This is a genomic window from Pseudomonas sp. 58 R 3 (assembly GCF_900006605.1).
Lineage (GTDB): Bacteria > Pseudomonadota > Gammaproteobacteria > Pseudomonadales > Pseudomonadaceae > Aquipseudomonas > Aquipseudomonas salomonii.
On the sequence record NZ_CVTT01000065.1, the window covers coordinates 57540 to 171102 of the forward strand.

The 113563-nt window shown below is 61.0% G+C and carries 110 protein-coding genes and 1 pseudogene (2 of these 111 only partly in view); 64 read left to right on the top strand and 47 right to left on the bottom strand.

The genetic code is table 11. The features are described from left to right. From kdsB to BFP92_RS21380, 6 genes are all read right to left on the bottom strand, one after another. Nucleotides 1–343: the 5' portion of a 3-deoxy-manno-octulosonate cytidylyltransferase gene (kdsB, locus tag BFP92_RS21355; RefSeq protein WP_058419882.1), read on the bottom strand. It extends 422 nt beyond the left edge of the window; 343 of the gene's 765 nt are visible here — the first part of the coding sequence; its start codon is at nucleotides 341–343; its stop codon lies beyond the left edge, outside the window. Further along, nucleotides 340–525, bottom strand: coding sequence for a Trm112 family protein (locus tag BFP92_RS21360; RefSeq protein WP_003174668.1), 186 nt, complete (start codon nucleotides 523–525; stop codon nucleotides 340–342). Before BFP92_RS21360 ends, kdsB begins: the two co-directional genes overlap by 4 nt. 23 nt (nucleotides 526–548) lie before the next feature. Next, on the bottom strand, nucleotides 549–1559 hold the full coding sequence (lpxK, locus tag BFP92_RS21365) for a tetraacyldisaccharide 4'-kinase (RefSeq protein WP_065930989.1): 1011 nt from the start codon (nucleotides 1557–1559) through the stop codon (nucleotides 549–551). After that, nucleotides 1559–1987, bottom strand: a complete 429-nt coding sequence (locus BFP92_RS21370; RefSeq protein WP_065930990.1) for an ExbD/TolR family protein — start codon at nucleotides 1985–1987, stop codon at nucleotides 1559–1561. The genes lpxK and BFP92_RS21370 overlap by 1 nt, the downstream gene beginning before the upstream one ends. Further along, entirely contained in the window at nucleotides 1984–2619 is a 636-nt protein-coding gene (locus tag BFP92_RS21375) for a MotA/TolQ/ExbB proton channel family protein (protein WP_016969293.1), read from the bottom strand. The genes BFP92_RS21370 and BFP92_RS21375 overlap by 4 nt, the downstream gene beginning before the upstream one ends. 109 nt (nucleotides 2620–2728) lie before the next feature. Further along, the gene (locus BFP92_RS21380; RefSeq protein ID WP_065930991.1) at nucleotides 2729–4954 is read right to left on the bottom strand and encodes a DNA internalization-related competence protein ComEC/Rec2; all 2226 of its coding nucleotides are present in this window, start codon (nucleotides 4952–4954) and stop codon (nucleotides 2729–2731) included. A gap of 134 nt (nucleotides 4955–5088) precedes the next feature. Between BFP92_RS21380 and BFP92_RS21385 the strand changes: the two genes are divergently transcribed. After that, complete coding sequence (locus tag BFP92_RS21385; RefSeq protein WP_056861726.1) at nucleotides 5089–5604, top strand: DUF2062 domain-containing protein; 516 nt, start codon at nucleotides 5089–5091, stop codon at nucleotides 5602–5604. 3 nt (nucleotides 5605–5607) lie between these two features. Here BFP92_RS21385 and BFP92_RS21390 read toward each other — a convergent pair whose 3' ends face one another. Further along, the gene (locus tag BFP92_RS21390) at nucleotides 5608–6966 is read right to left on the bottom strand and encodes a sensor histidine kinase (protein ID WP_065930992.1); all 1359 of its coding nucleotides are present in this window, start codon (nucleotides 6964–6966) and stop codon (nucleotides 5608–5610) included. Next, nucleotides 6953–7678, bottom strand: coding sequence for a response regulator transcription factor (locus tag BFP92_RS21395; protein WP_065930993.1), 726 nt, complete (start codon nucleotides 7676–7678; stop codon nucleotides 6953–6955). Before BFP92_RS21395 ends, BFP92_RS21390 begins: the two co-directional genes overlap by 14 nt. A 230-nt stretch (nucleotides 7679–7908) precedes the next feature. Here BFP92_RS21395 and BFP92_RS21400 point away from each other — a divergent pair, with 230 nt between their 5' ends. The 4 genes from BFP92_RS21400 to BFP92_RS21415 all read left to right on the top strand — a co-directional run bounded on the left by BFP92_RS21400 (nucleotide 7909) and on the right by BFP92_RS21415 (nucleotide 12720). Next, on the top strand, nucleotides 7909–10662 hold the full coding sequence (locus BFP92_RS21400) for a response regulator (protein ID WP_065930994.1): 2754 nt from the start codon (nucleotides 7909–7911) through the stop codon (nucleotides 10660–10662). Between the two features lie 158 nt (nucleotides 10663–10820). Then, a complete protein-coding gene (locus BFP92_RS21405) occupies nucleotides 10821–11810 on the top strand; it encodes a 2-hydroxyacid dehydrogenase (RefSeq protein WP_065930995.1) in 990 nt (329 codons plus the stop codon). A 71-nt stretch (nucleotides 11811–11881) separates the two neighbouring features. Next, nucleotides 11882–12322 (top strand): hypothetical protein, encoded by a 441-nt coding sequence (locus BFP92_RS21410; RefSeq protein WP_065930996.1) that lies wholly within the window; start codon nucleotides 11882–11884, stop codon nucleotides 12320–12322. Then, a complete protein-coding gene (locus BFP92_RS21415; protein WP_058419873.1) occupies nucleotides 12319–12720 on the top strand; it encodes an META domain-containing protein in 402 nt (133 codons plus the stop codon). The genes BFP92_RS21410 and BFP92_RS21415 overlap by 4 nt, the downstream gene beginning before the upstream one ends. A 141-nt stretch (nucleotides 12721–12861) precedes the next feature. Here the strand turns inward: BFP92_RS21415 and BFP92_RS21420 are convergent, their stop codons facing one another. Further along, nucleotides 12862–13323 (bottom strand): TlpA family protein disulfide reductase, encoded by a 462-nt coding sequence (locus BFP92_RS21420; RefSeq protein WP_065930997.1) that lies wholly within the window; start codon nucleotides 13321–13323, stop codon nucleotides 12862–12864. Nucleotides 13324–13440: 117 nt separating this feature from the next. On the opposite strand from BFP92_RS21420, the gene arsC reads away from it, so the two are divergent. The 3 genes from arsC to BFP92_RS21435 are packed head-to-tail and all read left to right on the top strand — an operon-like array spanning nucleotide 13441 to nucleotide 14796. Further along, nucleotides 13441–13794 carry an arsenate reductase (glutaredoxin) gene (arsC, locus tag BFP92_RS21425; RefSeq protein ID WP_065930998.1) on the top strand — a complete coding sequence of 118 codons (354 nt, stop codon included), beginning with the start codon at nucleotides 13441–13443 and terminating at the stop codon, nucleotides 13792–13794. Beyond that, nucleotides 13791–14405 (top strand): NAD(P)H:quinone oxidoreductase, encoded by a 615-nt coding sequence (gene wrbA, locus BFP92_RS21430; RefSeq protein WP_017136576.1) that lies wholly within the window; start codon nucleotides 13791–13793, stop codon nucleotides 14403–14405. Before arsC ends, wrbA begins: the two co-directional genes overlap by 4 nt. Then, nucleotides 14389–14796 carry a DUF2069 domain-containing protein gene (locus BFP92_RS21435; protein WP_056861716.1) on the top strand — a complete coding sequence of 136 codons (408 nt, stop codon included), beginning with the start codon at nucleotides 14389–14391 and terminating at the stop codon, nucleotides 14794–14796. The genes wrbA and BFP92_RS21435 overlap by 17 nt, the downstream gene beginning before the upstream one ends. Before the next feature lie 124 nt (nucleotides 14797–14920). On the opposite strand, the gene BFP92_RS21440 is transcribed toward BFP92_RS21435, so the two are convergent. Both BFP92_RS21440 and ttcA read right to left on the bottom strand, forming a co-directional pair. Next, nucleotides 14921–15592 (bottom strand): DNA-3-methyladenine glycosylase I, encoded by a 672-nt coding sequence (locus BFP92_RS21440; protein WP_065930999.1) that lies wholly within the window; start codon nucleotides 15590–15592, stop codon nucleotides 14921–14923. 67 nt (nucleotides 15593–15659) lie between these two features. Further along, the gene (gene ttcA, locus BFP92_RS21445) at nucleotides 15660–16484 is read right to left on the bottom strand and encodes a tRNA 2-thiocytidine(32) synthetase TtcA (protein WP_065931000.1); all 825 of its coding nucleotides are present in this window, start codon (nucleotides 16482–16484) and stop codon (nucleotides 15660–15662) included. A 366-nt stretch (nucleotides 16485–16850) separates the two neighbouring features. Here ttcA and BFP92_RS21450 point away from each other — a divergent pair, with 366 nt between their 5' ends. Beyond that, nucleotides 16851–17453, top strand: coding sequence for a Yip1 family protein (locus BFP92_RS21450; RefSeq protein ID WP_056861713.1), 603 nt, complete (start codon nucleotides 16851–16853; stop codon nucleotides 17451–17453). A 127-nt stretch (nucleotides 17454–17580) separates the two neighbouring features. Next, nucleotides 17581–18075: a SprT family zinc-dependent metalloprotease gene (locus tag BFP92_RS21455; RefSeq protein ID WP_056861886.1), complete on the top strand. Its 495-nt coding sequence runs from the start codon at nucleotides 17581–17583 to the stop codon at nucleotides 18073–18075. Between the two features lie 43 nt (nucleotides 18076–18118). On the opposite strand, the gene BFP92_RS21460 is transcribed toward BFP92_RS21455, so the two are convergent. Next, entirely contained in the window at nucleotides 18119–19294 is a 1176-nt protein-coding gene (locus BFP92_RS21460) for a CaiB/BaiF CoA transferase family protein (protein ID WP_065931001.1), read from the bottom strand. 159 nt (nucleotides 19295–19453) lie between these two features. Here BFP92_RS21460 and tusD point away from each other — a divergent pair, with 159 nt between their 5' ends. From tusD to BFP92_RS21490, 6 genes are all read left to right on the top strand, one after another. Next, entirely contained in the window at nucleotides 19454–19846 is a 393-nt protein-coding gene (tusD, locus tag BFP92_RS21465) for a sulfurtransferase complex subunit TusD (RefSeq protein ID WP_058419924.1), read from the top strand. A gap of 1 nt (nucleotide 19847) precedes the next feature. Then, a complete protein-coding gene (gene tusC, locus BFP92_RS21470) occupies nucleotides 19848–20198 on the top strand; it encodes a sulfurtransferase complex subunit TusC (protein WP_065931002.1) in 351 nt (116 codons plus the stop codon). Then, the gene (tusB, locus tag BFP92_RS21475) at nucleotides 20198–20476 is read left to right on the top strand and encodes a sulfurtransferase complex subunit TusB (protein ID WP_065931003.1); all 279 of its coding nucleotides are present in this window, start codon (nucleotides 20198–20200) and stop codon (nucleotides 20474–20476) included. The genes tusC and tusB overlap by 1 nt, the downstream gene beginning before the upstream one ends. Then, nucleotides 20473–20808, top strand: a complete 336-nt coding sequence (locus BFP92_RS21480) for a TusE/DsrC/DsvC family sulfur relay protein (protein ID WP_065931004.1) — start codon at nucleotides 20473–20475, stop codon at nucleotides 20806–20808. The genes tusB and BFP92_RS21480 overlap by 4 nt, the downstream gene beginning before the upstream one ends. Beyond that, on the top strand, nucleotides 20805–21806 hold the full coding sequence (locus BFP92_RS21485) for a glycosyl transferase family protein (protein WP_065931005.1): 1002 nt from the start codon (nucleotides 20805–20807) through the stop codon (nucleotides 21804–21806). The genes BFP92_RS21480 and BFP92_RS21485 overlap by 4 nt, the downstream gene beginning before the upstream one ends. Nucleotides 21807–21894: 88 nt before the next feature. After that, nucleotides 21895–22890: a glutathione S-transferase family protein gene (locus BFP92_RS21490; RefSeq protein WP_065931006.1), complete on the top strand. Its 996-nt coding sequence runs from the start codon at nucleotides 21895–21897 to the stop codon at nucleotides 22888–22890. 47 nt (nucleotides 22891–22937) lie between these two features. Here the strand turns inward: BFP92_RS21490 and cysG are convergent, their stop codons facing one another. The 6 genes from cysG to BFP92_RS21520 are packed head-to-tail and all read right to left on the bottom strand — an operon-like array spanning nucleotide 22938 to nucleotide 30433. After that, complete coding sequence (cysG, locus tag BFP92_RS21495; RefSeq protein ID WP_065931007.1) at nucleotides 22938–24332, bottom strand: siroheme synthase CysG; 1395 nt, start codon at nucleotides 24330–24332, stop codon at nucleotides 22938–22940. Further along, complete coding sequence (gene serS / locus BFP92_RS21500; protein ID WP_065931008.1) at nucleotides 24333–25613, bottom strand: serine--tRNA ligase; 1281 nt, start codon at nucleotides 25611–25613, stop codon at nucleotides 24333–24335. Nucleotides 25614–25629: 16 nt separating this feature from the next. Continuing rightward, nucleotides 25630–26004 carry a fluoride efflux transporter CrcB gene (gene crcB / locus BFP92_RS21505; RefSeq protein WP_017137499.1) on the bottom strand — a complete coding sequence of 125 codons (375 nt, stop codon included), beginning with the start codon at nucleotides 26002–26004 and terminating at the stop codon, nucleotides 25630–25632. Continuing rightward, nucleotides 26004–27326 (bottom strand): replication-associated recombination protein A, encoded by a 1323-nt coding sequence (locus BFP92_RS21510; protein WP_065931009.1) that lies wholly within the window; start codon nucleotides 27324–27326, stop codon nucleotides 26004–26006. The genes crcB and BFP92_RS21510 overlap by 1 nt, the downstream gene beginning before the upstream one ends. Before the next feature lie 23 nt (nucleotides 27327–27349). Next, entirely contained in the window at nucleotides 27350–27973 is a 624-nt protein-coding gene (gene lolA / locus BFP92_RS21515; RefSeq protein ID WP_065931010.1) for an outer membrane lipoprotein periplasmic chaperone LolA, read from the bottom strand. A 54-nt stretch (nucleotides 27974–28027) separates the two neighbouring features. Next, the gene (locus tag BFP92_RS21520) at nucleotides 28028–30433 is read right to left on the bottom strand and encodes a DNA translocase FtsK (protein ID WP_065931011.1); all 2406 of its coding nucleotides are present in this window, start codon (nucleotides 30431–30433) and stop codon (nucleotides 28028–28030) included. A 494-nt stretch (nucleotides 30434–30927) separates the two neighbouring features. On the opposite strand from BFP92_RS21520, the gene aat reads away from it, so the two are divergent. The 3 genes from aat (at nucleotide 30928) to infA (ending at nucleotide 32691) form a co-directional block, all read left to right on the top strand. Then, nucleotides 30928–31608, top strand: a complete 681-nt coding sequence (gene aat, locus BFP92_RS21525; protein WP_065931012.1) for a leucyl/phenylalanyl-tRNA--protein transferase — start codon at nucleotides 30928–30930, stop codon at nucleotides 31606–31608. A gap of 56 nt (nucleotides 31609–31664) precedes the next feature. Further along, a complete protein-coding gene (locus BFP92_RS21530) occupies nucleotides 31665–32372 on the top strand; it encodes an arginyltransferase (protein WP_065931013.1) in 708 nt (235 codons plus the stop codon). A 100-nt stretch (nucleotides 32373–32472) separates the two neighbouring features. Continuing rightward, on the top strand, nucleotides 32473–32691 hold the full coding sequence (gene infA, locus BFP92_RS21535; RefSeq protein ID WP_002553999.1) for a translation initiation factor IF-1: 219 nt from the start codon (nucleotides 32473–32475) through the stop codon (nucleotides 32689–32691). Between the two features lie 251 nt (nucleotides 32692–32942). On the opposite strand, the gene clpA is transcribed toward infA, so the two are convergent. Beyond that, a complete protein-coding gene (gene clpA / locus BFP92_RS21540; RefSeq protein ID WP_056861703.1) occupies nucleotides 32943–35213 on the bottom strand; it encodes an ATP-dependent Clp protease ATP-binding subunit ClpA in 2271 nt (756 codons plus the stop codon). A 29-nt stretch (nucleotides 35214–35242) separates the two neighbouring features. After that, nucleotides 35243–35611, bottom strand: a complete 369-nt coding sequence (gene clpS / locus BFP92_RS21545; protein ID WP_005789091.1) for an ATP-dependent Clp protease adapter ClpS — start codon at nucleotides 35609–35611, stop codon at nucleotides 35243–35245. Between the two features lie 224 nt (nucleotides 35612–35835). On the opposite strand from clpS, the gene cspD reads away from it, so the two are divergent. After that, nucleotides 35836–36117, top strand: coding sequence for a cold shock domain-containing protein CspD (cspD, locus tag BFP92_RS21550; protein WP_218177969.1), 282 nt, complete (start codon nucleotides 35836–35838; stop codon nucleotides 36115–36117). A gap of 76 nt (nucleotides 36118–36193) precedes the next feature. Here cspD and icd read toward each other — a convergent pair whose 3' ends face one another. Beyond that, on the bottom strand, nucleotides 36194–37450 hold the full coding sequence (gene icd, locus BFP92_RS21555) for an NADP-dependent isocitrate dehydrogenase (protein ID WP_065931181.1): 1257 nt from the start codon (nucleotides 37448–37450) through the stop codon (nucleotides 36194–36196). 493 nt (nucleotides 37451–37943) lie between these two features. On the opposite strand from icd, the gene BFP92_RS21560 reads away from it, so the two are divergent. The 24 genes from BFP92_RS21560 (at nucleotide 37944) to BFP92_RS21675 (ending at nucleotide 64930) form a co-directional block, all read left to right on the top strand. Continuing rightward, nucleotides 37944–40169, top strand: coding sequence for an NADP-dependent isocitrate dehydrogenase (locus BFP92_RS21560; RefSeq protein WP_065931015.1), 2226 nt, complete (start codon nucleotides 37944–37946; stop codon nucleotides 40167–40169). Nucleotides 40170–40318: 149 nt separating this feature from the next. Further along, nucleotides 40319–40765 carry an NUDIX hydrolase gene (locus tag BFP92_RS21565; protein WP_056861700.1) on the top strand — a complete coding sequence of 149 codons (447 nt, stop codon included), beginning with the start codon at nucleotides 40319–40321 and terminating at the stop codon, nucleotides 40763–40765. Between the two features lie 59 nt (nucleotides 40766–40824). After that, nucleotides 40825–41949 (top strand): tRNA 2-thiouridine(34) synthase MnmA, encoded by a 1125-nt coding sequence (mnmA, locus tag BFP92_RS21570; RefSeq protein WP_065931016.1) that lies wholly within the window; start codon nucleotides 40825–40827, stop codon nucleotides 41947–41949. Next, nucleotides 41946–42569 carry a high frequency lysogenization protein HflD gene (hflD, locus tag BFP92_RS21575; protein ID WP_017137510.1) on the top strand — a complete coding sequence of 208 codons (624 nt, stop codon included), beginning with the start codon at nucleotides 41946–41948 and terminating at the stop codon, nucleotides 42567–42569. Before mnmA ends, hflD begins: the two co-directional genes overlap by 4 nt. A gap of 125 nt (nucleotides 42570–42694) precedes the next feature. Next, the gene (gene purB, locus BFP92_RS21580) at nucleotides 42695–44065 is read left to right on the top strand and encodes an adenylosuccinate lyase (RefSeq protein WP_017737156.1); all 1371 of its coding nucleotides are present in this window, start codon (nucleotides 42695–42697) and stop codon (nucleotides 44063–44065) included. 84 nt (nucleotides 44066–44149) lie between these two features. Beyond that, nucleotides 44150–45316, top strand: coding sequence for a ribosomal protein uL16 3-hydroxylase (locus BFP92_RS21585; protein ID WP_065931017.1), 1167 nt, complete (start codon nucleotides 44150–44152; stop codon nucleotides 45314–45316). Further along, the gene (locus BFP92_RS21590; protein WP_065931018.1) at nucleotides 45309–45731 is read left to right on the top strand and encodes a GNAT family N-acetyltransferase; all 423 of its coding nucleotides are present in this window, start codon (nucleotides 45309–45311) and stop codon (nucleotides 45729–45731) included. Before BFP92_RS21585 ends, BFP92_RS21590 begins: the two co-directional genes overlap by 8 nt. 230 nt (nucleotides 45732–45961) lie before the next feature. Then, on the top strand, nucleotides 45962–46699 hold the full coding sequence (locus BFP92_RS21595; RefSeq protein ID WP_065931019.1) for a secretin N-terminal domain-containing protein: 738 nt from the start codon (nucleotides 45962–45964) through the stop codon (nucleotides 46697–46699). 495 nt (nucleotides 46700–47194) lie between these two features. Next, nucleotides 47195–48520, top strand: a complete 1326-nt coding sequence (gene aceA, locus BFP92_RS21600; protein WP_003219577.1) for an isocitrate lyase — start codon at nucleotides 47195–47197, stop codon at nucleotides 48518–48520. A 553-nt stretch (nucleotides 48521–49073) separates the two neighbouring features. Continuing rightward, complete coding sequence (locus BFP92_RS21605; protein WP_003219575.1) at nucleotides 49074–49487, top strand: NADH-quinone oxidoreductase subunit A; 414 nt, start codon at nucleotides 49074–49076, stop codon at nucleotides 49485–49487. A 10-nt stretch (nucleotides 49488–49497) separates the two neighbouring features. Then, nucleotides 49498–50172: a NuoB/complex I 20 kDa subunit family protein gene (locus tag BFP92_RS21610; RefSeq protein ID WP_012724951.1), complete on the top strand. Its 675-nt coding sequence runs from the start codon at nucleotides 49498–49500 to the stop codon at nucleotides 50170–50172. Nucleotides 50173–50244: 72 nt separating this feature from the next. Next, the gene (nuoC, locus tag BFP92_RS21615; RefSeq protein ID WP_017137515.1) at nucleotides 50245–52029 is read left to right on the top strand and encodes an NADH-quinone oxidoreductase subunit C/D; all 1785 of its coding nucleotides are present in this window, start codon (nucleotides 50245–50247) and stop codon (nucleotides 52027–52029) included. 2 nt (nucleotides 52030–52031) lie between these two features. Continuing rightward, a complete protein-coding gene (nuoE, locus tag BFP92_RS21620; RefSeq protein ID WP_056861694.1) occupies nucleotides 52032–52529 on the top strand; it encodes an NADH-quinone oxidoreductase subunit NuoE in 498 nt (165 codons plus the stop codon). Further along, nucleotides 52526–53881 (top strand): NADH-quinone oxidoreductase subunit NuoF, encoded by a 1356-nt coding sequence (gene nuoF, locus BFP92_RS21625; RefSeq protein WP_065931020.1) that lies wholly within the window; start codon nucleotides 52526–52528, stop codon nucleotides 53879–53881. Before nuoE ends, nuoF begins: the two co-directional genes overlap by 4 nt. Nucleotides 53882–54016: 135 nt before the next feature. Then, a complete protein-coding gene (gene nuoG / locus BFP92_RS21630; RefSeq protein WP_065931021.1) occupies nucleotides 54017–56731 on the top strand; it encodes an NADH-quinone oxidoreductase subunit NuoG in 2715 nt (904 codons plus the stop codon). Then, a complete protein-coding gene (gene nuoH / locus BFP92_RS21635; RefSeq protein WP_017137518.1) occupies nucleotides 56728–57735 on the top strand; it encodes an NADH-quinone oxidoreductase subunit NuoH in 1008 nt (335 codons plus the stop codon). The genes nuoG and nuoH overlap by 4 nt, the downstream gene beginning before the upstream one ends. Nucleotides 57736–57746: 11 nt before the next feature. After that, nucleotides 57747–58295 carry an NADH-quinone oxidoreductase subunit NuoI gene (gene nuoI / locus BFP92_RS21640; RefSeq protein ID WP_003174725.1) on the top strand — a complete coding sequence of 183 codons (549 nt, stop codon included), beginning with the start codon at nucleotides 57747–57749 and terminating at the stop codon, nucleotides 58293–58295. Between the two features lie 9 nt (nucleotides 58296–58304). Next, a complete protein-coding gene (nuoJ, locus tag BFP92_RS21645) occupies nucleotides 58305–58808 on the top strand; it encodes an NADH-quinone oxidoreductase subunit J (protein WP_017137519.1) in 504 nt (167 codons plus the stop codon). A gap of 2 nt (nucleotides 58809–58810) precedes the next feature. Then, nucleotides 58811–59119 (top strand): NADH-quinone oxidoreductase subunit NuoK, encoded by a 309-nt coding sequence (gene nuoK, locus BFP92_RS21650; RefSeq protein WP_017137520.1) that lies wholly within the window; start codon nucleotides 58811–58813, stop codon nucleotides 59117–59119. Next, a complete protein-coding gene (nuoL, locus tag BFP92_RS21655) occupies nucleotides 59116–60969 on the top strand; it encodes an NADH-quinone oxidoreductase subunit L (protein WP_065931022.1) in 1854 nt (617 codons plus the stop codon). Before nuoK ends, nuoL begins: the two co-directional genes overlap by 4 nt. Before the next feature lie 64 nt (nucleotides 60970–61033). Continuing rightward, complete coding sequence (nuoM, locus tag BFP92_RS21660; RefSeq protein WP_017137522.1) at nucleotides 61034–62566, top strand: NADH-quinone oxidoreductase subunit M; 1533 nt, start codon at nucleotides 61034–61036, stop codon at nucleotides 62564–62566. Between the two features lie 7 nt (nucleotides 62567–62573). Then, entirely contained in the window at nucleotides 62574–64037 is a 1464-nt protein-coding gene (gene nuoN, locus BFP92_RS21665; RefSeq protein WP_017137523.1) for an NADH-quinone oxidoreductase subunit NuoN, read from the top strand. Between the two features lie 238 nt (nucleotides 64038–64275). Further along, nucleotides 64276–64626, top strand: coding sequence for a type II toxin-antitoxin system RelE/ParE family toxin (locus tag BFP92_RS21670; RefSeq protein WP_065931183.1), 351 nt, complete (start codon nucleotides 64276–64278; stop codon nucleotides 64624–64626). Further along, nucleotides 64616–64930, top strand: coding sequence for a helix-turn-helix domain-containing protein (locus BFP92_RS21675; RefSeq protein WP_065931182.1), 315 nt, complete (start codon nucleotides 64616–64618; stop codon nucleotides 64928–64930). The genes BFP92_RS21670 and BFP92_RS21675 overlap by 11 nt, the downstream gene beginning before the upstream one ends. Before the next feature lie 281 nt (nucleotides 64931–65211). On the opposite strand, the gene BFP92_RS21680 is transcribed toward BFP92_RS21675, so the two are convergent. Further along, nucleotides 65212–65964 carry an outer membrane beta-barrel protein gene (locus tag BFP92_RS21680; protein ID WP_056861692.1) on the bottom strand — a complete coding sequence of 251 codons (753 nt, stop codon included), beginning with the start codon at nucleotides 65962–65964 and terminating at the stop codon, nucleotides 65212–65214. Between the two features lie 124 nt (nucleotides 65965–66088). After that, complete coding sequence (locus BFP92_RS21685; RefSeq protein ID WP_065931023.1) at nucleotides 66089–66922, bottom strand: arylamine N-acetyltransferase family protein; 834 nt, start codon at nucleotides 66920–66922, stop codon at nucleotides 66089–66091. A gap of 120 nt (nucleotides 66923–67042) precedes the next feature. Here BFP92_RS21685 and BFP92_RS21690 point away from each other — a divergent pair, with 120 nt between their 5' ends. Beyond that, complete coding sequence (locus tag BFP92_RS21690) at nucleotides 67043–67279, top strand: DUF6555 family protein (RefSeq protein WP_017137532.1); 237 nt, start codon at nucleotides 67043–67045, stop codon at nucleotides 67277–67279. Between the two features lie 489 nt (nucleotides 67280–67768). Here the strand turns inward: BFP92_RS21690 and BFP92_RS21695 are convergent, their stop codons facing one another. Further along, complete coding sequence (locus tag BFP92_RS21695; RefSeq protein ID WP_065931024.1) at nucleotides 67769–67969, bottom strand: DUF6021 family protein; 201 nt, start codon at nucleotides 67967–67969, stop codon at nucleotides 67769–67771. A 15-nt stretch (nucleotides 67970–67984) separates the two neighbouring features. Continuing rightward, the gene (locus tag BFP92_RS31790; protein WP_163005435.1) at nucleotides 67985–68161 is read right to left on the bottom strand and encodes a hypothetical protein; all 177 of its coding nucleotides are present in this window, start codon (nucleotides 68159–68161) and stop codon (nucleotides 67985–67987) included. A 117-nt stretch (nucleotides 68162–68278) separates the two neighbouring features. Here BFP92_RS31790 and BFP92_RS21705 point away from each other — a divergent pair, with 117 nt between their 5' ends. After that, complete coding sequence (locus tag BFP92_RS21705; protein ID WP_065931026.1) at nucleotides 68279–68800, top strand: DUF3087 domain-containing protein; 522 nt, start codon at nucleotides 68279–68281, stop codon at nucleotides 68798–68800. On the opposite strand, the gene BFP92_RS21710 is transcribed toward BFP92_RS21705, so the two are convergent. The 5 genes and pseudogenes from BFP92_RS21710 to BFP92_RS21725 all read right to left on the bottom strand — a co-directional run bounded on the left by BFP92_RS21710 (nucleotide 68801) and on the right by BFP92_RS21725 (nucleotide 73391). Beyond that, nucleotides 68801–69928 carry an MFS transporter gene (locus BFP92_RS21710; protein ID WP_056858533.1) on the bottom strand — a complete coding sequence of 376 codons (1128 nt, stop codon included), beginning with the start codon at nucleotides 69926–69928 and terminating at the stop codon, nucleotides 68801–68803. A 66-nt stretch (nucleotides 69929–69994) separates the two neighbouring features. Further along, complete coding sequence (locus BFP92_RS21715; protein ID WP_065931027.1) at nucleotides 69995–71359, bottom strand: MFS transporter; 1365 nt, start codon at nucleotides 71357–71359, stop codon at nucleotides 69995–69997. Between the two features lie 55 nt (nucleotides 71360–71414). Beyond that, nucleotides 71415–71556 (bottom strand): annotated as a pseudogene (locus BFP92_RS32350) (DUF2063 domain-containing protein); the annotation flags it as partial. A gap of 205 nt (nucleotides 71557–71761) precedes the next feature. After that, nucleotides 71762–72637 (bottom strand): Dyp-type peroxidase, encoded by an 876-nt coding sequence (locus tag BFP92_RS21720; protein WP_065931028.1) that lies wholly within the window; start codon nucleotides 72635–72637, stop codon nucleotides 71762–71764. Between the two features lie 43 nt (nucleotides 72638–72680). Then, complete coding sequence (locus BFP92_RS21725; RefSeq protein ID WP_065931029.1) at nucleotides 72681–73391, bottom strand: ArsR/SmtB family transcription factor; 711 nt, start codon at nucleotides 73389–73391, stop codon at nucleotides 72681–72683. A gap of 128 nt (nucleotides 73392–73519) precedes the next feature. Here BFP92_RS21725 and BFP92_RS21730 point away from each other — a divergent pair, with 128 nt between their 5' ends. The 3 genes from BFP92_RS21730 to BFP92_RS21740 all read left to right on the top strand — a co-directional run bounded on the left by BFP92_RS21730 (nucleotide 73520) and on the right by BFP92_RS21740 (nucleotide 77495). Further along, entirely contained in the window at nucleotides 73520–74590 is a 1071-nt protein-coding gene (locus BFP92_RS21730; protein ID WP_065931030.1) for an MFS transporter, read from the top strand. Between the two features lie 78 nt (nucleotides 74591–74668). Continuing rightward, nucleotides 74669–76285 carry an NADP-dependent glyceraldehyde-3-phosphate dehydrogenase gene (locus BFP92_RS21735; protein ID WP_056858524.1) on the top strand — a complete coding sequence of 539 codons (1617 nt, stop codon included), beginning with the start codon at nucleotides 74669–74671 and terminating at the stop codon, nucleotides 76283–76285. A gap of 151 nt (nucleotides 76286–76436) precedes the next feature. Beyond that, entirely contained in the window at nucleotides 76437–77495 is a 1059-nt protein-coding gene (locus tag BFP92_RS21740; protein WP_065931031.1) for an FUSC family protein, read from the top strand. 259 nt (nucleotides 77496–77754) lie between these two features. Here BFP92_RS21740 and BFP92_RS21745 read toward each other — a convergent pair whose 3' ends face one another. Further along, nucleotides 77755–78507: a TetR/AcrR family transcriptional regulator gene (locus BFP92_RS21745; protein ID WP_065931032.1), complete on the bottom strand. Its 753-nt coding sequence runs from the start codon at nucleotides 78505–78507 to the stop codon at nucleotides 77755–77757. A gap of 359 nt (nucleotides 78508–78866) precedes the next feature. On the opposite strand from BFP92_RS21745, the gene BFP92_RS21750 reads away from it, so the two are divergent. The 4 genes from BFP92_RS21750 to BFP92_RS21765 are packed head-to-tail and all read left to right on the top strand — an operon-like array spanning nucleotide 78867 to nucleotide 83481. After that, nucleotides 78867–79574: an ABC transporter ATP-binding protein gene (locus BFP92_RS21750; protein ID WP_065931033.1), complete on the top strand. Its 708-nt coding sequence runs from the start codon at nucleotides 78867–78869 to the stop codon at nucleotides 79572–79574. Next, nucleotides 79571–80770, top strand: coding sequence for an ABC transporter permease (locus BFP92_RS21755; RefSeq protein ID WP_065931034.1), 1200 nt, complete (start codon nucleotides 79571–79573; stop codon nucleotides 80768–80770). The genes BFP92_RS21750 and BFP92_RS21755 overlap by 4 nt, the downstream gene beginning before the upstream one ends. Beyond that, nucleotides 80763–82244, top strand: a complete 1482-nt coding sequence (locus BFP92_RS21760) for a TolC family protein (RefSeq protein WP_065931035.1) — start codon at nucleotides 80763–80765, stop codon at nucleotides 82242–82244. The genes BFP92_RS21755 and BFP92_RS21760 overlap by 8 nt, the downstream gene beginning before the upstream one ends. Then, nucleotides 82234–83481, top strand: coding sequence for an efflux RND transporter periplasmic adaptor subunit (locus BFP92_RS21765; RefSeq protein ID WP_065931036.1), 1248 nt, complete (start codon nucleotides 82234–82236; stop codon nucleotides 83479–83481). The genes BFP92_RS21760 and BFP92_RS21765 overlap by 11 nt, the downstream gene beginning before the upstream one ends. Nucleotides 83482–83584: 103 nt before the next feature. Here BFP92_RS21765 and BFP92_RS21770 read toward each other — a convergent pair whose 3' ends face one another. The 11 genes from BFP92_RS21770 to BFP92_RS21820 form a co-directional block, all read right to left on the bottom strand. Continuing rightward, nucleotides 83585–84979 carry an FAD/NAD(P)-binding protein gene (locus BFP92_RS21770; protein ID WP_065931037.1) on the bottom strand — a complete coding sequence of 465 codons (1395 nt, stop codon included), beginning with the start codon at nucleotides 84977–84979 and terminating at the stop codon, nucleotides 83585–83587. An 11-nt stretch (nucleotides 84980–84990) separates the two neighbouring features. Further along, nucleotides 84991–85758: an ABC transporter ATP-binding protein gene (locus BFP92_RS21775; protein ID WP_065931038.1), complete on the bottom strand. Its 768-nt coding sequence runs from the start codon at nucleotides 85756–85758 to the stop codon at nucleotides 84991–84993. A gap of 3 nt (nucleotides 85759–85761) precedes the next feature. Beyond that, nucleotides 85762–87102 carry an ABC transporter substrate-binding protein gene (locus tag BFP92_RS21780; RefSeq protein ID WP_065931039.1) on the bottom strand — a complete coding sequence of 447 codons (1341 nt, stop codon included), beginning with the start codon at nucleotides 87100–87102 and terminating at the stop codon, nucleotides 85762–85764. Nucleotides 87103–87124: 22 nt separating this feature from the next. Then, a complete protein-coding gene (locus BFP92_RS21785; protein ID WP_065931040.1) occupies nucleotides 87125–88174 on the bottom strand; it encodes a branched-chain amino acid ABC transporter permease in 1050 nt (349 codons plus the stop codon). Nucleotides 88175–88178: 4 nt separating this feature from the next. Beyond that, a complete protein-coding gene (locus tag BFP92_RS21790) occupies nucleotides 88179–89060 on the bottom strand; it encodes a branched-chain amino acid ABC transporter permease (protein WP_065931041.1) in 882 nt (293 codons plus the stop codon). Further along, the gene (locus BFP92_RS21795; RefSeq protein ID WP_065931042.1) at nucleotides 89060–89830 is read right to left on the bottom strand and encodes an ABC transporter ATP-binding protein; all 771 of its coding nucleotides are present in this window, start codon (nucleotides 89828–89830) and stop codon (nucleotides 89060–89062) included. The genes BFP92_RS21790 and BFP92_RS21795 overlap by 1 nt, the downstream gene beginning before the upstream one ends. Continuing rightward, a complete protein-coding gene (locus BFP92_RS21800; protein WP_065931043.1) occupies nucleotides 89827–90738 on the bottom strand; it encodes an AMP-binding protein in 912 nt (303 codons plus the stop codon). The genes BFP92_RS21795 and BFP92_RS21800 overlap by 4 nt, the downstream gene beginning before the upstream one ends. A 183-nt stretch (nucleotides 90739–90921) precedes the next feature. Continuing rightward, entirely contained in the window at nucleotides 90922–92301 is a 1380-nt protein-coding gene (locus BFP92_RS21805; protein ID WP_065931044.1) for an LLM class flavin-dependent oxidoreductase, read from the bottom strand. After that, a complete protein-coding gene (locus tag BFP92_RS21810; RefSeq protein ID WP_065931045.1) occupies nucleotides 92301–92627 on the bottom strand; it encodes an acyl-CoA dehydrogenase in 327 nt (108 codons plus the stop codon). The genes BFP92_RS21805 and BFP92_RS21810 overlap by 1 nt, the downstream gene beginning before the upstream one ends. A 12-nt stretch (nucleotides 92628–92639) precedes the next feature. Continuing rightward, nucleotides 92640–93836 (bottom strand): SfnB family sulfur acquisition oxidoreductase, encoded by a 1197-nt coding sequence (locus BFP92_RS21815; RefSeq protein WP_065931046.1) that lies wholly within the window; start codon nucleotides 93834–93836, stop codon nucleotides 92640–92642. A gap of 154 nt (nucleotides 93837–93990) precedes the next feature. Then, nucleotides 93991–94554 carry a helix-turn-helix domain-containing protein gene (locus tag BFP92_RS21820; protein WP_065931047.1) on the bottom strand — a complete coding sequence of 188 codons (564 nt, stop codon included), beginning with the start codon at nucleotides 94552–94554 and terminating at the stop codon, nucleotides 93991–93993. Nucleotides 94555–94646: 92 nt separating this feature from the next. Between BFP92_RS21820 and BFP92_RS21825 the strand changes: the two genes are divergently transcribed. The 7 genes from BFP92_RS21825 (at nucleotide 94647) to BFP92_RS21855 (ending at nucleotide 101900) form a co-directional block, all read left to right on the top strand. Beyond that, nucleotides 94647–95573 (top strand): DMT family transporter, encoded by a 927-nt coding sequence (locus BFP92_RS21825; protein ID WP_065931048.1) that lies wholly within the window; start codon nucleotides 94647–94649, stop codon nucleotides 95571–95573. Between the two features lie 263 nt (nucleotides 95574–95836). Next, the gene (locus BFP92_RS21830) at nucleotides 95837–98758 is read left to right on the top strand and encodes a monovalent cation/H+ antiporter subunit A (RefSeq protein WP_065931049.1); all 2922 of its coding nucleotides are present in this window, start codon (nucleotides 95837–95839) and stop codon (nucleotides 98756–98758) included. Continuing rightward, nucleotides 98758–99102 (top strand): Na+/H+ antiporter subunit C, encoded by a 345-nt coding sequence (locus BFP92_RS21835; protein ID WP_003192163.1) that lies wholly within the window; start codon nucleotides 98758–98760, stop codon nucleotides 99100–99102. The genes BFP92_RS21830 and BFP92_RS21835 overlap by 1 nt, the downstream gene beginning before the upstream one ends. Next, complete coding sequence (locus BFP92_RS21840) at nucleotides 99099–100781, top strand: monovalent cation/H+ antiporter subunit D (RefSeq protein ID WP_065931050.1); 1683 nt, start codon at nucleotides 99099–99101, stop codon at nucleotides 100779–100781. The genes BFP92_RS21835 and BFP92_RS21840 overlap by 4 nt, the downstream gene beginning before the upstream one ends. Further along, nucleotides 100778–101266: a Na+/H+ antiporter subunit E gene (locus BFP92_RS21845; protein WP_065931051.1), complete on the top strand. Its 489-nt coding sequence runs from the start codon at nucleotides 100778–100780 to the stop codon at nucleotides 101264–101266. The genes BFP92_RS21840 and BFP92_RS21845 overlap by 4 nt, the downstream gene beginning before the upstream one ends. Beyond that, complete coding sequence (locus BFP92_RS21850) at nucleotides 101263–101541, top strand: K+/H+ antiporter subunit F (protein WP_038846025.1); 279 nt, start codon at nucleotides 101263–101265, stop codon at nucleotides 101539–101541. The genes BFP92_RS21845 and BFP92_RS21850 overlap by 4 nt, the downstream gene beginning before the upstream one ends. Beyond that, entirely contained in the window at nucleotides 101538–101900 is a 363-nt protein-coding gene (locus BFP92_RS21855) for a Na+/H+ antiporter subunit G (protein ID WP_065931052.1), read from the top strand. The genes BFP92_RS21850 and BFP92_RS21855 overlap by 4 nt, the downstream gene beginning before the upstream one ends. 21 nt (nucleotides 101901–101921) lie before the next feature. On the opposite strand, the gene BFP92_RS21860 is transcribed toward BFP92_RS21855, so the two are convergent. Beyond that, nucleotides 101922–105497, bottom strand: a complete 3576-nt coding sequence (locus tag BFP92_RS21860; RefSeq protein ID WP_139114099.1) for a hypothetical protein — start codon at nucleotides 105495–105497, stop codon at nucleotides 101922–101924. A gap of 487 nt (nucleotides 105498–105984) precedes the next feature. On the opposite strand from BFP92_RS21860, the gene BFP92_RS32130 reads away from it, so the two are divergent. Beyond that, entirely contained in the window at nucleotides 105985–106134 is a 150-nt protein-coding gene (locus tag BFP92_RS32130; protein WP_239694302.1) for a hypothetical protein, read from the top strand. On the opposite strand, the gene lepB is transcribed toward BFP92_RS32130, so the two are convergent. Next, on the bottom strand, nucleotides 106135–106803 hold the full coding sequence (gene lepB, locus BFP92_RS21870; RefSeq protein ID WP_065931054.1) for a signal peptidase I: 669 nt from the start codon (nucleotides 106801–106803) through the stop codon (nucleotides 106135–106137). A 295-nt stretch (nucleotides 106804–107098) separates the two neighbouring features. On the opposite strand from lepB, the gene BFP92_RS21875 reads away from it, so the two are divergent. Then, entirely contained in the window at nucleotides 107099–107419 is a 321-nt protein-coding gene (locus BFP92_RS21875; RefSeq protein WP_065931055.1) for a DUF6124 family protein, read from the top strand. A 212-nt stretch (nucleotides 107420–107631) separates the two neighbouring features. Here BFP92_RS21875 and cysS read toward each other — a convergent pair whose 3' ends face one another. Next, entirely contained in the window at nucleotides 107632–109020 is a 1389-nt protein-coding gene (gene cysS, locus BFP92_RS21880; protein WP_065931056.1) for a cysteine--tRNA ligase, read from the bottom strand. A gap of 21 nt (nucleotides 109021–109041) precedes the next feature. Further along, complete coding sequence (locus tag BFP92_RS21885) at nucleotides 109042–110742, bottom strand: glutamine--tRNA ligase/YqeY domain fusion protein (protein ID WP_065931057.1); 1701 nt, start codon at nucleotides 110740–110742, stop codon at nucleotides 109042–109044. 249 nt (nucleotides 110743–110991) lie between these two features. Between BFP92_RS21885 and BFP92_RS21890 the strand changes: the two genes are divergently transcribed. Both BFP92_RS21890 and lpxH read left to right on the top strand, forming a co-directional pair. Then, nucleotides 110992–111495: a peptidylprolyl isomerase gene (locus BFP92_RS21890; RefSeq protein ID WP_057721741.1), complete on the top strand. Its 504-nt coding sequence runs from the start codon at nucleotides 110992–110994 to the stop codon at nucleotides 111493–111495. Next, nucleotides 111492–112241: a UDP-2,3-diacylglucosamine diphosphatase gene (lpxH, locus tag BFP92_RS21895; RefSeq protein ID WP_065931058.1), complete on the top strand. Its 750-nt coding sequence runs from the start codon at nucleotides 111492–111494 to the stop codon at nucleotides 112239–112241. Before BFP92_RS21890 ends, lpxH begins: the two co-directional genes overlap by 4 nt. Before the next feature lie 154 nt (nucleotides 112242–112395). Here lpxH and BFP92_RS21900 read toward each other — a convergent pair whose 3' ends face one another. Further along, nucleotides 112396–113563, bottom strand: the 3' portion of a protein-coding gene (locus BFP92_RS21900) for a DHA2 family efflux MFS transporter permease subunit (RefSeq protein WP_065931059.1). It continues 368 nt past the right edge of the window; the window shows 1168 of its 1536 coding nt (coding positions 369–1536); the start codon falls outside the window, past its right edge; its stop codon occupies nucleotides 112396–112398.

The following is a 113563-nucleotide window of genomic DNA, read 5'->3' on the forward strand; positions in this document are numbered from 1 at the left end:
CGACCTGATCGATCACGCAGGGCGGGATCAGGGGTTCGTCACCTTGCACATTGACCACAATCGCGTCGGGCGCCAGCCCCAGTTGCGTGGCGACTTCGGCCAGGCGGTCGGTGCCGGAATTGTGGTCTTCACGGGTCAGCACCGCTTCGGCGCCGAAACCTTTGCAGGCCTCGATGATGCGCGGGTCATCGGTGGCAACCACCACGCGCTCGGCGCTGCTTTTGCAAGCCTGCTCCCACACCAGCTGGATCATCGGCTTGTTGCCGATCAGTTGCAGCGGCTTGCCCGGCAGGCGCGTGGAGGCGTAGCGCGAAGGAATGACAACGGTAAAGGCGGTGGTCATTTATCCAGGCGCTCATCGGTGGTCAGGGTACGGGCCTCGCTTTCCAGCATTACCGGGATGCCATCACGGATCGGGTAAGCCAGGCCGGCACCCTTGCTGATCAACTCGGTTTTGTCGGCGCTGAGCTTGAGCGGGCCTTTGCAGATTGGGCAAGCGAGGATGTCGAGCAGTTTGGTGTCCATGAGTATTTCCTGGAAAAAGCGGTTTAAGGCAAAAGTCGGGCGGGCAGCAGGCGCATCAATTGCGTGTCGAACCAGGCCACAAACGCCGGTGACGGCAGCGCATCCACTGCAAGGTACCACCAGTCGGGCTGGGCAAAGGCGCGGCACTTCACCGCGTCCTTTTCGGTCATCACCAACGGCAATGACGGTGTGAAATTCAACACCTCTGCGCTGTAGGGCGCATGGTCGGCAAACGCATGGGGAATCGGCTGCCAGTGTAGCGTTTCGAGGGTATTGAAGAAACGTTGCGGGTTACCGATACCCGCGACGGCATGGACCCGCTGGCCGGCGGCAAAATGCTCGACCGATTGGTGCTCCCCGGTTTTCAGGTTGATCAGCGCCGTGGGTTGCAGGCGAAAGGCAAACCCGTCCTCGCGATCGGCCCCGGCGCCGTTGTACAACAGCGCATCGACACTGTGCAGGCGCTCCACCGGTTCGCGCAAAGGCCCGGCAGGCAAGCAGCGGCGGTTGCCCAGGCCACGGGCGGCATCGATCAGCACCAGTTCCAGGTCGCGGGCCAGGCGGTAATGCTGCAGGCCATCGTCGGAAAGGATCAGGTCAAGGGGTTCACTGGCCAGCAAGGCTTTGACGGCGCGGCTGCGGTCTGGATCGATCATCAGGGGTACGCCGCAGCGCTGAACGATCAGCAACGGCTCATCGCCCGCCACTTCGGCGCTATGGCTGGCCTCGACCCGCCACGGCAACTGCGGCGGCTTGGCTCCATAGCCGCGGCTGACCACGCCGACCCGCAGGCCGCTGCGCCGGCAGTGTTCGATCAGCCACAGGATCAACGGCGTCTTGCCCGTGCCCCCAACGGTGATATTGCCCACCACCACCACAGGCACCGGCGATTGATAAATCTCACCCTCGCCCGCCAGGAAGCGCGCGCGTTTGCGCTGCACAACACGACGGTACAAGGATTCCAGCGGCCGCAGCAGCGCGAGTGCCGGATGGCCCTCGTACCACGCCTTGAGCAAACGATCGGACATGGCCATCAGGGCGGGCTCGCCGCCTCGACGGTGGTCATGCGCAGATGGCTGAAGCCCAGCTTGCCGGCGGCGTCCATGGCGGTGATCACGGCTTGATGCTGGGTTTTGCCGTCAGCGCTGATGGACAGCGGTATGTTGGTATCGCCGCCGGACTCTTTCTCCAGGGCGGCCATCAGGCTGGCAAGGTCATTTTTTTCGAGCAATTGGTTATTCACCGAAAACACCCCGTCGGCGCTGATCGCAATGTCCAGCTGCTTGGTTTGCTGGTCTTCGGCCGGTGAGCCACTGACTGCTTCGGGTAAATCGACCCGCAGCTGGGTTTCGCGGGTGAAGGTGGTCGTCACGACAAAAAACAGTAGCAGGATAAAGACCACGTCGATCAGCGACGCCAGGTTGATATCAACATTCTCCCGTTGCTTGCGGCGAAATTTCACGCTCGGCCCTCAACGAAATCGACATCACGATCGCCCTGCACCACTTCCACCAGCTTGATGGCTTCCTGTTCCATGCCGACCACCAGTTCATCGATGCGACGCTGCAGGAAGCGGTGGAAAAACACCGACGGAATACCGACCATCAGGCCCGCTGCCGTGGTGATCAAGGCCTTGGAAATACCACCGGCCAGGACGGCGGCGTTGGTGGTCATGCCCGAGCCCATGAACGAGCTGAAAATGTCGATCATGCCCAGCACCGTACCCAGCAGGCCAAGCAAAGGCGCCATGGCTGCGATGGTGCCGAGCGCATTGATATAGCGCTCCATTTCATGGATGACGCGGGCAGCGGCCTCTTCGATGCATTCTTTCATGATCTCGCGACCATGTTTGGAATTGGCGAGGCCCGCTGCAAGGATTTCACCCAGCGGCGAGTTGGCGCGCAACTCCTTGAGTTTTTCTTTATCCAGCTGCTTGTTCTTGATCCAGCCCCACACCTGCCCCAGCAGATGCTCGGGGGTTATGCGACTGGCGCGCAGGGTCCACAAACGTTCGGCAACGATGCCGAGTGCGGCGATGGAGCTCAAGATAATCGGCAACATCATCCAGCCGCCGGATTTGACCAATTCCCACACAGTGAATGTCCCCTCGAAAAAGTGCGCCACTTTACCATATAGGTTCACCCGCGTGGTTCGCAGGCGCCAGGCCCGCCTGTCGCAGGCCCGGCGGTTTGGTAAGCCTGTATTAGGGTAACGCTTCGCGCCAGAAGCGCCGTTGACTGCGCGCAACGACCGGTGCGCTGAAACCGCCCAGTTGCACACGCACCGCACCTTGCTCGGCGCTGTCGTAGACGCGGCTGCCCAGCGCCTGGTAACGCGCCGTCACTTGACGGTGAGGATGCCCGAAGGCGTTGCCACGACCACGGGAAATCAGCACCGACTTGGGCGCAAGCTCCTGTAAAAACGCCCAGGACGAGGAACTGCGGCTGCCATGGTGCGGCGCTTGCAGCCAATCGGTCGGCACCGCCAAGGGCGAAGCGAGAAAGGCGTTTTCGGCCGCCTCATCAATATCGCCCGTCAGTAGCAGCCGCTCGCCACGGGCCTGTACCTGCAAGACGCAGGATTTCGGATTGCTGCTGGTGGCGCCAGGCCATTGCCACAACTCGAATGACACGCCATCCCACTCCCAGCGCTCGCCACTGTTACAGGGTTGGGCCGCGAGAGAGGCCGTCAGCCCTTCGGTCTCTCCGCCGATAACCCGCCCGACGGGCAGCACACGGGCAACCGCTGCGGCACCGCCGGCATGGTCAGCGTGGGCGTGGCTGATGACCATCGCATCCAACGCCGCCACCCCAAGCTTTTGCAGGGATGGCAGCACCACGCGCGCGCCCAGGTCAACCGCCCCCGAGCGCGGGCCTGCGTCGTAGAGCATGGCGTGATGGCGCGTGCGCAGGATCACCGCCAGCCCCTGGCCGATATCCAATTGCACCACCTCCACCTGCCCGTGCGGAACCAAGGTCTTAGATGGAAAAACCGCCAACATCAGCATCGGCCAGCCGAGCAGCCGCAATGGCACGCCTTTGGGCAAGAGTAATAGCACCGCGCCCGCGACGCTGATCAACCAATAACCCAAAGGCACGTCGGCGGGCACCCACGCTGCGCGCAGCCCGGCCAGCAGCGCCAAGCCTGTGAACAGGCCATCCAATGCGCCACCCGCCAACCACAACACGCCCTCCCCTACCCACGGCACCGCCAACAGTGCGGTGCCCAGCAGTGCCAACGGCAGCACCACCAGGCTGATCCACGGCACGGCAAACAGATTGGCCACCGGCGCGCTGAGGCTGATGGGCAACCCCAGCACCAGCAACACCGGAAACAAACCTATGGCGATCAGCCATTGGGGACGGGTCCACGCCTGCCAGACGCTCCACGCGCCCAAACGCCCGCTGAACGCCAGCACCAGCACGGCCACGGCGGCAAACGACAACCAGAACCCCGGTTGCAAACTGGCCAGCGGTTCCAGCACCAGCACGGCATTGAACGCCAGTAACAACGGCCACCACACACCCAGGTGGCGAAACCGCAATCGCCACAGCAGCACCAACCCGACCATCACGCAGGCCCGTTGCACCGGCACACCGAAACCCGCCAGCAGGCCATACCCCAGCGCGGCAGTAAATGCCAGGCCGCAGGCCCATGGCAGCCAGGGCAAGGCGCGGGGCCAGCAGCCGTAGCGCGCCAGCCCGGCCACCAGCGCGTAGATCAAACCGGCCAGCAAGCCAATGTGCTGGCCGGAAATCACCAGCAGGTGCACCGTGCCGGTGTCCTGCAACACCCGCCAATCCTCGGTTGCCAACCCCGAGCCGTCGCCGAGCACCAAGGCCGCCAGCCCCGCCTCGCGGCCCTGAGCATCCACCGCCAGCAGGCGTTGGCGGACGCTGTCACGCCAGGCATGGCGAGCCGGCGCCAGGCGCTGGCCGTCTTTCACCGAACCGGTGGCGCCGATGCGCTGGGCCAGCAGCCAGGCCTCGTAGTCAAACCCCTGGAAATTGAGCAGGCCTGCCGGCCGCTTGAGCGTGACCGCCAGCCGCCAGCGCTCGCCACTGTTAACCGGCGGGCCGCCGTGCCAGGACAGCCGGATACGCTTGGGCAGCCGGGCCTTGCGTGACCGGCTGTCGGTCAATTCGAAGCGCACGCCGGTGCCGGTGGTTTGCGGTAACCCGATGACGCGCCCTTCAATCCAGCGAGTCTGACCGTCCAAATCCGGCCTTAGCCGGTCGTCCAACGCCCATTGCGCACTCATGCACGCCCAGCTCACGCCCAACAGCAAAAATGCCAGCGGATAAGTACGAAACGGCAGCAGCATCAAGGCTATTACCAGCATGGCCAGCAGCCAGGCGGTAGTTGGCAGTGCGGGTAAAAATCGCAGCGACAATAAGCCCATTCCGAACGCGAACATCCCTGTTCTCATGAATCATCCTTTTCCAGTGATCCACTAGTCTTAGTCGGATACTTCCCGCGGCCTCTGATGTTTTGTCACAAAGTCTGAATTTTCTGTTTATAGAATGCGGGCATACTTGCCCCTCGAACTGACCTGGACCCCTTATGCCCCGGCGCCTATTCAAACGGTACATGCCCGACCCCACGAGTATCCGGGAACATAAGTCCTTACGATTTCTCGGCACGTTGCTGCATGACCCCAACCTCTGGCACCTGAACCGCCATTCCGTCGCGCGCGCCATGGCAGTGGGCCTGTTCGCCGCGTTTATTCCGATTCCATTGCAGATGTTATTGGCGGCAGTGCTGGCGATCGCCGTGCGCGGCAATATGCCGATTGCTGTGAGCCTGGTATGGCTGACCAACCCAATCACCATGCCGGTGGTGTTCTTCTGCACCTACCTGACCGGCGCGTGGCTGATGAACACGCCGCCGCGCAGCCTGCCCGATAACCTGACCTGGGAGTGGATCAGCAGCCAGCTGGGCACGCTGTGGCAGCCGTTCCTGTTGGGTTCGGTGGTGTGCGGGTTGGTATTGGCCGCGCTGGCCTATTGCCTGACGATGGGCTACTGGCGCTGGTGGGTCGCGCATCAGTGGAAGAAGCGCAAACAACGACGTGGCTGACGGTTAGCGCGCCGGCAGCCGCAGGTGCACGCACAAACCCTGCGCGGTGTTTTGCGCCCACAACGTCCCGCCCTGGCGCTGTACGGCATTGCGGGCGATGCTCAAGCCCAGACCAAAACCGCCATCACCCGGCCGAGAGCCTTCGAGGCGGGTGAACGGCGCAAAGATACGTTCCAAGTCCTGCTCATCAATACCGCCGCCCTGGTCTTGCAGCCAGATATGCCACTCATCGCCCTCGCGGCAGCCATCCAGTGTCACCCGCCCCTGGGCGGGCGAATGCCGGATGGCATTGCGCAGGATATTTTCCAGGGCCTGGGCCAGCGCATTCAGGTTGCCGCGCACCCAGCAGTCGGCGGGTAACAGGCACGGCAAACGCGCTGCTGGCCAATCACTTTCATAACAGGCGTTTTCCCGCAGCATGTCCCACAAGGCCAGAAGCTGGATGGCTTCCTCGGGTAACGGCGTTCGCTCGCTGTCCAGCCAGGCCAGTTGCAGGCTGTCTTCCACCAGGCGCTGCATGGCGTCGATCTCGCGGCCCAGGCGCTCGCGCAACTGCGCTAGATCCTGCTCACTGTCACAGGCCACGCGCAAGCGGCTCAACGGCGTGCGCAATTCATGGGACATGTCCCGCAATAACTGCTGCTGCAACTCCACCGTGCCCTGCAAACGCTCGGACATGTGGTCGAAGGCGCGGCCCAGCTCCCCCAATTCATCCTGGCGGCTGGTGGCCTCGCGGGACATGCGCGTATTCAATTGATCGGCGCGCCAGGCGTTGGCCTGCTCGCGCAACTGGTTCAAAGGCATGATCAGCAGCCGATAAAGCCCCACGCACAGCAGCAAGGTAAACAGGCCGGGGATCACGCCGTTGGTCACCACGCGCCACAACACCTGATAGCGCCCCGGCATAAAGCGCTGGGGCAACTCGATCACCAGCGAGCCGGCGCCAGGGTCGACCGGGAATGGGATTTTCACCCAGGGCAGGCCTTTGACGTGCCGGCTGACCGGCCACTCCAGCCCGCGCAGAAAGGTCAGGCGCTGGCTTTCCTTGTCGCTCAGCGGCATGTTGCTCAGCGACTGCAAGTCGTTGCCGATCACCCCGATCCAGGTGGATTCGCGCGTGCCCATGAGTTGCAACCAGGCGTCCACGCCAGCACTGCCCTGGGTACTCCAGGCCAATTCCGCGCCTGCGGCATAGCCGCGCAGAATCTCGCGGGACTCCTCGGCCACATAGGCGCTCTGCTCTTCCATGTAGCGGCCCCAGGACCAACTGAGCCAGATCATCAGCAAACAGAAGGCGATCAGCAGGCAGGCGAGCTTCCAGAATAACGAGTGCCGGCCGGGCAGCCGCTCAAAGCCCTTCATCATGACCGCTCAGCACATAACCCTTGCCCCACACCGTGCGCACTTCGCGCTCGCCGTAGCCGATGGCCTTGAGTTTGCGGCGGATCTGGCTGATATGCATGTCCAGGCTGCGGTCGTGGGGCGCATAACCGCGCTGCAACACATGCTGGTAAAGGAAGGCTTTGCTGAGCACTTCATCGGCGCTACGGTGCAAGGTCTCGAGCAGGCGGTACTCGCTGCGCGTCAGCCCGGCCGAGTGTTCTTGAAAGAACACGTCGTACAGTTCATCGTCAAAACGCAGGCTGCGTGCATCGTCGCGTGCCGGTAAACGCAGCGGCAACGGCCGCCGGTCCAGGGCCACGCGGCGCAGGATGGCTTCGATGCGCACGCGCAGTTCGACCATGCTGAACGGCTTGGGCAGGTAATCGTCCGCGCCCAGGCGAAAACCGCTGATGCGATCGGCTTCGGCGCCCAGCGCAGACATGAGGATGACCGGCGTCGCATGGTGCTGGCGCAAATGGGTAAGAATCGACAAACCGTCCATGCCCGGCAGCAGGATGTCCATCAACACCACGTCGAACGCCTGGTCACGTGCCATCTGCAGGCCCTGTTGGCCGTTCTGGCACCAGGTGACCTGGAAGCCGCAGCGGCCCAGGTGCTCATGCACATAGGCGCCCAATACCGGGTCGTCTTCAATGGTCAGGATACTGGGTAGGCCAACTGCGGGATTCATTAGCGTCTGCAAGTCATTCTCAATGACTGATTATTCAAGATTAAACGGTGACAGGCAATCGCCACCCGGCTGCCGATGGCGCAAAAATTGCGCTAGGAAATTAACGTCGGAGATTGACCCGATCATTAATTTGCGAGGTTCCACACCGCGCAAATGGCTACACTGCGCAGGTGGCGTGGGCCGGATGCCCGCGCAGCTCATCGAAAACAGTGTGGTAGCAGGAGAGTGGCGTGCTTAGAAGAATGGGGATAAAAGGCCGCGTACTGTTGCTGACCTTATTACCGACCAGCCTGATGGCCCTGTTGTTGGGGGGCTATTTCACCTGGATGCAGCTGTCGGAGTTGCAGACCCAATTGCTGCAACGCGGCGAAATGATCGCCGAGCAGTTGGCGCCGCTGGTGGCCCCGGCGTTGAGCAGCAAGAACACCGACCTGCTCGAACGCATCGCCACCCAGTCGCTGGAGCAGCCGGATGTGCGCGCGGTGTCGTTCCTCGCACCGGACCGCTCGTCCCTGGCCCACGCCGGCCCGACCATGCTTAACCTCGCGCCGGTCGGCAACAGTTCGCACCTGCTGCAGCGCAGCGGCAATGACGCCACGCGCTACCTGCTGCCGGTGTTTGGCCGCCATCGCAACCTCGCTGGCGAATTGATCCCTGACGAGTCCGACCGCCTGCTGGGTTGGGTCGAAGTGGAGCTGTCGCACAATGGCATGTTGCTGCGCGGTTATCGCAGCCTGTTTGCCAGCCTGCTGCTGATCGCCATCGGCCTGATCTGCACGGCTGCCCTGGCATTGCGCATCAGCCGCACGATCAACTCGCCCATCGGCCAGATCAAGCAAGCCGTGGCCCAACTCAAGGACGGCAACCTCGAAACCCGCCTGCCACCCTTGGGCAGCCAGGAACTGGACCAATTGGCCTCGGGCATCAACCGCATGGCCGAAACCCTGCAAAATGCCCAGGAAGAGCTGCAACACAGCATCGATCAGGCCACCGAAGACGTGCGCCAGAACCTGGAAACCATCGAGATCCAGAACATCGAGCTGGACCTGGCGCGCAAGGAGGCCCTGGAGGCCAGCCGGATCAAGTCGGAGTTCCTGGCCAACATGAGCCATGAAATCCGCACGCCGCTCAACGGCATCCTGGGTTTCACTCACCTGCTGCAAAAAAGCGAGCTGTCGCCGCGCCAGCTGGATTACCTGGGCACCATCGAAAAATCCGCCGACAACCTGCTGGGCATCATCAACGAGATCCTCGACTTCTCGAAAATCGAAGCCGGCAAGCTGGTCCTCGACAGTGTGCCCTTCAACCTGCGCGACCTGCTGCAAGACACCCTGACCATCCTCGCCCCCGCCGCCCATGCCAAACAGCTCGAGCTGGTGAGCCTGGTGTACCGCGACACGCCGCTGGCGCTGGTGGGCGACCCGTTGCGGCTCAAGCAGATCCTCACCAACCTGATCAGCAATGCGATCAAGTTCACCCGCGAAGGCACTATCGTTGCCCGCGCGATGGTCGAGGACGAACAGGAAGACAGCGTGCAACTGCGCATCAGTGTGCAAGACACCGGCATAGGCCTGTCGAACCAGGACGTGCGTGCGCTGTTCCAGGCGTTCAGCCAGGCCGACAACTCGCTGTCGCGCCAACCCGGCGGCACCGGCCTGGGCCTGGTGATTTCCAAACGGCTGATCGAGCAGATGGGCGGCGAGATCGGCGTCGACAGCACACCGGGCGAAGGCTCGGAGTTCTGGATCAGCCTGAGCCTGCCCAAGACCCGCGACGACGCCGAAGACCTGCCCTGCGCGCCGCTGCTCGGGCGTCGTGTGGCCGTGCTGGAAAACCACGAGCTGGCGCGCCAGGCCTTGCAACACCAACTGGAAGATTGCGGCCTGCAAGTGACACCGTTCAATACCCTGGAAAGCCTCACCAACGGCATCACCAGCGCGCACCAGACCGAACAGGCCATTGACCTGGCGGTGCTCGGGGTCACCGCCAATGATATTCCGCCCGAACGCCTCAACCAGCATCTATGGGACCTGGAACACCTGGGCTGCAAGGTGCTGGTGCTGTGCCCGACCACCGAACAGATGCTGTTCAACCAATCGGTGCCCAACCCCAACAGCCAGTTGCAGGCCAAACCTGCGTGCACGCGCAAACTGCGCCGCGCACTGGCCGATTTGATCAGCCCGCGCCCATTGCGCAGCGAACCCGGCGAACCGCTGTCCAGCCGGGCACCGCGCGTACTCTGCGTGGACGACAACCCGGCCAACCTGTTGCTGGTGCAAACGTTGCTCGAAGACATGGGCGCCAAGGTGCATGCGGTCGAAAGCGGTTACGCGGCCATCGACGCGGTAAAGCAGGAAACCTTCGATCTGGTGCTGATGGACGTACAAATGCCCGGCATGGACGGGCGCCAAAGCACCGAGGCGATCCGCCAGTGGGAAAGCGAGCGGCACGGCACGCCGCTGCCGGTGGTCGCGCTCACCGCTCACGCCATGGCCAACGAAAAACGCGCACTGCTGCAAAGCGGTATGGACGACTACCTGACCAAACCCATCAGCGAGCGGCAGTTGGCCCAAGTGGTGCTGAAGTGGACCGGCCTGGCCCTGCGCAATCAAGGACCGGAGCGCGCGACTGACGGTTTGGCACCCGGCGTGCAACTGCTGGTACTCGATCATGAGGAAGGCCTGCGCCTGGCGGCCAACAAAGCCGACCTGGCCGCCGACATGCTTGCGATGCTGCTGGCTTCGCTGGAAGCCGATCGCCTGGCGATCACCGCCGCCCGTGAAGCCAAAGACAACAATGCCCTGATCGAACGCGTGCACCGCCTGCATGGCGCCACCCGCTACTGCGGCGTGCCGCAATTGCGCGCCGCCTGCCAGCGCGCGGAAACCTTGCTCAAGCAAGACGACGCCAAGGCCGTTGCCGCGCTGGATGAACTGGACATGGCGATTGCGCGGCTGGCCAGTGAAGCGCGGGTCAGCGCCTGAATCCCATTTATTGGAGTGCGGGCTTTTGTGGGAGCGGGCTTGCTCGCGAAAGCGGTGTATCAGCCGCCAGATGAGCTGACTGAACCACCGCTTTCGCGAGCAAGCCCGCTCCCACAGGGGTAACGTGTCCAGATCTAAGATTGCAGGGAGCATTTTTAATGCGCGTCATTCTTTTCAGCAGCCAGACCTACGACCGCGACAGTTTTCTCGGCGAGCCGCTGCCGGCAGGTGTCGAGCTGCAATTCCAGCCGGCCCGCCTGAACCTCGACACCGTGGCCCTGGCCGAACACCACGAAGTGGTCTGCGCGTTTATCAACGACGACCTGAGCGCGCCCGTGCTAGAGCAGTTAGCCGCCGGCGGCACGCGCTTGATTGCCTTGCGCTCGGCCGGTTACAACCATGTCGACCTGGCCGCCGCCCAGCGCCTGGGCCTGAGTATCGTGCGCGTACCGGCCTACTCGCCCCACGCGGTGGCAGAGCATGCCGTCGCGCTGATCCTGGCCCTCAACCGTCGCCTGCACCGCGCCTACAACCGTACCCGCGATGGCGATTTCAGCCTGCACGGGCTCACCGGTTTCGATCTGGTCGGCAAAACTGTCGGTGTGGTCGGCACCGGGCAGATCGGCGCCACCTTTGCCAGGATCATGGCCGGGTTCGGCTGCCAGTTGCTCGCCTGCGACCCCTTCCCCAATCCGCAGGTCCAGGCCCTGGGTGCCCGCTATGTAGACCTGCCAGAGCTATTGGCCCAGGCACAGATCATCAGCCTGCACTGCCCGCTGACCGCCGACAGCAAACACCTGATCAACGCCCGTTCCCTGGCACAGATGCAGCCTGGCGCCATGCTGATCAACACCGGACGCGGTGGCCTGGTGGATACGCCTGCGCTGATCGAAGCCCTCAAGAACGGCCAACTCGGCTACCTGGGCCTGGATGTGTATGAGGAAGAAGCTCAGCTGTTTTTCGAGGATCGCTCCGACCTGCCGCTGCAAGACGACGTACTCGCACGCCTGCTGACCTTCCCTAACGTGATCATCACCGCCCACCAGGCGTTCCTGACCCGTGAAGCGCTGGCGGCAATCGCAGCCACCACGCTGGCCAACATTGCCGCGTGGGCCGATGGCCAGCCGCAGAACCTGGTGCAAGGTTGATCAGCGGTCACATACCAGGCCCATGATAGGCCGGCACCCGTGATAGGATGCCGCGCCTATTTGGAGGATCCATGGCCGAACACGATTTCCGCTTCAGCTTGCTGAGCCCGCAACACACCCTGATCGAATGCCGCGCCCTGGTGCCGGGCCGTTATCAGGTCACCGGCAACGGTGGTTCGATCAAGCATGGCGACGTCTTGATCGTCACCCTGCGCGGCAGTAAAACCCTGTCGATGCGCCTGACCGTCGAAGGTGACGCGCGCTATTCCATCCGCCCGGCGGGCCAGTGGGTCGCGATGGCCCTGGGGCCGAAATTCGGCGAGCTGGAAATCCACACCTGGAAGGTCAACTGCGACAGCTGCGACAGCGTGCTGGAGTTTGAATTCGCCGTGGAAACCAAGCTGACCAAAGAGCCACTACCACCGGCCGCCAATGCGCGCATCAAGGAGCTGGGCTGGGCCAGCGAAGGCGACAAGCACCGTTGCCCGAAATGCCAGCAGGCTGCGCAATGAAAGGCCTGCTGCTCGCCGCCCTCGGTGTGGCCCTGACGGGCTGCGCCGCTGACGCGGTCAAGCTCAAGCAAGACCACAGCTACGTGGTGGAGTGGATTGGTGAGCGGCCATTGATGGATTACGCGCACCTGACCGTCACTCTCGGCGCCGATGGCCGCGCCTACGGCAATGGCGGCTGCAACCACTGGTTTGCGCCGTACACCGTCGAAGGCCGGACACTCAGTTTCGGCAAGATCGGCAGCACCCGCAAACTCTGCGCCGAAGCCTTGATGGAGCAGGAACAGCGCTTCTTCCAGGCCCTGCAAGGCGTGCAGCGCTGGGATATCTCACCGATCGAGCAGACCCGGTTCTGGCCGGCTGAAGGCAAGCCGATTCGCCTGTGGCTGGAAGAAGGCTGATACCAGGAGCCTAAAGATGGGTGAGCTCTAAATGTGGGAGGGGGCTTGCTCCCGAAGGCGGTGGGTCAGCCAATATATATGCTGACTGACACACTGCTTTCGGGAGCAAGCCCCCTCCCACATTGGATTGGGGGCAACTCTCTAACCACGCAAGGCTTTGAGTTTGGCCAACACACCTTCCGCCGTCTGCTCACCCATCAACTGTTCACGCACCTTGCCCTTGTCATCAATGATGTAGGTCACCGGCAGCGCCTCGCTGCGCGGAATATCGAAAATCTCTTCCGGGTTCTGCGCCAGCACCGTGAACTTGATCCCCAGCTTCTCGCTGGCGGCCTTGAGTTCTTCACCCTGTACATTGTCGAAATTGACCCCGAACACGCCCACATTCTGGCCTTTCAGCTGTTCGGCCAAGGCATTCAGTTCCGGAATTTCCGTGCGGCACGGGCCACACCATTCGGCCCAGTAGTTGACCACCACCCATTGTTTGTCCAGGCGTTCGGCCGCCACTTTCCTGCCATATTGGTCAACGCCGTAATCGTTACCGCAGCCGCTGAGCAGCAGGGTTGTGATGATCGCCAATGCACCGATCAGTCGCCTAGTCATGGGGTAATCCTTCGCAAAAAAATGAACGTTGGCTGCGACCTATCGCCTCTTACGGTTTAAGGACGGGTCGCCGCGCAGGTAGAATACCCGCCACCTTACGCAAGATGCGACCCGCACATGACCGATCTGACGCTTTATCACAACCCGCGCTGCTCGAAATCGCGCGGTGCGCTCGAGCTGCTGGAAGCCCGCGGCCTGACCCCGACCGTGGTGCGCTACCTCGAAACCCCGCTGGACGCCGCGCAACTCAAGGCCTTGCTCGGCAAGCTGAACATCAGCGCGCGCCAATTGCTGCGCACCGGCGAAGATGAATACAAAACCCTCAACCTGGCCGACGCCAGCCTCAGCGAAGCGCAGTTGATTGCCGCGATTGCCGAGCACCCGAAGCTGATGGAACGCCCGATCCTGGCAACCGCCGACAAAGCCATCATCGGCCGCCCACCGGAAAACGTGCTGGAGTTGCTGCCGTGACCGCGCCCTATGTGCTGGTGCTGTATTACAGCCGCAATGGCTCGGTCAGCGAAATGGCTCGGCAGATTGCCCGCGGCATCGAGCAAGGCGGCCTCGAAGCCCGCCTGCGCACCGTACCGGCGATTTCCACCGAGTGTGAAGCCGTGGCGCCGAGCATTCCGGACGAGGGCGCGTTGTATGCCAGCCTGGATGATCTGAAGAATTGCTCCGGCCTGGCCCTGGGCAGCCCGACGCGCTTTGGCAACATGGCCGCGCCGCTCAAGTACTTCCTCGATGGCACCAGCAACCTGTGGCTCACCGGCGCACTCGTGGGCAAACCGGCTGGCGTGTTCACCTCCACCGCCAGCCTGCACGGCGGCCAGGAAACCACGCTGATGTCGATGCTGCTGCCGCTGCTGCACCACGGCATGCTGATCACCGGCCTGCCCTACAGCGAACAGGCCTTGCTCGACACCCAGGGCGGCGGCACGCCGTATGGCGCCAGCCATCATTCCGGGCCGGACGGCAAACGCATGCTCGATCAGCACGAAATCACCCTGTGCCGCGCCCTCGGCCTGCGCCTGGCCACCACCGCCACGCTGCTGGAGAACGGCCGTGGCCAGAAAGCCTAAGGTCCTGCCGCCCCAGGCGTGGCTGGAACCACGGGTCAAGGCGGCACGCGTGCTGAGCTTGTTGGCTTTTCTAGGGCTGGTGGGTTTGCTGTGCGTGTATTACCTGTTCATCGCCGACCTGCACGGTGCGCGCCCGTGGGTGATCCTGCTGATCGAGCTGGTGCCCCTGCTGGTGCTGGCGCCGGGGATGCTGCTGGGCAGCGCGCGCGGGCATTCGTGGATGTGCTTTGTGGTGAACCTGTATTTCATCAAGGGCGCACTGGCGGCGTATGACCCGAACCGCCAGTGGTTCGGGGTGCTGGAGATGCTGGCGAGTCTGGCAGTGTTTTGTACCGCGCTGTTGTATGTGCGGTGGCGGCATCAGTTGAATCGGCGGTTGGCGCAAGTCTGATAGGAATTTGGCGCCGGACAGTCAGTCTTCGCGAGCAAGCCCGCTCCCACATTTATCCGCGTACATCCTTTGGAATGCGGCCGAATGTGGGAGCGGGCTTGCTCGCGAAGGCATCAACGCGGTCTCAATGATTCACCGTGTAAGCCAGCATCATCGACAGCTGGCACATCGGCCGCCCACTCTCGGCATGCCATTGGTTAAACGCGCCCTGCACCGTCGCCAAGTCCCGCAGGCTGGTCGGCGCCTTGTCGACGATCTTCTGTGCATTCAAGGCCGCCACCACGTCATCGCTCGGCACAAACGTATCCTTGCCCACCATGCGCAAAAAGCGCGGCGCCGACAGCCCGCCCAACTGGTGCCCGTGCTTGCTCAGGTACTTCCACAAGCTGACGATATCGGTCACCGGCCAGTCGGCGACAAACGCGCCGAAGCTGCCCTTTTCCTGCTCGATGTCCAGGATCATCTGCGCATTGCGCGGCACACTTTTGAGCTTGCCCAGGTGGCGAATGATGCGCGTGTCCTGCATCAGGCGCTCCAGGTGCTCGGCGCCCATCAGCACGACTTTTTCCGGGTCGAAGCCGAAGAACACCTGCTCGAACGCCGGCCATTTGGCATCCACCACGCTGTGCTTCAAGCCGGCGCGAAATACGCGCAGCGCCAGGGTCGACAGGTAGCGGTCATCACTGATCTTGCGCAATTGCGCCGGGGTCTTGGGTACAGGCAGGTGGGCTTCCAGCTCGGCCGCTGAACCAAAGCGGTTCAGACAATATTCGTGCAGCCACTTGTAATCGCGCATGCCCTCTCCTGGCAGTTGAATGGAAAACGGCGCCCGTAAGCGCCGTCTTTCAGAGCGTTGAAACGTCTTAGAGGTTCACCACATTGACGAAGCGCGACGCGGCGCTTTCGTCGATTTTCAGGCTGGTGAAATCGAACAGGTTGCGGTCGGCCAGCTGCGATGGCTGCACATTCTGCAAGCTGCGGAAGATGCTCTCGGTGCGGCCCGGGGTCTTGCGCTCCCAGTCCACCAACATCTCCTTGACCACCTGGCGCTGCAGGTTTTCCTGGGAGCCGCACAGGTTGCACGGGATGATCGGGAATTGCTTGAAGTCGGAGTAAGCCTGGATGTCCTTCTCGTTGCAATACGCCAGCGGGCGGATCACCACGTTGCGGCCGTCATCGGCACGCAGCTTGGGCGGCATGGCCTTGAGCGAGCCGTTGAAGAACATATTGAGGAAGAAGGTCTCAACGATGTCGTCACGGTGGTGCCCCAGGGCCATCTTGGTCGCGCCGATCTCATCGGCAAAGGTGTAAAGCGTGCCACGACGCAGGCGTGAGCACAGCGAGCAGGTGGTCTTGCCCTCCGGGATCAGCTCCTTGACCACCGAGTAGGTGTCTTTCTCAACGATGTGGTACTCCACGCCCAGCGCTTTGAGATAGGCCGGCAGCACGTGCTCCGGGAAGCCCGGTTGTTTCTGGTCCATGTTGACGGCGACGATCTCGAACCGGATCGGCGCGACCTTTTGCAGGTGCAGCAGCACGTCGAGCAGGGTGTAGCTGTCTTTGCCGCCGGAGAGGCAGACCATGACTTTGTCGCCGTCCTGGATCATGTTGAAATCGGCGACCGCTTCCCCGGCCAGGCGACGCAGGCGTTTTTGCAGTTTGTTCTGGTTGACCGTAAGAGTGCCCATGGCGCTTGGATCCGCTAGAGGTGTGTGACGAAAAGCCGGGCATTTTACCGCTAAGGCTGGCCGAGATCCAATGTGGGAGCGGGCTTGCTCGCGAAGGCGCTGTACCTGTGATGAATGTATCAACTGACACGACGCTTTCGCGAGCAAGCCCGCTCCCACATTTCCAATCGCGCCTTGCCTGACAGACCTCACCGCGATTAGCGCCCATGTTTACAGCGCAATTTGCTCTAAAGCCCTACAGTTTTTCCGGTCATCACTTCCTATACTGCGACGTAAGGTCGCACAACTATCCAGGACCTTATGTGGCCATTTGGCCCGTGGGCGCTCCGATGGGGGGCGATGGTAATAACGACAGGAGTGACTGGCATGATCCATCACGTCGTGGGGCTGTTTACCCATCCCGACCAGGAATGGCGGGAAATTCGTGGCGATAAGGAAGAAAGTATCGGCCACATGTACCTCACTCACACTTTGATTCTCGCGGCGATCCCTGCCGTCTCGGCTTTTATCGGCACCACCCGGGTCGGCTGGGTCATCGGCAATCGCGCCCCGGTCATGTTGACCCAGGAAAGTGCGCTGTGGATGACCCTCATGTCCTACGCGGCGATGCTCGGCGGCGTGGCGGTGATGGGCGCTTTCATCCATTGGATGGCCCGCACCTACGACGCCAGCCCCAGCATGGCGCGCTGCGTCGCGTTCGCCACCTACACCGCGACCCCGCTGTTTATCGGCGGGCTCGCGGCGCTCTATCCGCATATGTGGCTGGGGATGGTCGTGGGCACGGCGGCTATCTGTTACACGGTGTACTTGCTGTATGTGGGCCTGCCGACGTTTATGAACATCGACCCGGACGAGGGCTTCCTGTTTTCCAGCTCGGTACTGGCCGTGGGCCTGGTGGTACTGGTGGCAATCATGGCGTTTACCGTGATCGTCTGGGGGCTGGGCGTAGGCCCGATTTACACCAACTAAGCGGATCAACCGCAGGCAAAGCCACCGCAAGGTGGCTTTGTGCGTTATGCATGACCATTCGGCGCCTGACAGATTCGGAAACACCTGCTTTTGCGGCATACTGGACGTCTCTGGAGATATGGTCAGCATGCCCGAGCAACTCAATACCCGCGTCGAAGATTGTTTCCTACAAGCCGAATCCTTTTTTAAACGAAGCTTCAAACGCCCCCAGGTCAGCCTCAAGCTGCGGGGCCAGAAGGCCGGTGTCGCGCATTTGCACGAGAACCTGCTGCGTTTCAACCCACAGTTGTACCGCGAAAACAGCCAACACTTCCTCAAGCAGACCGTGGCCCATGAAGTCGCGCACCTGATCGCCCACCAATTGTTTGGCGAGCGCATCCAACCCCATGGCGAGGAATGGCAACTGATCATGCGCGGGGTGTACGAACTGCCGCCGGATCGTTGCCACACCTATGAGATCAAGCGCCGCCAGGTGACCCGGTATATCTACCGTTGCCCGTGTGCCGACAGCGATTTCCCGTTTTCGGCCCAGAGGCATGGGCTGGTGAATCAGGGGCGGCGGTATTTGTGCAGGCGGTGTCGGCACACTTTGGTGTACACAGGGGAAACTCGGGTGGAGTGAGGGCTTGTCGGGTCGCCGCATCGCTGCGATGACGCCAGATCAGTCACCCAACAACCTTGGCCCGCCGCAACTCGTCTATCCGCTGGGCACTCAACCCCAACTCAGCCAGCACTTCATCACTGTGCGCCCCCACCGCCGCACCAATATGCCGAGGCGCCGGCAACCCCTCGGAAAACTTCAACGGGCAGGCCAGTTGCGTCTGGGTCGAGCCATCACCCCGTGGCACCTGGCTGACCAGCTCCCGCGCCTTCAACTGTGGATGATCCAGCGCTTCACTCAGCCTCAGCACCGGCTCGACACACGCATCCACTCCGGCGAACAACTCACACAGCTCCTCGAAGCTGCGCTTCTCAAACTCGACCTGCAACGCCAGCTTCAGGGCTTTTTGCTGGTCGGGTTTGAGGCTTTGCATGGCCAGTTCCGGCCTTCCCAGCGCGTCGCACAATTGCCGCATAAACGCCGGTTCCAGGCTGCCCACCGACATCCAGCGCCCATCACGCGTGCGGTAATAATCATAGAAACTGCCGCCGTTGAGTACATGGTTCTCCCAATCAGGCTCGACCCCGCAGGCCAGGTAGCCCGCACCGGCCATGGCATTCAGGCTGAACGAGCAGTCGGTCATGCTCACATCCAGGTATTGGCCGACGCCACTGTACTGGCGGGCAATCACGGCGGCGAGCAACCCCACTACCGCGTGCAGCGACCCACCGCCGACATCCGCCAATTGCACACCCAGCGGCACCGGCCCGCTGTCCCGGCGACCGGTGTAACTGGCCACGCCGGCCAACGCGAGGTAGTTGATATCGTGCCCGGCGCGGTCTTTATAAGGCCCGGTCTGACCGTAACCGGTGATCGACACATAAATCAGCCTGGGGTTGAGCGCTTTCAGCGCCTCATAACCCAGGCCGAGGCGCTCCATCACCCCGGGCCGGAATTGCTCGAGGACAATATCGTAGTCCTTGACCAGCTCACGCACGATCTGCAGCGCTTCTGCCTGCTTGAGGTCCAGTGCCAGGCTGCGCTTGTTGCGATTGAGATACGCATGGCTCGCCGAGGTCCCCTGATCATGGGGCGGCAGCACACGCAGCAGGTCCATGCGCGTGGGCGATTCGATACGCAGCACCTCGGCGCCCATGTCCGCCAGCAACAAGGATGCGAACGGGCCAGGCAGCAAGGTGGAAAAATCCAGCACTTTGAGGGACGCCAAGGGACCTGACATGGGGACTCCTTTTTCTTCTTCGAATGGCCACAGCGTAGGCCGGGTCCGGCCCGACCGGCAATCGTCAGAACAATCACCGAGAGTGACCGTTTTGATCACGGCGGGCTTTTTCGCGGCGGCGGCTTTATCATTGGCCCAGGTTTGCTTGCAGAGTGTTCCATGAAGTTTGCGATTGCAGTATTTTCCGCCGCCCATGCGCCCTCCTCGCGCCGCGCCTTGCTGTTCGCCCAGGCAGCGCTGGCCGGTGGGCATGAGATTGTGCGGCTGTTTTTTTATCAGGACGGCGTGTACAGCGCTGCCAATAACATCGTTGCGCCCCAGGATGAGCAAGACATTGCCCGCCAGTGGCGTGAGTTTGTCAGCCAGCATCAACTCGACGGCGTGGTGTGCATCGCCGCCGCCTTGCGCCGTGGCGTACTCAATACTGAGGAAGCCACGCGTTACCAACGCAGCGCGGTGAACCTTGACGCGCCGTGGGCGTTGTCGGGCCTGGGGCAATTGCATGACGCGATCCAGGCTGCCGACCGCCTGATCTGTTTTGGAGGGCCGTGAGATGGCCAAGTCTTTATTGGTGATCAGCCGCCAGGCCCCGTGGTCCGGGCCGAGTGCGCGGGAAGCGCTGGATATCGTATTGGCCGGTGGCGCCTTTGATCTGCCGATGGGTCTGCTGTTTATGGACGATGGCGTGTTCCAGTTGGCAACGCATCAGGACGCCAAGGCTGTACAGCAAAAAGACCTGAGCGCCAACCTGCAGGCGTTGGGCCTGTTCGGCATTGATGAGGTGTTTGCCTGCAGCCACAGCCTTACCGAGCGCAGCCTCGTGACACCTGCCGGCGCGCAGGCGCTGGACAGCGCCGCGATCGCCCAATTGATTGACCGTTATGACCAGGTGATGACCCTCTGATGTCGACTTTGCACGTGGTATCTCACTCCCCGTTTACCGATAGCCGCCTGGCCAGTTGCCTGCGCGTGTGCGGTGCCGAGGACGCCATCCTGCTGTGTGGCGACGGCGCCTACGGCCTGCACAACGCAGCCCTGCAAACCCGTGGCGTGAAGGTCTTTGTCCTGGCCGAAGACATGCAGGCACGCAACCTGCCCCTGCCGGACTGGGCCGACAGCGTCGACTATCCAGGTTTCGTGCAGCTGTCGATCGACTACGACAAGGTCAACACCTGGCTATGAACACCCTGACCGTAGGCGAACGCACGCTTGAGCTGGACAAGGACGGCTATCTCGTCGACCTGAATGACTGGTCCACCGACGTGGCCAATGCCCTGGCCGCCGCCGAACCCTTGGCATTGACCGCCGAGCATTGGGAAATCCTCGAACTGCTGCGCGGGTTTTATGCAGAATTTCAGCTGTCCCCGGCCACGCGCCCGCTGATCAAGTACACCGCTTTAAAGCTCGGCCCGGACAAGGGCAACAGCCTGCACCTCAACAAACTCTTCAATGGCACCCCCGCCAAACTTGCCGCCAAGCTGGCGGGCCTGCCCAGGCCGACGAATTGCTTATGACCGACTTTGCCCCGCTGACCCTTGAAACCCCCGCCGAGCACCCGTTTGCGCAATTCGTGCGCATCCTGGGCAAAGGCAAGCGCGGCGCGCGCAACCTCACCCGTGAGGAAGCCCGCGAAGCCATGGGCATGCTGCTCGACGAAAAAGTCGAAGACACCCAGCTCGGCGCCTTCCTGATGCTGCTGCGTCACAAGGAAGAGAGCCCGGAAGAACTCGCCGGTTTCACCGAAGCCGTACGCGAACGCCTGAAGGCGCCGGCGCTGAATGTAGACATCGATTGGCCGACCTACGCCGGTAAAAAACGCCACCTGCCGTGGTATCTGTTGGCGGCCAAGTGCCTGGCGCAAAACGGCGTGCGCATCCTGATGCACGGCGGCGGCGCCCATACGGCGGGCCGCTTGTACACCGAGCAATTGCTGCAAGGCCTGCAAATCCCGCTGTGTCGCAATTGGCAACAGGTCCAGACGGCGTTCGAGCAAGGCAACCTGGCGTTTATCCCGCTGGGTGACTGGGCGCCGCAACTGCAACGCATGATCGACTTGCGCAACACCCTGGGCCTGCGCTCACCCATTCATTCCCTGGCGCGCCTGCTCAACCCGCTGAATGCGCGTTGCGGCTTGCAAAGCATTTTCCACCCCGGTTACCAGGGCGTGCACCGCGATGCCAGCGGCCTGCTGGGCGATAACGTGATTGTGGTGAAAGGCGATGGCGGCGAAGTCGAGATCAACCCCGACACGATCAGCCACTTGTATGGCACCACCGGCGGCCAGAGTTGGGACGAAGAATGGCCCGCCCTCTCCGCCCAGCGCCACGTCAAACCGGCCAGCCTGGAACCCGAGCATTTAAAAGCCTTGTGGCGCGGCGATGTCGAAGACAGTTACCCGCAACTGGCGCTGATCGCGACCATGGCCCTGGCCCTGCGCGGCCTCGGCCACTCACGGGAGCAGGCGTTCGAATTGGCCCGGCAATTCTGGGATGCGCGGAATAAATCGATTTAATCGATGATTACCGCCCGGTCTTTGCGCTTTTAGTTCGAACTCAGCCCTTTAGACTGGGCTCCAACGCTTATTAGCCAAGGAGCCAGTCATGGGTTTGCTGATCGAAGGACACTGGAAAGACCAGTGGTACGAAAGTAGCGCAGACGGCGCGTTCCAGCGCGAGCAGGCGCAACGCCGCCACTGGGTGACCGCCGATGGCGAGCCTGGCCCCAGCGGCGACGGCGGTTTCAAGGCCGAAGCCGGTCGTTACCACCTGTACGTGTCCCTGGCTTGCCCGTGGGCCCATCGCACGCTGATCCTGCGCAAACTCAAGGGTTTGGAAAGCTTGATCGACGTGTCCGTGGTCAGTTGGCTGATGCTTGAAAATGGCTGGACCTTCGACAAGGCACACGGCTCGACCGGCGACAAGCTCGACGGTTTCGACTTCATGCACCAGCGTTACACCGCAGACACCGAAAATTACACCGGGCGTGTCACCGTGCCAGTGCTGTGGGACAAAAAGCTCAAGCGCATCGTCAGCAATGAATCGGCGGAGATCATCCGCATGTTCAACAGTGCGTTTAACGGGCTGACCGGCAATACGCTGGATTTCTACCCCGAAGCCCTGCGCTCGACGATCGATACGCTGAACGAGCGCATCTACCCCGCGGTGAACAATGGCGTGTACCGCGCAGGGTTTGCCACCTCGCAGCAGGCGTATGAAAGTGCATTTGATGATGTGTTTGCCGAGCTGGATCGCCTGGAACAGCACTTGGCTGAGCAGCGCTACCTGGCCGGTGAATACCTGACCGAAGCCGATGTGCGGCTGTTCACCACGCTGATTCGCTTTGATGCGGTGTATTACAGCCACTTCAAATGCAACCTGCGGCGGATTGCCGACTATCCGAATTTGTCGAACTGGCTAAGGGAGTTGTATCAGTGGCCGGGCGTGGCCGAGACGGTGGATTTTGCGCATATCAAGGGGCATTACTATGCGAGCCATCGGACGATCAACCCGACCGGAATTGTGCCGAAAGGGCCGTTGCAGAGCTTTGATGCCGAGCATGGTCGGGCGCGGTTGAGCGGCAAAGGTGTCTGGAACTGAGAACATCTTGTGGCGAGGGGGCAAGCTCCCTCGCCACAAGATCAGTGTTAAACCTGGGATTGCGCGCCTTCAAACCACTTGAGCTTCTCGCGCAACACCACCACCTCACCGACGATCACCAGTGTCGGCGCATGCACCTCATGCTCCGCCACCATGCGTGGCAAATCCGCCAGTGTGCCGGTAAACACGCGCTGGTTGGACGTGGTGCCCTGCTGGATCAACGCCGCCGGTGTATCTGCCGCGCGCCCGTGCTTGATCAGTTGCTCGCAGATGATCGGCAAGCCGATCAGGCCCATGTAGAACACCAACGTCTGCGACGGCCCCACGAGGTCATGCCAAGGCAGGTCCGACGTTCCGTTCTTCAAATGCCCGGTGATAAAGCGCACCGACTGCGCATAGTCACGGTGCGTCAGCGGAATCCCGGCATACGCCGCGCAACCGCTGGCCGCCGTGATCCCCGGCACCACCTGGAACGGGATGCCATGGGCCGCCAGTTCCTCGATCTCTTCGCCGCCACGGCCGAAGATGAAGGGATCGCCACCTTTGAGTCGCAACACACGCTTGCCCTGCTTGGCCAAATCCACCAGTTGCTGGTTGATCTGGTCCTGCGGCACGGCATGGTCGGCGCGACGTTTGCCGACGTAGATACGCTCAGCGTCACGGCGGCACAGCTCAAGAATCGCCGGGGCCACCAGGCGGTCATACAGCACCACATCGGCCTGCTGCATCAGGCGCAAGGCACGGAAGGTCAGCAAGTCCGGATCACCCGGGCCCGCACCGACCAAATAGACTTCGCCCGGCGCATACGGCGGCGCGCCATTGACCTTTTCGATCAACAGACGCTCGGCTTCACCACCCTGCCCGGCCAGTTGACGGTCGGCGATCGGGCCCTGGAAAACCTCTTCCCAAAAGGCCCGACGCTGCTGCACATCCGGGTACAAACCTTTGACCTGGGCGCGAAAACGCGCCGCCAAACCGGCCAGTTGGCCATAGGTCGACGGAATCCAGGTTTCCAGCTTGGCGCGGATCAAGCGTGCCAGCACCGGCGCATCGCCGCCGCTGGACACCGCAATCACCAAGGGTGAACGGTCGACAATCGCCGGGAAGATCACGCTGCACAAGGCCGGCGCGTCCACCACATTGACCGGCACACAGCGGCGCTTGGCATCGCTGGACACTTGCGCATTCAGCGGCTCGTCGTCCGTGGCCGCGATAATCAGCACACAGCCGTCAAGGTCTGCCTCCTGATAACCGCGCAGAATCAGGTCCCCGCCACTGCCCAGCACCAGTTCTCGCAACTGGTCTTCGATCTGGGGAGCAACCACCCGCAGCAACGCACCGGCGTCGGCCAGCAGCCGGGATTTGCGCAAGGCAATCTCCCCGCCACCGACGACCAACACACGACTGCCGCGCAGGTTATGAAACAGCGGCAGAAATTCCATTTAGCCGATGACCTCAACGCCGCCCATGTACGGCTTGAGCACTTCCGGCACGCGGATGGAACCGTCGGCCTGCTGGTAGTTTTCCAGCACGGCCACCAGGGTACGGCCTACGGCCAGGCCCGAGCCGTTGAGGGTGTGCACCAGTTCCGGCTTGCCGGTTTCCGGGTTACGGAAACGCGCCTGCATGCGACGGGCCTGGAAATCACCGCAGTTGGAGCACGACGAAATCTCGCGGTACTTGTCCTGGCTCGGCACCCACACTTCGAGGTCGTAGGTTTTCACGGCGCTGAAACCCATGTCGCCAGTGCACAGCGCCAGTACGCGGTACGGCAGCTCCAGCAGTTGCAGGACGCGCTCGGCGTTGGCGGTCAAGCCTTCCAGGGCTTCCATGGAGGTCGACGGTTCTACAACCTGCACCATCTCTACCTTGTCGAACTGGTGCTGACGGATCATGCCGCGCGTGTCACGGCCCGAGGCACCGGCTTCGCTACGGAAGCACGGGCTGTGAGCCACGAACTTGATCGGCAGTTGCTTGGCGTCGAGGATTTCACCGGCGACGATATTGGTCAGCGACACTTCGGCGGTCGGGATCAGGTACAGGTCGGCTTCGCCGTCGCGGCTGATCTTGAACAGGTCTTCTTCGAACTTCGGCAGCTGACTGGTGCCCATCAGCGCCGGCGCCTGCACCAGATACGGCGTGTAAGCTTCTTCGTAGCCGTGTTCAGCGGTGTGCAGGTTGATCATGAACTGCGCCAGGGCACGGTGCATGCGCGCAATCGGGCCGCGCAGCAGAGCAAAGCGTGCGCCGGACATTTTGGCGGCGGTTTCGAAATCCAGGCCGCCGGTCAGTTCGCCCAACGCAACGTGATCCTTGATCTCGAAATCGAAGGCTTTTGGCGTGCCCCAGCGGCGCACTTCGACGTTGCCGTCTTCGTCTTCGCCAATCGGCACGGATTCGTGCGGCAGGTTGGGGATTCCCAAATAAACAGAATCCAGGGAGCGCTGGAGATTGTCCAGTTCGAACTTCCAGTCGGACAGCTCGGTGCCCATACGCTCGACATCCGCCATCAACGGCGCAATGTCTTCGCCGCGCTGCTTGGCCTGACCGATGGATTTGGAACGCGCATTACGCTCAGCCTGCAGTGCTTCGGTGCGGGTCTGGACGGTCTTGCGCTGTTCTTCCAGCGCTTCGATGCGCGCAACATCCAAGGCAAAGCCACGGGATGCCAGGCGGTCCGCTACGTCCTGAAGGTTGCTACGTAACAGTTTGGAATCGAGCATGTCGGTCTCTCGTTTATCAAAGTTTGGTCAAGGACAGGCCGGCCCAGGTGGCGAGCAGCCCGCCGAACACGCTGATGCCCAGGTAACCGAAGGCTACCAACGCTTGCCCGCTTTCCAGCAGGCGCACCGTATCCAGTGAAAAGGATGAAAAGGTCGTAAGACCGCCTACAAAGCCGACAATCAAGCCGGCGCGAACCTCAATCGGCACTTCGGGACGCAACAGGAACCAGCCGTACAACAGGCCGATAATCAGGCAACCCACCAGGTTGACCGCCAGGGTCGCCGCATAAAAATGCTTCGGCCAGTTGGCGCTGACCCAAGTGCCGGTGGCGAAACGCAATAATGTACCAGCGATACCCGCGGCGGACACGGCAAGAATGGTCTTGAGCACTACTTTCTCCGTTGTTTTGGGCTGAGACGGTCGAGTTGGGCCAAGTGATTGAGCTTTTCACCGATTTTCAGCTCCAGGCCACGGGGCACCGGCTGATAAAGCGGCAAGGGCTCAAGCTCATCGGGGAAGTAGTCTTCGCCGGCCGCGTAGGCGTCCGGCTCATCGTGGGCATAGCGGTACTCGTCGCCATACCCCAATTGTTTCATCAGCTTGGTCGGCGCGTTGCGCAGGTGCATCGGCACTTCAAGGGAGCCGTATTCGGCAGCGGCGCGCAGGGCGGATTTGAAGCCCACGTACACCGCGTTGCTTTTTGGCGCGCAGGCCAGGTAGGTGATGGCCTGGGCCACGGCCAATTCGCCTTCCGGGCTGCCGAGGCGCTCCTGCACATCCCAGGCCGCCAGGCACAGGCTCAGGGCACGCGGGTCGGCGTTGCCGATGTCTTCGCTGGCCATGCGCACCACGCGGCGCGCCAGGTACAGCGGGTCGCAGCCGCCGTCGATCATGCGCGCAAACCAGTACAACGCGCCGTCGGGGTTGGAGCCGCGCACCGATTTGTGCAGCGCCGATATCTGGTCGTAGAAGGCTTCGCCGCCCTTGTCGAAGCGGCGGCGCGTGTCGCCAAGCAGGCTTTGCAACAGGTCGACGCCAATCTCGTTGCCGTCTTCGGCCAGGTCCGAGGCGTTCTCCAGCAGGTTCAGAAAGCGCCGGCCATCGCCATCGGCGGCGGCCAGCAGCATCTTGAAGCCTTCTTCGCTGACACTCAGCTGGCGCTTGCCCAAGCCTTTATCTTCGCTCAGGGCCCTGTGCAGCAGCTTTTGCATCGCCGCTTCGTCCAGGCTCTTGAGCACATAGACGCGCGCTCGCGAGAGCAAAGCGTTGTTGAGTTCAAACGACGGGTTTTCGGTGGTCGCACCAATGAATATCAACGTGCCGTCTTCGACGTACGGCAAGAACGCATCCTGCTGCGACTTGTTGAAGCGATGCACTTCGTCGACAAACAGGATGGTGCGCTTGCCGTATTGCCCGGCTTGCTGCTTGGCAACTTCTACCGCCTGGCGAATCTCTTTGACCCCGGCCAGCACCGCCGAAACCGTTTCGAAGTGCGCATCCGAGACTTTCGCCAGCAGCCGCGCCAGGGTGGTTTTACCCACGCCCGGCGGCCCCCAGAAAATCATCGAGTGCAGCGCCCCCTGCTCCAGGGCTTCGCGCAGAGGCTTGCCGCGAGCGAGCAGGTGTTCTTGCCCGACGTACTCATCCAGATTGGTGGAACGCAAGCGCGCCGCCAGGGGCTGAGCAATCGGGTCACTTCGAAACAAATCCATGGGCAGCGTTTGAAACCTCTAGTTTATTCCTGGATCACGTCGGCACCCTTGGGGATGACAAACTTGAACTTGGATGCATCCACCGGCTGGTTAGCCTTGACGCCGGAGAACAGGATATCGGTGCGTTGGCCAACACTGTCGATCAGGCGCATGTTGTTGATCACGCCGTTGCCGAACGACAGGTTCAGGCTGTCGAACAGCGTGTCCTTGGATTTGGGCTTGAGGGTGAACTCGATCACGTTGCTGGTTTGCTTGGAGGTGATGTCGAAGCTGTCGTTGATCTTCGACACATCGCCCGACAGCAGCAGCGCCGGCGTCTGGTTCAAGCGCGGGTCGAGCTTCTTGATGGTCGCCTGTTCCAGGTCCGGGTCCCACAGGGTGACCTTCTGGCCATCGGAAACGATGGTCTGCTCGGCCTTGCCTTCGGTGTGCCAGTAGAACAGCCCAGGGCGCTGCACGGCCATTTCGCCTTCGGTTTGCTGCAACTGGGTACCACCGGCATCCAGGGTCAACTGGGAGAAGCGCGCGGTCAGGGTCTGGGATTTGTCCAACAGGTTCTTCAGGCTGGCCACCGAGGCGGGATCAGCGTGGGCCGAAACAGCAGTCAGGGCCAGTGCAGGCAACAACAGCATGCGGATAAAGCGCATGGGAATCCTCATTGAGTCGTCAGGACGCGCTGCGTGTTGCCACGCAGCACGGGGTCAGTCGCGCATCTGCCCGGGGGCGATGACTTCACGCGAACCGTTGGTGTTCATGGCGGTCACGACGCCGGCATTTTCCATCGATTCGATCATGCGGGCGGCGCGGTTGTAGCCGATTTTGAGCTTACGCTGCACCGCAGAGATCGAGGCGCGACGGCTTTCGAGTACGAATGCCACGGCTTCATCGTAAAGCGCGTCGGTTTCGGCATCGTCATCACCGCTGCTGCCGCCGTCGAAGCCGCTGCCGGCCTCTTCCACGCCCGCGAGGATGTCGTCGTTGTATTCCGGCGCGCCACGCAGTTTCCAGGCTTCGACCACGCGATGCACTTCGTCATCGGAGACGAACGCACCGTGCACGCGAATCGGCAGGCTGGTGCCCGGCGGCATGTAGAGCATGTCACCGTGGCCGAGCAGTTGCTCGGCGCCACCCTGGTCGATGATGGTGCGCGAGTCGATCTTGCTGGAGACCTGGAACGCCATCCGCGTCGGAATGTTGGCCTTGATCAAGCCGGTGATCACATCCACCGACGGCCGCTGGGTCGCGAGGATCAAGTGAATACCGGCCGCACGCGCCTTTTGGGCGATACGCGCGATCAGTTCTTCAACCTTCTTGCCGACGATCATCATCATGTCGGCAAATTCATCGACCACCACCACGATGGTCGGCAGCTTGGTCAGCAGCGGCGCTTCGTCGTGGATGCTTTCACGCTTGTACAGCGGGTCGCTCAGCGGTGTGCCGGCGTCCTGGGCTTCCTTGACCTTGGCATTGAAGCCCGACAGGTTACGCACGCCCATCTTCGCCATCAGCTTGTAGCGGCGCTCCATCTCGGCGACGCTCCAGCGCAGGGCGTTGGCGGCGTCCTTCATATCGGTCACCACCGGGCACAGCAGGTGCGGGATGCCTTCGTAGATCGACAATTCGAGCATCTTCGGGTCGATCATGATCAGCTTGGCGTCATCCGGGCCGGACTTGAACAGGATCGACAGGATCATCGCGTTCACGCCCACCGACTTACCGGAACCGGTGGTACCGGCCACCAGCAGGTGCGGCATTTTCGCAAGGTCGGTGATCACCGGCTTGCCGCCGATGTCGTGGCCGAGGGCCAGGGTGACCGGCGATTTGAAGTTGTCGTATTCCGGGGTCGACAGCACCTCGGAGAACCGCACGATCTGGCGGTCTTCGTTGGGAATCTCGATGCCGACGGTGGTCTTGCCGGGGATCACTTCCACCACACGCACACTGGTCACGGCCAGGGAGCGGGCCAGGTCTTTGGCCAGGTTGGAGATACGGCTGACCTTGACGCCGGCGGCCGGCTGGATCTCGTAACGGGTAATCACCGGGCCTGGGTGAATCGAATCCACCGAGACTTCGACGCCGAATTCCTTGAGTTTGATTTCCAGCAGATGGCCAACCGCCGCCAGGGATTCCGGGGAATAGTTGAGTTGTTTCTTTTCGGCCGGGTCGAGAATCGAGATCGGCGGCAAAGTGCCTTCGACGGCGCTGTCGACAAACAACGGCGCCTGCTTCTCTTTCTGCACACGATGGCTCGGCTCGGGCGCTTTGGGCGGTGCCGGGGCAATCACCGGCGGCACCTGCTTCTCGCGGTCCGACATGTGCTTGCTCAGGGCCTGCTCGCGCTCGATCAAGCGTTCCTTGACCTTGGCCTGCTCGCGGCGGTCCGGCGTACTCGGGGCCACCACTTCGTTAACGCGGGTGTCCACCTCGCGCAGTTGCGCGACCATGCGCTTGCGATCAACTCGGGCCGACCACCAACGGTTGGCCGCGCCCTGGAACAACTCGAGCAGGTCCAGGGTGATCTTGCCGGTCACGTCCATCACCTTGAACCACGACAGGTCGGTGAACACGGTGAGGCCGAACAGGAACAGCGCGATAAACATCAAGGTGCTGCCCTGGATGTTCAGGGTCTTGCGCGCCAGGTCGCCGAGGCTTTCGCCCAACGCCCCGCCCGCGCCCGCCGGCAGGCCGGTAGGTGCATGAAAATGGATGTGCGCCAGCGCCGCGCCGGACAACACCAGGAACACCAGGCCGATCAGGCGCCAGGAGAACAGCCAGCCGCTCCACTGCCACGGTTCGTGACGCTGGCGGAAGATCTGCCAGGTCTTGATCGCCAGCAGCAGCGGGAAGATATACGCGAAGTAACCCAGCACCATAAACAGGATATCGGCGCTGTAGGAACCGGCGGGGCCGCCGAAGTTCTGCACGTCTTCGATCTTGCTGTTGTGGCTCCAGCCCGGGTCGTCCTTGCCATAGGTGAGCAAGGCCATCATCAGGAACAGGCACAGGGCGCCAATAGCGATCAGCGCGCCTTCCTTGAGTCGATAATGCAGGTGCTGACGCCAGGCCGGCACGACTGCTGCTTTAGGTGTTGCGGCGGATTTCTTCAAAACGGGTCTATTCCTGCGCCTTTAGCGCGTCCATCTGTTGAATGACTGCACACTGCTCAATCCGAGCAGCTGAAAAATGAACGAATGTCGCTGAAACTACTTTTAACATTGGGTGATGAACAGGTGAAAGGGCGATAACGCCACGATGCCCGCATTGTACGGGTTTGCGTCGGCGATGCCACGTACTTGCCCTCACCCGACGGCCTGCACAAATGATGTGTCACAGCCTGTTCAATTTGAGCATGCATTGCCTTTGCTGACAAAGGCTTATGCGCTGTTTTTATCAAAGCAGGCAAGCTTGGCAATTGGCCTGCATGGCCCGGACCCGATTACGACCGCGCCTGTAGGGCAGAGTTGCAGAAACACCCGTTAACGCTATTGCGCGCCGATGCCCGATTCGGGCTGGCCCCACAGCGCCTTGTCGACAATAATCACCTCACATGCGGCAGGCGTCATACCTGCCACTCCCCTCCCCCACCGTAAGCCTGGATGCCATGCTGACCTGGTTGCAACGCGATTCCCTGACTTTTCCGCCGCTGGCCAAAGCCATGCGCGAACCCAATGGCTTGCTGGCTGCCGGCGGCGACCTGTCGGCCGAGCGACTGATCCAGGCCTATCGCCATGGCTGCTTTCCGTGGTTCTCCGACGGCCAGCCGATCCTCTGGTGGTCTCCAGACCCACGCACGGTAATATTCCCCGACGAACTGCACGTATCACGCAGCCTGGGCAAACTGTTGCGCCAGCAGCGCTACAGCGTGACCTTCGACCAGGACTTCGCCGCCGTCATCCAGGCCTGCGCCGCGCCCCGCGCTTATGCGGACGGCACCTGGATCACCGAAGGCATCCAAAGCGCCTACCTGGAGCTGCACCGGCGCGGCTACGCGCACTCCGTTGAAGTGTGGGATGACGGCAAGCTGGTCGGCGGCCTGTATGGCCTGGCCATGGGCCAATTGTTTTTTGGCGAATCGATGTTCAGCCGCGCCGACAATGCCTCCAAGTTCGGCTTTGCCACACTGACCCGCCAGTTGCAGGCCTGGGGTTTTGTACTGATCGACTGCCAGATGCCCAATGACCACCTGCACAGCCTCGGCGCCCGCGCCATACCACGCAGTGAATTTGCCGATTTCCTGCGTAACCATTTGGACCAACCCAGCTCTGGCGCGTGGGTTTCCTAGGCGACTTCCGCGTACCTGGCATACACTTATTTCAAAGCTTAACCCGAGGGTTGATCATGACCGAGCTGGCGCGCTTGAAGTTTTATGCCACTCAAGCCCACTCTTGCAGCTATCTGCCTGACGAGCAGGCCACCACACTGTTCCTCGACCCCAGCCAGCCGATGGACGTGCATGTGTATGCCGACCTTTCGGAGATGGGCTTTCGGCGCAGCGGCGATCATCTGTACCGACCCCATTGCCAGAATTGCAATGCGTGCGTGCCTGCGCGTATCCCGGTTGCGCAGTTTTTGCCGGACCGTAATCAGAAACGCATTCTCAAACGCAACGCCGACCTGACGGTCACGGCCACCAAGCCACAGTACAGCGAAGAATATTTCGATCTTTACCAGCGTTACATCGAACAACGCCACGCAGATGGCGACATGTTCCCGCCCAGCCGTGATCAGTTTTCGACCTTCCTGGTGCGCGACCTGCCCTTCTCACGCTTCTATGAGTTCCGCCTGGATGGCCGCCTGCTGGCGGTGGCGGTGACCGACCTGCTGCCCAACGGCCTGTCGGCGGTCTACACCTTCTATGAGCCTTCCGAAGAACGCCGCAGCCTTGGGCGCTTTGCGATTTTGTGGCAAATCGGTGAAGCCCTGCGCCTGGAACTGGAGGCGGTGTACCTCGGATACTGGATCAAGAACTGCAAAAAGATGAACTACAAGACCCAATATCGGCCCATTGAGCTGCTGATTAATCAAAGATGGGTAACGCTTAACTAGAACCCCTTGGCTTAAACACCCTTTTTCGGGCACAATGCACGCCGCTTTTGCCTGGCGCAGTTGCACCGGGCCATTCACTGGATACCGAGGGCTTTACTGCATGTCGAAAGAAGACAGCTTCGAAATGGAAGGCACTGTCGTCGACACCCTGCCCAACACCATGTTTCGTGTGGAGTTGGAAAATGGGCACGTCGTAACCGCGCATATCTCCGGCAAGATGCGCAAGAACTACATTCGTATTCTTACCGGTGACAAAGTGCGCGTCGAGCTGACGCCCTATGACTTGAGCAAAGGGCGCATCACTTACCGCGCTCGTTAAGCAAGTCAATACAAAACGCCCGGTTATGCCGGGCGTTTTTGTGTGTGCGAGATTTGTCCAACACCACAAATACTTGTGGGAGCGGGCTTGCTCGCGAATGCGGTGTATCAGTCAATTCATCTGTCACTGACCCACCGTGTTCGCGAGCAAGCCCGCTCCCACAGGGGATCACCAGTGTTTTGACGATTGTGTTCTCGAGACAGCAAAAAGGCGCCTTTCGGCGCCTTTTGCTGTGTTGTTGCGATCAGCTATCAGGCCATTTCGGCCGTGGTTTCGAACTCGAAGGTCAGCTCGCCATCCTTCAGGTCGATATGCACCACGCCGCCATGGTCGGAAAGCTCGCCAAACAGGATCTCTTCGGCCAGTGGCCGCTTGATCTTGTCCTGGATCAGACGCGCCATTGGGCGAGCGCCCATTGCCGAGTCGTAGCCGCCTTCGGCCAGCCAGTTGCGCGCCGCATCCGTCACTTCCAGCTGCACGCGCTTGTCTTCCAACTGCGCCTGAAGCTCGGTAAGGAACTTGTCCACCACGCTTTTGATGACCTCATGGCTGAGGCGACCAAACTGGATAATGGTGTCCAGACGGTTGCGGAACTCCGGCGTGAAGCTCTTCTTGATCACTTCCATGGCGTCGGATGAGTGATCCTGATGCGTAAAGCCAATGGAGGCCCGCGCAGCAGTCTCGGCACCGGCGTTGGTGGTCATGATCACGATGACGTTGCGGAAGTCCGCCTTGCGCCCGTTGTTATCGGTCAGGGTGCCATGGTCCATGACCTGCAGCAGCAGGTTGAAGACTTCCGGGTGGGCCTTCTCGATTTCATCGAGCAGCAACACGCAGTGCGGCTGCTTGGTGATGGCTTCGGTCAACAGGCCGCCCTGGTCGAACCCGACATAGCCCGGAGGCGCACCGATCAGGCGCGACACGGTGTGGCGCTCCATGTATTCGGACATGTCGAAGCGTACCAGTTCAATGCCCATGGCCTTGGCCAATTGGCGCGCAGCTTCGGTCTTGCCGACGCCGGTCGGGCCTGCGAACAGGAACGAACCGACCGGCTTGTCCGGCGACTTGAGGCCCGCGCGCGACAGCTTGATCGCGGTGGACAACGCGTCGATAGCCGCATCCTGACCGAACACCGTGAGCTTGAGGTCGCGCTCCAGGTTACGCAGCAGCTCCTTGTCGGAACTGTTGACGTGCTTAGGCGGAATACGCGCGATCTTCGCCACGATGTCCTCGACTTGAGGCACGTCGATGCGTTTCACACGCTTCTCGACCGGCTGCAGGCGCTGGTAGGCACCCGCCTCGTCGATCACGTCGATGGCTTTGTCCGGCATGTGCCGATCATTGATGTAGCGCGATGCCAGCTCAGCAGCGGCACGCAGCGCCTCATCGGTGTACTCGATGCCGTGATGGGCCTCGAAGCGCCCTTTGAGGCCGCGCAGAATGCCGATGGTGTCTTCTACCGAAGGCTCGGACACGTCGACTTTCTGGAAGCGACGCGCCAGGGCACGGTCTTTTTCGAAGATGCCGCGAAATTCCTGGAACGTGGTCGAACCGATGCAACGGATATCACCCGACGACAGCAGCGGCTTGAGCAGGTTGGAGGCGTCCATCACCCCACCCGACGCCGCACCGGCACCAATGATGGTGTGGATTTCATCGATAAACAGGATCGCCTGCGGGCGTTTTTTCAGCTCGCCGAGCAGCGCCTTGAAGCGTTTCTCGAAATCGCCACGGTACTTGGTCCCGGCGAGCAACGCGCCCAGATCAAGGGAGTAGACGACGCTGTTGGCCAGCAAATCCGGCACCTGGTTATCCACGATGCGCTTGGCCAGGCCTTCGGCAATCGCGGTTTTACCCACGCCCGCCTCGCCCACCAGCAAGGGGTTGTTCTTGCGACGACGCGCGAGGATCTGCGCTACACGCTCAACCTCAAGCTCACGCCCCACCAGCGGATCGATCCGCCCCTGGCGCGCCAGTTCGTTAAGGTTGCTGGCATAGGCATCCAGTGGATTGCCCGAAGAAGAAGACTCACCGCCCTCGTCGTCCTGCATATCCTGCTCACCCTCGGAATGATCGCCGTGCCCTGGCACCTTGGAGATACCGTGGGCGATGTAGTTGACGACATCAATACGGGCAACGCTCTGCTGCTTGAGCAGGAACACTGCCTGGCTTTCCTGCTCGCTGAAAATTGCCACCAGCACATTGGCGCCCGTGACCTCACGCTTACCGGAGCTCTGTACGTGGAAGACAGCACGCTGCAACACCCGCTGGAAGCCCAGGGTTGGCTGGGTCTCACGGTCCTCGTCATGCACGGGGATCAGTGGCGTGGTGGAGTCGATAAACTCCTGCAGGTCATGCTTGAGTTTGTCGAGGTTGGCGCCGCACGCACGCAGAACGGTGGCGGCAGCTTCGTTATCCAAAAGTGCCAGCAGCAGGTGCTCGACGGTCATGAATTCATGACGCTTCGAACGGGCCTCCTTAAAGGCAAGATTGAGGGTGACTTCGAGCTCGCGGTTTAACATAGCTTCACCTCATACCCAAGTGGTCGGCGTTAACCGTCCTTCTCGATTTCACAGAGTAGCGGATGCTGGCTTTCCCTGGCGTACTGGTTGACCTGCATGGCCTTTGTCTCGGCGATGTCACGGGTAAACACTCCACATACTGCCCGTCCTTCTGTGTGAACGGCCAGCATTACCTTGGTCGCCAGCTCGCGGTTCAGGTTAAAAAACACCTCGAGCACTTCGACGACGAAATCCATCGGTGTGTAGTCATCATTGAACAAAACCACCTTGTACATCGGCGGCGCCTGTAGAGCAGGCTTCGCCTCCTGAACAGCAATGCCTGCAGAACCGTCGTCATCGTGTTCCTGATCCGGGCGATCCTGATTGAATGTTAGTCGAATCTGGCTGTTTGCATGCATGGAAAGAAAGGTTCGTCAGTGGTTCAAATACAGTGGTGGGGGCGACCTGTCAGAATTTCAACTCTGACCGATCGGTCGCCTTGACTATCGGCGAAACGGTGTTACAACCAATAGAACCCACAGTGGGTAAAAAAGGTCCGCGCAGTCAACCTTATTTATTCGGGTTAGGACGGATAAACTGGATGATACTCCAGTGATGGAGTCTGGTGCAGAGGGATATGGGTATGTCGAGTGGCAAGGTCAAGTGGTTCAACAATGCCAAGGGGTACGGCTTTATCGTCGAAGACGGCAAAGCTGAAGACCTGTTTGCGCATTATTCTGCGATTAATATGGACGGATACAAGACCCTGAAAGCAGGTCAGCCCGTGTCTTTTGAGATAATCCAAGGCCCCAAGGGTTTGCACGCCGTCAATATTGGCGCACTTGCAAGCCAAGAGCAAAAGTCAAACACGGCGCACGGCGGGAAAGACAATCAAGCTCAAGAATCAAAAGAAGCAACGGCCTGATCAGCCGCCGAGCAAAGTGAAAACAAAAAACCGGCCAGCCCAATCACTTGGGGTGTCCGGTTTTTTTTACACCGTTTTACATATGCGAAATCAACGCATCACCAAACCCTGACGACGACACCAGCTTCGCGCCCTCCATCAAACGCTCGAAGTCATAGGTCACGGTCTTCGCCGAAATCGCACCATTGGTGCCCTTGATGATCAGATCCGCCGCCTCCGTCCAACCCATGTGCCGCAGCATCATTTCCGCCGACAGAATCAACGAACCCGGGTTGACCTGATCCTTGCCTGCATATTTAGGCGCGGTACCGTGGGTGGCTTCGAACATCGCCACGGTGTCGGAAAGGTTGGCCCCCGGCGCAATACCAATGCCACCTACTTCCGCCGCCAGCGCATCAGACAGGTAGTCACCGTTAAGGTTAAGCGTGGCAATCACATCATATTCCGCCGGACGCAACAGAATCTGCTGGAGCATGGCGTCGGCAATCGCGTCCTTGACCACTACATTCTTGCCGGTTTTGGGGTTTTTGAACTGCATCCACGGGCCGCCGTCGAGCAGGGTCGCGCCAAATTCCTTTTCGGCAATACCGTACGCCCACTCTTTGAAGGCACCTTCGGTGAACTTCATGATGTTGCCTTTGTGCACAATGGTCAGCGAATCGCGGTCATTATCCACTACATATTGCAGGGCTTTGCGCGCCAGGCGCTCGGTGCCTTCTTTGGAAACCGGCTTGATGCCAATCCCGCAGTCCTGGTCGAAACGGATCTTGGTAACGCCCATTTCTTCCTTGAGGAACTTGATCACCTTGATCGCTTCCGGCGAACCGGCCTTCCACTCGATACCGGCATAAATGTCTTCAGAGTTTTCACGGAAGATGGTCATGTCCACATCACCAGGCTTCTTGACCGGGCTGGGCACACCTTCAAACCAGCGCACCGGGCGCAGGCAGACATACAAATCGAGCTGCTGACGCAGGGCCACGTTCAGCGAACGGATGCCGCCGCCAACCGGCGTGGTCAGCGGGCCCTTGATGGAAACCACGTAATCCTTGACCGCATCCAGGGTTTCCTGGGGCAGCCAGGTGTCCTGGTCGTAGACTTGAGTCGCTTTCTCGCCGGCATACACCTCCATCCAGGAGATTTTGCGCTTACCGCCGTAGGCCTTTTCAACAGCTGCGTCGACCACCTTGATCATCACCGGGCTGATGTCGACGCCAATACCGTCGCCTTCTATATAAGGGATGATCGGTTGGTCAGGAACATTGAGAGAATGGTCTGCATTGACGGTGATTTTGTCGCCGACTGCCGGAACCTGAATCTTCTTGTATCCCATGCTGAACTCCATCTATGGATTGAACATCTGGCTGCGTTCGAGCCTACTCCAGATATATGGCGACTGAAACCTAACGCCATGCTCATTTACATCGAAAACAGCATAATTTGTCGCCTACAAGCCTGAAAGCAAAGGCAAAATCGCCAATCTTGAGCACATCGTGCGACTTTGGTCGCAGTCTGGGCCCTGCGACCTTTAGACCAATGGACGACACACCTTTTGTATGAAGGCTCGGCGTAAGCATAGCGACCTATGTATAATGCCGCCGCTGACCAAAGAGTCACGACGGCGGACCGCTCTAGAACAAAGCCTTCCGCTACAAAGCAGGACTAATACAATAGTCCACCCGCTTGACGCTCGACTGATGCAAACCAACATCACCGCGAAGAAACCTCGACATTTCGCTCATGGATGACTTTGAACGAACGCGCTCCACCCGGCGCATCTCGAGTTTCTGCGCACGCTTTCAGCAAAGAAGAGAGTTAATCCGAATATGCCCACCCGCTCGAAGATCATCTACACCTTCACCGACGAAGCCCCAGCCCTCGCCACCTATTCACTGCTGCCTATCGTAGAGGCCTTCACCGCTTCCGCTGATATTGCTGTGGAAACCCGCGACATTTCCCTGGCCGCGCGCATCCTCGCAAGCTTCCCCGAGCAACTGGGCAACAAGGCAATCGCGGACCACCTCGCCGAACTGGGCGACCTGGCCGTTACGCCTGAAGCCAACATCATCAAGCTGCCTAACATCAGCGCCTCGACCCCGCAGTTGCAAGCGGCGATCAAGGAACTGCAGGCCCAGGGCTACGCCCTGCCGGACTACCCGGAAACCGTAACCACCGACGCGGAAAAAGAAACCCGCGCACGTTACGACAAGGTCAAGGGCAGCGCCGTGAACCCGGTACTGCGCGAAGGCAACTCCGACCGCCGCGCACCGCTGTCGGTCAAGAACTACGCGCGCAAGCACCCGCACAAAATGGGCGCCTGGGCTGCCGACTCCAAGTCGCACATCGCACACATGAGCAACGGCGACTTCTACGGCAGCGAAAAAGCCGTGCAGATCGAAGCCGCTGACGCGGTAAAAATCGAACTGATCGCCAAAGACGGCACTGCGACCGTCTTGAAAGAAAAGACCTCGGTACAAGCCGGCGAAATCATCGACACCGCCGTGCTGAGCAAAAAAGCTCTGCGCGCGTTCATTGCCGCTGAAATCGAAGACGCCAAGCAGCAAGGCGTGCTGCTGTCGGTTCACTTGAAAGCCACCATGATGAAGGTCTCCGACCCGATCATGTTCGGCCAGATCGTTGCCGAGTTCTATAAAGACGCCCTGGCCAAGCACGCTACCGTGCTGGAACAGATCGGCTTCAACCTGAACAACGGCATCGGCGACCTGTACGCTCGCATCAAGGCGTTGCCGGCCGAGCAACAAGCGCAGATCGAAGCTGACATTCAGGCGGTCTACGCCGCTCGCCCTTCCCTGGCGATGGTCAACTCCGACAAAGGCATCACCAACCTGCACGTGCCGAGCGACGTCATCGTCGACGCCTCGATGCCGGCCATGATCCGTGACTCCGGCAAAATGTGGGGCACCGACGGCCAACTGCACGACACCAAGGCGGTGATCCCGGATCGCTGCTACGCCACCATCTACCAGGCCGTCATCGAAGACTGCAAGGCCAATGGCGCTTTCGACCCAACCACCATGGGCAGCGTGCCAAACGTTGGCTTGATGGCCAAGAAAGCCGAAGAGTACGGTTCCCACGACAAGACCTTCCAGATCAAGGCTGACGGCGTAGTCCGCGTCACCGACAGCAAGGGCACCTTGCTGATGGAACAGGCTGTTGACGCCGGCGACATCTTCCGCATGTGCCAGACCAAAGACGCGCCGATCCAGGATTGGGTCAAGCTCGCCGTCAACCGCGCTCGCGCCAGCAACACCCCAGCCATTTTCTGGCTGGACCCTAAGCGCGCGCACGATGGCGTAGTGGTCGAGAAAGTTCAGGCCTACCTGAAAGACCACAACACCGAAGGCCTGGACATCCGCATCATGTCGCCGGTCGACGCGATGAAGTTCACCCTGGAGCGCACCCGCAAGGGCCTGGACACCATCTCGGTGACCGGCAACGTACTGCGTGACTACCTGACCGACCTGTTCCCGATCATGGAACTGGGCACCAGCGCCAAGATGCTGTCGATCGTGCCGCTGATGAACGGTGGCGGCCTGTTCGAAACCGGCGCCGGCGGTTCGGCTCCGAAGCACGTGCAGCAACTGGTTGAAGAGAACTTCCTGCGCTGGGATTCCCTGGGCGAGTTCCTGGCCCTGGCTGCGTCCCTTGAGCATTTGGGTGTTACTTATAACAACCCGAAAGCCCTGGTGCTGTCCAAGACCCTGGACCAGGCCACTGGCCAGTTCCTCGACAACAACAAGTCGCCATCGCGCAAAGTCGGCAACATCGACAACCGCGGCAGCCACTTCTACCTGGCGCTGTACTGGGCGCAAGCCCTGGCCGCCCAGACTGAAGATACTGCACTGCAAGCGCAGTTCGGCGAACTGGCCAAAACCCTGGCCGACAATGAGGCAACCATCGTTGCCGAGTTGAACGCCGTACAGGGCAAGCCAGTGGACATCGGCGGCTACTACGCGCCGAACCCGGAGCTGACCAGCAAAGCCATGCGCCCAAGCAACACCCTCAATGCGGCGATTGCCAAGTTGAAGTAAGGTTGTAAGGATGCAAAGAAGCCCCGGCCATGTGCCGGGGTTTCTGTTTGCGCCCTGGTTTCACTGAACAACCCCGATCAAATGTGGGAGCAGGCAAGCCAGCTCCCACACTGAACGAGTTTCTTCAGTCACTACACATTGAGGCACCCATGACCTGGCAACCCCACATCACCGTCGCCACTATCGTCGAAGACAACGGCCGCTTCCTGATGGTCGAGGAGCTCAAGGGTGGCCGCGCCGTGCTCAACCAGCCGGCCGGCCATCTGGACCCGCATGAAACCCTCACCGAAGCGGCCGTGCGCGAAACCCTCGAAGAAACCGGCTGGGACGTCGAGGCCACCGGCATTGTCGGCATCTACCTGTACACCGCGCCCAGCAATGGCGTGACTTATCAGCGCGTGTGCTTTACCGCCAAAGCCTTGAAACATCACCCCGACTACACACTCGATGAAGGCATCGTCCGCGCCCGCTGGCTGACCCGTGAGGAGCTGATGGCCCTGCGCGACGACTGGCGCAGTGAGCTGATCATCCGCTGTATCGATGATTATCTGGCCGGCCAGCGCCATAGCCTCGAATTGATCCGCCCTTCTCTTTAGCCTTGCGGGCGTGAGCCTGTTAGAATCGCGTCCTTTTTCAAGACACCCGTTGAAACCCTATGCGTGATCCAGCCCCTTCTGACACACAAAAGAAGCGCGTCATCGTCGGCATGTCCGGCGGCGTGGATTCTTCCGTTTCCGCCGTTCTGCTCATGGAGCAGGGTTATGAGGTGGAAGGCCTGTTCATGAAGAACTGGGAAGAAGACGATGGAACGGAATATTGCACCGCCATGGACGACCTGGCCGACGCCCAGGCCGTGTGCGACAAGATCGGCATCAAGCTGCACACCGCCAACTTCGCCGCCGAGTACTGGGACAACGTGTTCGAGCACTTCCTGGCCGAATACAAGGCCGGTCGTACGCCGAACCCGGACATCCTGTGTAACCGCGAAATCAAGTTCAAGGCGTTTCTCGACTACGCCATGATCCTCGGCGCCGACCTGATTGCCACTGGCCACTATGTGCGCCGTCGCGACGTCGACAACCGCACCGAACTGCTCAAAGGCCTGGACCCGAACAAGGACCAGAGTTACTTCCTGCACGCCGTCGGCGGCGAACAGATCGCCAAGACCCTGTTCCCGGTCGGCGAGCTGGAAAAACCCGAAGTGCGCAAGATCGCCGAAAAACACGGCCTGGCCACTGCCAAAAAGAAGGATTCCACCGGGATCTGCTTTATCGGCGAGCGCCGCTTCAGCGACTTCCTCAAGCAGTACCTGCCGGCACAACCGGGCGAAATCAAAACCACCGACGGTGAGGTAATCGGCCGCCACCATGGCCTGATGTACCACACCATCGGCCAGCGTCAGGGTTTGGGCATCGGCGGACTGAAAGACGCCGGCGAAGAGCCGTGGTACGTACTGGTCAAGGACCTGGAAAACAATGTGCTGGTGGTGGGCCAGGGCAATGAGCACCCACTGCTGTTCTCGGGCGCGCTGCTGGCGTCGGAAATCTATTGGGTCAACCCGATCGACCTGAGCGCGCCACGCCGCCTGACCGCCAAAGTGCGCTATCGCCAGAGCGACCAGCCCTGCACCCTGGAAAAAACCGCCGGCGGCTACCGCGCCACCTTCGATGACCCGCAACGCGCGGTCACGCCGGGCCAATCGGTGGTGTTCTATGACGGCGAAATTTGCCTGGGCGGCGGCGTGATTGAAGTCGCCGAAGCCTGGAGCGGCGCGGCATGAGCCCGACCCAGGAGCAATTGACGGCACTCGGCGGGGTTTTCCTCGCCGCCGTGCTGGTCGACAAGATCGCCAAGACCGGCCAGGTGACCGAAGCAGGCCTGACCTGCATGCTCGGCAGCCTGCTGATCCGCGACCCCAAGGACACCCTGGAAGTGTATGGCGGCGATGACCTGGCGCTGCGTGAAGGTTACCGTGCGCTGATCGGCGCCCTGGAGCGCGACCCAAGCACCTTGCAACGCGAGCCGCTGCGCTATGCGCTGTCGATGCTCGGCCTTGAGCGGCAACTGGCCAAGCGCGACGACCTGCTCGAAACCATCGGCAAACGCCTGCCGCAGATTCAATCCCAGGTGGAACACTTCGGCCCGGCCCACGAAAACGTGATTGCCGCCTGTGGCGCGCTGTACCAGGACACGTTGAGCACCTTGCGCCAGCGCATCCAGGTGCACGGCGACATGCGCAACCTGCAGCAACCGAACAACGCCTCGAAAATCCGCGCCCTGCTCCTGGCCGGTATTCGTTCGGCGCGGTTGTGGCGTCAGTTGGGCGGTCATCGCTGGCAGTTGGTGATCAGCCGACGCAAATTGCTCAAAGAGCTTTACCCGTTGATGCGCAACGAATAAGTCGCAGCAACCCGCTTTTTTTATAGCCTCACGCGTAATACGCCGGTCAGTTGGCGACGGACCGGCGGATTTTTTCATGTATGATACGCGCCCCATTTCGTTGCCCGACTGTCCGAGAACACCCCATGCAGCTCTCTTCGCTCACTGCGGTTTCCCCTGTTGACGGCCGCTACGCCGGCAAAACCCAGGCCCTGCGCCCTATTTTCAGCGAATACGGCCTGATCCGTGCTCGCGTTCTGGTTGAAGTGCGCTGGCTCCAGCGCCTGGCCGCTCACCCTGCCATCAGCGAAGTGCCGGCGTTTTCCGCCGAAGCCAACGCTGTATTGAACACCCTGGCGGAAAACTTCTCCCTGGAGCACGCCGAGCGTGTGAAAGAGATCGAGCGCACCACCAACCACGACGTCAAAGCCATCGAATACCTGCTCAAAGAGCAAGCGGCCAAGCTGCCGGAACTGGCCCAGGTCAGCGAGTTCATCCACTTTGCCTGCACCAGCGAGGACATCAACAACCTGTCCCACGCCCTGATGCTGCGCGAAGGCCGCGATGACGTGATGCTGCCACTGATGCGCCAGACCGCCAACGCTATCCGCGAGCTGGCCATCCGCTTCGCTGACGTGCCGATGCTGTCGCGCACCCACGGCCAACCGGCTTCGCCGACTACCTTGGGTAAAGAACTGGCCAACGTGGTGTATCGCCTGGAGCGCCAGATCGCTCAAGTCGCGGCCGTGCCGCTGCTGGGCAAAATCAACGGCGCCGTGGGCAACTACAACGCCCACCTGTCGGCTTACCCGGAAATCGACTGGGAAGAAAACGCCCGCGCCTTCATCGAAGACGAGCTGGGCCTGGGCTTCAACCCCTACACCACGCAGATCGAACCCCACGACTACATCGCCGAGCTGTTCGACGCGATTGCGCGCTTCAACACCATCCTGATCGACTTCGATCGCGATATCTGGGGTTACATCTCCCTGGGCTACTTCAAGCAGCGCACCATCGCCGGCGAGATCGGTTCGTCGACCATGCCGCACAAGGTCAACCCGATCGACTTCGAAAACTCCGAAGGCAACCTCGGTATCGCCAACGCCCTGTTCCAGCATCTGGCCAGCAAGTTGCCGATCTCGCGCTGGCAGCGCGACCTGACCGACTCCACCGTACTGCGCAACCTCGGCGTGGGCTTTGCCCACAGCGTGATCGCCTACGAAGCCAGCCTCAAAGGCATCAGCAAGCTTGAGCTCAACGCGCAGAAGATCGCCGCTGACCTGGATGCGTGCTGGGAAGTATTGGCCGAGCCGATCCAGACCGTAATGCGCCGCTACAACATCGAAAACCCGTACGAGAAGCTGAAAGAGTTGACGCGCGGCAAGGGCATCAGCCCTGAGGCGCTGCAAACTTTCATCGATGGCCTGGACATGCCAGCCGCTGCCAAGGCCGAGCTGAAACTGCTCACCCCGGCCAACTACATCGGCAACGCGGTAGAGCAAGCCAAGCGCATCTGATCAGCGCGCGACCCTTTGAGACGCCCGGCCGCGCCGGGCGTTTTTATTCCTGTCTTAAAAGTGCTTTTTTTCAATAGGTTACACATGAATCCTGATATTCCTCTTCAACTTCTGGGCGGCATCACGGCGCGGGAATTCCTGCGCGACTACTGGCAGAAAAAACCGCTGCTGATCCGTCAGGCCATCCCTGATTTCGAAAGCCCGATCGACGCCGACGAACTGGCAGGCTTAGCCCTGGAAGAAGAAGTTGAATCGCGCCTGGTGATCGAACACGGCGAGCGCCCATGGGAACTGCGCCGCGGTCCGTTCGCCGAAGATGCGTTCAGCACGTTGCCTGAGCGCGAGTGGACCCTGCTGGTGCAGGCCGTCGACCAATTCGTACCCGAAGTTGCCGAGCTGCTGGGACACTTCCGCTTTCTGCCCAGCTGGCGCATCGACGATGTGATGATCAGCTTCGCCGCTCCCGGTGGCAGTGTTGGTCCGCACTTCGACAACTACGACGTGTTCCTGCTGCAGGCCCAAGGCAAGCGCAACTGGAAAATCGGCCAGATGTGCAATTCCGAAAGCCCCCTGCTGCAACACGCCGACCTGCGCATCCTGGCGGAATTCGAACAGAGCGAAGAATGGGTACTGGAACCGGGCGACATGCTTTACCTGCCGCCGCGCCTGGCGCACTTCGGCATCGCCGAAGATGACTGCATGACCTATTCGGTGGGCTTCCGTGCACCGAGCGCTGCCGAAGTGCTGACCCACTTCACTGACTTCCTCAGCCAGTACCTGACCGATGAAGAGCGCTACACCGACGCCGACGCCCAACCGGTCAGCGACCCGCACCAGATTCAGACGGACGCACTCGACCGCCTCAAAGGCCTGCTGGCCGAGCACATGAGCGATGAGCGCATGCTGCTGACCTGGTTCGGCCAGTTCATGACCGAGCCGCGCTACCCGGAACTGGTCGCCGGTGAAGAGCTGGGTGAAGAAGACTTTATCAGCAGCCTGGAAAACGGCGCGATCCTGGTCCGCAACCCGAGCGCGCGCATGGCGTGGTCTGAAGTGGACGATGACGTACTGCTGTTTGCCAGCGGCCAAAGCCGTTACCTGCCAGGCAAATTGCGCGAACTGTTGAAACTGGTCTGCTCGGCCGACGCCCTGCACAGCGAAAACCTCGGCACCTGGCTGGCCGACGAAGACGGCCGTGACCTGCTGTGCGAACTGGTCAAGCAAGGAAGCCTGGGATTTGCCGATGAATAAGATTCACGTAAGTGTCGCGGACTGGCAAAAGGATATCGCTGAGATTCGGCGCATTCGTGAGGCGGTGTTTATCGCTGAACAATCGGTTCCACCGGAGCTGGAGTGGGATGCGGATGACGCCGACGCGATGCATTTTCTTGCATTCGAAGGCGATTTTCCGATTGGCACCGCTCGCCTGCTGCCCAGCGGCGAGATTGGTCGCGTGTCGGTACTCAAGGACTGGCGCGGCCTGAAGGTCGGCGACAAGCTGATGGAAGCCGTGATCGGCGAGGCCGAGAGACGTGGCCAGACCAGGCAGTTCCTGAGTGCGCAGGTGTATGCGGCGCCCTTTTATGAGCGACTGGGTTTCACGATCGTCAGTGACGAATTCCTGGAAGTCGGGATTCCGCACGTTGATATGGTGCGCGAGGGCTGATCCAAAACCCAGTCGCTCCCTTCGCGAGCAAGCCCGCTCCCACACTTGACCGAGTAGATCCTTTGGAATGCGGTCGAATGTGGGAGCGGGCTTGCTCGCAAAGGCTATCTCAGCAACACCCCAAAATGCCCTGCCTGCCAGGGCATTTTGCCGTCTACGATTCAACTTGCGACCTGCCGGGCCGACAAACTGGCACTATCACGCCTAATTGACTCGCAGAGATAACGGACATGTCCCTACGCACCCTGCTCACCGCCCTCCTCCTCAGCGCCAGCGCCTGCGCCATCGCCGACACCGAAGTCGTCAACCTGAGCAACCGCACCAGCGCCGACCTGCTGCCCGTGGCGCAGAACTTTATCGGCAAGGACGGTAGCGTCAGCGCCTACGGCAACCAGCTTATTGTTAAAGCCGACCCCGGCAAGATCCAGGACCTGCGTGCCTTGCTTGCACAGCTGGACACACCCGCCAAGCGCCTGCTGATCACCGTCGACAGCAACGAAAACAACCAACAAAACAACGGCGACAGCCAAACCCGCATCATCAGTTACGGCACCGCCAGCCGCGACGGTGGCATCCAGCAGATTCAGGCCAGTGAAGGCGTGCCCGCGCTGATCCAGGTCGGCCAGAGCGTGCCACTGACCACCACGCAGCCAGACGCCTACGGCCGCCCGCAAAACCAGACCCAGTATCGCAACGTCACCCAGGGCTTTTACGTCACTGCCAGCGTCACTGGCGAGACCGTACACCTGGCCATCAGTACCAACCGTGACCGAATGAGCCAGGAACGTCCCGATGTAGTGAATGTGCAAAGTACCGACACAACGGTCAGTGGCCGCCTGGGTGAATGGATTCCACTGGCAGGCATCAGTCGCGAGACTCAGGCCGATAAATCCTCTACAACCCGCAGCTACTCTACTCAGGGCCGCGACGACCTGACTTTGCGGGTCAAGGTCGATACGCTGAACTAAAGCACCAAAAACTGACTGGCGAGTCGCATTAGACTAAAGATGTAGTGCCTGAAAAAAAGCACTACAAAACATTTGACGAGCCAAAAAAGCCTGTGCATGATGGCCTCGCTCCCGCTAATCAGGGGCCCTGGCAAGGGCCTTCGGATCGCCGCTCTAAGCTACCCACCTGAGCCGATTCGTGTCTGTACCGCCCACAAGGTGTGTTTGACGTTGGTTGCGACTGGAACGAAGTTGTCCCGAGGGACGGAAGCTAACCAGGTAACCCGGCTACACACTGATGGATCGTACCAAGGCCCACGATGCCCGAAGACTGTTCGCAGTTTGCCCTTACCTGCTCAATTCCTCCTCTCGCAACGCGTTCATCCCGTCGCCTTCCCCGTCGAACCTGACTTGGCCGCCCAAGCTTCTGGTCAGCGAGCAGCCACAACCACGCACTTGATACGTGGCTGGCAAATGGAATTTTCCACCTAGACCTATGCGACGAGGTTTTCCCCCATGGCACTGACACGCGAACAGCAAATTGCAGCCCTTGAAAAAGACTGGGCTGAAAACCCACGCTGGAAAGGCGTAACCCGCGCTTATTCCGCTGCTGACGTCGTCCGCCTGCGTGGCTCGGTTCAACCTGAGCACACCTTTGCAAAACTCGGCGCCGAGAAGCTGTGGAAGCTGGTCACCCAGGGTGCCAAGCCGTCCTTCCGCCCCGAAAAAGATTTCGTCAACTGCATGGGCGCCCTCACTGGCGGCCAGGCAGTTCAACAGGTAAAAGCCGGTATCCAGGCGATCTACCTGTCCGGCTGGCAAGTGGCTGCGGACAACAACTCCGCAGAATCCATGTACCCCGACCAATCGCTGTACCCGGTGGACTCCGTGCCGACCGTGGTCAAGCGCATCAACAACTCGTTCCGCCGCGCCGACCAGATCCAGTGGAAAGCCGGTAAAGGCCCGGGCGACGAAGGCTACATCGACTACTTCGCGCCAATCGTGGCTGACGCTGAAGCCGGTTTCGGCGGCGTACTCAACGCCTACGAACTGATGAAGAGCATGATCGAGGCAGGCGCTGCCGGCGTGCACTTCGAAGACCAACTGGCGTCGGTGAAGAAATGCGGCCACATGGGCGGCAAGGTACTGGTTCCAACCCAGGAAGCCGTACAAAAGCTGACCGCTGCACGCTTGGCCGCTGACGTTGCCGGCACGCCGACCATCATCCTGGCGCGTACCGACGCCAACGCGGCCGACTTGCTGACCTCCGACTGCGACCCGTACGACCAGCCATTCGTGACCGGCGAACGCACCCAGGAAGGCTTCTATAAAGTACGTGCCGGTCTCGACCAGGCGATCGCCCGTGGCCTGGCCTACGCGCCGTACGCTGACCTGATCTGGTGCGAAACCGCCAAGCCGGACCTGGACGAAGCGCGTCGCTTTGCCGAGGCGATCAAGAAGGAATACCCGGACCAACTGCTGTCCTACAACTGCTCGCCTTCTTTCAACTGGAAGAAGAACCTGGACGACGCGACCATCGCCAAGTTCCAGCGCGAGCTGTCGGCCATGGGCTACAAGCACCAGTTCATCACCCTGGCCGGCATTCACAACATGTGGCACAGCATGTTCAACCTGGCGCACGACTACGCCCGCAACGACATGACTGCCTACGTGAAACTGCAGGAGCAAGAGTTCGCTGATGCCGCCAAGGGTTACACCTTTGTGGCGCACCAGCAGGAAGTGGGCACCGGCTACTTCGACGACATGACCACCGTGATCCAGGGCGGCACCTCGTCCGTGACCGCGCTGACCGGCTCGACCGAAGAAGAGCAGTTCCACTAAGCAGCGAGTACACGGCCAGTGCGGCCCCACGGAAGACCTAACCGCACTGCCGCTTGATCTGACGCCCCGACTGGTTCGGGGCGTTTTTTTGCCTGTTTGAAAACCCCACCTACCACCTTAACGGTGTCGAGCCTTGGTTTTTTGCGCAAAACATTGACCCAGAGCGGTATTTGCCTGAATCAAATCGGTTAAAAGATCCCCTCCAGCAACTAGCCGCAATCAAGCAAGTAACAATAACTTCCCGCGCCACACGAGAAACATTCGCTTAAACCCCGCGCAAACAATATTCATTATCATTTAGCCAATGAAAACTTCTTTACCGCTTAAACAAAACACATTTGATTAAATGCCCGCTAATCCCCGGCCCACAAGGGCTACAGCCCCAAGAAGGTGCACTATGTGCTTATTCCATCGAATAATTTCGCTACAGGAATTTTACTTGCCCGGTGTTTAGCCATAAAATCACCGCGATTGATTGCGCTGCGACATATCGTCACTGCATCGTTACTTTTTCGAGCTCAGAGACCTTTGCTCTCTGTTAAGGATTTCCAGCATGACCGAAGCGACAGGACTCATGGCCCACAACTGGGGCTTTGCCATTTTCCTCCTCGGTGTTGTGGGCCTTTGTGCCTTCATGCTCGGCGTCTCCAGCCTCCTTGGGTCAAAAGCCTGGGGCCGCAGCAAAAATGAACCGTTCGAGTCCGGCATGCTGCCTACAGGTGGCGCCCGCTTGCGGCTCTCAGCCAAATTCTATCTGGTCGCGATGCTGTTCGTGATCTTCGATATCGAAGCCCTCTTTCTCTTTGCCTGGTCTGTGTCCGTCCGCGAAAGCGGCTGGACCGGATTCGTCGAAGCCCTCGTTTTCATAGCAATTCTGTTGGCAGGCCTTGTCTACCTATTCCGAGTGGGCGCCCTTGACTGGGCTCCGGAAGCTCGTCGTAAGCGGCAAGCGAAGCTGAAACAATGAGGCTTTGGCGATGCAATACAATCTCACCAGGATCGACCCGGATGCTCCTAACGATCAGTACCCTATCGGCGAACGGGAAACCGTTTCCGATCCGTTAGAAGATCAAGTCCACAAAAACATCTACATGGGCAAACTCGAAGACGTGCTGAGTGGCGCGGTCAACTGGGGGCGTAAAAACTCCCTGTGGCCGTACAACTTCGGCCTTTCGTGCTGCTACGTGGAAATGACCACCGCCTTCACGGCGCCCCACGACATCGCGCGCTTTGGCGCCGAAGTTATCCGGGCATCACCGCGCCAGGCGGATTTCATGGTTATCGCCGGCACCTGCTTTATCAAGATGGCGCCGATCATTCAGCGCCTCTACGAGCAAATGCTCGAGCCGAAGTGGGTTATCTCCATGGGTTCGTGCGCCAACTCCGGTGGCATGTACGACATCTACTCCGTCGTTCAAGGGGTGGACAAGTTCCTGCCCGTGGACGTCTACGTGCCTGGCTGCCCGCCTCGCCCTGAAGCTTTTCTGCAAGGCTTGATGCTGTTGCAGGAGTCGATTGGCAAGGAGCGTCGTCCGCTTTCCTGGGTGGTCGGTGATCAAGGCGTTTATCGCGCCGAGATGCCGTCACAAAAGGAACAGCGCCGCGAACAGCGAATCGCAGTCACCAACCTGCGCAGCCCCGACGAAGTCTGATCCAGCCCGCTTCTTTTTATAGAACGAAAACCTGGCTTCATTCTTTACGTTGACCGAAAGCGATAAAAAACCATGACTACAGGCAGTGCTCTGTATATCCCGCCTTATAAGGCAGACGACCAGGATGTGGTTGTCGAACTCAATAACCGTTTTGGCCCTGACGCCTTTACCGCCCAGGCCACACGCACCGGTATGCCGGTGCTGTGGGTGGCGCGCGCCAAGCTCGTCGAAGTCCTGAGCTTCCTGCGCAACCTGCCCAAGCCGTACGTCATGCTCTATGACCTGCATGGCGTGGACGAGCGTCTGCGCACCAAGCGTCAAGGCCTGCCGAGCGGCGCCGATTTCACCGTGTTCTACCACTTGATGTCGCTGGAACGTAACAGCGACGTGATGATCAAGGTCGCGCTGTCCGAAAGCGACTTGAGCATCCCGACCGTCACCGGTATCTGGCCGAACGCCAGCTGGTACGAGCGTGAAGTCTGGGACATGTTCGGCATCGACTTCCCGGGCCACCCGCACCTGACGCGCATCATGATGCCGCCGACCTGGGAAGGTCACCCGCTGCGCAAGGACTTCCCGGCGCGCGCCACCGAATTCGACCCGTTCAGCCTCAACCTCGCCAAGCAGCAGCTTGAAGAAGAGGCTGCACGCTTCCGTCCGGAAGACTGGGGCATGAAACGCTCCGGCACCAACGAGGACTACATGTTCCTCAACCTGGGCCCGAACCACCCTTCGGCTCACGGTGCCTTCCGGATCATCCTGCAACTGGACGGCGAAGAAATCGTCGACTGCGTGCCGGACATCGGCTACCACCACCGTGGTGCCGAGAAGATGGCCGAGCGCCAGTCGTGGCACAGCTTCATCCCGTACACCGACCGTATCGACTACCTCGGCGGCGTGATGAACAACCTGCCGTACGTGCTGTCGGTCGAGAAGCTGGCCGGTATCAAGGTACCGGACCGCGTCGACACCATCCGCATCATGATGGCCGAGTTCTTCCGGATCACCAGCCACCTGCTGTTCCTGGGTACTTATATCCAGGACGTTGGCGCCATGACCCCGGTGTTCTTCACCTTCACCGACCGTCAACGCGCCTACAAGGTAATCGAAGCCATTACCGGTTTCCGTCTGCACCCGGCGTGGTACCGCATCGGCGGTGTGGCCCACGACCTGCCGAACGGCTGGGAGCGCCTGGTCAAGGAATTCATCGACTGGATGCCCAAGCGTCTGGACGAGTACCAAAAGGCTGCGCTGGACAACAGCATCCTCAAGGGCCGTACCATCGGCGTCGCGCAGTACAACACCAAAGAAGCCCTGGAATGGGGCGTCACCGGTGCCGGCCTGCGTTCCACCGGTTGCGACTTCGACCTGCGTAAAGCACGCCCCTACTCGGGCTACGAGAACTTCGAGTTCGAAGTGCCGCTGGCGGCCAATGGCGATGCCTACGACCGTTGCATCGTGCGCGTTGAAGAAATGCGCCAGAGCCTGAAGATCATCGAGCAGTGCATGCGCAACATGCCGGCAGGTCCCTATAAGGCGGATCACCCGCTGACCACGCCGCCGCCCAAAGAGCGCACGCTGCAGCACATCGAAACCCTGATCACGCACTTCCTGCAGGTTTCGTGGGGCCCGGTGATGCCGGCCAACGAATCCTTCCAGATGATCGAAGCGACCAAGGGTATCAACAGTTATTACCTGACGAGCGATGGCGGCACCATGAGCTACCGCACCCGGATTCGTACCCCAAGCTTTGCCCACTTGCAGCAGATCCCTTCGGTGATCAAAGGCGAGATGGTCGCGGACTTGATTGCGTACCTGGGTAGTATCGATTTCGTTATGGCCGACGTGGACCGCTAAGCATGAACAGCACGCTTATCCAAACAGATCGTTTCACTTTGAGTGAAACCGAGCGCTCGGCCATCGAGCACGAGCTGCATCACTACGAAGACCCGCGCGCGGCGTCGATCGAAGCCTTGAAGATCGTCCAGAAGGAACGTGGCTGGGTGCCGGACGGCGCCCTCTACGCCATCGGCGAGATCCTCGGCATTCCCGCCAGCGACGTTGAAGGGGTGGCCACGTTCTACAGCCAGATCTTCCGTCAGCCGGTCGGCCGCCACATCATTCGCGTGTGCGACAGCATGGTCTGCTACATCGGTGGCCACGAATCGGTGGTCAGCGAGATCCAGAACAAGCTGGGCATCGGCCTCGGCCAAACCACTGCGGACGGCCGCTTCACGCTGCTGCCGGTGTGCTGCCTGGGCAACTGCGACAAGGCGCCGGCGTTGATGATCGACGACGACACATTCGGTGACGTGCAGCCTGCTGGCGTGACCCAATTGCTTGAGGGCTACCCATGACCCTTACATCTTTCGGCCCGGCCAACCTGATCAAGCGTTCGCCTGAAACCCACCCGCTGACCTGGCGCCTGCGTGACGATGCCGAGCCGGTATGGCTCGACGAGTACCAGGCCAAGAACGGTTACGCGGCGGCGCGCAAAGCCTTCGCCGACATGGCTCAGGACGATATCGTCCAGACCGTCAAAGACGCCGGCCTCAAAGGCCGCGGCGGTGCAGGCTTCCCCACGGGTGTGAAGTGGGGCCTGATGCCCAAAGACGAATCCATCAACATCCGTTACCTGCTGTGCAACGCGGACGAGATGGAGCCGAACACCTGGAAAGACCGCATGCTGATGGAGCAACTGCCCCATCTGCTGATCGAAGGCATGCTGATCAGCGCCCGCGCGCTGAAAACCTACCGGGGCTACATCTTCCTGCGTGGCGAATACACCACCGCCGCCAAGCACCTCAACCGTGCGGTGGAAGAAGCCAAGGCCGCCGGCCTGTTGGGCAAGAACATCCTCGGTTCGGGTTTTGACTTCGAACTGTTCGTGCACACCGGCGCCGGGCGTTACATCTGCGGTGAAGAAACCGCACTGATCAACTCCCTCGAAGGCCGCCGCGCCAACCCGCGCTCCAAGCCGCCCTTCCCTGCCGCCGTCGGCGTGTGGGGCAAGCCGACTTGCGTGAACAACGTTGAAACCCTGTGCAACGTGCCGGCGATCATCGCCGACGGCGTCGACTGGTACAAATCATTGGCCCGCGCAGGCAGCGAAGACATGGGCACCAAGCTCATGGGCTTCTCCGGCAAGGTCAAGAACCCTGGCCTGTGGGAGCTGCCGTTCGGCGTCACCGCTCGCGAGCTGTTCGAGGACTACGCCGGCGGCATGCGCGACGGCTACACCTTGAAAGCCTGGCAGCCAGGTGGCGCCGGTACCGGCTTCCTGCTCCCCGAGCACCTCGACGCACAAATGTATGCCGGCGGCATCGGCAAGGTCGGCACCCGGATGGGCACCGGCCTGGCGATGGCGGTGGACAACACCGTGAACATGGTTTCGTTGCTGCGCAACATGGAGCAGTTCTTTGCCCGTGAATCCTGCGGTTTCTGCACCCCGTGCCGTGACGGCTTGCCCTGGAGCGTCAAACTCTTGATGGCGATCGAGAACGGTGAAGGCCAGCCAGGCGACATCGAGACCCTGCTGGGTCTGGTCGGCTTCCTCGGCCCAGGCAAGACCTTCTGTGCTCACGCACCGGGCGCCGTGGAGCCATTGGGCAGCGCTATCAAATACTTCCGCTCGGAGTTCGAAGCCGGCATCGCGCCTGTCAGCGCCGCCGTCCCGCCTCTGGCAAGGCCGATCGTAGTCGGCGCGTAACGCTTTAAAGGGCGAAGGGTCCGTGCCCTTCGCTTTCTCATGGGCTGACGCCGTAAAGGCTGTGTTGATGCCCATGAATAACAAGATTCCATTAGCCACGCCCGCTGACAACGGGCCAACGAAGAACTTTGAACCATGGCCACTATCCACGTAGACGGCAAAGCGCTCGAAGTCGATGGGGCAGACAACCTGTTACAGGCATGTCTCTCACTAGGCCTCGACATCCCGTATTTCTGCTGGCACCCCGCGCTTGGTAGCGTCGGTGCCTGTCGCCAGTGTGCGGTCAAGCAATACACCGACGAGAACGACACCCGTGGTCGTATCGTCATGTCCTGCATGACCCCAGCCACCGACAACACCTGGATCTCCATTGAAGATGAAGAATCCAAGGCGTTCCGCGCCAGTGTCGTCGAATGGCTGATGACCAACCACCCGCACGACTGCCCGGTCTGTGAGGAAGGCGGTCACTGCCACCTGCAAGACATGACGGTGATGACCGGCCACAACGAGCGCCGTTATCGCTTCACCAAACGCACGCACCAGAACCAGGACCTCGGCCCGTTCATTTCCCACGAGATGAACCGCTGCATCGCCTGCTACCGTTGCGTGCGTTTCTATAAAGACTACGCCGGCGGCACCGACCTGGGCGTATTCGGCGCCCATGACAACGTGTACTTCGGTCGCGTTGAAGACGGCGTGCTCGAAAGCGAGTTCTCCGGCAACCTCACCGAGGTCTGCCCGACCGGTGTGTTCACCGACAAGACTCACTCCGAGCGCTACAACCGTAAGTGGGACATGCAGTTCTCGCCGAGCATCTGCCACGGCTGCTCCAGCGGTTGCAACATCTCCCCGGGCGAGCGCTACGGCGAACTGCGTCGTATCGAAAACCGCTTCAACGGTTCGGTCAACCAGTACTTCCTGTGCGACCGTGGCCGTTTCGGCTACGGCTACGTCAACCGCGAAGACCGCCCACGCCAGCCGCTGTTGGCCGGTGGCGCCAAGCTGAGCCTGGACGACGCGCTGGATAAAGCCGCCGACCTGCTGCGCGGCCGCAACATCGTCGGTATCGGTTCGCCGCGTGCCAGCCTCGAAAGCAACTACGCGTTGCGCGAGCTGGTCGGTGCCGAGCACTTCTACTCCGGTATCGAAGCCGGTGAGCTGGAGCGCATCCGTCTGGTCCTGCAAGTGCTGAACGACAGCCCGCTGCCAGTCCCGAACATGCGCGACATCGAAGACCACGATGCGATCTTCGTCCTCGGCGAAGACCTGACCCAGACCGCCGCGCGTATTGCGCTGTCGCTGCGTCAGTCGGTCAAAGGCAAGGCCGAAGACATGGCCGACGCCATGCGCGTTCAGCCTTGGCTCGACGCCGCCGTAAAAAACATCGGCCAGCACGCGCTGAACCCGCTGTTTATCGCGAGCCTGGCTGAAACCAAGCTCGACGACATCGCCGAAGAATGCGTTCACGCCGCACCGGATGACCTGGCTCGCATCGGTTTCGCCGTGGCCCACGCCCTCGACGCCAGCGCGCCTGCCGTCGACGGCCTGGACACTGAAGCCGTTGAACTGGCCCAGCGCATCGCCGACGCCCTGCTCGCGGCCAAGCGCCCATTGATCATTGCCGGTACCTCGTTGGGTTCCAAGGCACTGATTGAGGCTGCTGCGAACATCGCGAAGGCCTTGAAGCTGCGCGACAAGAACGGTTCCATCAGCCTGGTCGTGCCGGAAGCCAACAGCCTCGGCCTGGCGATGCTCGGTGGCGAGTCCCTGGACGCCGCCCTGCAAGCGGTGATCGACGGCAATGCTGACGCCATCGTGGTACTGGAAAACGACCTGTACACCCGCACCGATTCGGCCAAGGTCGACGCTGCGCTGGACGCCGCCAAAGTGCTGATCGTGGCCGACCACCAGAAGACCGCTACCAGCGAGCGTGCCGACCTGGTACTGCCAGCCGCCACCTTCGCCGAAGGCGACGGTACGCTGGTCAGCCAGGAAGGCCGCGCCCAACGCTTCTTCCAGGTGTTCGATCCGAAGTACATGGACGCCAGCATCCTGGTTCACGAAGGCTGGCGCTGGCTGCATGCCCTGCGCGCGACCCTGTTGAATCAACCGATCGACTGGACCCAACTCGACCACGTGACCGCTGCTGCCGCCGCAAGCGCCCCGCAGCTGGCCCGTATCGTCGACGCTGCGCCGTCCGCCTCGTTCCGCATCAAGGGCATGAAACTGGCCCGTGAACCGCTGCGTTACTCCGGCCGTACGGCCATGCGCGCCGACATCAGTGTGCACGAACCGCGTACCCCGCAAGACCCGGACACCGCGTTCGCCTTCTCCATGGAAGGTTACTCGGGCTCGGTCGAGCCACGTCAGCAGGTGCCATTTGCCTGGTCGCCGGGCTGGAACTCGCCGCAAGCCTGGAACAAGTTCCAGGACGAAGTCGGTGGTCACATCCGCGCTGGCGACCCGGGCACCCGCCTGATCGAAAGCACCGGGGATTCGCTGAACTGGTTCGCTGCGGTACCGCGTCCGTTCAACCCGGCCCAGGGCACCTGGCAGGTTGTGCCGTTCTTCCACCTGTTCGGCAGCGAAGAGACCTCTTCCAAAGCCGCGCCGGTGCAAAGTCGCATTCCTGAAGCCTACGTGTCGGTGGCCAAGTCCGAAGCCGACCGCCTGGGCGTCAACGACGGGGCCCTGCTCAGCCTGAACGTGGCTGGCAAGACCCTGCGTCTGCCGCTGCGCATCAACGATGAGTTGGGTGCGGGCCTGGTTGCACTGCCTAAAGGCCTGGCGGGTATTCCGCCTGCGATTTTCGGCAAAACCGTTGACGGTCTGCAGGAGGCAGCGCAATGACTTGGTTCACGCCGGAAGTAATTGACGTGATCATCTCGGTGGTCAAGGCCATCGTGATCCTGTTGGCCGTGGTCGTTGCGGGCGCCCTGCTCAGCTTCGTCGAACGTCGCCTGCTGGGCTGGTGGCAGGACCGTTACGGTCCGAACCGCGTTGGCCCATTCGGCATGTTCCAGATCGCCGCCGACATGCTGAAAATGTTCTTCAAGGAAGACTGGACCCCGCCGTTTGCCGACAAGGTGATCTTCACCCTGGCACCGGTCGTGGCCATGAGCGCCTTGCTGATCGCCTTCGCGATCATCCCGATCACTCCGACCTGGGGCGTGGCGGACCTGAACATCGGCTTGCTGTTCTTCTTCGCCATGGCCGGTTTGTCGGTTTACGCGGTGCTGTTCGCCGGTTGGTCGAGCAACAACAAGTTCGCCCTGTTGGGCAGCTTGCGGGCCTCGGCCCAGACCGTGTCCTACGAAGTGTTCATGGGCCTGGCGCTGATGGGCATCGTGGTGCAGGTCGGCTCGTTCAACATGCGCGACATCGTCGAGTACCAGGCGCAGAACCTGTGGTTCATCATTCCGCAGTTCTTCGGCTTCTGCACCTTCTTCATTGCTGGCGTCGCCGTGACTCACCGTCACCCGTTCGACCAGCCGGAAGCGGAACAGGAACTGGCCGACGGTTACCACATTGAATACGCCGGCATGAAATGGGGCATGTTCTTCGTTGGTGAGTACATCGGCATCATCTTGATCTCGGCCCTGCTGGTCACGCTGTTCTTCGGCGGCTGGCACGGTCCGTTCGGCATCCTGCCGCAGTTGGCGTTCTTCTGGTTCTTCCTGAAGACCGCGTTCTTCATCATGTTGTTTATCCTGCTGCGCGCTTCCATTCCGCGTCCACGATACGACCAGGTGATGGATTTCAGCTGGCGCTTCTGCCTGCCGCTGACCCTGATCAATTTGCTGGTGACGGCTGCCGTTGTGTTGTTGAACACGCCAGCCGGCGCGGTTCAGTGAGGATTTGACCCATGTTCAAATATATTGGCGACATCGTTAAGGGTACCGGTACCCAGTTGCGAAGCCTGGTGATGGTGTTCGGTCACGGCTTTCGCAAACGCGACACCCTGCAATACCCGGAAGAAGCGGTGTACCTGCCGCCGCGTTATCGCGGCCGCATCGTACTGACCCGCGACCCCGATGGCGAAGAGCGTTGTGTAGCCTGCAACCTGTGCGCCGTGGCGTGCCCGGTGGGTTGCATCTCCCTGCAGAAAGCTGAAACCGAAGACGGTCGCTGGTACCCGGACTTCTTCCGCATCAACTTCTCGCGCTGCATTTTCTGCGGCCTCTGCGAGGAAGCTTGCCCGACCACCGCGATCCAGCTGACACCGGATTTCGAGATGGCCGAGTTCAAACGTCAGGACCTGGTGTACGAGAAAGAAGATCTGCTGATCTCTGGTCCCGGTAAAAACCCTGATTACAACTTCTATCGTGTTGCAGGTATGGCCGTTGCCGGTAAGCCCAAGGGCGCCGCACAAAACGAAGCCGAGCCGATCAACGTGAAGAGCTTGCTGCCTTAAGGAAGAAAGATGGAATTCGCTTTCTATTTCGCGTCCGGTATTGCAGTGGTGTCCACGCTTCGCGTGATCACCAACACCAATCCTGTGCACGCCCTGCTCTACCTGATCATTTCGTTGATCGCCGTGGCCATGACGTTTTTCAGCCTCGGCGCACCGTTCGCCGGTGTGCTGGAAGTGATCGCCTACGCCGGCGCCATCATGGTGCTGTTCGTGTTTGTGGTGATGATGCTCAACCTGGGGCCGGCCTCGGTCGCCCAGGAACGCGTCTGGCTCAAGCCCGGCATCTGGCTCGGCCCGGTCATCCTGGCAGCCTTGCTGCTGGGTGAACTGCTGTACGTGCTGTTCGCTCACCAGAGCGGCCAGGCCATCGGCCACACCACCGTAGACGCGAAAGCCGTGGGCGTAAGCCTGTTCGGCCCGTATCTGCTGGTGGTCGAACTGGCTTCGATGCTGCTGCTCGCGGCAGCCATCACCGCCTTCCACTTGGGCCGCAACGAAGCCAAGGAGCAATGACGATGCCTGCTATCCCTTTGGAGCATGGTCTGGCGGTCGCCGGCATCCTGTTCTGCCTTGGCCTGGTCGGCCTGATGGTTCGCCGTAACATTCTGTTCGTGTTGATGAGCCTGGAAATCATGATGAACGCCGCCGCACTGGCGTTCGTTGTTGCAGGTAGCCGATGGGCGCAGCCGGATGGGCAAGTCATGTTCATTCTGGTGATCAGCCTGGCAGCCGCCGAGGCCAGTATCGGCCTGGCGATCCTGCTGCAACTGTATCGTCGCTTCCACACGCTTGATATCGACGCTGCCAGTGAGATGCGCGGATGAACATGATCTTTCTGACTTTCGTATTTCCCCTGATCGGTTTCCTGCTGCTGTCGTTCTCCCGTGGACGCTGGTCGGAAAACCTGTCTTCCCTGATCGGTGTGGGTTCCATTGGCCTGTCGGCCATCGTGGCCGCCTACGTCATCTGGCAATTCAACGTGGCGCCGCCGGAAGGCGGCCACTACACCCTGGTGCTGTGGCAGTGGATGTCGGTGGACGGCTTCAAGCCCAACTTCGCCCTCTACGTCGACGGCCTGTCGATCACCATGCTCGGCGTGGTGGTGGGTGTAGGCTTCCTGATCCACCTGTTTGCGTCCTGGTACATGCGCGGTGAAGCGGGCTACTCGCGCTTCTTCTCGTACACCAACCTGTTTATCGCCAGCATGCTGTTCCTGGTCCTCGGCGATAACCTGTTGTTCCTGTACTTCGGCTGGGAAGGCGTGGGCCTGTGCTCGTACCTGTTGATCGGTTTCTACTACAGCAACCGCAACAACGGTAACGCGGCTCTCAAAGCCTTTATCGTCACCCGTATCGGCGACGTGTTCATGGCCATCGGCCTGTTTATCCTGTTCCAACAGGTGGGCACGCTGAACATCCAGGAACTGCTGGTGCTGGCACCGCAGAAATTCCAGGTCGGCGACTTCTGGATCACCCTCGCAACCCTGATGCTGCTGGGCGGCGCCGTGGGTAAATCGGCGCAACTGCCGTTGCAAACCTGGCTGGCGGACGCGATGGCCGGTCCTACGCCGGTGTCGGCGCTGATCCACGCTGCAACCATGGTAACCGCCGGTGTCTACCTGATCGCGCGTACCCACGGCCTGTTCACCCTGGCGCCGGAAATCCTGCATCTTGTAGGGCTGGTCGGTGGTGTGACCCTGGTTCTGGCGGGCTTCGCCGCGCTGGTACAGACCGACATCAAGCGTATCCTCGCCTACTCGACCATGAGCCAGATCGGCTACATGTTCCTGGCCCTGGGCGTTGGCGCCTGGGACGCGGCGATCTTCCACCTGATGACCCACGCCTTCTTCAAGGCCCTGCTGTTCCTTGCCTCCGGTGCGGTGATCGTTGCCTGCCACCACGAGCAGAACATCTTCAAGATGGGCGGCCTGTGGAAGAAACTGCCATTGGCCTATGCCAGCTTCATCGTCGGTGGTGCCGCCCTGGCAGCCCTGCCGTTGGTGACCGCAGGTTTCTACTCGAAAGACGAAATCCTCTGGGAAGCCTTCGCCAGCGGTAACCAGAACCTGCTGTATGCAGGCCTGGTGGGTGCGTTCATGACCTCGCTGTACACCTTCCGTCTGATCTTCATCACCTTCCACGGTGAAGCCAAGACCGAAGCACACGCAGGCCACGGCATCTCCCACTGGTTGCCACTGTCGGTGCTGATCATCCTGTCGACCTTCATCGGCGCCATGATCACCCCGCCTCTGGCCGGTGTACTGCCGGAAAGCGCCGGCCATGCCGGTGGCGCTGCCAAGCACAGCCTGGAAATCGCCTCGGGCGCCATCGCCATCGCCGGTATCCTGCTGGCTGCCCTGCTGTTCCTCGGCAAGCGTCGCTTCGTGACAGCGGTGGCCAACAGTGGCATTGGCCGCTTCCTCTCGGCCTGGTGGTTCGCTGCGTGGGGCTTCGACTGGATCTACGACAAACTGTTCGTCAAGCCATACCTTGCGATCAGCCACCTTCTGCGCAAAGACCCGCTCGACCAGACCATCGGTTTGATCCCGCGCGCCGCCAAGGCCGGTCACACCGCCCTGAGCCGCAGCGAGACAGGCCAATTGCGTTGGTATGCAGCTTCCATGGCCGTCGGTGCCGTGCTGGTGATCGGCGCCATCGTGGTGGTGGCGGTATGACCATGTCTATGAACCTTGCGAACATTGCCTACTTTGCGAACTTGCAAAAGGAAACGAGCCCGTCATGATTCTGCCCTGGCTAATCCTGATCCCCTTTATCGGCGGCCTGCTCTGCTGGATGGGTGAACGCTTCGGCGCCACCCTCCCCCGCTGGATTGCGTTGCTGACCATGTCCCTGGAACTCGCGCTCGGCCTCTGGTTGTGGGCGCACGGTGACTATTCATTCGCTCCGGCACCGGGTGTCGATCCAACCTTCGCGCTTGAATTCAAGCACGTGTGGATCCAGCGCTTCGGCATCAACGTGCACCTGGCCCTCGACGGCCTGTCGCTGTTGATGATTTTGCTGACCGGCTTGCTGGGTATCCTCTCGGTACTTTGCTCCTGGAAAGAAATTCAGCGTCACGTGGGCTTCTTCCACCTGAACCTGATGTGGATTTTGGGCGGCGTTGTCGGCGTGTTCCTGGCGCTGGACCTGTTCATGTTCTTCTTCTTCTGGGAAATGATGCTGGTGCCGATGTACTTCCTCATCGCGCTCTGGGGTCACAGTTCTTCGGACGGCAAGAAAACCCGGATCTACGCGGCGACCAAGTTCTTCATCTTCACCCAGGCTTCCGGCCTGATCATGTTGGTGGCGATCCTGGGTCTGGTACTGGTCAACTTCAACAACACCGGTGTGATTACCTTCAACTACGCCGACCTGTTGAAGACCAAGATGTCCCTGACCACCGAGTACATCCTGATGCTGGGCTTCTTTATCGCCTTCGCGGTGAAGCTGCCGGTGGTGCCTTTCCACTCCTGGCTGCCTGATGCTCACGCCCAGGCGCCGACCGCAGGTTCCGTCGACCTCGCCGGTATCCTGTTGAAGACCGCTGCTTATGGTCTGCTGCGTTTCGCCCTGCCGCTGTTCCCGAATGCCTCGGCCGAGTTCGCGCCGATCGCCATGACCCTGGGTCTGATCGGGATCTTCTACGGTGCGTTCCTGGCTTTTGCGCAAACCGACATCAAGCGCCTGATTGCCTTCTCGTCCGTTTCCCACATGGGTTTCGTACTGATCGGCATCTACTCCGGCAGCCAACTGGCGCTGCAAGGCGCGGTGATCCAGATGCTGGCCCACGGTGTTTCGGCCGCCGCACTGTTTATTCTCAGTGGTCAGCTGTACGAGCGCCTGCACACCCGTGACATGCGTGAAATGGGTGGCGTGTGGTCGCGCATCGCGTACCTGCCGGCCATCAGCCTGTTCTTCGCCGCCGCATCCCTGGGCTTGCCGGGCACCGGTAACTTCATCGGCGAGTTCCTGATCCTGATGGGTTCGTTCGTACACACGCCGTGGATCAGCGCCATTGCTACCTCGGGCCTGGTGTTTGGTTCGGTCTACTCGCTGATCATGATCCACCGCGCCTACTTCGGCCCGGCCAAGTCCGACACCGTCCTGCAAGGGATGGATGCTCGCGAACTGATCATGGTGCTCGGCCTTGCGGTGCTGCTGATCTACATCGGTGTGTACCCGCAACCGTTCCTGGACACTTCTGCCGCGACGATGCATGGCGTGCAGCAGTGGATCGGCACCGCCTTCTCTCAACTCGCTTCGGCCCGGTAAGAGCGCTATGGAATTCACGATCCAACACTTTATCGCGCTTGCGCCGCTGCTGATTACCAGCCTCACCGTTGTGGCGGTGATGCTGGCAATCGCCTGGCGCCGCAATCATTCGCAAACGTTCCTGCTGTCTTGTGCCGGGCTTAACCTGGCCTTGCTGTCGATCATCCCGGCACTCAAGGTCGCGCCATTGGCCGTGACGCCGCTGATGATGGTCGATGACTTCGCGCTGCTGTACATCGCGTTGATCCTGGTTGCCACCCTGGCCTGCGTCACCCTCGCCCACGCCTACCTCGGCGAAGGCGGCACCGGCTACCCAGGCAACAAGGAAGAGCTGTACCTGCTGATTCTGCTGGCTGCGGCCGGTGGCATCGTGCTGGTCAGCGCTCAGCACCTGGCCGGCTTGTTCATCGGCCTGGAACTGCTGTCGATCCCGACTTACGGCCTGGTGGCCTACGCCTTCTTCAACAAGCGCTCCCTGGAAGCCGGCATCAAGTACATGGTGCTGTCGGCTGCCGGTTCCGCGTTCCTGTTGTTCGGTATGGCGCTGCTCTACGCAGAGGCCGGCAACCTGAGCTTCACCGGTATCGGTCACGCCCTGGCGGCCACCAACATGCCCGCGCCGATTGCCCAACTGGGCCTGGCGATGATGTTGATCGGCCTGGCGTTCAAGCTGTCCCTGGTGCCGTTCCACCTGTGGACCCCGGACGTGTACGAAGGCGCCCCGGCGCCAGTGGCTGCGTTCCTGGCCACCGCGTCGAAGGTTGCTGTGTTTGCGGTGATGGTGCGTTTGTTCCAGATCTCGCCTGCGGCCAACACCGGCGTGCTGAGCACCGTGCTGACCGTGATCGCCATTGCGTCGATCCTGTTCGGTAACCTGCTGGCCCTGACCCAGAACAACCTCAAGCGTCTGCTGGGTTACTCGTCCATCGCGCACTTCGGCTACCTGCTGATCGCCCTGGTGGCGAGCAAAGGCCTGGCCGTGGAAGCCATGGGCGTGTACCTGGTTACCTACGTAATCACCAGCCTCGGCGCATTCGGCGTAATCACGCTGATGTCCTCGCCGTTCAAAGGCCGTGACGCCGACGCCCTGTACGAATACCGCGGCCTGTTCTGGCGCCGTCCGTACCTGACCGCCGTGCTTACCGTGATGATGTTGTCCCTGGCCGGTATCCCGCTGACCGCAGGCTTCATCGGCAAGTTCTACATCGTGGCTACCGGTGTTGAAGCCCACGAATGGTGGCTGGTAGCGTCGTTGGTACTGGGCAGCGCCATCGGCGTGTTCTACTACCTGCGCGTGATGGTCACCCTGTACCTGATCGAGCCAAACCTGCGCCGTGTAGACGCCGAGCTGCATTGGGAACAGAAGGCAGGCGGCGTGATGCTGCTGGCCATCGCCCTGCTCGCGTTCTTCCTGGGCGTATACCCACAACCGTTGCTCACCCTGGTGCAGCACGCGGTGCTGGGCGTTTGATCGCTTAGATTGAAGCAGTAAACAAAACGGCGCCTTCGGGCGCCGTTTTGCGTTTCTGAGGATCAATTCTTTCGCCTGCTCATACTGTAGAAATTTCCTTCATCTACTACCTATTCGTCTGGCATCTACTCGCTGAAGGCGGCCTTATGGTGGTTGCGTTTTAGGAAAGTTCCCACAGCCCGGTCACTTGACCCAAGGCGCGTGGGCCACCACACTATACGCAGGCTACGTACAGAACATGGATGCTCTATTTATCGAATTGCCGGCCTTTGAACGGCATCGCAGGGACTATCTGAGTGACGAGCTATTCCAGGGCTTTCAACAGGAGTTGATGAAGAACCCGCAAGCAGGCGACGTGATCGAGGGAACCGGCGGGTTGCGCAAGGTCCGTTTCGTCGACGAGCGACGCAACAAAGGCAAACGCGGGGGCTTGCGGGTCATTTACTACTGGTGGTCGGGCGGCACGCAATTCTGGTTGTTCACCCTGTACGGCAAACACGAACAGGACGACCTTACCCCCAACCACAAGAAAGCCCTAAAACACCTGCTGGACAGGGAAATCAAAGCGAGAACACATGATGAAACGTGAAATCTTTTCCGAACTGGTCGAAGGCTTCGACGCCCTGGCCGAAGAACGCCAAGGCAAAGTCACCCTGCGGACCCACAAGGTCCATCTCAACAACCTGGCCCCCCTGAGCGCCGACGAAGTGGTGGCCGTGCGCCAACAGCTCAACCTCTCGCGCTCGGTGTTCGCCATGTACCTGCGCACCAACGTGCGCACCCTGGAAAACTGGGAACAAGGCCGGGCCAAGCCCAATGCCCAGGCCACCACCTTGATCCGGCTGGTGGCGCGCTTTCCGGAAACCGTGGCACAGCTGGCTGCACTAGGCTGAAGAAGCACCCCGTGGTGATCCGGCTTGCAGTGCTGAACGGCTGGTTATGGCGAGCGGGCTTGTTGTGGCGAGCGGGCTTGCCCCGCGTTGGAGCGCGCAGCGCACCCAGCAAAACGTAAAGTCACCCTGCTCGCGGGTAATGCCCGACCCGATCGGCCCAACCCCAAGCCGGTTATCACGTACGTACCAGGCAATCGGCGCGCTTTTTAATTCGCCAAAAAGCAGGGCTCGGGCGGACAGTCGAATGCGGGGCGTTGGCCGCCCCGCATTCAGGCATGCGCTTAGAACGCGATACCGACTTTAAAACCGTACTCGTCGCGCTTGAGCTTGGTGTTGTCGGCGACATAGGAGTCGTCGTCGAGCTTGTATTCGGTACGCGTGTAATACAGGCCCGCCATCACCGGCAAGTCACCTTTCTGGTTCATCAGCAGGCTGACTTCGGCGTACGGGTTGGTGCGGTCCTTGAGGTCCACCGTGTCGCTGCCCAGGCCATCGACCTTGAGCTTGGCCCGGCCGTCGATGGTGCGGCGGGCACCGGCTTCGACGCGCAGGGTCATGTCATCGAACTGGTGGTTGTAACCCAGCGCGGCCTTGGCGAACGGCGATTTGTTGGTGAGCTTGACGTCGTAATCGTTGGTGTCCGGCTCGTAACGGGTCCAGCTGTAGCCACCACCGACGATCACGTCGACGAAGTTGCGCGCGTCCAGCGCGGCACGCCAGCCAAGGTCCAGGTCAGCCTGGCCTTCCTTGAGTTTATTGCTACTTTTTTCGCCGTATTTGGCTTCGATACCGGCTTGGTAAATAAAGCCGGACTCGGCGGTGAGCTTGTTGCCGAAGTTGTAGAACAGGCCCGCTTCGGGCATGTGGTCCTTGTCGCTTTCGCTGCCACCTTCGAGTTTGAAGTCGTTATAGCTGCCCTGCAGGCCCAGGACGGAAATCGGGCCAGTCGGTGCTGCGGCGAACACCACAGCAGGCGCGGTGACCAGCGCCAGCAGCGAGGAACCCTTGAGGAATTTTCCGAATAGCTTGGACATCGTTTTACATCTCCTTGTCTGGTGAGCAAATTATTCAGGAAACGGTTCGAACCTCGGCGTTTGCCAAAGGTTCGAATTAATTTGCATTGACATGAAGGTAAAACGGTTCAGCGAAGGCTCTAGCTCAAGGCTCCCTAGAATTTGCCACTACTAAGCTATCAAGGGCTTGGCGAAGTTGCGGATGCTTCGGCAAACAAATACCGAAGGTGCCCTGCAGCAATTCCAGTAACTCATCGGCACTTTCGACTGCGCGTTTTTCGCTGGGCTGGTCAAGGCAATGAACCGCGTAATTGGCATTGGCCAAGGTATGCCGTTTACCCGGCGCCAACCGCGCCGCTTTCAGTTGCCCGACGAAAACGGAAGCCGGGTGCGTCGACACGTACCAATTGCCGATGGTGTAGTCGATATCGGCCTGCACTTGCAGGTCGAACACATATAAGCCTCGCCATTCCTCGCCCACCAGCGCCCACAGGGTGTAATCGGCACCGTTGAAGGTCAGGCGATAAGGTTCATGGGCGGTGGCCTGGGGCACCTCGGTGTCCAGCTGCAACGGGCTGCTGGGCACCATGCCGCCGAAGCCGACATCGGTGACATAACGCACGCCGTCCAGGGTCACCAGGCTCAGGCGATGGGTGCGCCCGGTACGTGCATCAGGCGGCCCGCCCATCACCACCCAACCGGTCAGCCCGCGGGCGTCGAAACCCAGCTCCTGCAACAGCGCCAGGAACAGATAGTTAAGCTCGAAACAGTAACCGCCACGCCCGTCCAGCAGGACCTTTTGCTCAATGCTGGGCAGATCGATCGACACCGGAGCATGCAGCAATGTCGACAGGCTCTCAAAGGCGAAGGTGCAGACGTGCCGCAGCTGCAGGTCCTGCAGGGTTTTAAGCGTTGGGGGCGGGGGCGAGTCGTAGCCCAGACGCTGCAGGTAGAGCTGGCTGTGAGTCAATCGGGACATGGCGCGATCCTTGGGCACGTGACGAGTGCGTCACTATGCCGCGCCAGCGTGCGGCTTGTCATTTTGAGTGAACCTTTTAGAAAGCCCGCCTATCCATCTATAACAAGACAGGGAGGCAACATGAGTACCGCAAAAATCTACACCATTCACTATCAACTGCACGGTCAACCGAAATCCTTTGTGGTGCGCGCCGAAGTGATGAATAACGCTGAAGCGTGGCATTGGGCGGCGGTCGATGCCGATATTGCCCATGTCAGCCGCATAGGGCGCGTGGGGCATGAGCAGGTCAAGAAAACTACCCGGCCCTGGGCGGAGAAGTTTGGGATCAGCGAGGTTACCTGGGTGCCGCCCAAGTAGGTTTCGTTTGGATGTGATCAAGCCCCGCTATTGCGGGGCTTGGTTTTTGGGGGGTGTCGGTGGTGTGCATATCCGTTGCTGCGGTAACGGCTGCCTAGGGTTCCGCTCTTACATTGGGTCACTTTTGCAAGGACGCAAACGTAACCAAAAGGTCCTCGCCGGTATGACACACCAAGGTGTCTGCATCGCAGGCAAGCCACCTCCCACAAAAAAGCAGCTCTTCAGTGTATGTAAATTCGCTTTTTGCTTTTGATCTGAGACGCCCCGTCAACCACGGTGGCCGAACGCAGGCTTGAATCCGTGGCCCACGGATTCTAGCCTTCGTTCTGGCACACCGAGCATTAGCGGGGTGCCGAGTGGTGGGGCGCAGGCCTTTAGGTTACTTTTGGCTGGGCCGGCATTCCGGGCGTTTGCCAAAAGTGACCCGCCGTCAGGGCGGAACCCTGAGTAGCCGTTACCGCAGCAACGGATATGTACACCAAACCAAAATCACCCAGGCTTCTTAAGATCCCCCAACGGATCATAATCCACCTTTTTGCGCTGCACCTTGTCCTTATCCAACGGCGCAATCGCCGGCCCAACAGGATCAACCTGCGGGTCCGACACATCAGGCGAATCCGGATCAAACCCCAATTCATCCTCGCCGCTGGCATGCTCGCCCGAACCCGGGCCTTTTGGATGATTACTCACAGTCACCTCCTGAACCTATAGCGGGCGCGCTCTGTCATGCAGGTTTTCAAGGTCTTCCTCAACGCGCTCAACATCATCGTCCTGACGTTCGGCCGGGTCATTGGGGCGCAACGCATCGTTGTCGCGCTCCTCTTCTCCCGGCGTACGGTCAGGGTTGGGTGTACCCGGCGGCGGTTGCTTGTACTCAGACATGATGGCTTACCTCAAAAGGGCTACACAGATTTAGAGAAACCACCCCAAGCCATGGTTCAACTTGTTTGCCCAAAGCATGCGAAGATGCCACCCCGCCTTTCTTGAGACCTGACCCGGATGTTCGAGCTCAACCCCTGCGACCCCGCCACCTTCCGCCAACAAACCCGCCGCAGCACGCTGATCATCGCCGTGCTGTTCATGGCCCTGGCCATGCTGCTGTCGACCCTCGCGGTGATGCTGTTCGGCGAACCCGGCGGCGACAATTTTCGTTTCAACGTCGGCGGCGTATTCGCCGGGGTATTGATCACCGTCGCCCTGGTGCGCGGCCCATTCTGGACCCAGCCATGGCTGGCGCCTGCCGTGTACGGCTGGCGGCTCAAGCGCACTCTGATGCGCGTGACCAATGTGATGCACACGGTAAAGGAACGCGTGCAAGCCAACGATCCCACCGCCCTCAAGGTCCTGCGTTTTTATCACCTGGGGCTGACGCAGATGCATGAGCTGGACGCCAACTCCAGCGCCCAGGCGCAACTGGTCGGCGAGATGCAAGCCCATCGAGCGAAAATGCAGGCACTGGAGATCGACACCGACCAAACCCGCTTCGACCCCATCTGGCTGGAAGGCTTTAAAAACCCATAATCAGCTGGAAACCTTCGCGCGCCAGCAGAACACGGCGCTGACGGCAATCGCCGCGCCCGCCAGGCCAAACACCCATGGCGCCGACGCCACCGGCAGCAGCAACCCCGCCATCAGCGGCCCGAGGCCGGCGCCGACGTCACGCCATACCGCGTTGGAGGCCAACGCCGAAACGCGCATCGAGCCAGGGTTGCGCTCGGCCACCAAGGTGGTCACCAGTGGCAGTTGCAAGGCGCGCAGCACCAGCACCGCGGCCGCGCCGACGATCACCCAGTAACTGCCAAATGCCGTGAGCGCCAAGGCACTCAAGAACGAAAACAACAGCAGCATCGAGGTGGCGCCAAAACGCTGCGCCGCACGCCCTCCCAGCGGGCTCAGAAGCATCTCCGAGGCATAGCGCAGGGCCATCAGGCCGCCGGCGATCAGAACCGCATCGCCGCCAAGAATCTTCTGCGCCTGGATCGACAAGCCGAAGATAAACAGCCCGTCCAACGCCACGCCTTCGATAAACGACCACACCGCCACGCTGTCCGGCCACTTGAAGCGCCGCCCGGTGCTGTGCAAATCATGCCCGGCGGTGGGCAAACCACGCGCCACCCACAGGCCCGCCAGGCAGCAGCCGGCCAGAATCAGGAAGATAGGTCGCGGCCCGGCCCACAGGGTCAGCCAGCCACCCAGCGGCAGTGCCAGCATCGGCCCCAGGGCGATCACCGCCCTGGAGCGCCCTGCCCTGCGCGCCGCGCCAGCAGGCTCAGAAGTGGCAAGCACTTGGGTCGACAGGTTCAGCGCGGCAAAACACAGGCCCCAGATCAGCCGCAGCCCCAACAAAGCGGCAAAACCTGACAGCATCGAGTTACCCAAGGCGCACACCGTGGCGGCACCGGCGGCAATCATGCAGGTCAGCCGGTCGCCATTACGGGCGTAGAAATTCAATACATGGCGGTAGCCGAAAATCCGCACCAGGCGGTTGGCTGCCAGCAACACCCCGGCCTGGGCCAGGGTGATGCCAAAGGCCTGGGATTCCATGGGCAGCAGCAAATACAGCAACACATCGCTGGGCAGGCATAACGCGAGGGTCAGTGCGGCACGTCGGGAGGTGGTATCAGCAGTGCGTAGGGCCAGGCTGGACATAAATCTGAAACATCCCGAAATATTCAGGCCGCCACGTTAGCGTTGCCGCCGCGTGTTTTACAAGGGCTAAACCTTGTGTTTATACGGCAACAGGCGCAGCCCACTGGCCACACTGCCCACCAGCGCAAACCCACAGCCCAGCCACAGCGCGTACTGCGGGCCGCTGCCCAGGGAGAGATGAAAGCAGAACGCCACCAACGACGCCCCCAGCGTTTGCCCCAGCAAACGTGAAATCGCGACGATGCCACTGGCCCCGCCGCTGCGGGCCAACGGCGCGCTGGTCATGATCGCCTTGAGGTTGGGTGACTGGAAAAAACCGAAACCGGCGCCGCACAAGGCCATGCGCCAGCCGATATCAAAGGCGCCGGCACCGCTGCCCAAGGTCGCCAACGCTGCCATGCCCGCGCTGAGCATCAGCAAACCGATGCCGCACAACAGCCCGAGCGACACACGATCCGCCAGACGCCCCGCCACCAAAGCCATCACCGCCACCACCGCAGGCCATGGTGTCATCAGAAAACCGGTTGCCACCTGGCTATGACCGAGCACCGCCTGCAACAGAAACGGCAGTGATACAAAGGCCAGGCCCTGAGCACTGAACGCACAGATGGCCGTGAGGGAAGACAGCGCAAACACCGGGCGCTTGAACAAGTCCACAGCCAGCATCGGCGCCGGGTGACCGACCTCACGGCGCAACAGCCATGCACCGCACACCATCGCCAGCGCAATCAAACCGAGGGTCAGTGTGCCTTGGGCGCCATGCACCGCCGTGCCCAGGCCCAGTACCAACAGCGCGAACAGGCCGGCACACAACAGCGCCGACCACCGATCGAACGCGTGGCCGGTCAACGGCAGTGTCGGCAACGAACGCAGGCCCAACCCCAGGGCAAGCAGCCCCAGCGGCACGTTGATCAGGTACAGCCAATGCCAGCTCGCCACCGACAGAATCGCCGACGCGGCGGTCGGCCCCAGCGTGAAGGCCAGCCCCACCACCAGCGAGTTATAGCCCAGGCCGCGCCCAAGCATTTTTGACGGGTAGATATGCCGCAACAACGCCGTGTTGACACTCATCACCGCCGCCGCCCCCAGCCCTTGGGCCACCCGCGCGGCGGTCAGGGTCAGCAAAGAACCGGCCAACCCGCAAAACAGCGACGAGACAATAAACAGCAGTAAACCGCCGAGGTACACGCGCCGGTGGCCGAGCACATCACTGAGCGACGCGAACGGCAGCACCGTGGCGATAATCGCCAGCTGGTAGGCGTTCACCACCCAGATCACCGAGGCCGAATCAGTGCCGATACCCTGTGCCAGCGTCGGCAGCGCCGTATTGACGATGGCGGTGTCCAGGGTTGCCATGCCGATGCCCAAAGACAAGGCGATCACCGCCGGCAAGCGTTTATTGGAAGGCAGCCCATCGGCAACAGAAGACATGAACAATCCGCACAGGTGACAAAAGCCATTAGATTACGGGCTGGGCGGTTTTTTTTCAGTGGCCAATTGCCTGGCTGTCCGAATTTTCATGTTTGCCGGCGTCATTCAACGATCAACTTACTGCCCAACCACCCGGCCAGGTACTCACCGGCCTGGGCCACGCCCGCCTCTTCAGCCAGGCGCGCCACCAGAAACTCGCGCACCGCCAAATCCCCAGCGTTTTATTCGGCACCTCGAACGACACCATTAGAACTATTCGTGTTTGCGAACGCGCAGTGCGGGGCGTGATCCAGGCACCCGCACAAATCAAACGGTGGGCGCTGGCTTGCCTGCGATGCAGGCACCTCGGTGTTTCACGCAGGCCGAGTTGATGCTATCGCAGGCAAGCCGGCTCCCACCGTTTTAGAGAGTGGCGGCCTGGGAGAGTGCGCTCAAGTCCAAATGCCCATCCTTGACCGGCGGGCACCAGTAATACCCACCGGTCAACGGCGTACTGATCCGATACAACCCATCCACAATCCCGTCTTCCAACCCGCTCATGCGCCGCAGTTGCGCTTCGAACGCATCGAAGGAATGCCCAAACGCCAGGAACATCAACCCTGCCTGGCCGTTCTCGGCCCACGGCATCGAGCGGCGCACTACAAAGGCTTGCGGGGTAAAACTTTCCTGGGCGGTACGCTTGGTGTGAGCGGATTCGGGGGCGTCGTCCAGCTCTTCGTTATCGCCATGGCGGCGGCCGATGATGTGGTCACGCGCCTGGGCGGGCAACGCGGCAAAACCGTCGAGGTCGTGTTGCCATTGCTGGATCGCGGCAAAGCTGGCGCCGCTGTCGGTCAGGGCGGCTTCGACGGCGGCGTCGTCGTGGGGGTTTTCGGTGCCGTCTTCGTAATCGGTCAGATCGAAGCCGGTTTTGTAGCGAAAGCCTTCGGTCATCTGCACCAGCCGGAATGCCGGGGCCAGGGCTTTTTCAAATGCGCGGCTGCGCAGCAGCAGTTCACCGCGATCCACACCGTGCAGCCACACCCACAACGCCTGCTGAGTAGACGGGTTATGTGCGCCGGGGCCCGTGACCGTGGGGAATGCGCGCAGCCCTTCAATGTGCGCGCCGAGCGAAGTCACCAGCGGCTCGCCAAAACCGACCACTGCGCCCGCATCCGTCAACTGCACCAACGCGTCCAACGCGGCGGGTACGGCTGCCGATACGTCAACGGCAAAAAACAGATGGCGTGCCTGCAACGGCACCGGTGCGGCAAGAATGCCCGGCTGGTAGTGACTCATGTGAACTCCTTCTGAAAAGCCGCGCAGTCTACCCCAACAAGCCTTACAAACGCGGGCTTGTGCTCAAGTTTTCCAGATCACGCGGTTCCAGGCCCAATTGCGCCTTGAACTGCGCCCAGCCTTTGGGCGTCATCCGCACCGCACGCGAATCCTTGGCGCGGCGCAACCAACCGGCATCGCACCAGGCACTGAGCAATTGCACGCCGAGCGGGCCGGCCACGTGATGGGTGCGCTCGGTCCAGTCCAGGCATTGGCGCGCAGGCTTCAAGACGCTTGAGTCGATGCCCAGGGTCTGCAACCAGGCTGCGCCTGCGGGCAACACTTCATAGTGTTTATCGCCGACGGCGCGCAGGTATTGGCGCTTTTCCAGCGCCTGGGTCACCGCGACGCCCAACTGCCCGGCCAGGTGGTTGTAGCAGCAGCGCGCAAACCGTAGCCCCTGGGCCTCGCGGCTTTGGGGTTTGAGCACGATCGCCGACAACGGCGCAATCGCACTGAGAAACTCGATCGCCTGAGCCACGTGCTCCCCGGCCAGGCGGTAATAGCGATGCCGGCCCTGGGTTTGGCAGGCGAGCAAACCACCGGCGACCAATTTGGCCAGGTGGGTGCTGGCGGTCTGCGCGGTGATGCCGGCAGCAAAGGCCAGTTCACCCGCAGGTAACGCGCGCCCGTCGAACAACGCCAACAGCATCGCGGCGCGGGCGGGCTCGGCGAGCAGTGCGGCAACCTCGGTAAAGGTGGATGGGTTCGACATGGCGGCTCTCCAACGGGACCTGCGCAGTATAAGCGTGACGCAGGCGAGCATGCTTCGATCAACGTCGAAGCATCTGCCCCGTGCCGCGCGCTAGATTCGCCGCCTGTGTCTTTTCAAGGAAGGTGTGCATGCCACAACGAAAGGTGCTGGCCGCGACCAGCCTCAGCTATGTACTGGTGATCCTCGATACGTCCATCGTCAATGTGGCGCTGGACCCCATCGCGATGGCTCTGCACAGCAACACCGGCGCACTGCAATGGGTGGTCGGCGCCTACACTTTGACCTTTGGTTGCCTGCTGCTGGCCGGCGGTGCGATGGCGGATCGCTTTGGGGCGCGCAGGCTGTATATGACCGGCTTGCTGGTGTTTACCCTGGCCTCGCTGCTGTGTGGCGTGGCCAGCGACATGCACCTGCTGGTGGCCGCGCGGGGGCTGCAAGGTGTCGGCGCAGCGTTGCTGGTGCCGGCGTCCCTGGCGCTGATCAATCAGGCGTATGCAGGCAACCCCGCAGGCCGCGCGACGGCCATCAGCCTGTGGGCCGGGTGCGGCGGCATTGCCATGGCGGCCGGGCCGTTGGTGGGCGGCGTGCTGATCCAGACGCTGGGCTGGCGCAGTATTTTCCTGGTCAACCTGCCGTTGGGGTTGATCGCTGTCGGCCTCAGCGCGCGCCTTGCCGCCAGTGCCAGACAGCCCCGCGCCGCAGGCTGGCTGCGCCTCAGCGTGCAGCTGTTTGGCAGCCGCGTGTTCAGCCTGTGTGTGGCCGTGTCACTGCTGTCGGCGCTGCTGCTGTATGGGCTGATGTTTGTACTCAGCCTGTATTTCCAGCGGACCCTGGGCCTCTCACCGCTGCGCACCGGGGTGGCGTTCCTGCCGTTGACGGTGCTGGTGAGCATCGGCAGCCTGATGGCCGGCGAGTGCGTGCGCGCCTTTGGCAGCCGCAGGCTGATCGGTGGCGCCCTGATGCTCTACGTGACCGGTTTTGGCCTGTTGTTGATGGGCGGCACAACGCCCGACTACGCCTTGATGGTGGTGCCCCTACCGCTGATTGGCCTTGCCGCCGGGCTGATCACCCCTGCCGCCACGGCCGCGCTGATGAACGCGGTGCCGCCGGGACAGGCCGCAATTGCCGCCGGCATCCTCAATACGGCGCGACAGATCGGCGCAGCCTTGGGCGTGGCACTGGCCGGCGCGCTGCTGTAACGCGTCTGGCGCTTGCCACACAGCCCTTGGATGGGTGACTCTCTAGTCATGTTTTGCAACTATTCCAGGGGTAGCGACATGACCACCAGTAACCTGCTCGCCCAGCTGTTTCCCACCGCCGCCAGTGACATTCCCGAGCAATTCCGCCTGGCCGCGCCCATCGAACAGCGTGATTACCTGGTCGACGGCCAGTTGCAGGTGTGGAACGGCCCGCTCGCCAAGGTGCAGAGCCCGGTGCAACTGGGCGATGAGCGCGTGCACATCGGCAGCACGCCGCTGCTGGACGCCGACACCGCCCTCACCGCCCTGGACGCCGCCGTGCGCGCCTACGACCGCGGCCAGGGTGAATGGCCGACGATGCGCGTGGCCGAACGTATCCAGCATGTCGAAGCTTTTTTGCGGCGCATGCGCGAACAACGGGACGCAGTGGTCAAGCTGCTGATGTGGGAAATCGGCAAGAATCTCAAGGACTCGCAGAAGGAATTCGACCGCACCTGCGACTACATCACCGACACCATCAACGCCCTCAAGGAACTCGACCGCCGCTCCAGCCGCTTCGAGCTGGAACAGGACACCCTCGGCCAGATCCGCCGCGTGCCACTGGGCGTGGCGCTGTGCATGGGGCCTTACAACTACCCGCTCAACGAGACCTTCACCACGCTGATCCCGGCACTGATCATGGGCAACACCGTGGTGTTCAAGCCGGCCAAGCTCGGCGTGCTGCTGATTCGCCCGTTGCTGGAAGCGTTCCGTGACAGCTTCCCGGCCGGCGTGATCAACGTGATCTACGGCAGCGGCCGCGAAACCGTCAGCGCGCTGATGGCCAGCGGCAAAATCGACATTTTTGCGTTTATCGGCACCAACAAGGCGGCCAGCGACCTGAAAAAACTGCACCCCAAGCCGCACCGCCTGCGCGCAGCCCTGGGCCTGGACGCAAAAAACCCCGGTATCGTGCTGCCCGAGGTCGACCTGGACAATGCCGTGAGCGAAGCGGTCACAGGCTCCTTGTCGTTCAACGGCCAACGCTGCACCGCGCTGAAAATCCTGTTTGTGCACGAAGATGTGGTCGACAGCTTCATTCAGAAATTCAACAGCAAACTGGCCACGCTCAAACCCGGCATGCCGTGGGAAGACGGTGTATCGCTGACGCCACTGCCGGAAGTCGGCAAGGTCGATTACCTCAATACACTGGTGGCCGATGCCGAGCAGCACGGCGCCAACGTGGTGAACCCCAATGGCGGCGAAAGTCGCGGTTCGTTCTTCTACCCCGCCGTTTTGTACCCGGTGAACCCGCAGATGCGCGTTTACAACGAGGAACAGTTCGGCCCCGTTGTGCCGATCGTGCCGTACCGTGACCTGGAAACCGTGATCGAGTACGTGCTGGACTCGGACTTCGGCCAGCAGCTAAGCATTTTCGGCACCAATGCGGTGGAAGTCGGTCGGCTGGTGGATACGTTTGCCAACCAGGTCGGGCGTATCAACATCAACGCCCAGTGCCAACGCGGGCCGGACACCTTCCCGTTCAACGGGCGCAAGAACTCGGCCGAGGGCACGCTGTCGGTGCATGACGCCCTGCGCGTGTTCTCGATCCGCACCTTGGTGGCGACCAAGTTCCAGGAGAGCAACAAGGCGTTGGTCAGCGATATCTTGCGCAACCGTGATTCGAGTTTCCTGACCACGGATTACATTTTCTAACGTTAACTCGGTTCAAAATGTGGGAGCGGGCTTGCTCGCGAATGCGGTGGGTCAGCTATAGATGTGTCGACTGACTAGGCGCATTCGCGAGCAAGCCCGCTCCCACAATTAGATCGAGTCCACACTGCATAATGAGGCCACTTTAATACCGATGAACCTGCCCTTCTTCGCCCGGCGCCTGTTGCGCCCGTTGCTCGACCCGTACCGCCGTTACCGCCATGCCAAGCTGATCCACGCCGTGCGCGTGTCCATTGGCCTGCTGGCGACCATCCTGCTCACCACCGGCATCAACTTGCCCCACGGCGAGTGGGCGTCGGTGACCATGCTGATCGTGATCGGTGGCCTGCAGCACCACGGCAATATCGGCAAAAAAGCCGTGGAGCGTGCCTACGGCACCCTGATCGGTGCCAGCGTAGGCCTGCTGCTGGTGGTGCAACAGGCTTATTTCGGCATACCGCTGCTGACCTACTTGCTGATGTCCGCGGTGTGCGGGTTCTTTTCCTATCACGCCATCGGCAAGGGCGGTTACATCGCGCTGCTGTCGGCGATCACGGTGTTTATTGTTGCCGGCCACGGCGACAACCCGATCTCCGATGGCTTGTGGCGCACCGTCGATATCCTTATCGGCATTGTGCTGGCGCTGGCGTTTTCCTTCGCCCTGCCGCTGTACGCGGTGTATTCCTGGCGCTACAACCTGGCCAGCGCGTTGCGCGATTGTGCGGCGATTTACAGCCGCATCATCAGCGGCCAGTCGGTCACGGACGATGAACACCTCAAGCTGCTCAACCGCCTGAACGCGGCGATGCTGCAACTGCGCTCGCTGATGCCGTCGGTGTCCAAGGAAGTGCGCATTTCCATGACCGAACTGGACGCGATCCAACGGCATTTGCGCATGTGCATCAGCACCCTGGAGATTCTCGGCAATACCCGGCCGGATCCGCGTGATGAACAGGCGATGGCGCGGATGCAAGTGATGCTTAAGGCCGAGCATCGGCAGATTCGGGTGCAGCTGGTGGGGATGGCGCGGGCGTTGAAGTCCGGGTTTACCGAACGGCTGGAGCGGCCTGCCCAGGTGGCGGATGACGCTGCGCTTGAAGCGCCGGTGCAAAGTGCGTTGGATGGGTATCGGTTGTTGACGTTGCAGTTGGCGGGGAATGTGGAGGCGATGCGGGGGCGGTTAGCGAAGACGGCGAGTCATTGGAAGATTTGAACGGGGTCAGAGCCGCGCAGGAACAGCGCGACGGATAAGGTAAACAAGGCGCTTGAGACGGTGGCGACAAACGGCAGGCCTGCAGGGAAAATCCGACAAATACCGAAGTTTTGGTAAAACTGCGGCCATCCGCCTTTTTCTCACATTTTTTTCACGATTTATTCACATCCGCAGACGTAGGGTGAAGCCTCATCCGTTACAAACGTTGCACATCAAAACCCGCCGCCCCAGCGGGTTTTTTTTGTCTTGGATTTGGGTTTTAACGCGCGGCTTTGCTGGATGGCGTTGCGGCTTGTTCGCGAATGGCGCGCTGGGTGTCGAGCACCTTGGCCAACGCGGTTTCGGCTTCGGGACTTTGCTGCGGTACACGAATCGCCGCTGAGACCAGGGTGATCAGCTTGGCCATCACCTCGGCATCGGTGGCCGGGCGGCCCAGACTCATGGAGTTCATCAGCAGGCGCAGCTCGGTGCCGGCCATGACCCCGGAAATCGCCTTGAGGGCGAATTGCAGGCGCACGCCCAGCTCATTGCGTGGCAGATCCGGCAGGGCCAGGGCGAAGGCTTCGAAGAAGCGCTGGAACACCGGCTGGTAATGCACCTTGAGGTATTCCTGGATAAACGGCGAGGTGTCGCTGTACACCCGGCCCAGGAAGCGAATAAATGAACGCCCTTCCCCGCTGGCCGGGTCACTGCGCTCCAGGCCCATAGCCGGGGCGAACAGCACGCCGAGCAAGGTATCGCAATCGAGCGGGCCGTCGGATTCGGCTTCACAGCGCGCGAGCAGCTCCAGGCGCTGCTCATTGAGCGGCTCCAGGCGTTGCATCAAGAGGGTTTTCATCAGGGAATCCTTGTCCCCGAAGTGGTAGTTCACGGCGGCCAGGTTTACCTGGGCGCGCTCGGTAATCTGCCGGAGCAACACGGCGTCATAGCCGTATTTGATGAAGAGAGCCTCTGTCGCATCCAGCAGTCGAGTCTTGGTAACGTTTGGAGCGCTGAGTTTCTTCGCGACCATGAAAGGTTCCACGTGGGAAATATTGTTTTAAAAAATAATTTGATTTTTTATACCGGGGCGGCCCGTCGAAAGCAAGTACTGACACTGCGCCATACTACCAAAAGCCCGTGTAACCGGGCCTGTAGAGGCTAGCCGAACACCTTTTTTCCCAGCGCAACCGCGCAACTGCAAAATCGTTGCAAAGGGTAAAACCGCTCTACATCCATGGCTGGCGAAGCACGCTGAACGCGGTTACTATTCAAACAATATTTTAAAAACAAGAAATAAAACCAGTCCGTGGCGCGTATCAGGCAGTTCCCGAACTTGTTACAAGGCTTTGCCGGGGGCGTGGCGATAGCGTCGAGACTGCAGGCGTAGTCATGATGACAGAGACCCCCGCGCACCCAGGCTTGATCTCCCTGCAAGGCATCGGCAAAAGCTATCAGCTTGCCGGGCAACACCTGTCGATTCTCAATGACGTGTGCCTGTCCATCGCCCGCGGCGACAGCTGCGGCATTCTCGGCGCCTCCGGCTCCGGCAAAAGTACCCTGCTCAATATCCTTGGCTTGCTGGACTTGCCCGACGGCGGCCAGTACCACTTTGCCGGCCACGATATCTTCAGCGCCACGCCGGACGAGCTGGCGGCGATCCGCAACCAGCAGATCGGCTTTGTGTTCCAGAGTTTCAACCTGCTGCCACGCCTCAGTGCCCTGGACAACGTCGCCCTGCCCCTCAGTTACCGTGGCGTGTCGCGCCATGAGTCGGTGGAACAGGCGCTGCGCATGCTCGAACAAGTCGGCCTGGCCGAGCGCGCCCACCACCGCCCCGCCGACCTGTCCGGTGGCCAGCGCCAACGCGTGGCGATTGCCCGTGCGCTGGTCGGCAAGCCGTCGGTGATCCTCGCCGACGAACCCACCGGCAACCTCGACAGCACCACCGCCCAGGAGATCATGGACCTGCTGCTGGCCCTGAACCGCGAGCAGCAGGTGACGCTGATTATCGTCACCCACGATGCACACATCGCCGAGCGCCTGGAGCGCAAGATCCTGGTGCGCAATGGCGTGGTGCATGAGGCTGGGCGCCTATGAGCCAGCGGGTCGAACAGAGCCTGAGCCAACTGCTGCATGAAGCCTTTGTGAGCCTGCGCACCCTGGGCAAACGTTCGATCCTGGCGTTGCTGGGCATCGTGATCGGCAGCTCGTCGGTGGTGGCCCTGATCAATATCGGCCATAACGCGGCAGTGGACGCGGCGATGATTTTCAAGGACATGGGCACCGACACCCTGATCGCCCAGTTCCCGCCCAAAGGCAACAGCAATACGCCGATGCGCGCCAGCCTCGACCTGGACGCGGTGCGCCAGGCGGTGCCGGGCATTGCCCATATCGGTGCGCTCAGCCTGTTCAGCGGGCCGCTGGTGTTCCACGGTCGCACGGCCAACGCCAACTTTGTCGGCAGCACCGCGGATATCAGGGACGCCATGCGCCTGGTCCTGCGGGAGGGGCGTTTTCTATCCGCCTTCGACGCCAACGAAACCTACGGCGTGATCGGCGATCAAGTCGCCCAGGCCTTGGGCACGCCAGGCGACCCGCTGAAGCTGGGCGACCGCGTGCGTATCAACGATTACCTATTTCTGGTGGTGGGCATATTGCACAACCAACCCCGGGCGATGCTGATGCCGGTGCAGGCCAACGAATCGCTGTTTATCCCCGCCGAAGGCATGCGGCGCATCTACCCGACGCCGCAGATCGGCAATGTGATCATCCGCGCCGCGCCCGGCCAGGACATGGAGCGCATCGCCGTTGAAGCCGCGATTGCCTTGAAACGCCAGCTCACCGACCACGATGTCGACATTCAGGTGCCCCAGCAAATGATCGATGGCATGACCCGGCAAAGCCGCACGTTCGCCTACTTGCTGCTGGCGCTGGGCGCGATTTCCCTGGTCGGCGGCGGTGTCGGCGTGATGAACGTGATGCTGATGAATGTCTCGGAGCGCCGCCGCGAAATCGGTATCCGCATGGCCCTGGGCGCGCGCCAGCGTGACATCCGCAATCTGTTTTTGCTCGAAGCGGTCACGCTGACGGCAGTGGGTGCGCTGTGCGGTGCGGTGCTGGGCATGACCGCCGCGTGGCTCTACGCCTGGCTGTCGGGCTGGGAATTTGCCCTGGCCGCCGCCGCCCTGCCACTGGGGGTGGGCAGCACCTTGCTGGTGGGCTTGTTCTTTGGCATCTACCCGGCGGTCTCGGCCTCGCGGCTGCAGCCGGTGGAGGCCCTGCGTGATGAATAAATGGCTGTGGTTACTCACCCTGGCAAGCCTGCCGGCCATGGCCACCGACGTGGTAATCAACCCGTCGGCGCCGAGCACCACCCGCAGTGGGTATGACCGCAGTGTGTCGCTCAATAACCAGGTCACGACCATGACCCTGGGGGATGCGGTGTACCTGGGCCTGCGCAAAAACCCGGCGATCCGCAGCGCGTACCTGCAACGCGTGGCGCAAAAGTTCGACCTGCGGGTGGCCGAAGACACCTTCAACCCCAAGCTCTCCCTCAACAGTTATTACCGTCAAAGTCGCGGCTCAGCCGACAACGCGCGCAATGCCAACCTGGCGCCGCGAGCGACCTTGCTCAGTGAATACGGCACCCAGTTGAGCATGGCCTGGACCCAGCAGTTGAACAACGCCGACCGCGCCGGCCGCTACCGCAGCGACGGCCTCGACCTGGCGCTGATCCAACCGCTGATGCGTGGCGGCGGCTGGGACGCCACCACCGCGCCGCTGCGTCTGTCGCGCCTGTCGGAGCAGGCCAACCGCCTGAACCTCAAAGCCACCGTGGCGCAGACCATCAGCCAGATCATCGCCACCTACCGTGAGCTGCTGCGCGCCCAGGAGCAGTTGAGCATTGTCCAGGACGCGCTCAAGCGCTCCAACACCTTGCTGGACGTGAACAAGGCGCTGATCAGTGCCGGGCGCATGGCCGAGTTCGAAATTGTGCAGACTGAAGCCGATATCGCCACCCAGCAACTGGGCGTGGAAGAGGCCCAGAACCAACTCGACACCAGCCGCCTGGCCCTGCTGCGCCTGCTGGCGCTGGACCTGTCGACGCCGATCCGCGCCAGCGAAGCCCTGGACGCCAAACCGATGAACATCGACAAACGCCAGGCCTTCAACCTGGCGCAGACCCAGCAGCCGGAGTACCTCGCGGCCCTGCTCGGCAGCCAACAGGCCGACCTCAACCTGGTGATCGCCAAAGACTCCGGGCGCTGGCAAGTAGACCTGGTGGCGGGCGCCAACCAGTTACGCGATGCCTACAGCAACAACGACAGCGGCAACAACAATAACCGCACGTGGAACAGCTACGCCGGGGTGCAGGTGCAGATTCCCATCGGCGACATCAGCACCCGCCAGGCCGAGGTGCGCGCGCGGGTGAATGTCGAAGATCAGGAGATCCGCATCACCGACGCGCGCCAGGAACTGGAACGCAGTGTCAACGACGTGGTGCGCGACCTGGGCACGCGTTGGCGCCAATATGAAATCTCTCAGCGTGCCGTCGAGCTGTCGCGGCGCAAGATCGAAATCGAGCGGGAAAAACTCAGCGCCGGGCGCTCCACCAACTTCCAGGTGCTGAGTTACGAAACCGACCTGCGCAATGCCGAAAACGCGCGGCTCAATGCACTGATCGCTTACCTGAACGCCCAGACCCAGCTCGATTTGACCCTGGGCATGACGCTGGAAAGTTGGGAAATTGCCCTCAATGACTACTAATAAAAAATACCTGCTGGGTGCCCTGATCATCGTGCTGTTGGCGGGCGCAGGCATTGCCCTGCGCAGCCCGGCCACCCGCCAGCCCGCCGCGACCGAGCAATGGCTGGCGGTCAAGCCCGACCCGTTGGTGCACCAGATCGGCCTGGTGGGCAAGATCGAACCCGACACCACCATCACCCTCACCGCGCCGTTCGACGGTAATGTGCTCGCCAACCTGGTCGAGCAAGGCCAACGCGTCGAAGCCGGCCAGGTGCTGTTGCGCATGGATCCGGCGACTCTCGAAGTGCAACTGCGCGATGCCCTCTCCGCCCAGCTCAAGGCGCGGCGCACCGTGCAAGAGATGCAAGACTGGGACAGCAGCCCCGCCGTCAGCCGCGCCCGCCGTAGCCTGCGCACTGCGGAAATGACCGCCGGCAACACCCAGCGCAAACTCACCGAGAGCGAAAACCTGTTCAAGCGCGGCATCATCCCGCGCAACGAGCTGGACGATCTCAAGCAGCAGACCCAACAGCAACAACTGGACCTCGCCGCGGCCCGTAGCGAACTGCAGCAGGCGCAGGATCAGGGCAAAGGCGAATACCGCCAGATCGCCGAGATGGAATTGACCAACGCCACGGTGAAATACGACGCCTTGCATAAGCTGCTGGAAGGCAAGGAGGTCAAGGCGCCCTTCTCCGGCATCGTCGTCCCGGCGCCGGGCAGCAATAATTCCTCGCCTGGCGGCGCCAATAACAACGTACCGGTGCAGGCCGGCAGCAAGGTCAGCCAGGGGCAGGTGCTGTTCGGGCTGGCCAATATCGAACGGCTGAAAATTGTCGCGAAGGTGTCGGAGCTGGACATCAACCAGTTGCATCAGGGCCAGGCCGTGGAAGTGATGGGTGATGGCTTTGACGGCGAGCGCCTGACCGGCTCCGTCAGCGTGGTCAGCGGCCTGGCGATTGCCAGCGACAGCCAGGGCAGCGCGCAGTTTCCGGTCACCTTGTCGATCCCCAAACTGACCGCACAGCAATTGCAGCGGGTGCGGCTGGGGATGAGTGCGCGGTTGACGATTGTGACCTACAACAATGCGCAGGCGATTGTGGTACCAAGCCAGGCGATCCAGACGGACATGACCGTGGAATATCGAGCCGCGATGGATAAGCCGGTGGAGCGGGTTAACGTCACCACAGGACAGTCAACCGCCGAAGGTGTTGAGGTATTCGGCCTCAAGCCAGGCTTTGTAAAAAACTCAAAATAGAGGGAGATCCAACGGTGGGAGCTGGCTTGCCTGCGATAGCGGACTGTCAGTTAAAACGGTTGTGCCTGCCCCACCGCCATCGTAGGCAAGCCAGCTCCCACATTCAGAGTGAGGTGAGTTTGGCGGCCAGGGCCTTGGCCTGGAGCGCCACATCGGTGACGGCCGTGCTCTCCCACCACATCCCGCGCAACGGCGGGCCCATGGCAAACAGTCGTTGGCTGACCTGCCCCTGAGCATCCAACACAGCCCCCGACACATCCGCCGCAATCCCCAACGCCAGCGGCCCAGGCTTGATCAACCCACGCGTGAGCAATTGCTGCGGCAACGGCTTGGCCACTCGCCGCCAGTCGTACTCAATACCGCTGGAGTTGATCAGCGCCGCACCGGACACCTGAGTGACGGCTTGTTCGCCACGCCGCCGCAGCTTGATCGTCACGCCGCTGTCCGACGCCACCAGCCCCTTGAACGACGCCGCCTGAATCCTCAGCCGTCCCTCTTCATGCAGCCGCGCCACCAACTGCGCGCTCAAGGGTGGCGAACGGTGGTGATGGCTCTCCCACCACGGCCTTACATGGCGCACGAACTGGCGTTTCTCGCGCTCACTGGCCTGGCTCCACAAGCGGCCGATATGCGCGCGCACCGTGTCCAGCGGCGCCTGCCAATCAATGCCCTGCTCGATCGCGCTGCGGCATTGACGACGCACCTCACGCAGCAATTGCCGAGGGCTGCGCAGGCGGTGATCATCGGCCAGGAAATCCACCCACACCGGCGGTTGCCGCCGCACATGGGGCAACAGGCCGTGACGTGAAAAAATCTCGATTGGGCCGCGATGGCCGGCCTGTTCCAGAGACACCACGGCGTCCACCATGGTCAGCCCGGAACCGATGATCAGCACCGTCGACTGCGGCTCGATCTGGCGCATGGCCTTGACGTCCCACGGGTCCACTGCTGCTGCATTCAAACCGCTGGACTCGGTCTGCGGCGTGCGCGCCGCCGGGAACATGCCGGTGGCCAATACCGCGTAAGCACCGCGCACTTGTTGACCGTTATCCAGCGTCAACAACGTTGCGGCAGCATCCACTTGCAGGTCGACCACCTCGGCACGAATATGCTCGACCGTCGAAGCCGACAGCGCCTTGGCCTCTGCCAGCCGCTGCTGCGCATACACACCAAAAATCCCGCGTGGCGGGAACAATTCGCTGATGGGTACAGGCTGCTGATCCGATTCCGGCCACCCCCCGGCGCCGATGTAGTCGGTGAGCCATTGGGTCAAGTCATCGGGGTTGTCCGGGTCGACACTCATGCGCGCCGCATTGCCGTTCAGGGTGTGCCCCCGTTCGACGGCACTGTAGGCCTCGCCACGGCCAAGCTCCTTGCGTGGTTCAATCACCAGGATCTGCCGCTTGCCAGGCCGGCGCAGCAGTTGCACCGCCAGCATCGTGCCGCTCAAGCCGCCGCCGATGATCAGCACATCAGCGTTGCGGATGGATTCAGTCATGCACATTGCCCTTACTGTTTACCCAGATAAATATCATGCAAATCACCGCGCGCCAGCAGTTCAGCCGCACTGCCGCTCAAGACCACGCGCCCAGTATCCAGCACATAACCATGGGAGGCATAGGTGAGCGCGACATTGATGTTCTGCTCGGCGATCAGGAAGCTCACCTGCTGCTCGCGGTTAAGCTGGGCGATGATCGCGAAAATCTCTTGCACGATCATTGGCGCCAGGCCCATGGAGGGCTCGTCGAGCAACACCAATGTGGGCCGGGTCATCAAGGCGCGGCCAATGGCAACCATTTGCTGCTCGCCGCCCGAGGTCAGCCCGGCGCGGGTGTGGCGCTTGGTCTTGAGGCGTGGGAACCAGGCGTAGATACGCTCCAGGTCGTGCTCCATGTCTTTGCGGCTCAGGCGCCGCACAAAGCCGCCGCTGCGCAGGTTGTCTTCCACGCTCAGTTGGCCGAACACATGGCGGCCTTCCAGCACATGGACCATGCCCTGGCGCACCCGTTGGCTGGGATCGATACCGGCCAGGTCGCGGCCGGCATACTCGATCACGCCGCGGCTGACCTCGGCGCGTTCGGCGCGTACCAGCCCCGAAATGGCCTTGAGCGTGGTGCTTTTGCCGGCACCGTTGGCCCCCAGCAACGCCACGATGGCGCCCTTGGGCACGTGGAGCGAGACCCCGGCCACCGCCAGTATGGCGCCGTCGTAGATCACTTCGATGTCATTGACGTTTAACAGTGACAAGCTGGCAGGTTCAGCGGCGGGCTGGCTCATGGCTTATTCATCCCCGGTGCAGGTACGCGGCGTCAGGCCTTTTTCCTTGGCGAATGCGGCGGACTTTTCATCGATCAGCGGGCGCAGCAGCGCACGGTCGGCGGCGATCCAGTCGCTGATCAGCGTCCAGTTGGCGCCGTCCCACTGCTGCACACGCGCCGAGCCGCCGCCTTCATGGTCGCGGCACGACAGCTTGAGGTTCTGCATCAGGCCCAGATAACCCATGTCTTTAAGACGCGCATCATCGATATTCAAGTGCTCCAGGCCCCAACGGCCTTCCTCGCCATTGAGCGGGCGCTTGCCGAACTTGGCCTGGGCAGTGCGAATCGCTTCCACCGCCACGGCAGCGTTTACCAGGCCCGAGTTGTAGTAGACGCTGCCAAAGTTTTTCAGGTCCTTGAGGTCGCTGTGGCCTTTGTCGAGGATGTACTGTTTAAGGCGTTTGTGGATTTCGAAATCGGCGCCTGCCGGGTAAGGCGTGAGCGCCAGGTAACCTTTGGCGGCGGCGCCTGCGGGCAGTACGTCTTCGCTGGAACTGGCCCAGATATCGCCGATGATATGGTCAACCGGGAAGCCAAAGCGCGCAGCGGTCTTCACCGCCACCGGCGTGGACACACCCCAGGTACGCAAAAACACCCAGTCCGGGTTGGCCTGACGCACCTGGCGCCATTGCGCCGACTGCTCGTTGCCCGGGTCGGCCACCGGAATCTGGATATTTTCAAAGCCGTATTTCTCGGCCAATAACTTCAACGGGCCGAGGGTTTCGCGGCCGTAAGCCGAATCGTGATAGACCGTGGCGATCTTCTTGCCCTTGAGCTTGTCGAAGCCGCCTTCGCGCTGGGCAATGTAATTCACCAGCGTGGACGCTTCGCTGTAGAAGGTCAGCATCACCGGAAAGTTATAGGGGAACACCGTGCCGTCGGTGGCTTCGGTGCGGCCGTAACCGAGGGTGATCAACGGAATCTTGTCGACTTCCGCGCGCTCGCTCAACGCATAGGCCGCCGGTGCGCCGTTAGGCTGGTAGACCGCGACCGGCGCGCCATCCAGGCCATTCTTGAAGCGCTCGTAGCACTCGATGCCCTTCTCTGCCGTCCATTCGGTTTCGCATTCCTGCCATACCAGTTTGACGCCGTTGATGCCGCCTTCGACTTCGTTGATGTAACGCAGGTAGTCGATCATCCCGGCCCACACCTGCACGCCGCTGGAGGCATAGGCGCCGACGCGGTAGGTGGCCAGCGGGATAAATTGCTGGTCGGGCGCGGCGATCGCCTGGGGCATAGCACCGGACAAGGCTGCCAGCGCGAAGGCGGCGCCGAGCAGGGAACGTTTCAAGGTTGCACGCATGTTGGATTCTCTTGAGGGAATGTTAGAAGCGCAGCGGCCATTGCCGCAGACGGTCACGCAGGTTGTGCAACAGGCGAATCAAGCCTTCGGGTTCCTTGATCAGGAACACGATGATCAACACGCCAAAAATGATTTTCTGCAGGTTCTGCAACTGCCCCGCATCCACCGAGCCACCGAACAGCGCCTGCCCGGCGTGGCTGAGAAAAATCGGCAGCAAACTGATAAATGCCGCACCGACAAAGTTGCCGGCAATGCTGCCCATGCCGCCGATAATGATGATGAACAGGATCTGGAACGAGCGGTTGATATCGAAGCTGCTGGCGCTGGCCGTGCCCAGGTAGGCAAAGGCCCACAACGCGCCGGCGATGCCTAAGTAGAACGAGCTGACCGCGAAGGCCAGGCGCTTGTAGCGCACCACCGGGATGCCGACCACGGCGGCGGCGGTGTCCATGTCGCGGATCGCCATCCAGTTACGGCCGACCTGGCTGCGCACCAGATTGATGGCGGTCCAGGTCAACAGCAGCACCGTGACCAACGTCAGCCAGTAACGGCCCAGCGGTGTATTGAGGTCATGGCCGAACAGCGCAAGCTTCGGCGCGGAGATGGTCCCGGAGGAGCCGTAGTTGTAGAACCAGGGGAATTTGACGAACAGCCACTCCAGAAAGAACTGCGCCGCCAGGGTGGTGACCATCAAGTAGAAGCCTTTGATCCGCGAGCTGGGCAAACCAAATAACAGCCCAACCAGCGCACTGATAACCCCACCGCCGAGCAGCGCCACCGGCAGGCCCAGCTCGGGCAGACGCAACAGAAAACCGTAGGTGGCAAACGCGCCAACGGCCATAAAACCCGCGGCGCCCACGGAGGTCTGGCCGGTATAGCCGGTGAGCAAATTCAGGCCCAGACCGGCCAGCGACAGCACCAGAAACGGGATCAGGATCGCGTTGAGCCAATAGTCATTGCCCCACAGCGGCACGCCGATAAAGGCCACTGCCAATAAGCCGATCAGGCCCCAGGGCAAGCGCCGCTGAGTCAGTAATAACGGCGCGGTTTCTTGAACAACGGGTATCGACATGGTTTCAGACTCGCTCGATGGCGCGCTCGCCGAACAGGCCGGCGGGACGGATATACAGGAAGGCCAGGGCCAATACATAAGCGAACCACGGCGTGATACCGCCGCCGATCAGCGGACCGATATACACCTCGGCAAGGTTCTCCGCCGCGCCGACAATCAGCCCGCCGACAATCGCCCCGCCAATCGAGGTAAAGCCGCCGATGATCAACACCGGCAAGGCCTTGAGCACCACCAGCGAAAGGGAAAACTGCACGCCCTGGCGCGCGCCCCACAGCAACCCGGCCACCAGCCCGACAATGCCGGCCACGGCCCAGACGATCTGCCAGATGCGGTTGAGGTTGATGCCGATGGACAGCGCCGCCGTGGTGTCATCCGCCACCGCGCGCAACGACACGCCGATGCGGGTCTTGTTGAACAGCAGCGCCAGCACGGTTACCAGCACCACCGCCGCCGCCGCGGCGATCAGGTCGAACTGGCTGAGCATCAGCGGCCCGACAAACAGCGGCACGTCGTCGATGCCCAAGTCCAGCGCACGCACCTGCGAGCCCATCAGCCCTTGGGCCAGGCCTTCGATGATGAATGACAGGCCCAAGGTGGCCATGAACAGGGTGATCTGCGAGCGGTTCACCAGCGGGCGCAGTACCAGCCGTTCGATGAGCAAGGCGCCGATGATCATCACGATTACCGTCAGCAGCAACGCCAGGGCAAAGGGCACGCCCTGGTCATGCAGGCAGACGAAGGTCAGCGCGGCAAACAGCAGCATCGAGCCCTGGGCGAAATTGAACACGCCGCTGGCTTTGTAGATCAGCACGAAGCCGATGGCGACCAGCGAGTACATGGTGCCGGCGAGCAGGCCGCCGAGCAGGGTTTCAAGGAAGAACGTCATCAGTGTGCGACTCCCAGGTACGCCGCGATCACCTCGGGGTCGGCCTGCACCTGCGCAGGTGTGCCGTCGCCGACTTTGCGCCCGTAGTCGAGTACCACCACGTGGTGGGAGAGGCCCATCACCACGCCGATGTCGTGTTCGATCAATACCACGGTGGTGCCGAGGTCACGGTTGACGTCGGCGACGAAGCGCGCCATTTCCTGTTTTTCCTCGGCGTTCATGCCGGCCATGGGTTCGTCCAGCAGCAACAGGCTGGGCCCGGCGATCAGCGCTCGGCCCAGCTCTACGCGTTTTTGCAAGCCGTAGGAGAGGTTGCCCACCAGCACATCGCGGTGCGCTTGCAGTTCGAGAAACTCGAGGATGCCTTGGCCGCGCAGGCGAAAGGCTTCGGCCTCCCGGCAGGCGCGCGGCAAGCCCAGGGCTTGCTCGATAAAGCGGGTGCGCGTATGCCGCGACAGGCCGGTGAGGATGTTGTCGAGCACGCTCATTTTCTTGAACAGTGCGTTGTTCTGAAAAGTCCGCCCGATACCTCGACGCGCCGCGCCCAAAGGGTCGATGCGGTGGAAGTGTTGTTGCTCAAACACAATCTCACCGGCATCGAAGCGGTACACACCATTGAGCACATTGAGCAGCGAACTTTTGCCCGCGCCGTTGGGGCCGATCAGCGCGCAGATTTCACCGCGCTGTACCTCAAAGGACAAGGCATTGATGGCCTTGACGCCTTTGAATGACAGCGAGATGTCGCGCACCTGAAGAATGGTCTGGCTCATGCGATGTCCCGTTTGAATTCGGCCAGCCAGACTGGATCGCTGCTGGTTTTTTGCGTGCTGGCTGGCTGCCAGATATAGGTCAGCCGTTGGAAGCCCAGCAGCTTGCGTACACGATTTTTCAGCAGGCGCCGCAGGCCGCTTTGTGGGTGAGCGATGGCCCAGTCACACAAGCGTCGGCGCCAGGTGCCGTGGGGCGCCAGGCGGGTTTCGATATCGTCGGCCAGGTGCTGTAAACGCTCGGGCGAAAGCAACAGGCCGGTGGGCGCGACCTCATTGCGATCGCGACGGGCCGAGGCCAGGTTTTCCGGAAATGCCAGGCCGTGGCCGCTGTTCAACCATTGCTCCAGCACCACCGCCAGGCCGCCTCGCCAGTGGGTGCCCTCCTCGCTCCACAACACGGTTTCACCGCTCGGTTGCCACCAGCGCTGCAGGTGCTGCGCCGGGTCCACCGGGCCGAGCAACTGGGTGAAATCCAACGGGTTGGCGGACTGCCAATGCCGCACTTGCTGACAGCCCTGGGCGTACGAATGGCTGGGGTGAATGCGCCATAGCTGTTGGTGCAGGGCTTCTGGCTCCAGGTCGTCGGCCAGGGTCAACACCTGCCCGCCGACAGACTGCGCGGCCAGCGCCAACAGCAGCAGGTCAGGCTCGAAGGTGCCGCTCAAGGCCAAGCGTGACCGCGCGCTGAAACCCTGCTGACGCAAACCGTCGGCCAGGCGCTCGACGTCGCGCAACACGTCGATCCAGCGCCAGGCATACCACTGCCCCTGGCGCTTGTGGCGCAGGGCAATGTGCAGTGGCGTGATCTGCGCCCAGTGCTGCAATTGTTCCTGGGCTTTGGGCAGGTTGCCGAGCAGTTCGGCGGGCCATTCCAGCGCCTGCGAACGCTTGATTTCGTGCACGCTCATAGGGGTAATGCTCCTATTCAAGTAGTGTGCGTGCGGTGGTCCGCTGGCCGGGTTATGTGGATCAATACCCATCAACTGTGGGAGCTGGCTTGCCTGCCATGACGGCGTGTCAGTTGACTCATTCCCAACTGACCCACCGCTTTCGCAGGCAAGCCGGCTCCCACATTGACCGAGGTGTTTCAGTTAAAGAGTGGAGGCTTTGAGGTCGCGGTAGCCGGCACCCGGGTGGTTTGGCGCCAGCCGCGCACCGTCGCCGAACAGCTTTTCGCGCAAGGTGCCCTGGGCGTACTCGGTCTTGTAGACGCCGCGTTTTTGCAGCTCCGGCACGAGCAGGTCCACGGCGTCGATAAAGGTCTCGTGGGTCAGCGCGTAAGCCAGGTTGAAGCCGTCCACGTCGGTCTCTTCGACCCACTCCTGCAACAGGTCGGCCACGGTTTGCGGGCCGCCGACAAACAACGGGCCAAAGCCGCCGATGCCGACCCAGTCGGCCAGTTCATTCGGCGTCCAGACCTTGTTCGGGTCCGCCGTGGAGAAGGCTTCCACCGCTGATTGAATCGCGTTGGTGTGTACATGTTTGAGCGGCTCATCGGGCTTGAACTGGCTGAAGTCGATGCCGGTCCAGCCGGAGATCAGCGCCATTGCGCCCTCGTAGCTGACGTAGGACTTGTATTCGTCAAACTTGGCTTTGGCCTTGGCATCGGTCTCGCCGACGATCACCGTCTGCAGGTTGAAGATCAGGATTTTCTTCGGATCACGCCCGGCCTCGGCGGCGCGACGGCGGATGTCGGCCACGGTTTTTTTCAGCAGCACCTTGGACGGCGCGGCCACGAACACGCACTCGGCCTGTTCGGCGGCGAACTGCTTGCCACGGCTGGAGGCGCCAGCCTGGTACAGCACTGGCGTGCGCTGTGGCGATGGCTCGCACAGGTGAATGCCGGGCACCTGGAAGTGCTTGCCGACGTGGCGAATCTCGTGGATTTTGCTCGGGTCGCTGAAAATGCGCCGCTCGCGATCACGCAGCACGGCGCCCTCTTCCCAGCTGCCTTCCCACAGTTTGTAGCAAACCTCCAGGTATTCCTCGGCGTAGTCGTAGCGCGCATCGTGTTCGGTCTGGGCTTTCTGGCCGAGGTTCTTGGCGCCGCTCTCCAGGTAAGAAGTGACGATGTTCCAGCCGACCCGGCCCTTGGTCAGGTGGTCGAGGGTCGAAAGCCTGCGGGCAAACGGATACGGATGCTCAAACGACAACGAAGCGGTCAGGCCAAAACCCAGGTGCTCAGTGACCAGCGCCATCGGCGCGATCAGCGACAGCGGGTCGTTGACCGGCACTTGTGCAGCCTGGCGAATCGCGGCGTCGCCATTGCCGTTGTACACGTCATAGATGCCCAGCACGTCGGCGATAAACAGCCCGTCAAATTTGCCACGCTCAAGAATTTTCGCCAGGTCCGTCCAGTATTCCAGGTCTTTGTACTGCCACGAACGGTCACGCGGGTGCGCCCACAGGCCCGGAGATTGGTGGCCGACACAGTTCATGTCGAAGGCATTCAAGCGGATTTCACGGGACATCAAAGCACTCCGTTGAGGTGGTAGTTGCCGACGATCTGGTATTTGTCGCGCAGTGGGTCTTCGAGGCTCGACGCCAGTGCAGTGCGTTGGCCGGTGAGTTCAAATTCGGCATTGCTGGCGGCAATCAGGGCTTCGGCGGCGGCGATTTGCGCTTCGGTCAACGCCACCGGGCTTGGGTGGGTTTCGGCGCGCTCAAACAAGGCCGCAGCCACGTCGACGCGGATCTGCAAGTCGCCAAAGCGGCTGATCACGTAAGGGTCATCGCTGGTTTGCACAAAACGCCGGGTGCTTTCCAGCAGTTGGCGCGCTTGATTCAGGGCGGTCATGGGTAAGGCTCCTCAGTTCCAGGCGTGGCGCGCAGGCTTCACGCCGTTGAGCACGAAGTTACCGATCAGGTGGTATTTCCAGCGGGCCGGGTCGTGCAGGGTGTGGGTGCGCGCGTTGCGCCAGAAGCGGTCGAGGTTGTGCTTGCCGGTGACCGAGCGGGTACCGGCCAGTTCGAACAGTTTGCTGCTGGCGAGCAAGGCGGTTTCGGCCGACAGCACTTTGGCCTGGGCGACCACCAGCGAGGCGTTGGCGACTGTGTCTTCGTTGGGCTCGGCCAGGGCCAGGTCGACGGCCTTGCCGGCCTTGGCGAGGATCGCTTCGGTGCCGTGCACGCGCCATTGCAGATCGCCAATGGCAGCGATGGTGAAGGGGTCTTGCCAGCCGTGATCCTGCTGGCTGTCGATCCAGGGCCGCGCCTGGCGGGCATAGATTTTCGCCTGTTCGAGGGCGCCCAGGGCGATGCCGGTGTCGACGGCGGCCTGGATAATCTGCGAGATCGGGCCGTTGGCGGTGGGCTGGTCGAAAGCCTGATGGGCCGGGATCACTGCGCTGCGCGGCACTCTGACGCCGTCGAGGGTCACGCCGCCACTGGCGGTAGTGCGCTGGCCGAAGCCATCCCAGCTATCAATCACGCTGAGGCCCGGCGCATCGCGTTCGACAAAGGCAATAAACGCCTGGCCGTTCTCGTTGTTGCCGACCGTGGGCACCAGGTGGGCGAACAGCGCGCCGGTGCAGTAGAACTTCTCGCCGTTGATTGAGGCGGTATCGCCGTCAAAACGAATCTGAGTGTCGAAGGTGCCGGCGTTTTTGCTCTTGGCTTCAGAAAAGGCGTTACCGAAACGATAGCCGGCCAGGACCTTGCCGAAATAGTGACGCTTTTGTTCCTCGCTGGCCGTTTGCAGCAGGATGTCCACCACGCCCAAATGGTTTTGCGGGATTTGCCCCAGCGACGGGTCGGCGGCGGAGATCAACTTGATCACCTCGGCCACCGTTACATAAGACACCTCGGCGCCGCCGTAGGCTTTGGGAACGGTGATACCCCAGAGGCCACTGGCCGAGAATTCATCCAGTTCAGCTACCGGCAGGCGCCGCTCGCGGTCGCGCACGCTGGCGTCGACGGCAAACCGCGCGGCCAAACGCGTGGCGACTTCAATGGCTTCGGCATCCGAGCGGATGATATGGGCAGGTTGTTGAGGGTGGGCTGACATGGGCCGACTCCAGGCTCCGATGGGATAACGGAGCAATTGCAGGAGTCGTGCCTGAATTTAATCAGCAATAAAATCAGTGGGTTGCTGGTTTTAAGAGGCTGTTGCGCGGGTTTCAAACCAGCAAAGTGTGCATCCACTGTTGCAGGGCCAACAGTTAGATCACCACGTTGCGCACAAATCGCACGGCCACGTCGCCGTCATTGCGATAGCCGTGTACGTTGCGGCTGGCGAACATGTAGAACTCACCGGCCGCCACGTGTTTTTCTTCCTCGCCCACCAGCAAGGTCAGGCAGCCTTCGAACACGAACAACTGCACGCTCCAGCCGTCCGGGTCGGGATCGGGGCTGTAGCGATCACCCGGTTCCAGGTGCATCTCCCACAACTCGACTTCACGCCGCGCCGTGGCCTTGGCCAGCAACACGGCTTTACTGCCGGGGATTTCACCGGCCCAGGCCAACTCATTGATACGGCTGTGATCACCGGTATCCGGGGCCTGGATAAGGTCGCTGAAGGCCACGTCCAAGGCTTCGGCGACGCGGTCCAGCGTAGACAGGCTGACATTCTTCTCGCCCGCCTCGATGGCCACCAGCATGCGCCGGCTGACCCCGGACTTTTCCGAAAGTGCGGTCTGGCTCAGATCAGCAGCGTGCCGCAAGCGACGGACGTTCTGGCTGACGTGTTGGAGGACCGAGGCCCGTTGTGGATTTTCTTTGTGCACTATATTGCTCAATGGGTGGGTGTGCGCAGTATACTGCCCAGCGTGCGGCGCATTGTGCGGTCCGTGCCTTTCCCTTGCAAGACCGAGCCGCCATGACCGCCCCGAACGCCTCCCCACGTTTCAACCGTTTCAGCAAAGCCGAATGCATCCTGGTGGTGATCACCATGATCTGGGGCGCCACGTTTTTGCTGGTGCAACACGCCCTGACCGTCAGCGGGCCAATGTTTTTCGTGGGCCTGCGGTTTGCGGCGGCGGCCATTGTGGTGGGGTTCTTTTCGTTGCGCACCTTGGGTGGCCTGACCTTGTTTGAATTAAAGGCCGGCGCCTTCATCGGCGCTTCGATCATGCTCGGTTACGGCATGCAGACGATCGGTTTGCAGACCATCCCAAGCAGCCAATCGGCGTTCATCACAGCGCTTTATGTGCCTTGCGTACCGCTGTTGCAGTGGCTGGTGCTGGGGCGTCGCCCAGGCCTGATGCCGAGCATTGGCATCATGCTGGCGTTTACCGGGTTGATGCTGCTCACAGGCCCGACCGGTGCCTCTCTCAACTTCAGCCCCGGTGAGATTGCCACGCTGATCTGCGCAATCGCAGTGGCGGCCGAAATTATCCTCATTGGTGCCTATGCCGGGCAGGTGGATGTACGGCGAGTGACCGTGGTGCAACTGGCCACGGCATCGTTGCTGTCGTTCCTGATGGTGGTGCCGATGGGTGAAGCCTTGCCGGGGTTCTCGTGGTTGCTGGTCTTCAGTGCGGTGGGCCTGGGCTTGACCAGCGCGGTGATCCAGGTGGCGATGAACTGGGCGCAGCAGAGTGTTTCGCCCACCCGGGCCACGTTGATCTATGCCGGTGAGCCGGTGTGGGCCGGAGTGATCGGGCGGATTGCCGGGGAGCGTTTTCCGCCGATTGCGATGGTCGGCGCGGCGTTGATTGTGGCAGCGGTGATTGTGAGTGAGGTGAAGACACGCAATCAGCGAGAAGCTGAAAAATCAATCGAACTGGAACAAGAAGCCCCCTGACCCGATCGTTCCCACGCTCTGCGTGGGCATGCATCCTGTGACGCTCCGCGTCACTTTTGCGCAAGGCTCTCGGCTGCATAGGCTGTTTGGACGCGGAGCGTCCAGGGTGGCATTCCCACGCAGAGCGTGGGAACGATCCGGTTCGAAACAAGGCCAAATGGGAGGTTTCGGCCTACCTTGTAGGATCCTGCCACATCTTGCCGTTTGGTGATCGAGAAAGCGGCACGTATGATGCATCCCAAACTCCCGCAGATTAGAAGCCTATGTCCCTGATAGTTCTACTGCTTCTGCCTTTTATCGGCAGCTGTCTGGCGGCCTTGCTGCCGCATAATGCACGTAACACCGAATCCCTGTTGGCTGGCCTTGTAGCTCTGGTCGGCACCATTCAAGTCGCTTTGCTCTACCCTCAGATCGCCCACGGTGGCGTGATCCGCGAAGAATTCATGTGGTTGCCCAGCCTCGGGCTCAACTTCGTGCTGCGCATGGACGGGTTTGCCTGGCTGTTCTCGATGCTGGTGCTGGGCATCGGCACGCTGGTGGCGCTGTATGCGCGTTATTACATGTCGCCGGATGACCCGGTGCCGCGCTTCTTTGCGTTTTTCCTGGCCTTCATGGGCGCCATGCTCGGGCTGGTGATCTCCGGCAACCTGATCCAGATCGTGTTCTTCTGGGAACTGACCAGCCTGTTCTCGTTCCTGCTGATCGGCTATTGGCACCACCGCGCCGATGCCAGGCGCGGCGCCTATATGGCGCTGATGGTCACCGGCGCCGGCGGTTTGTGCCTGCTGGCAGGCGTGATGCTGCTGGGGCATATCGTCGGCAGCTATGACCTGGATCGGGTGCTGGCGGCAGGCGATCAGATTCGCGCGCATTCGCTGTACCCGGTGATGCTCGCGCTGGTGCTGATCGGCGCCTTGAGCAAGAGCGCGCAGTTCCCTTTCCACTTCTGGCTGCCCCACGCCATGGCGGCACCGACACCGGTATCGGCCTACCTGCACTCGGCGACGATGGTGAAGGCCGGCGTGTTCCTGCTGGCCCGCCTGTGGCCGTCGCTGTCCGGCAGCGAAGAATGGTTCTGGATCGTCGGCGGTGCCGGCGCACTCACCCTCCTCCTCGGCGCTTACTGCGCCATGTTTCAGAATGACCTCAAGGGCCTGCTGGCCTATTCCACCATCAGCCACCTTGGGCTGATCACCTTGCTGCTGGGCCTCAACAGCCCGCTGGCCGCCGTCGCTGCGGTGTTCCATATCCTCAACCACGCCACGTTCAAAGCTTCGCTGTTCATGGCCGCCGGCATCATCGACCATGAAAGCGGCACGCGGGATATCCGCAAGCTCAGTGGCCTGGTGCGGCTGATCCCGTTTACCGCGACCCTGGCAATGGTGGCCAGTGCGTCCATGGCCGGCGTGCCATTGCTCAATGGTTTCCTGTCCAAAGAGATGTTCTTCGCCGAAACGGTATTTATCTCGGCGACAAAATGGGTGGAAATCGCCCTGCCGGTGATCGCGACCATTGCCGGTACCTTCAGCGTGGCCTATGCCCTGCGCTTTACCGTCGATGTGTTCTTCGGCCCGCCCGCCACCGACCTGCCCCACACGCCCCACGAGCCGCCGCGCTGGATGCGCGCGCCGGTCGAGCTGCTGGTGTTCACCTGCCTGCTGGTGGGCATCTTCCCGGCCCAGGTGGTCGGTTCGATCCTCGCCGCCGCCGCACTGCCGGTGGTCGGCGGGGTACTGCCCCAATACAGCCTGGCCATCTGGCACGGCTGGAATGCGCCGATGATCATGAGCCTGGTGGCCATGTCCGGCGGCATCGTGCTGTACCTGCTGCTGCGCAAACAGCTCAAGCGTGGCCGTTTCAAATACCCGCCGATCATCAGTTACTTCAACGGCAAGCGCATGTTCGAGCGCAGCCTGGTGGTGATGATGCGCGGCGTGCGCCGTATCGAAAAACGCATCAGCACCAAACGCCTGCAAACCCAATTGTTCCTGCTGGTGCTGGCGGCGGTGGTTGCCGGGTTGATCCCGATGCTCAACAGCGGCCTCAGCTGGGGCGACCGGCCGAAGATCCCCGGTTCCATCGTGTTCGTGACCCTGTGGGTGCTGGCCATCGCCTGTGCGCTGGGCGCGGCCTGGCAAGCCAAGTACCACCGGCTGGCAGCCCTGACCATGGTCAGTGTGTGCGGCATGGTCACCTGCGTGACCTTCGTATGGTTCTCGGCGCCGGACCTGGCCCTGACGCAACTGGTGGTCGAAGTGGTCACCACCGTGCTGATTTTGCTGGGCCTGCGCTGGTTGCCACGGCGGATCGAAGAAGTCTCGCCACTGCCGAGCTCACTGCGCAAGGCGCGCATCCGCCGCCTGCGCGACTTCCTGCTCTCCACCGTGGTCGGTGGCGGCATGGCGCTGCTCTCCTACGCGATGCTGACCCGCCAGACACCCAACGACATCTCCTCGTTTTACCTGAGCCGCGCCTTGCCCGAAGGCGGCGGCAGCAATGTGGTGAACGTGATGCTGGTGGACTTCCGGGGCTTTGATACCCTGGGCGAAATCACCGTGCTCGGCGCCGTGGCGCTGACCGTCTACGCCCTGCTGCGCCGCTTCCGCCCGTCCAAAGAAAGCATGGAGTTGCCGCCACAACAGCGCCAATTGGCGCCGGACGTGGCCACCGACCTGGTCAACCCACGCCAGGCCAGCGACACCGCCCTGGGCTTTATGATGGTACCGGCGGTGCTGGTGCGCCTGCTGCTGCCGATTGCGCTGGTAGTGTCGTTCTACCTGTTCATGCGTGGCCACAACCAGCCGGGCGGCGGTTTCGTCGCGGGGTTGGTGATGTCGGTGGCGTTTATCCTGCAATACATGGTCGCCGGCACCCAATGGGTCGAAGCGCAGATGAGCCTGCGGCCGATGCGCTGGATGGGCTTCGGCCTGCTCTCGGCCACCTTGACCGGGCTCGGCGCCCTGTTCGTCGGGTACCCGTTCCTTACCACCCACACCTGGCACTTCAGCCTGCCGCTGCTGGGCGATATCCACATTGCCAGCGCGTTGTTCTTTGACGTCGGCGTGTACGCCATGGTCGTCGGCTCCACGCTGTTGATGCTCACCGCCCTCGGTCACCAGTCGGTGCGAGCGCATAAACCGAGCAACCAGGCCAAAGCCGTTGCCGCAACCGAAGGAGCCGCCTGATGGAAGAAGTCATCGCAATTGCCATTGGAGTGCTGGCGGCCTCCGGCGTCTGGCTGATCCTGCGTCCACGGACGTTCCAGGTCGTCATGGGCCTGTGCCTGCTGTCATACGGGGTCAACCTGTTCATCTTCAGCATGGGCAGCCTGTTTATCGGTAAAGAGCCGATCATCAAGGACGGCGTGCCGCAAGACCTGCTCAATTACACCGATCCGCTGCCCCAGGCTTTGGTACTCACGGCCATTGTGATCAGCTTCGCCATGACCGCGTTGTTCCTGGTGGTGCTGCTGGCCTCCCGGGGCCTGACCGGCACTGACCATGTGGACGGCCGGGAGCCCAAGGAATGACGTGGATGAATCAAATGATCGTCGCGCCGATCCTGCTGCCGTTGCTGACCGCCGCGCTGATGCTGATGCTCGGCGAAAAACGCCGCCCGTTGAAAGCCAGGATCAACCTGTTCTCCAGCGTCATCGGCCTGGGCATCGCCATCCTGCTGCTGTACTGGACACAAAAAGGCGGGCCCGGCTCGATTGGGGTGTACCTGCCGGGCAACTGGCAGGTGCCCTTCGGCATTGTGCTGGTGGTGGACCAACTGTCGGCGATGATGCTGGTGCTCACCGGCATTATCGGCGTGAGCGCGCTGCTGTTCGCCATGGCCCGCTGGGACCGTGCAGGTACCAGCTTTCATGCGTTGTTCCAGATCCAGCTGATGGGTTTGTACGGGGCATTCCTGACGGCGGACCTGTTCAACCTGTTCGTGTTCTTCGAGGTGCTGCTGGCGGCCTCCTACGGCTTGATGCTGCACGGCTCCGGCCGCGCGCGGGTGTCGTCGGGGCTGCATTACATCGCGATCAACCTGCTGGCATCGTCGCTGTTCCTGATTGGCGCGGCGATGATCTACGGGGTCACCGGCACGCTGAACTTTGCTGACCTGGCGCTGAAAATCCCGCTGGTACCGCAAGCCGATCGCGGCCTGCTGCATGCTGGCGCGGCGATCCTCGCCACTGCATTCCTGGCCAAGGCCGGCATGTGGCCACTGAACTTCTGGCTGGCTCCCGCCTACTCCTCGGCCAGCGCGCCGGTGGCGGCAATGTTTGCGATCATGACCAAAGTCGGCGTGTACACCGTGCTGCGGTTGTGGACCTTGCTGTTCTCTGGCCAAGCCGGTGCGTCGGCGCTGTTTGGCGGCGACTGGCTGGTCTACGGCGGTATGGCGACCATCGTCTGTGCGGCGCTGGCGATGGTCGCGGCGCAACGCCTGGAGCGGATGGCCAGCCTGAGCATTCTGGTGTCGGCCGGGATTCTGCTGTCATCGGTCGGCTTTGCCCAGCCAAGCCTGACCGCCGGGGCACTGTTCTATCTGGTCAGCTCGACCCTGGCGCTGAGCGCGCTGTTCCTGCTGGCCGAGTTGATCGAGCGTTCGCGCTCGGCCAATGATCTGCCGCTGGATGAAGAAATCGACGCGCTGCCCAAGGCCATGGAGTCGTTGCACCCACGCCCCGGCGTCAACCTGGATGACGAGCAGAAAGCCGTGGTCGGCCAGGTGATTCCCTGGACCATGGCCTTCCTGGGCTTGAGCTTTATCGCCTGCGCACTGCTGATTATCGGCATGCCGCCGTTGTCCGGGTTTATCGGCAAGCTCAGCCTGTTGAGCGCGCTGGTCAACCCAATGGGCCTGGGTAACGCGGTGGATGAACCGATCCGCCCGGCGGCCTGGGGTTTGGTGGCACTGTTGATCTTGTCGGGCCTGGCTTCGCTGATCGCCTTCGCCCGCCTGGGCATCCAACGCTTCTGGACGCCGGAGGAGCGCCCATCGCCGCTGCTGCGTCGCTACGAATGCGTGCCGATCTTCTTCCTGCTCGGCCTGAGCATTCTCCTGACCTTCAAGGCCGAACCGTTGCTGCGCTACACCCAGGCCACCGCCGACAGCCTCAATAACCCGGAGCATTACGTGATGGCGGTGATGGCCACGCGCCCGGTGCTGAGCCCTGAATCCAAAGCCGCCGCGCTGGAGGTGCAGCCATGAAGCGCCTGTTCCCTGCTCCGTGGTTGTCGCTGGCATTGTGGGTGCTGTGGCTGGTGTTGAACCTGTCAGTCAGCCCCGGCAACGTGCTGCTGGGCGCGGTGCTGGGCTTTCTCGCGCCGCTGCTGATGGCGCCGCTGCGCCCGCTGCCGGTGCGCATTCGTCGCCCCGGCGTGATCATCCGCCTGTTTTTCGTGGTGGGGCGCGACGTGATCGTGTCCAACCTGCACGTGGCCTGGGGCGTACTGACGTGCGGATCCCGCCCGCCGCGTTCACGGTTTATCAAAATCCCGCTCGACCTGCGTGACCCCAACGGCCTGGCCGTATTGTCGATGATCACCAGCGTGACGCCTGGCACAGTGTGGTCGGAACTGGCCCTGGACCGCAGCATCCTGTTGCTGCACGTGTTTGATCTGGACGATGAAGCGCCGTTTATCGAGCACTTCAAAGCCGTCTATGAACGGCCCCTGATGGAGATCTTCGAATGAGCGCCCTGCTCTCCAATGCGATCCTGCTCAGCCTGTTCCTGTTCTCGCTGGCGATGGTGCTGACCCTGGTGCGCCTGTTCAAAGGCCCGTCCGCGCAAGACCGGGTTCTGGCGCTGGACTACCTGTACATCCTGGCGATGTTGATGATGCTGGTGCTCGGCATTCGTTATGCCAGTGACACCTACTTTGAAGCGGCGCTGCTGATTGCGCTGTTTGGCTTTGTCGGATCATTCGCTTTGGCGAAATTCCTGCTGCGTGGCGAGGTGATTGAATGATGCCGCTATGGGTTGAAGTGATCGTGGCCATGCTGCTGGTGCTAAGCAGCCTGTTTGCGCTGATTGGCGCGATCGGATTGTTGCGCATGAAGGACTTCTTCCAGCGCATGCACCCACCGGCACTCGCCTCAACCTTGGGGGCGTGGTGTGTGGCGCTGGCCTCGATTATCTATTTTTCGGTGCTCAAGTCCGGGCCGGTGCTGCATGGGTGGTTGATTCCGATTTTGTTGGCGATCACAGTGCCGGTGACCACCTTGCTGTTGGCGCGCACGGCGCTGTTCCGCAAGCGTATGGCAGGCGATGACATACCCGCCGAGGTAAGTAGTCGCCGGGCTGAAAACGTATCAAAATCAGCCTAGCGACTCAATCAGCCGTTGGCATCAAGGGGTTTGCGGGGTGAAACCTTGAAGGGGCGAGCCGAAGGGCACACCGCTATCGGGATCGATCGCAAACCATTTTTCCTGCACCTTGACGGCCTTCAGCGTTACCTGGTCAACCGTGCCCTGTACGGGTGCCACGGGAGTGGCGTTCGCCTTTCTGAGCATCTCGGATACGGTGGGAAAAGTGTCTCTGACAAAGCGCGCCTTTGCGAAAACATCAACAGGTACATACACCCCCATCCCGATCCTGACGGGAGCGCCTTTGTGCGCACGTCTTAGAAAATCTATAAGTCGACTCGGCTGGCTCGGAAGACTAAAGAAGCCCTCCCCCGGATTAAATATCCCACGCAGCAATGCATTGCCTTCCTTTAAAACAGAAGCACGAAATGCCTGCTTGTTCAGGCGTGATGCGAATTTGATCGCCTTCCACGCCTTACGGGCGGCTTGTAATCCTCCCGCGCCAATAAGCAGCAACGTGTCAATTGCCAAGCCTTTCAAGCCGTCCTTAACATTCCCCTCGTAGATGTCAACGAGCGGGCCGATAAAAGAAATCATCGACACCAGCGCGCGACCATTTTCTTTGTTCATCAGGCGATTGACGTAGCCCCGAACGTTATCTTCGCTGGGCAGCACTGCATTGGCATCATCAATGAGTTGCTGACGATGCCCGCTATAGTTGCCGATGTAATTACCCGAAAGGATAACGTCAATAATCGCCTGGCTTTTGGCAGAGCCAAAGGTGTCAGGCACCCACTCATCGCGGTTGTCACCTGCCCCTTTCGAAGCAGAACCTGGCACCGAAGCCCCTACTTTGGAAATGATCACCTTCGACGTTGCATTGTCACGAGGAGCCTCCCCCGTGAGGTATGCGTTGAAATCAAAGGGTTGTTGAGTGCCCCGCAGGTACCGAAGCTTCTTCGTGCCGCTTTTCCATCTGGGCACAACCTCTTCTTCAATAACGCCCTCATTCAGGTTCAATTTTTTGCCGGCCAGACTGGTCGTGCGATCAATAATCGTCCCGGACGTGGGAAAAAATTCGAGATAGCGAGTTTTGCCCTCGTATTTGACGCGCAGCAGCACCCCGTGCCACCCCCGATTCCGAGCCACTTTATTGCCCTTGTTAGCATCTTCCTCCTGCGTCTCACCGGTTTCTCGACGTAGCCTATAGACTTGGACATCGCCCCATTCCATAGCCTGGCGAACGTCGAGGGGCAAGTTTGCAAGACTCATCTTCATCAGCGAGGGCATCGCACCCTTGACGTCACTCAGGTATTGATCAACTGCGCCCGTGACCTGATCGGCAACACGAGGGAGTGTCTTTATCCGGGATTCAAATTCCGCTTGTGTGATCCGTGGATGACTGAAGGCAAACCAATTCTCATGCAGATCCCCTGTGGCATACGCCTCAACCAACGTCGGCCACTTCGTATTTATACCGGCACCTATAAGGCTGTGTGCAGTTGCGGGCTTCCTCAGTTTAATCGTTTCTATCTCACTATCAGTCAACTCGGGAAACGCCTGTTTGAGCGCCTTGATGGCCAGGCTGCTACGGGTAGGTGGAGCCGTCCCCAGCGTGACTACGGATTGCTCGATCGCCTCGGAACGACGCGTAATGCCGTCAGACGCCGCCTGGTAATCGGCGGGCGTATAGTGACCGTCACTGCGTCGGGGCACAGTCCCGGTCATAATGCCTACATCGAGTACTCGCTTGGCACCGAGCGCTATACTCAGCGCTTGTTGTTGCGGCTCGACAGCCTCCAAAGTGGTCAGTGCTCCGAGCTCATTGAGGCTCATGCCGCGACTGGCTCCAGGACCACCCCACACTTCGGCCAATGCACTGCCCAGGCTAAGCGTCATCCACGCTGGGCTGCCAATACGTATTTTGTCTGGGGGCTGACGTAGCGACTCAGGGAGCTTTGTTGACGCCTGCTGGTCCGATTTCACCAGAAACTCCGGTGCGGCATGTGCCAGGAACAGATGAGCCACCAACGGTGCAGCCCGCACGCTCACGCCCTTTTTCTCGACCAAGTGTTTTTCAAAGTCTTTGCGTACAGCCCCCATCTCACGCCCCATATTGGCCGGGGTGTAAAACTGATAACCGGCGGCGTTTCCAGGGGCGGCGGGAACATCAGGATCGACACTGAGCATGATGGCGGCAGTCAGCAGACTTTTCCGTTGCGCAACATCGATCTCGTCATCACCCTCCCCCTTATACCAACCCAGCGTCTGGGCAAGTTCCCGCCCCCACTGCGCGGCCTGTGGCGTGTTGAGTAGCTCGTCCCAAATCTGATCTGCATTGGCGGCCGTTTCCTGCGGCAGGGCTTGCGTGACTATCTGACGACCCAATGCGAACCCTATCGTGTTGGCGCCATACTTCTGATCCGTCGCCAACGAAACCAGCTGACTTTTCTCACTCGCCGACAAGGTTCCCGCAGTCCACTGCTGAGGGAGTAATTTCCCATAGTTGCCGACAGGGGTAGTCGGTGCGAAGCGGGTGCGCAACCATTTGGCAGCCGCGCGAGCCCGCCCTGCTGTGTCGATTGCCTCCATGCCCATCGACCTCGCGACCTGACGCAGGTCGTGGCGATCGTCTGAGTAGAGCGCATGACCCGACTGTTCACTCAGCACTACAACCGCCGCAAATGCGTCTTTGAGCGACTGGCTCCAACGACCACTGACAGGAATATCCACCCACTGGTTGAGGATCGGTTGCAGCACTTGCAGACGGCCTTCACTGATACGGTACGCCTGATCCGGCGCTGTTTGCCCAAGATCCGCCAGAACACCTTGCATCTCAGGAAGTGCAATCAGCTCGGCCAGGCGCCCGCGAGCCTCCTGGTCGTTTCTTAACGGGTTGGTGACAGAGACCTTGAACTCAATACCTGACAACGACAAAGGCGTGCTGTCCGCAACGCCGTCGGCCGCACGCGCCAAAGCGTCGGCGAGGTTTTCTCGGTCATCAAGCTCATTAATACGGCGCTTTGACCATTCAAGCCGGAGCAGGTGATTGCGTGTTTCTGCTGCAGACAGCGCAGGCCAGCCCGCCTTCAGGCTTGTCACAAGCGCAGCCGCTTGCTCCTCGGTATCGGGCGTCATGACGCCATAAAACAAGCTCGCCACGTTCCGCGAAACTTGCCGGCTGTCCATAGACACATAAGGCACACCTTTGTGCGTGGGGTCTAGCGCCTCAAGCGCGCGCATCACCTGCGCCGATACCTGCCACCAGCCAGACGTGTCTTGTAGCGTGTACGTCTGACGAGAGGTCACTCCATTGAGGGTAACCAATCCCGATACGCTATTTTTGCCGATAGTCACCGAGTCCAGGGAAAAACCTTTGCTCCTCAGCCAAACTAAAACCTCGGGCTGATTCACCACACGTTTGTAGATTTCGAACGGCTGAGAAATCAGAGACCGTTCGGGCACGGTCACTAACGAATCCGACACACTGCCCATCTTCGTAATCAACTGCGCCTGAAGGGTTTGATCTGCATCAGCGGAGTGAGAGTGGGGGCCAGCCAACCGGCCCAGTGTGTTGTGTGCAGGTTTGTCAGGCGTCTGCACAAGTGCGCGTTTCACGCGGCTCTCGGCGACAGGATTGGCGCCATCGCAAAGGTCCCCGAATCGACCGGGTGATACCAGGCTTCCACGCGTTTGGATGGGCGGGAGCACGGGCAATCGTTGTTGATCATCTACCGCCGCACGCGGCGCGAGACTCTTCAGGTTTTGGCTTGCTGGTTGGTGCGACCTGGAAGATGGAGCGGACGTGGAAGATGAATTATCCGCAGGCGATGAATACTCACTTTGAGACTTCACGTACGTCGTCAGGAAAATTGTCATATTCAATTCTCAGCAACAGAGCCACTCAACAGTGTTCTCGTCCTAAGAACGGTTGCAGCCAAGCTAGGAGAAAAAAAAAGCATCCTCTATAAGAAAATTCTGATCCTCCCACTGAAAAAGCCAGACCCCCTATCCTGGTTCAGGAGGATGAGCAAATCAATCAGCTCACAGCCCACAGCGCCGCGCATTTGAGCAAACCCTGAAGCACGCCCAGGACCGGAAGGAATTGGCCGCTGACATCGACCTGTCGGGCGCCTGCGACTTTCTGATGGCCACCCTCAGCAGCATGAAAATCGCCGGCAAAGGCGGCGCAACGGTTGAGCAGTTGGCGAGCATCGCGGTGTTTGCCATTCGGGCACTCGGCGCGAAAGTCTAATTACAGGATCGGCGCGCCGAACCGGTTCAAGCGCGGCATCCAATGATCGAGTATCTCAGCTGACGCCAGCACATGATGCGCGTGCCCGATCAACAAGCGGCGTGGCACAAAGCCGATGTAGCGCGAGTCATCGCTGTTATCGCGGTTGTCGCCCAGCATGAAGTAACTGTCGGCCGGCACGGTGACCGGGCCGAAATTTCGCAATGCCCGAACCGTGGGCATGAACTGAATGGTGCGCTGACGGTTGCTCGCATGCTCGATCAGCTTGATACCCGGCACTGTCTGGCCTGGCACCAGCGGCTCGCTGATGTCCTGGCCATCACTGTAGGTAGCAGGCGTGCCGTTAACCCACAGCACTTCATCTTTCATTTCCAGGGTATCGCCGGGAATGCCGACGATGCGTTTGATCAAGCGCATGCCGTCCTTGGGTGACGAGAAGGTCACCACATCACCGCGTTTGGGGTCATCCAGTTTAGCCAGGGAAATATCCGTGAGCGGTAACTTCAGGTCATAGGCCACGCGGTTGACCAGCACCACATCGCCCTCAAGCAACGTCGGGCGCATCGACCCGGAGGGGATGGGGTTCCAGTCGGCCAGCGAGGTGCGGAACACGCCGAAGCACAGCCAGAAAAGGATGACGTAACGGTAGCGGCTCAACCAACTTCGCATACAGCCTCGCACTAAAAAAGGACGCAGACAGGCGCCGGAAAACCTGAGGTAACATTTTGCAATACTCGCTTATTACACCGGAGGATTAAATTAACATTAGCGCTATGGGCATCCGAGTTTGATGCTGCTGTCATACGTAAAAATCCTTGCGCCCATACACAGAATTTCCGACAGCGTTTTAGGGTTGCCCCTCGGAAGAAGGCTGCCGAATCTTCCGGGGTCGCTGCAAATTCAGCGACCGGGTTTCGCAGCCCGATCAGACTCTAGGTGACTCCAATACTCTGGGAGCTTCGCCATGATTAAAGACAGTTCAAACCCGCCGTCACACGCTGCTGCTCAGCGAGCAATTAACCATTATCTGAATCCTTCCGAGAAACCAGGGCCGACTGCTGAAAGCCATGGTGTGTTTAGCGTGCGCGAAGGGTTAGACGTAGAGACACTGCTGGTCAACGCTTCGGAGGATCTTGCGTCAGTTCAAGCGGTGGCAAGCCATTTGGCGCTTGAGGTAGACGGCAATCCTCGCAGCGTGGTGTTTGGAATTTGCCGGATGCTGGAGGGGATCCAGTTGATGGTGGAAAAAACACTGAGCCTCAATTCCAGCCCAACCCAGGGATAAATCCAACAACAGCGGGCATGCAGAGCGGGCACGGTAAAATGTGGGAGCGGGCTTGCTCGCGAAGACGGAGTGTCAGCTGATACATTTTTAACTGATCCACCGCATTCGCGAGCAAGCCCGCTCCCACACTGGATCGAGTAGGCCGCTGAAATAACACCCTGCAAAAAAACGCCCCGAACCAGTCGGGGCGTTTTTTATTCAGGGTTTACCGATCAAGCCTGATCAGCCAAGCGCCACGTCGTGCCGCCCTTGCCGTCTTCCAGCACCACACCCATCGCGGTCAGTTGGTCACGGATACGGTCGGACTCCGCCCAGTCTTTACCAGCACGGGCAGCCAGACGCGCTTGAATCAGCGCATCAACCTCAGCCGCATCCACTCGCCCTTCGGCGCCGGCTTGCAGGAAGTCGTCGGCTTCCATCTGCAGCACACCGAGCACGCTGGCCAGCTCTTTCAGGCGTGCAGCAAGACCCGCGGCGGCATCAAGATCACTCTCGCGCAGACGGTTGATCTCACGCACCATCTCGAACAGCACCGCGCAGGCTTCCGGGGTGCCGAAGTCGTCGTTCATGACTTCGGTAAAGCGTGCCACGAACGCTTCGCCGCCGGCCGGCGCCACGGCAGGCAGGCCTTTCAACGCGTGGTAGAAACGCTCCAGGGCGCCTTTGGCGTCCTTGAGGTTGTCTTCCGAGTAGTTGATGGCGCTGCGGTAGTGGCTCGACACCAGCAGGTAACGCACCACTTCCGGGTGGTACTTTTCCAGCACGTCGCGGATGGTGAAGAAGTTGTTCAAGGACTTGGACATCTTCTCGCCATTGATGCGGATCATGCCGCAATGCATCCAGGCGTTGGCGTAGGTCTTGCCGGTGGCGGCTTCGCTTTGGGCGATTTCGTTTTCGTGGTGCGGGAACTCAAGGTCGCTGCCGCCGCCATGAATATCGAAGGTCTCGCCCAGGCAGCAGGTGGACATCACCGAGCATTCGATGTGCCAGCCCGGACGCCCGGCGCCCCATGGCGACTCCCAGCTCGGCTCGCCGGGCTTGGTGCCTTTCCACAGCACAAAATCCAGTGGATCCTGCTTGGCTTCGTCGACTTCGATACGTGCGCCGATGCGCAGGTCTTCGATTTTCTTGCGCGACAGCTTGCCATAGCCCATGAACTTGGCGACGCGGTAGTACACGTCGCCATTGCCTGGGGCGTAGGCATAACCCTTGTCGATCAGGGTCTGGATCATCGCGTGCATGCCAGGGATATGGTCCGTGGCGCGCGGCTCCATGTCCGGTTTGAGGATGTTGAGGCGGGCCTCGTCCTCGTGCATCGCAGCGATCATGCGCTCGGTCAGCACATCGAACGGTTCGCCGTTCTCGTGCGCCCGGTTGATGATCTTGTCGTCGATGTCGGTGATGTTGCGCACATAGGTCAAGTCATAGCCGCTGAAACGCAACCAGCGGGTCACCAGGTCGAAGGCAACCATGCTGCGGCCGTGGCCGATGTGGCAGTAGTCGTACACGGTCATGCCGCACACGTACATGCGCACCTTGTTGCCATCCAGCGGCTTGAAGACTTCTTTGGTCTTGCTGAGTGTGTTGTAGATCGTTAGCACGACATTTCCCTTAAGACAGAATCACTGGCCCCACGAATCACGCAAGGTCACGGTACGGTTGAATACCGGCGCACCAGGTTTCGAGTCCTTGATATCCGCGCAGAAGTAACCTTCGCGCTCGAACTGGAAACGGTCTTCCGGCTGTGCGTCGCCAAGTGATGGCTCGGCACGACAACCCGTGAGAACTTGCAGGGAGTCAGGGTTGATGTTGTCCAGGAAGCTGGCGCTGTCTTCAGCCTTCTCAGGGTTCGGCGAACGGAACAGACGATCGTACAGGCGCACTTCGCACTCGATGCTGGCAGCAGCCGGCACCCAATGAACCACGCCTTTGACCTTGCGGCCTTCAGGGTTCTTGCCCAGGGTTTCCGGGTCGTAGGAGCAACGCAGTTCGACGATGTTGCCATCGGCGTCCTTGATCGCTTCGTCGGCACGGATCACGTAGCTGCCGCGCAGGCGCACTTCGCCGTTGGGCTCCAGGCGCTTGTAGCCTTTTGGCGGCTCTTCCATGAAGTCATCACGGTCGATGTAGATTTCACGCGCGAACGGCAGCTTGCGCACGCCGAGTTCTTCTTTTTGCGGGTGACGTGGCAGTTCGAGGTGGTCGACCTTGTCTTCCGGGTAGTTGGTAATCACGACTTTCAACGGGCGCAACACGCACATGGCGCGCGGCGCGTTGGCGTCCAGGTCCTGACGGATGCTGAACTCGAGCATGCCGTAATCGACCACGCCGTCGGAACGGTTGGTGCCGACCATGTCGCAGAAGCTGCGGATCGACGCCGGGGTGTAGCCGCGACGGCGGAAACCCGACAGGGTCGACATGCGCGGGTCATCCCAGCCATGCACGTGCTTTTCGTCCACCAATTGCTTGAGCTTGCGCTTGCTGGTGATGGTGTAGTTCAGGTTCAGGCGGCTGAACTCGTACTGACGCGGGTGCGCCGGTACCGGCAGGCTGTCGAGGAACCATTCGTACAGCGGGCGATGGCTTTCGAACTCCAGGGTGCAGATGGAGTGCGTGATGCCTTCAATGGCGTCCGACTGACCGTGGGTGAAGTCGTAGTTCGGGTAGATGCACCACTTGTCACCGGTCTGGTGGTGATGGGCGTGGCGGATGCGATACATGATCGGGTCGCGCAGGTTCATGTTCGGCGAAGCCATGTCGATCTTGGCACGCAGCACGCGGGCGCCGTCCGGGAACTCACCGGCGCGCATGCGGTTGAACCAGTCGAGGTTCTCTTCTACCGAACGGTCGCGGAACGGGCTGTTCTTGCCCGGCTCGGTCAGCGTGCCACGGTATTCCTTGGCCTGCTCCGGGGTCAGGTCGTCGACGTAGGCCTTGCCGGCCTTGATCAGCTCGACGGCCCAGTCAAACAACTGGTCGAAATACTTGGACGCATAGCGCACTTCACCGGACCACTCGAAGCCCAGCCACTTGATGTCGCTTTCGATGGCGTCGATGTATTCCTGGTCTTCCTTGGCCGGGTTGGTGTCGTCGAAACGCAGGTGCGTGACGCCACCGAACTCCTGGGCCAGGCCGAAGTTCACACAGATCGACTTGGCGTGACCGATGTGCAGGTAGCCGTTAGGCTCTGGCGGGAAGCGGGTGACGATCTGCGTGTGCTTGCCCGAATCCAGGTCCGCCTGGATGATCGGGCGCAGGAAATTGACCGGGACGGCAGGTCCGGCCTTGGAATTCGAGGTAGGGTCGACAGTGGGCTTGCTCATAGGATCCTTGAACAGACAGGTTCGTGGCCGGTTGGGGCCAGATAAAACAAAGGGCTTATCATAGCCGAAGCTGTCAAGCCGCTGACAGAGCGCGGCCAAAAACTGCTGCATTTAATGCACCGGCGGTAAAAAACCACCTCGAAATTCCTGCTGGGCACGCTAAACTGCCCGCCTTGGCACACATTCAGCCAAACCGGTAGCGGCGCTTTGGCGTCCACACCTACGAATTCCCTGAAAAGAGTAGTGAACATGACTCAAGTCAAACTGACCACCAACCACGGTGACATCGTCATCGAGCTGAACGCCGAGAAAGCGCCGATCACCGTCGCCAACTTTATCGAGTACGTGAACGCCGGCCACTACGAAAACACTGTTTTTCACCGTGTCATCGGCAACTTCATGATCCAGGGCGGCGGTTTCGAGCCGGGCATGAAAGAAAAGAAAGACAAGCGTCCAAGCATCCAGAACGAAGCGGACAACGGCCTTTCCAACGACAAGTACACCGTCGCCATGGCCCGTACCATGGAGCCGCATTCGGCCTCCGCGCAGTTCTTCATCAACGTCGCCGACAACGCCTTCCTCAACCACAGCGGCAAGAACGTGCAGGGCTGGGGCTACGCGGTATTCGGTAAGGTCACCGAAGGCCAGGACGTCGTTGACAAGATCAAAGGCGTTTCCACCACCTCCAAGGCCGGTCACCAGGACGTTCCAGCAGAAGACGTAATCGTCGAGAAAGCCGAGATCGTTGGGTGATATTACTGATTTCAGATTTGCATCTGGAAGAGGAGCGCCCGGACATTACCCGGGCGTTTCTGGATCTGCTCCACGGCCGCGCCCGTGGCGCCCAGGCGTTGTACATTCTGGGCGACTTCTTTGAAGCCTGGCTTGGCGACGATGGGATGAGCGCCTTCCAGCGTTCCATCTGCGAGGCTTTACGCGAGCTGAGCGACAGCGGCACCCCGATTTTTATCATGCATGGCAACCGCGATTTCCTGATCGGCAAGGCGTTCTGCAAAGCAGCAGGCGCTACCTTGCTCAAGGACCCGAGTGTCGTGCAGTTTTACGGCGAACCCGTGCTGTTGATGCACGGCGACAGCCTTTGCACCCGCGACGTCGGCTATATGAAGCTGCGGCGCATCCTGCGCAACCCGATTGTTTTGTTCATTCTGCGCCACCTGCCCTTGCGCACTCGCCACAAGCTGGCGCGCAAGCTGCGCAGCGAAAGCCGTGCGCAAACGCGCATGAAGGCCAACGATATTGTCGATGTGACGCCCGAGGAAGTCCCACGGGTGATGCAACAGTTCGGCGTGCGCACCCTGGTCCACGGCCATACGCACCGCCCCGCCATTCATAAACTGCAGATTGGTGACCAGGCGGCCAAGCGTATTGTGCTGGGGGATTGGGACAAGCAGGGTTGGGCGTTGCAGGTGGATGAACAAGGGTTTGCGCTGGCGGCGTTTGACTTTGTGAACCCTCAGTTGGCGTTGCCCGGCGCATAACTTTCAAACACCTCCGCTCCAATGTGAACCGAGACCCAAATGTGGGAGCGGGCTTGCTCGCGAAAGCGGTGGTTCAGTCGATACCTGAGTTGACTGACACGCCGCCTTCGCGAGCAAGCCCGCTCCCACATTTTTGACCGCGTACAACTTCAGGTCAGTGCCCCGAAGCCTCCGGCCCGGCCTTCGCGCCAAACGGCGGCTTGGCCAGCCACACCAGCAACATCAAGCCCATGAACATCCACCCCAGCAACGTGAAGTAATCCACGGTGGACATCATGTACGCCTGGCTGGTGAGGATCTGGTCCAACTGCGCATAGGCCTTGTGCCCTGCCCCGCCGAGCGCCTGCAAGGCATCGCGGGTGGCCGAGTCATAGGTGGTCATGTTCTCGCTCATGTACGCGTGGTGCTGGTCGGCGCGGCGAATCCAGATCCAGGTGGTCAGCGACGCCGCAAAGCTGCCGCCCAGGGTCCGCAGGAAGGTCGCCAGACCCGCGCCGTCGGCGATTTGCGCCGGCGGCAAGTCGGACATCAAAATGCTCAAGGTCGGCATAAAGAACAACGCCACGCCGATACCCATGAACAACTGCACCAAAGCGATGTGGGTGAAATCCACCTCATTGGTAAAGCCTGCGCGCATAAAGCAGCTCAAGCCAATCGCCAGAAACGCCAGGCCCGCCAGCAAACGCAGGTCGAACTTGTTCGCGTACTTGCCCACAAACGGCGACATCAGCACCGGCAAAATCCCGATCGGCGCGACCGCCAGACCCGCCCAGGTGGCGGTGTAGCCCATCTGGGTTTGCAGCCATTGCGGCAGGATCAGGTTGATACCGAAAAAGCCCGCGTAACCCAAAATCAACACGATGGTGCCGATGCGGAAATTGCGATAGGCAAACAGCCGCAGGTTGACCACCGGGTGCTTGTCGGTCAGTTCCCAGATGATGAACACCGCCAGAGCAACCACCGAAATCGCCGCGCCGATGATGATGAAGTTGGACTCGAACCAATCCAGGTCATTGCCCTTGTCGAGGATGATCTGCAAGGCACCGACACCGACGATCAAGCTCAGCAAGCCGACGTAATCCATCGGCTGGTGACTGGTGACCACCGGGCGTTTCTTCAGTTGCGAACGCACCACCATCACCGCAAAGATGCCGATGGGCACGTTGATAAAGAAGATCCACGGCCAGCTGTAGCTGTCGGTGATCCAGCCGCCGAGGATCGGCCCGGCAATCGGCGCCACCACCGTGACCATCGCCAGTAACGCCAGGGCCATGCCGCGCCTGGCCGGTGGGTAAACTGCGATCAGTAACGTCTGGGTCATC

Bases quoted from the DNA above. Each gene is read 5' to 3' on its own strand.
- tusD (WP_058419924.1), top strand. From the start codon at position 19,454: ATGAAGTTTGCGATTGCAGTATTTTCCGCCGCCCATGCGCCCTCCTCG.
- nuoC (WP_017137515.1), top strand. From the start codon at position 50,245: ATGACTACAGGCAGTGCTCTGTATATCCCGCCTTATAAGGCAGACGAC.
- BFP92_RS21775 (WP_065931038.1), bottom strand. From the start codon at position 85,758: ATGAGCCAGCCCGCCGCTGAACCTGCCAGCTTGTCACTGTTAAACGTC.
- nuoH (WP_017137518.1), top strand. From the start codon at position 56,728: ATGACTTGGTTCACGCCGGAAGTAATTGACGTGATCATCTCGGTGGTC.
- clpS (WP_005789091.1), bottom strand. From the start codon at position 35,611: ATGCATGCAAACAGCCAGATTCGACTAACATTCAATCAGGATCGCCCG.
- BFP92_RS21390 (WP_065930992.1), bottom strand. From the start codon at position 6,966: ATGAAGGGCTTTGAGCGGCTGCCCGGCCGGCACTCGTTATTCTGGAAG.
- BFP92_RS21805 (WP_065931044.1), bottom strand. From the start codon at position 92,301: ATGTCCCGTGAAATCCGCTTGAATGCCTTCGACATGAACTGTGTCGGC.
- lpxK (WP_065930989.1), bottom strand. From the start codon at position 1,559: ATGGCCATGTCCGATCGTTTGCTCAAGGCGTGGTACGAGGGCCATCCG.
- BFP92_RS31790 (WP_163005435.1), bottom strand. From the start codon at position 68,161: ATGTCTGAGTACAAGCAACCGCCGCCGGGTACACCCAACCCTGACCGT.
- BFP92_RS21825 (WP_065931048.1), top strand. From the start codon at position 94,647: ATGACCGCCCCGAACGCCTCCCCACGTTTCAACCGTTTCAGCAAAGCC.
- BFP92_RS21790 (WP_065931041.1), bottom strand. From the start codon at position 89,060: ATGACGTTCTTCCTTGAAACCCTGCTCGGCGGCCTGCTCGCCGGCACC.
- BFP92_RS21560 (WP_065931015.1), top strand. From the start codon at position 37,944: ATGCCCACCCGCTCGAAGATCATCTACACCTTCACCGACGAAGCCCCA.
- lepB (WP_065931054.1), bottom strand. From the start codon at position 106,803: ATGCGAAGTTGGTTGAGCCGCTACCGTTACGTCATCCTTTTCTGGCTG.
- purB (WP_017737156.1), top strand. From the start codon at position 42,695: ATGCAGCTCTCTTCGCTCACTGCGGTTTCCCCTGTTGACGGCCGCTAC.
- BFP92_RS21765 (WP_065931036.1), top strand. From the start codon at position 82,234: ATGACTACTAATAAAAAATACCTGCTGGGTGCCCTGATCATCGTGCTG.
- BFP92_RS21460 (WP_065931001.1), bottom strand. From the start codon at position 19,294: ATGTCAGGTCCCTTGGCGTCCCTCAAAGTGCTGGATTTTTCCACCTTG.
- aat (WP_065931012.1), top strand. From the start codon at position 30,928: ATGCTGACCTGGTTGCAACGCGATTCCCTGACTTTTCCGCCGCTGGCC.
- icd (WP_065931181.1), bottom strand. From the start codon at position 37,450: ATGGGATACAAGAAGATTCAGGTTCCGGCAGTCGGCGACAAAATCACC.
- cspD (WP_218177969.1), top strand. From the start codon at position 35,836: ATGTCGAGTGGCAAGGTCAAGTGGTTCAACAATGCCAAGGGGTACGGC.
- BFP92_RS21710 (WP_056858533.1), bottom strand. From the start codon at position 69,928: ATGTCCAGCCTGGCCCTACGCACTGCTGATACCACCTCCCGACGTGCC.
- BFP92_RS21590 (WP_065931018.1), top strand. From the start codon at position 45,309: ATGAATAAGATTCACGTAAGTGTCGCGGACTGGCAAAAGGATATCGCT.
- BFP92_RS21875 (WP_065931055.1), top strand. From the start codon at position 107,099: ATGATTAAAGACAGTTCAAACCCGCCGTCACACGCTGCTGCTCAGCGA.
- BFP92_RS21830 (WP_065931049.1), top strand. From the start codon at position 95,837: ATGTCCCTGATAGTTCTACTGCTTCTGCCTTTTATCGGCAGCTGTCTG.
- BFP92_RS21680 (WP_056861692.1), bottom strand. From the start codon at position 65,964: ATGTCCAAGCTATTCGGAAAATTCCTCAAGGGTTCCTCGCTGCTGGCG.
- BFP92_RS21685 (WP_065931023.1), bottom strand. From the start codon at position 66,922: ATGTCCCGATTGACTCACAGCCAGCTCTACCTGCAGCGTCTGGGCTAC.
- BFP92_RS21450 (WP_056861713.1), top strand. From the start codon at position 16,851: ATGATCCATCACGTCGTGGGGCTGTTTACCCATCCCGACCAGGAATGG.
- BFP92_RS21585 (WP_065931017.1), top strand. From the start codon at position 44,150: ATGAATCCTGATATTCCTCTTCAACTTCTGGGCGGCATCACGGCGCGG.
- BFP92_RS21610 (WP_012724951.1), top strand. From the start codon at position 49,498: ATGCAATACAATCTCACCAGGATCGACCCGGATGCTCCTAACGATCAG.
- nuoL (WP_065931022.1), top strand. From the start codon at position 59,116: ATGAACATGATCTTTCTGACTTTCGTATTTCCCCTGATCGGTTTCCTG.
- BFP92_RS21595 (WP_065931019.1), top strand. From the start codon at position 45,962: ATGTCCCTACGCACCCTGCTCACCGCCCTCCTCCTCAGCGCCAGCGCC.
- nuoE (WP_056861694.1), top strand. From the start codon at position 52,032: ATGAACAGCACGCTTATCCAAACAGATCGTTTCACTTTGAGTGAAACC.
- infA (WP_002553999.1), top strand. From the start codon at position 32,473: ATGTCGAAAGAAGACAGCTTCGAAATGGAAGGCACTGTCGTCGACACC.
- arsC (WP_065930998.1), top strand. From the start codon at position 13,441: ATGACCGATCTGACGCTTTATCACAACCCGCGCTGCTCGAAATCGCGC.
- nuoJ (WP_017137519.1), top strand. From the start codon at position 58,305: ATGGAATTCGCTTTCTATTTCGCGTCCGGTATTGCAGTGGTGTCCACG.
- BFP92_RS21705 (WP_065931026.1), top strand. From the start codon at position 68,279: ATGTTCGAGCTCAACCCCTGCGACCCCGCCACCTTCCGCCAACAAACC.
- BFP92_RS21770 (WP_065931037.1), bottom strand. From the start codon at position 84,979: ATGACTGAATCCATCCGCAACGCTGATGTGCTGATCATCGGCGGCGGC.
- BFP92_RS21755 (WP_065931034.1), top strand. From the start codon at position 79,571: ATGAGCCAGCGGGTCGAACAGAGCCTGAGCCAACTGCTGCATGAAGCC.
- BFP92_RS21455 (WP_056861886.1), top strand. From the start codon at position 17,581: ATGCCCGAGCAACTCAATACCCGCGTCGAAGATTGTTTCCTACAAGCC.
- BFP92_RS21745 (WP_065931032.1), bottom strand. From the start codon at position 78,507: ATGGTCGCGAAGAAACTCAGCGCTCCAAACGTTACCAAGACTCGACTG.
- cysG (WP_065931007.1), bottom strand. From the start codon at position 24,332: ATGGAATTTCTGCCGCTGTTTCATAACCTGCGCGGCAGTCGTGTGTTG.
- BFP92_RS21715 (WP_065931027.1), bottom strand. From the start codon at position 71,359: ATGTCTTCTGTTGCCGATGGGCTGCCTTCCAATAAACGCTTGCCGGCG.
- BFP92_RS21395 (WP_065930993.1), bottom strand. From the start codon at position 7,678: ATGAATCCCGCAGTTGGCCTACCCAGTATCCTGACCATTGAAGACGAC.
- BFP92_RS21740 (WP_065931031.1), top strand. From the start codon at position 76,437: ATGAACCTGCCCTTCTTCGCCCGGCGCCTGTTGCGCCCGTTGCTCGAC.
- BFP92_RS21480 (WP_065931004.1), top strand. From the start codon at position 20,473: ATGAACACCCTGACCGTAGGCGAACGCACGCTTGAGCTGGACAAGGAC.
- BFP92_RS21785 (WP_065931040.1), bottom strand. From the start codon at position 88,174: ATGTCGATACCCGTTGTTCAAGAAACCGCGCCGTTATTACTGACTCAG.
- BFP92_RS21670 (WP_065931183.1), top strand. From the start codon at position 64,276: ATGGATGCTCTATTTATCGAATTGCCGGCCTTTGAACGGCATCGCAGG.
- BFP92_RS21420 (WP_065930997.1), bottom strand. From the start codon at position 13,323: ATGACTAGGCGACTGATCGGTGCATTGGCGATCATCACAACCCTGCTG.
- tusB (WP_065931003.1), top strand. From the start codon at position 20,198: ATGTCGACTTTGCACGTGGTATCTCACTCCCCGTTTACCGATAGCCGC.
- BFP92_RS21690 (WP_017137532.1), top strand. From the start codon at position 67,043: ATGAGTACCGCAAAAATCTACACCATTCACTATCAACTGCACGGTCAA.
- nuoI (WP_003174725.1), top strand. From the start codon at position 57,747: ATGTTCAAATATATTGGCGACATCGTTAAGGGTACCGGTACCCAGTTG.
- BFP92_RS21780 (WP_065931039.1), bottom strand. From the start codon at position 87,102: ATGCGTGCAACCTTGAAACGTTCCCTGCTCGGCGCCGCCTTCGCGCTG.
- BFP92_RS21360 (WP_003174668.1), bottom strand. From the start codon at position 525: ATGGACACCAAACTGCTCGACATCCTCGCTTGCCCAATCTGCAAAGGC.
- BFP92_RS21760 (WP_065931035.1), top strand. From the start codon at position 80,763: ATGAATAAATGGCTGTGGTTACTCACCCTGGCAAGCCTGCCGGCCATG.
- nuoG (WP_065931021.1), top strand. From the start codon at position 54,017: ATGGCCACTATCCACGTAGACGGCAAAGCGCTCGAAGTCGATGGGGCA.
- BFP92_RS21840 (WP_065931050.1), top strand. From the start codon at position 99,099: ATGACGTGGATGAATCAAATGATCGTCGCGCCGATCCTGCTGCCGTTG.
- BFP92_RS21810 (WP_065931045.1), bottom strand. From the start codon at position 92,627: ATGACCGCCCTGAATCAAGCGCGCCAACTGCTGGAAAGCACCCGGCGT.
- BFP92_RS21380 (WP_065930991.1), bottom strand. From the start codon at position 4,954: ATGAGAACAGGGATGTTCGCGTTCGGAATGGGCTTATTGTCGCTGCGA.
- BFP92_RS21855 (WP_065931052.1), top strand. From the start codon at position 101,538: ATGATGCCGCTATGGGTTGAAGTGATCGTGGCCATGCTGCTGGTGCTA.
- BFP92_RS21605 (WP_003219575.1), top strand. From the start codon at position 49,074: ATGACCGAAGCGACAGGACTCATGGCCCACAACTGGGGCTTTGCCATT.
- BFP92_RS21440 (WP_065930999.1), bottom strand. From the start codon at position 15,592: ATGCGCGATTACAAGTGGCTGCACGAATATTGTCTGAACCGCTTTGGT.
- BFP92_RS21565 (WP_056861700.1), top strand. From the start codon at position 40,319: ATGACCTGGCAACCCCACATCACCGTCGCCACTATCGTCGAAGACAAC.
- BFP92_RS21405 (WP_065930995.1), top strand. From the start codon at position 10,821: ATGCGCGTCATTCTTTTCAGCAGCCAGACCTACGACCGCGACAGTTTT.
- BFP92_RS21795 (WP_065931042.1), bottom strand. From the start codon at position 89,830: ATGAGCCAGACCATTCTTCAGGTGCGCGACATCTCGCTGTCATTCAAA.
- lolA (WP_065931010.1), bottom strand. From the start codon at position 27,973: ATGCGCTTTATCCGCATGCTGTTGTTGCCTGCACTGGCCCTGACTGCT.
- mnmA (WP_065931016.1), top strand. From the start codon at position 40,825: ATGCGTGATCCAGCCCCTTCTGACACACAAAAGAAGCGCGTCATCGTC.
- BFP92_RS21890 (WP_057721741.1), top strand. From the start codon at position 110,992: ATGACTCAAGTCAAACTGACCACCAACCACGGTGACATCGTCATCGAG.
- BFP92_RS21385 (WP_056861726.1), top strand. From the start codon at position 5,089: ATGCCCCGGCGCCTATTCAAACGGTACATGCCCGACCCCACGAGTATC.
- BFP92_RS21835 (WP_003192163.1), top strand. From the start codon at position 98,758: ATGGAAGAAGTCATCGCAATTGCCATTGGAGTGCTGGCGGCCTCCGGC.
- BFP92_RS21415 (WP_058419873.1), top strand. From the start codon at position 12,319: ATGAAAGGCCTGCTGCTCGCCGCCCTCGGTGTGGCCCTGACGGGCTGC.
- hflD (WP_017137510.1), top strand. From the start codon at position 41,946: ATGAGCCCGACCCAGGAGCAATTGACGGCACTCGGCGGGGTTTTCCTC.
- BFP92_RS21735 (WP_056858524.1), top strand. From the start codon at position 74,669: ATGACCACCAGTAACCTGCTCGCCCAGCTGTTTCCCACCGCCGCCAGT.
- clpA (WP_056861703.1), bottom strand. From the start codon at position 35,213: ATGTTAAACCGCGAGCTCGAAGTCACCCTCAATCTTGCCTTTAAGGAG.
- BFP92_RS21850 (WP_038846025.1), top strand. From the start codon at position 101,263: ATGAGCGCCCTGCTCTCCAATGCGATCCTGCTCAGCCTGTTCCTGTTC.
- BFP92_RS21485 (WP_065931005.1), top strand. From the start codon at position 20,805: ATGACCGACTTTGCCCCGCTGACCCTTGAAACCCCCGCCGAGCACCCG.
- BFP92_RS21675 (WP_065931182.1), top strand. From the start codon at position 64,616: ATGAAACGTGAAATCTTTTCCGAACTGGTCGAAGGCTTCGACGCCCTG.
- BFP92_RS21800 (WP_065931043.1), bottom strand. From the start codon at position 90,738: ATGAGCGTGCACGAAATCAAGCGTTCGCAGGCGCTGGAATGGCCCGCC.
- nuoF (WP_065931020.1), top strand. From the start codon at position 52,526: ATGACCCTTACATCTTTCGGCCCGGCCAACCTGATCAAGCGTTCGCCT.
- ttcA (WP_065931000.1), bottom strand. From the start codon at position 16,484: ATGGGCACTCTTACGGTCAACCAGAACAAACTGCAAAAACGCCTGCGT.
- nuoM (WP_017137522.1), top strand. From the start codon at position 61,034: ATGATTCTGCCCTGGCTAATCCTGATCCCCTTTATCGGCGGCCTGCTC.
- BFP92_RS21530 (WP_065931013.1), top strand. From the start codon at position 31,665: ATGACCGAGCTGGCGCGCTTGAAGTTTTATGCCACTCAAGCCCACTCT.
- BFP92_RS21845 (WP_065931051.1), top strand. From the start codon at position 100,778: ATGAAGCGCCTGTTCCCTGCTCCGTGGTTGTCGCTGGCATTGTGGGTG.
- BFP92_RS21885 (WP_065931057.1), bottom strand. From the start codon at position 110,742: ATGAGCAAGCCCACTGTCGACCCTACCTCGAATTCCAAGGCCGGACCT.
- BFP92_RS21510 (WP_065931009.1), bottom strand. From the start codon at position 27,326: ATGGATTTGTTTCGAAGTGACCCGATTGCTCAGCCCCTGGCGGCGCGC.
- BFP92_RS21410 (WP_065930996.1), top strand. From the start codon at position 11,882: ATGGCCGAACACGATTTCCGCTTCAGCTTGCTGAGCCCGCAACACACC.
- tusC (WP_065931002.1), top strand. From the start codon at position 19,848: ATGGCCAAGTCTTTATTGGTGATCAGCCGCCAGGCCCCGTGGTCCGGG.
- serS (WP_065931008.1), bottom strand. From the start codon at position 25,613: ATGCTCGATTCCAAACTGTTACGTAGCAACCTTCAGGACGTAGCGGAC.
- BFP92_RS21725 (WP_065931029.1), bottom strand. From the start codon at position 73,391: ATGTCGAACCCATCCACCTTTACCGAGGTTGCCGCACTGCTCGCCGAG.
- nuoN (WP_017137523.1), top strand. From the start codon at position 62,574: ATGGAATTCACGATCCAACACTTTATCGCGCTTGCGCCGCTGCTGATT.
- BFP92_RS21750 (WP_065931033.1), top strand. From the start codon at position 78,867: ATGATGACAGAGACCCCCGCGCACCCAGGCTTGATCTCCCTGCAAGGC.
- BFP92_RS21720 (WP_065931028.1), bottom strand. From the start codon at position 72,637: ATGAGTCACTACCAGCCGGGCATTCTTGCCGCACCGGTGCCGTTGCAG.
- aceA (WP_003219577.1), top strand. From the start codon at position 47,195: ATGGCACTGACACGCGAACAGCAAATTGCAGCCCTTGAAAAAGACTGG.
- BFP92_RS21815 (WP_065931046.1), bottom strand. From the start codon at position 93,836: ATGTCAGCCCACCCTCAACAACCTGCCCATATCATCCGCTCGGATGCC.
- BFP92_RS21490 (WP_065931006.1), top strand. From the start codon at position 21,895: ATGGGTTTGCTGATCGAAGGACACTGGAAAGACCAGTGGTACGAAAGT.
- BFP92_RS21730 (WP_065931030.1), top strand. From the start codon at position 73,520: ATGCCACAACGAAAGGTGCTGGCCGCGACCAGCCTCAGCTATGTACTG.
- nuoK (WP_017137520.1), top strand. From the start codon at position 58,811: ATGCCTGCTATCCCTTTGGAGCATGGTCTGGCGGTCGCCGGCATCCTG.